Source organism: Ruegeria sp. AB11, from assembly GCF_056536325.1.
Map to the genome: position 1 here is coordinate 657501 of NZ_JBQFJO010000001.1, position 115343 is coordinate 772843.

Below are 115343 nucleotides of genomic sequence, written 5' to 3' on the forward strand. Positions count from 1 at the left end.
CGTCTCCGCCGTTCCCAGCGTCCCAGCAACCGCCTCAGCAGCGCCGGTGAAGGGGTATTTACGGATTAGGCCTGAGACCTGCAACCCCCATTTTGAAAAAACTTCACATTTCCGCTCGGTTTCTTCTCCATCTTAATGAAAACAATATGTTAGCTTCATAATTTACCCCACAAACCTGCTAAAAAGAAACTCACAGCAACGAGGTGGACGACCTTTCAGCGGAATCATACCCAATGATCGGTAGGCAACCTAAACTCGGGCGAACGAAAACGCCGCCCGAGTCTCCTCGGGCGGCTCAATTCACTGCGGTTGTCACAGGGTTAGTTCAAATCATATCGATCCGCGTTCATCACCTTGTTCCAGGCCGAAACGAAGTCGCAGACAAATTTACCGCCCGCATCGTCCTGACCATAGACCTCGGCCAGCGCCCGCAATTGCGAGTTCGAACCAAAGACCAGATCCGCGCGGGTACCTGTCCACTTCACTTCGCCGCTCGCCCGATCACGACCCTCGTAGACGCCATCACCTGACGGCTTCCACTCGGTTCCCATATCCAAAAGATTCACAAAGAAGTCAGTGCTGAGCGTACCAACTCGGTCGGTGAGCACTCCATGAGAGGTGCCACCGAAGTTTGCACCCAGCACCCGCATCCCACCGACAAGCGCCGTCATCTCAGGCGCAGACAGTGTCAGCAATTGCGCCTTGTCCACCAGCAGAGCCTCGGCCGGAACCGAGTACTCCTTGTGCAGGTAGTTGCGGAAACCGTCGGCAATGGGTTCCATCACTGCAAAGCTGTCCACATCCGTCTGCTCTTGCGCGGCATCGGTGCGGCCCGGGGTAAAGGGCACGTCGACATCCTGACCGGCTGCCTTGGCGGCTTGTTCGATGGCGGCAGCGCCACCCAGAACAATGACATCAGCCAATGAAACCTTCTTGCCGCCAGACTGCGCGTCATTGAACGCTTTCTGAACGCCTTCCAGCGCATCCAGCGCCTTGGACAGTTTCAGCGGCTCGTTGACCTCCCAATCTTTCTGCGGGGCCAGGCGAATACGCGCACCGTTGGCACCGCCACGCATGTCCGATCCGCGGAAGGTTGAAGCCGAAGCCCATGCGGTCGACACCAGATCCGAAACCGACAACCCGGTTGCGAGTATCTTTGCTTTGAGATCGGCCACATCGGCGTCGTCAATAAGCGCATGATCGACGGCAGGGACATTGTCTTGCCATATGAGCTCTTCGCTCGGAGCCTCTGCTCCCAGATAACGGGCACGTGGACCCATGTCGCGGTGGGTCAGTTTGAACCAGGCGCGAGCGAAGGCGTCGGCGAACTCTTCTGGGTTTTCATGGAAGCGTTTCGAGATCGGACCATAGATCGGGTCCATGCGCATCGCCATGTCGGCGGTGGTCATCATGGTCTTGACCTTCTTGGACGGATCATGCGCCGCCGGCGCCATGTCTTTGTCTTTCACGCCGACCGGTTCCCAGATCCAAGCGCCCGAGGGACTTTTGGTCAGGTTCCAATCATAGCCGAACAACAGATCGAAATAGCCATTGTCCCACTTGATCGGGTTCGCGGTCCACGCGCCTTCAATGCCCGAGGTGGTCGTGTCGTCACCCTTGCCGGTTCCGAAGTCGTTGATCCAGCCAAAGCCCATGTCCTCGATCGGGGCGGCTTCGGGTTCGGGGCCGACCAGGTTGGGGTCGCCCGCACCATGCGCCTTGCCAAAAGTGTGGCCACCCGCGACCAGAGCGACGGTTTCCTCGTCGTTCATTGCCATCCGACCAAAGGTGTCACGGATGTCGCGGCCCGAGGCCAGAACGTTCGGCTCACCATCGGGACCTTCGGGGTTCACATAAATCAGACCCATCTGAACGGCGGCCAACGGGTTTTCCAGATCACGCTCGCCCGAATAGCGGCTGTGCGGGTTCTCGGTTGGGGCCAGCCATTCGGTCTCGGCACCCCAATAGATGTCTTCTTCGGGTGCCCAGATGTCTTCGCGGCCACCGGAAAAGCCAAAGGTCGTGCCACCCATGGATTCGATCGCGCAGTTGCCCGCCAGAATATAAAGGTCAGCCCAGGAAATCTGGTTGCCGTATTTCTGCTTGATCGACCACAGCAAACGGCGCGCCTTGTCCAGGTTGCCATTGTCCGGCCAGCTGTTCAGAGGCGCGAACCGCTGATTGCCGGTCGAGGCACCGCCACGGCCATCCGCCGTCCGATAGGTACCTGCAGCGTGCCAGGCCATACGGATGAACAAGCCGCCGTAGTGACCATAGTCCGCTGGCCACCAGTCCTGCGAATCTGTCATCAGCGCGTAAAGGTCTTCCTTCAGCGCCTTCAGGTCGAGCTTTTTGAATTCTTCGGCATAGTCAAATGTCTCGCCCATCGGGTTCGATGCAGGGCTATGCTGATGCAGAATCGACAGGTTAAGTTGGTTCGGCCACCAATCCCGGTTGGACCGGGCCTCGGCGCCATGCATTACCGGGCATTTGCCCATGTTGGGGGTATCACTTCCGTCCATATCGATCTCCAGTACTGGCTAGATGTGTGCGTCGCGCGGTTAACTTTGAAACGAGAAACAGGGGTCTTGAGTGTTTTTGCGCTCGTCCTTGGCATGGGCATTACGCGGGATCGCGCGGATCAGCCCTGCCTTCATTGTAGGAAATAGCATTAACGACTCGTTCTTTCTGTTTGGATGTAGATTTAGCAAATCCAAGTCATTCACATAAGTTTTGTTTTTCGATGATATCGATAACTCAAAACTATCACTTGAACGTCTTCGCGCAGCCGGACGCTAAAGCACGCGATTGCATTTTCACCGTTGGGCTTCAGCTTGACTCGCAATTTGAGCACGTGGGGGTGGCGACGCAAATGGATCTACGATGCTGACCGCTGTGAATTGCCTGACTGACGCCAGCGTCAAGCTGTCTGTCGACACAGGTTCAGTGGCCACTGACTTTCTTATAAAGGGCTGATTTGTAGCCAAAGGGAATTCCCAATACGCCGACCAGCCACCCAGCCGTGCGGGCGATCTGGATCAACCGTCGATCCGGTTGGAACGGAAACAACAGGATTGCCACCAGCAGTGCCACCAGCCGCAAGGGGGCGCTCAGGAAACCCAAGATTGCCTTTGTCGGCTTCTGATCAAGCTTGCGCCGCATATGCGTGTTGGACTGGTCCCGCCCCCGAGCTGCCTGATACCAGAACGAGAGACGCTCGGGTGGAATCGTTTCATACACGAACGCATCATGCACCCAGCCCACAGGTAATCCGGCGGCAACGGTCTCGGCGTAGAACTTTGCGTCCGTTCCGCCCGTCATCCGCATGGTTTCATCGAACCAAAGCCCGGTTTCGCTGAACAACCTCGTCTCGCCCAGCCAGTTGTTGGTCACGATGGTGACACCGCCGGTATCGTTCAGCGTGGCTTTCCTGGCGGCGGCGTTTTCCTTGTCGAGATATCGATTGCTGATGTTGCGCAGCATCAGCCGCTGCATCGCGGTTTCCTGCCCAGTCGGCCCCGCAGCGCGGAGTGGCGCACCCAACAACACAGAGGAACTCTTGCGATACCCGGCAACCAAATTCTCAAGCCAATCGGATGCCACTACCTCGTCATCATCAACAAAACAGAGCAGATCCGAACCCTGTTCAAGCGCCTCGCGCGCTGCACGGTTGCGCCCGAAAGGAATGCCAGGCTCGGTCTCAAGGACATAATCCAGACCCGCCCCGTTGGGCAGAACAGCCCCCGCTGCCCGCACGCTATCCTTGCTAAGCGGTGAACTGTCGTTTTCGACCACAAGGCATCGCACTGAGCAATCAGGCGGCAGCTTCATCTCGCCCCAGCTCTCGATCAATGCAGCCAGCATTTCGGGGCGCTGCCGGGTGAGAGTAGAAACCGTAATCTTTAGGGTGGCTGAGCGATCCTTCATCGCATCCCCATACTACCTGCATCTGTTTCTTGACAAGGCGCAGTGATCACGAGGGTTCCATCAACGCTTCTAACCCAACCCGGTAATTTGGGTAGAGCAGTGAGATACCCAACTCTTCTTTAATCCGATCATTCCGAACGCGTTTGTTTTCATCGTAAAAACTACGGGCCATCGGAGTCAGATCAGCCTCATCAAACGGCACAGCAGGCGGTAACGGCAGTCCCTGCAGCTCGGCCGCATAGCCGATCACATCCTGCGGTGGCACCGGTTCATCATCGCAGACATTGTAAATCGCGCCCGGATTGGGTTTGGCCATCGATGCGATCAACACCTGCGCGATATCATCAACGTGAATACGCGAGAATACCTGTCCCGGCTTAATGATCCGTCTCAGGCCACCTCTCTTGAGCTTGGAAAACGGTCCACGCCCCGGCCCATAAATCCCCGCCAATCGGAATGTATGTAACGGGAGGTCCGGGATATCTGCCCACTGCGTTTCGGCACGCACGCGCCACCGACCTCGTTCGGCGGTAGGTTCGGGCGCGGTGGTCTCATCCACCCAACCCCCATCGTGATCACCATAAACCGCAGTAGTCGACAGATACCCGACCCATTTGAATTGCCCGGCGCGGGCGGCAATCTCATCGCGCAACTCTGCCAAAACAGGGTCACCATCTGCTGTAGGCGCGGTTGAGATCAATACATGTGTGACACCTTCCAGGTCAGGCCGTTCCCCCGGCCAGACAATCGGCTCGGCTCCCGACGCGCGAATGGTCTCAATTTGCTTTGGATCGCGCGAGGTTCCGATGATCCGCCAGGATGCTGGATCAAGTCGCTTCGATGTCGCTCGGGCAGAATAGCCGTGGCCGAATGAAAAAAGTGTCTGAGTCATAGCTCCTTTGATGATCCGCCCGGCCCGGGGATGCAAGCGCCGGATGGACGCACTTGATTCGAATCCTCTGATGCGCCTTCATTGATGTATGAGCAACAAAACACCCGATCTACGCGCCGCCTATTCCTTGAAGTCGCCTGAAGAGAACAAGCGTCTCTACGCTGAATGGGCCGGAGACTACGACGACAATTTTGCCGCACTGGAAGACTATCAACTCCACATCCGCACAGCGCGCGCTTTCGTTGCTGCCGGTGGTCAGGGTCCGGTATTGGATGTTGGAGCGGGAACGGGATTATGTGGTGCGGTTTTGGCGGGGCTGGGCGTTGGCCCGATTGACGCCACTGATATCAGTGCTGAAATGCTGGATCAGGCGATGCGCAAGGATATCTATCGAGACGCGATCGAGGCCGATCTGAATCAGGGCCTACCCGTCCCGCGTGACAGCTATGCAGGCGTGGTCTCCTCCGGAACGTTTACTCATGGCCACTTGGGGCCCGAGGCCTTGCCCGCGCTCTTCCGGGTCGCGCGCCCCGGCGCACAATTCGCCCTGTCAATCAACGCAAAGCACTTTGAGGCGCTGGGGTTTTCCGATGCATTCGGCGCTCTCGAGGCTGAACAAATCAGCAATCTGTCATTTACCGAAGTGCGTATATATGGTGAGCTAGCCGCTGGCCCCAACAAGGATGACATTGCTTTAATCGCACTGTTCGAAAAGGGCTGATCAGACACTAATCAGGGCGAATCTGACTATGTCCGGACCTTCGCGGCATTAGTCATCTAGGTATACATCTGCTTCTTATACGCCCGAGTCCGTGTTGTCGCCTCAGCTGAGCCGTCGTGATAGGTCCCGAACCACTTGTCGAACGGAATCTCAGAAGTGCCATAGTTGCACTCGAAATACCGGTGATGAAGCTGATGGAAGAAATCTCCTGCCCGCGCGGCGTCCGTCTTGCCCGCCCTTAGCTTTTCAAAGCCCGAATGGGACAGAACCGGGCTGATCTGCTGAAAGTAAACATGAAACAACAGATGCAGCGGGTGCGAGGGCACGATCAGATGGATGAAGTAGGTCGAAAAATAAAGCAGGTTTTCATACCAGTGGTTCGATATCCCTGACCACGGCCCGATATTGACGTTGCGGTGATGCACGGCATGGACGTGTTTATAGAGTTTCGGGTGATGCTCCAACCGATGGACCCAGTAGAAATGCAGCCCGGACCACATCGGAATCAGCAGCATCCAGATCACGAACCAGACCGGCGCTGCGGCCCAAGTTATGACTGGCACGTAGCCGTTCGCCATCGCCCAATAGATTATCCATTGATAGACCGTGGCCACAGTCATCGCGCTGCCCAAGGTCCACCAGATATTATCCAATACCTGGTTTCGAAAAGTGAATGAACCGTTGTTCCGAGTCAGGTCCCGACGGTCAAACTTTTTATACATGCCCTGCGCTTTGCGCATGTAAAGCCACCAATGCAGGCCCCCAGCAACAAGGATCTGAGGGAGCATGTTCAATAGCCAAACGCGGAACATCCAACCAGGCGCGAAGGATTGCATAGTCTCTAATGCAGGCAAAAACCCGAAATATGCAACCACTGCCAAGGCCATGCACAGAGTCAGCGACGTAAGCGGCAGCCAAGCCCCTCTGTACCAACGCAGGATCGCAGCGGGACGCGGCGGCCAGTTGAACAAAGGATTCAGACCGACCGGACCATCGGGGCGGTAATTCCAGCGGGCGGCTTCTGCATCATGAACGTCAGTCATGGCTGAAACTCCTTAGAGGGGGTATTTAGGTTGCGTAGTCCGAGTCTTCGGCATCCAAGACTGCTTTAATTTCGCGCAGATGCGCCGCGGCCTGACCGGGATAGTCATCCAATTCCTGTGCGGTCTTTTCCGCAATTTCGTCGGACAGAACGCGCAAGGGCTGCTCAGTTTGAAGCGCACGGATGTAAGTTTCAGCGGCGCGTTCAAAGTAGTAGAGTCTATTAAAGGCATCTGCAGGGCTGTCACCGATCACCAGAACCCCATGATTGCCCATGACCATGACCTTTTTCTTCGGGTCTGACAGCATCGAAGCGCATCGTTCGCCCTCGCTTTCGAACGCCAGACCACCGAATTCCTCATCGATCACATAGCGATTGAAGAAGGTTGCGGTGTTTTGATCAATCGGCGGCAGGGTGCTGTCCGCCAGTGAGGCCAGAACCGTCGCAAAAATCGAATGCACGTGCATCACACAACGCGCATGGGGGCAATGGCGGTGGATTGATCCGTGCAACCCCCATGCCGTCGGGTCCGGCGCTCCGGGCTGATCCATGACATTATTGTCGTTGGCATCCAGTAGCAGCAGATTTGACGCTTTGATCCGCGAGAAATGCATCTGGTTGGCATTCATCAGAAACTGCGTGCCGTCTGCTTTGACCGCCAGGCTAAAATGGTTCGCCACCCCTTCATGCATGTTGAGACGCTCGGTCCAGCGGAAGGCTGCGGCCATATCAACACGTTCGGACCAATGATCAATGTTGGGGCGCAGGTTGGTGACGCTCATACCGGACTCCTTCGTGGGGCGATTGGGGCATTGGGTAAATCGTGCCTGCACTGCAAAAGTTTGACCAACGAAAAAAACACACCTAATTCATAAGTAAAACTACTGGCGGAGTTATGCATATGCGGAAACCACTTCCTCCTCTGGGTTGGCTGCGCACATTTGAAGCAGCGGCCCGTCACCTGTCGTTTACAGGTGCGGCACGGGATCTGAATATGACGCAAAGTGCGGTTAGTCAGCAGGTCAAATCGCTGGAGGGGTATCTGGGCCAGCCGTTGTTCCTGCGTCGCCCGCGCGCATTGGAACTGACCGAAGCAGGCATCACCTATTTGCCGGTTGTGCGCGAGGCGTTTCGGACGCTTGTAAGGGGCACCCAGGCCGTCACGGGGGCGCAACAAAACGCGGTTCAGGTGCAGAGCAACATAACATTTGCCGTCAACTGGCTGGCGCCGCGTCTTCCCCGGTTTCGGAAACTGCACCCGGATGTGCATTTGAACATCTTCACCGAGCTGTGGGAGCCACGCGAAATGGCTGAGGGTGCGGCGGTCGAAATTCGATATTCGCTGCGTCCTGCCGACACGGTGCGCACAGAACTATTGCAGACCGATCACTATTATCCCGTCTGTGCTCCGGGCTTCCGGGTAACGCTTGAGACCTTGCAAGAACAGCCTCTTTTTGATTGTTCGAACTTGCTGTCGAATTGGGAGAGCTGGATCACAGATCAGGGTCTAATTTGGGAGAAACCGCAGGTTACCTACTCGACGACCTATCTGGTCAGCCTGTCAGTCGCGATGGCTGGAGGCGGATTGTGCCTAGCCCATGACATGATCGCCAAACGCCTACTTGACGAAGGTCGCCTAATTGCGCCGTTCTCTCACCGTGCCGCCATGCCCGAGGCATATTATTTGCTGCTGTCACCTCAAGCTGAGGAAACGCCGGGCGCATTGGTTTTTGTTGACTGGCTGCGCTCCGAAATCGCAGCCGACACTCAAAACTAGACCGGGGCGCTCCCGCCCATCCTCAATGCCCATTGGGCATCTCCATTGGTTGGGCGCAGCAGCGCTGGCGCGCTGCGGTTGGCATGAATTGTGATGATTGGATGATACCTTACCGGTGGGGGTTGCACCTTTTGCTTCATTCGTGAAAGTTGGGCCATGGAATACACTCCCTTCCCAAGTTGGCCCGATACCACCCCTCGTCTTATCGCCGTTGCTGCAGGCCGCGAAGCTGCCGATATGGTGATCCGCGGCGGTATCTGGGTGAATGTACACAGCCGAGAAGCCCTGCCAGATCATGATGTCGCCATCGCTGCGGGACGCGTGGCCTTTGTGGGTCCGGATGCCTCCTATTGCATCGGTCCTGAAACTCAGGTCATCGAGGCAGACGGCCGGTATATGATTCCCGGACTTTGCGACGCGCATATGCATATCGAATCGGGCATGCTGACGCCTGCAGAGTTTGCCCGCGCAGTCATTCCACATGGCACCACCTCGATGTTCACCGACCCGCATGAGATCGCCAATGTGCTTGGCCTTGAAGGCGTGCGCCTGATGCATGACGAAGCGCTTATGCAGCCCGTGAATATCTTTACCCAGATGCCGTCCTGCGCACCTTCGGCACCGGGCCTGGAGACCACAGGATATGAGATTACAGCCGAGGATGTGGCTGAAGCGATGTCGTGGCCCGGCATTATTGGGTTGGGAGAGATGATGAACTTTCCCGGGGTCATACATGGCGACCCGAAGATGCTTGCGGAGATTGCTGCCACGCAGCGAGCGGGAAAAACAGTGGGCGGGCACTATGCATCGCCTGATTTAGGGTCTGATTTTGCAGCATACGTCGCTGGTGGCCCCGCTGATGACCATGAAGGCACCTGCGAGGACGATGCCATTGCTCGGGTCCGTCAGGGGATGCGGTCGATGATGCGGCTGGGGTCTGCCTGGTATGATGTGGAAAGCCAGATCACTGCGGTGACCGAAAAGGGGCTGGATCCGCGCAACTTCATTCTGTGTACCGACGACTGCCATTCGGGTACTCTGGTCAATGATGGTCATATGAACCGTGTGGTGCGCCATGCAATCTCGTGCGGATGTGATCCTCTGGTCGCGCTTCAAATGGCTACCGTTAACACAGCGTCTCATTTTGGGTTGGAACGTGAGATCGGCTCGATCACACCGGGTCGGCGAGCCGACATTATTCTGAGTTCTGACCTGACCAGTCTCCCAATCGAAACGGTTATTGCGCGGGGCCAGGTCGTGGCTGAAAACGGAACGGTGACAGTCGACTGTCCGCATCTGGATTGGCCTGCCAAGGCACGGAACACTGTCCATCTGGGACATGAGCTGTCTTCTACCGATTTTGAGATCACAGCCCCCGCTGGTGCCAACCGCATTATGGCCAATGTGATCGGCGTCGTCGAGAATCAAGCCCCGACCCAGGCGTTGAAGTCAGAATTGCCCATTATCGAAGGGCTTGTTGAGGGCGAAGGTGAGGTTTGCCAGATCGCGTTGGTTGAACGCCACCGCGCCACGGGCGGGGTGACCAACGCCTTTGTGTCAGGTTTTGGGTATCAGGGCAAAATGGCCATGGCCTCGACCGTGGCGCATGACAGCCACCATATGATCGTTGTCGGCACTGACCGCGAGCAGATGGCTCTGGCTGCAAACCGACTGGTGGAAGTGGGCGGCGGCATCACAATCTTTCGGGACGGTGAAGAACTGGCGCTGGTTGAATTGCCCATAGCGGGCCTGATGTCCGACAACCCAGCCGCAGAAGTTGCAGCCAAAGCCGAAAAGATGGTCGAGGCGATGAAAGCCTGTGGCTGTGAACTCAACAACGCATATATGCAGCATTCTTTGTTAGCCCTAGTCGTGATCCCTGAACTGCGGATCTCAGACCTTGGGCTGGTAGACGTACGCACATTTGAAAAGATCGACCTTCTGGAACCCCTTGCATGACAACTATCCAAACCCCTGACGTTCCCAACCCCGAGAAATTTACAGACCCGCTGGCCGCTGTCGCGCGCTTGGAAGAGCTTTATGAACAAGCGACAAAGTTCCTGTGCGACAAGTTTGCTGACGCGCTCAAAAATGGCGCTCCTACCGAAAGATTCCGGGCGTTCTACCCTGAAATCCGGATCAGGACCTCTTCCTACGCACAGGTCGACAGCCGACTAAGCTTCGGTCATGTATCCGAACCGGGCACGCATGCGACAACGGTCACCCGGCCCGATCTGTTCCGGTCATATCTGGCCCAGCAAATCGCACTATTGATCAAGAATCACGATCAGCCGGTAACAATTGGAGCCTCTGAGACCCCGATCCCGGTGCATTTCGCCGTGGCCAACAACCCGGATCTGGTGGTTCCGCACCAAGGTGCAGCCGGTTTCACGTTGCGTGATGCGTTTGATGTGCCCGATCTGAACACAACCAATGACGACATCGTAAATGGTATCAACGAGCCTGAGAACGATGCCGAGCCTCTGGCGCTATTCACCGCCCAGCGCGTAGATTACTCTCTTGCGCGGCTGTCGCATTACACCGCAACGGACCCGAGCCATTTCCAGAACCACGTTCTGTTCACAAACTATCAGTTCTACGTCTCTGAATTCGAAAACTATGCGCGCGCGCAATTGTCCGATCCCGACAGCGGCTATACCAGCTTTGTCTCGACTGGAAATGCCGAGATCGCTGATCCAGAAGCGGCAATCGAACAGCCGTTGAAACTGCCGCAAATGCCAACCTACCACCTGAAACGCGCGGATGGGTCTGGGATCACGCTGGTCAATATCGGCGTCGGACCATCGAATGCCAAAACGGCCACCGACCACATAGCGGTTCTGCGCCCGCACGCCTGGTTGATGGTTGGTCACTGCGCCGGTCTGCGCAACACGCAGGCACTGGGAGATTTCGTACTGGCACATGCCTACCTGCGCGAGGACAAGGTGCTGGACGACGACCTGCCCGTCTGGGTGCCGATCCCACCGCTGGCCGAAGTCCAGGTCGCTCTGGAACAGGCTGTGGCCGAGGTAACTGAGTTGGAAGGCTACGAGCTGAAACGCATCATGCGGACAGGCACCGTCGCCTCCGTCGATAACCGCAACTGGGAGCTTCGCGATCAGTCCGGGCCGGTGCAACGGCTCAGCCAGTCCCGTGCGATTGCGCTAGATATGGAAAGCGCGACTATTGCTGCAAATGGCTACCGGTTCCGGGTGCCTTACGGCACATTGCTCTGTGTCTCGGACAAACCTCTGCACGGTGAATTAAAGCTTCCCGGCATGGCTTCGGCATTCTATACGACTCAGGTCAGCCGCCATCTGGCCATTGGAATCCGGGCGATGGAACACTTACGCGGCATGCCGCTAGAACGCTTGCACAGCCGGAAATTGCGTTCGTTCGACGAAACGGCCTTTCTCTGAAGCAAAAAAGCAACGAATTCCCCCTATTTTTGGGGTTTCTGGTGCTACTATTCGTTGTGTTCGGCCACAATATCCCGTTACAGTTACGCGGTGAGGCCCTATAGATCGGGCACGTTAAGGAGACCAAGAAATGGCAAAGCCTATGACAAAGACTCAGCTGGTGGCTGCTCTCGCTGAGGAAATGGGAACTGACAAGAAATCCGCAAACGCTGCGCTGGAGGCCATGACCGGCCTGATCACCCGCGAAGTTTCGGCCGGTGGCGCCGTCACCCTGCCCGGCGTCGGCAAAATCTACTGCCGCGAGCGCCCCGAGCGCATGGTGCGCAACCCTGCGACCGGTGAGCAGTTCAAGAAAGAGGCCGACAAAGTGGTCAAGATGACCATCGCGAAAGCCCTGAAGGACAGCGTCAACGGCTAAATCACCGTAGACAGATCACAAGATCGAAGGGGTCGCCACCGGGCGGCCCCTTTTCCTTGCGGTTGTCACGAAAACCGGTGACAGTCGCCCCAATTTCCCAAGGAGGCCGAAATGGATCTGCGCGCCATCGCTATGGGGCTTGTGTTTGCCCTGATCTGGTCATCGGCCTTTACCTCGGCGCGGATCATTGTTGCCGATGCCTCACCCCTGTTCTCGCTTGCGCTGCGGTTTCTCATTTCGGGAATGCTCGGCGTGGCGATCGCGCGCGCCATGGGACAGAGCTGGAATCTGACGCCTGCCCAATGGCGCGCCACAATCCTTTTCGGAATCTGTCAAAATGCCCTTTATTTGGGTCTGAATTTCTTCGCCATGCAGACCGTCGAAGCATCGATGGCCGCGATCATAGCATCAACCATGCCGTTGCTTGTCGCTTTGGCTGGATGGCTACTGCTAGGCGAAAAACTGCGTCCGGTGGGTGTCATCGGTTTGTTTGCAGGCTTTGCCGGTGTCGCCTTGATCATGGGCAGCCGGATCGGGGCTGGAATCGACCTGTTTGGGGTCATGCTCTGCGGGTTCGGGGCACTTGCACTCACTTTTGCTACGCTGGCGGTGCGCGGAGCTACCTCTGGCGGCAATTTCATGATGGTGGTGGGGCTGCAAATGCTTGTGGGTGCAGCGGCACTGTTCGCCGCCGCCCCGATCTTTGAAACCATCTACATCCACCCAACCGTACCGTTTGTGCTGGCTTTTACTTACACCACGCTGTTCCCCGGCCTTTTGGCCACGCTGATCTGGTTCCTGCTGCTGGACCGGATCGGCCCGATCCGTGCGGCAACCTTCCATTTTCTCAACCCGGTCTTCGGTGTTGCCATAGCGGCCCTCCTGCTGGGTGAAAAATTGGGGCCACTTGATGCGATCGGCGTACTGATCACCACATTGGGTATTTTGGCCGTGCAATTGTCACGCCAACCCGTCGCCAAGCTGGCCTAAGATCGCGCACGACTGCGCGAGCCGATGTAACAAGCCTTTGCTTTCCCCCTTAGAACCCCATTTATTGGTCGAAACCAATAGAATCGGAGGAGCCATGTCCCGTTTCACCAAGGACCCTGAGGCCATCGCCGCCCTTTCGCCGGAGGAGTTCCACGTCACTCAACGCAGCGGGACCGAACGCCCGGGCACAGGCAAACTGTTGAACAACAAGGAGCCCGGCATCTATGTTGATATCGTCTCGGGCGAACCATTGTTCGCATCGACACATAAGTACGAATCCGGCTGCGGCTGGCCCAGCTTTACCAAACCCATCGTGCATGAGCATGTCGAAGAGTTTCGCGACACCACCCATGGCATGATCCGGACCGAGGTCCGCTCGAAACACGGCGATAGCCACCTGGGCCATGTCTTCCCCGATGGCCCGCGCGAACATGGTGGGCTACGCTATTGCATCAATTCCGCCTCGCTGCGGTTCATCCATCGCGACGATATGGAGGACGAGGGCTATGGCGAATTCCTGATCCATGTGGAGGAAATCAGATGACCGATGAACGCGCCGTTCTGGCCGGAGGCTGCTTTTGGGGCATGCAGGACCTGATCCGCAAATTGCCGGGCGTGTCCCGCACCCGTGTCGGATACACCGGCGGTGACATACCCAACGCCACCTATCGAAACCATGGCACCCATGCAGAGGGAATCGAGATTTGGTTCGACCCGGCACAGATCACCTATCGTGAAATGTTGGAGTTCTTCTTCCAGATTCACGACCCCACCACCTTGAACCGTCAGGGCAATGATCGCGGCATGAGCTATCGCTCTGCGATCTATTACGTGGACAATGCCCAAAAACAGGTGGCAGAAGACACGATTGCCGATGTGAATGCCAGCGGCATCTGGCCCGGCAAAGTCGTGACCGAGGTCGAGCCTGTCGGAGATTTCTGGGAAGCCGAGCCCGAACACCAGGATTATCTGGAACGTATCCCGAACGGTTACACTTGCCACTTCCCGCGCCCGGATTGGGTGCTGCCAAAACGCTCCAGCGCAGCAGAATAAGGATACCGGTAGCCCCTGCGGGGGCTACCCCACCGCCACCCGAGGCCGTCCGCTGGCCTCGACCGTGACCAACGCCTCGACAAACACCTCCTGCGCCTCAATTTTTGCGGTGCGGATGTCGCACTCGACCGTCACTCGAATATCCTCGGCCCCTGCTTCGCGCACAGCACCTTCGGCCTCTCCACGCAAAGCTGTTTCAAGTACCTTCAGGGCAGCGCTTGAATCCAAGAAATCTTGTGGCCCTTCTTCCAGATGCACCCGATAGCGGCCTTCAGCGGGAGACGTGACAGTGCCTGACCGGCGCAGGGTCATCCGACCAACGACCGCTCCGATAGCATTCGCAACACCAGCGTGTTCAGGCAGGATCATATTGCAATGCAACCGCTCACCTACGGAAGGGTAATAGCTGGGTGCCGAAGCCCCTAGGCCCACCACATCGACATTCAGTGCGGTATCCAGCGCGATCAATCCTCGGTGTTTGGCAAGACCACGATGGGTTAGTACGTGCCGCGCAAGTTCCTGCGGTGAAAGACCAAAACCGTCGATCTCCTCCGCAAAAGCAGTCTCTAACAAAGTCAATGAGGTTTGTTCCGTCAATTGATCAACGATCATCAGCGCCAGTACCTCAGGTGACCTCGCCAGCTTTTCTCCAGATCCAACCCGCTTGCGTGCCATTAGCTCCAGTGCCTTGTGTGCCGCCTTAGCATCCCAGTCGTCCAGACGACCCAGAACATGGCTCGCGTCTGAGGGCGTGACACCGGAAACCTGAACAATCCCACGATCGACCAAACGCGTCAGCGCGCCATGTTCCATCCGTGTCTGCAGCAGTTTACTCAGCGCCTGCACCCCATCGCCCAGCCGGTCCAGCAAGACAGCTTCACGCGGGCCCACGCCTTCAGCCGGGATACCCGCCACCCGCCGCGCAAAACGGGTATCGTGTTCACCCACCGTTGTAGCGCGCAATTGTTCATCCAACTCTGCGTGAACAACCTCTGGTGCTTCGGCAGCGATCAACGAGACCGGAAGCACACGCCGCGGGCCAAGAAAGACACCACCCTGCAATCCTTCGGTCAAAACATGTACTTGGCTGTCCCCACCCAGACCGTGGGTACGCATCGCAACGGCTTCGACCATAGTACGGAAACCGCCAACTTGTGCACCTGCGGGATCAATCGCGGGCTTTCCATCCCGTATCAACGCGACGTCGGTCGTAGTTCCACCGATATCGGAAACCAACGCGTTATCGGCATTCGTCAACCAACGCGCGCCCACAATCGATGCCGCCGGGCCGCTGAGGATCGTCTCGATCGGGCGTTCACGCGCCTGTTCAGCACTCATTAAAGCCCCGTCCCCACGCACGACCATCATAGGCGCTGAAATACCTTGTTCTTTCAGTTGGTCCTGCGCCCGCCCGATCAAACGATCAATCATGCCTATCAATCGCGCGTTGAGAACCGCAGTCACAGCCCGTTTTGGTCCATTCAATTTGGCTGACAAATGGTGCGAGCAGGTCACCGGAATACCGGTTCTTTCCGCAACCACCCGTGCAACTTCAAGCTCATGCGCCGGGTTTCGGGTGGCAAATTGTGCCGCAACCGCGTAGCCAGATATGCCTTCATGAGACTTCAAGAAGGCCTCAAGTGCCTCTGTATCCAACGGCTCTTTCTCACCGCCTGCGTGATTGTGCCCACCGGACAGAACCAACGCCGGGTCTCCTTTCAGCGCATCCCGCAACCCATGTTTTTCCAGATCACTTTCCCGAAACCCGACATAAATCAGCGCGATACGCCCACCCTGGCCTTCGACCAGCGCATTGGTGGCCAGAGTCGTCGAAAGCGATGCCAATCCGATCTGATCTGGCGCGATCTCAGCTTCTGCAAGCACCGCCGAGATGGCCCGGCCAACCCCAATCGCCAAATCTGCGCGTGTGGTCAGAGACTTAGCCGAGGCAATCACCTCACGCTCATCCCGAACCAGCACCGCATCTGTATAGGTTCCGCCCGTATCCACACCCAAAGCCAGCGCCATCGGGTCCTCCATCTGTTCGCCAGAATCGGGTGTAGCGTTTTCCTACGGCGCGTCCAGCCTGTTTACGACAACCTAGACGCCGCCCAGCGCGCAGCATCAGCCACCGTCGGATCAGGATCATCGGTCAGCGCCTGAGCAACCCGCAGCAACGCCGGTACCGCCGAGTTCCCAATCGCATAAAGCACATTCCGCACAAACCGGTCCCGCCCGATCCGCTTGATCGGTGAGCCCGAAAACATCGCTCTGAAAGCCGTGTCATCCAACGTCGCCAACTCTGCCAAGGACGGCGCCTTCAATTCCTCACGCGCTGCATATCTGATATCGCTGGCAGCGACTGCGAACTTGTTCCAGGGGCAGGCTGCAAGACAATCATCGCAGCCATATATCCGGTTCCCCATTAGCCCACGCAATTCTTCATCCACCGGCCCCTTATGCTCGATGGTTAGATACGAAATACAACGACGCGCATCCAGTTGATACGGCGCTGGAAAAGCGTTTGATGGACATGCATTCAAACAAGCCCTGCACGACCCGCAATGGTCGACCTCAGCCACGTCCGAAGGCAGGTCCAATGTCGTGAATACAGACCCTAAGAAGGCCCAATTGCCCCAATCTTGGCTTACCAGATTGGTGTGTTTACCCTGCCAACCTAACCCAGCTGCCTCTCCCAAAGATTTCTCAGGCACTGGCGCCGTGTCGACAAACACCTTCACTTCACCCCCGCCCTCAGTAATCAGCCAGCGCGCCAATCGCTTCAGGCGTTTCTTGACCAGATCATGATAATCCTTGTTCTGTGCATAAACCGAAATTGCACCCAATTCGGGATACGACAGCACTTCTGCAGGATCATGCTCAGGCGTATAACTCTCGGCCAGCATGACCACAGATCGCGCCTCGGGCCAGAGCGCTGACGGATCCCCGCGCCAATGGCTTCGCTCCGCCATCCACCCCATCTGACCATGATATCCGGCCTGCAGAAATGCCTCCAACCGCTCTGGCACCTGCGGCACGTCCCAAGGACGGCAAACCCGGCAGGCCACAAACCCCTCGGCAAGGGCCTGCTCCACCAATCGTGCCTTCAATTCCGATACGTTCTTCATCTGGCCCTAATTTTCCTCGGGGGTGAATTGGCCCAATGGGCCAAGAGGGGGCAGACAGCCCCCTTCCCCAACCTATCAGAAATCCAGATCAGCGTAATGAGGCGGTGGCCGGAATCCAGGCACCTGATCCGCCAGAATCGAGCGAAATGCTGGGCGAGACTTGATCTTCGCATACCAGTCCTTCACCGCAGCGCTCCGGTTCCAATCCACGTCCGAGATATAGTCCAGCGCCGACAGATGCGCCGCAGCAGCAAAATCGGCCAATGTCATCTGATCTCCGGCCAGCCAGCGACGGTGATCCAGCAGCCAGGCCATGTAATCCAAATGATACTTGATCGCTTTTGCACCTTCCTTGACGTTCTTGCTGTCCGGATAACCCTGCCCAGTGACCTTCTTGTTCACCCGTTCATAAAGCAGTTTTGAGGTTACCTCGTGATGAAACTTGTCATCGAACCAGCCAACAAGACGCCTGACTTCATAACGCGCCTCGGGCTTTTTAGGCATTAGGGGCGGCTCGGGACGAGTCTCTTCGATATATTCACAGATCGCGGCACTTTCGGCCATGATCTGACCATCCAATCGCAACACGGGGACCTTGCCCGCCGGATTGCGGCGCAAAAAGTCCGGGTCTTGTTCCCAATATCGTTCTTCGACCAGCTCAACCTCGATCTTCTTTTCAGCCAGGGATAAGCGGACTTTGCGGCAGTAGGGAGAGAGGGGAACGTGAAACAGACGCGCCATGAGCTTCCAATCGAACCAGAGAATACCCCTCAGCTTTAGCCTCTGACCGGCTTGAGATTCAATCCTCGAAACACTTGGCGCGTCCATCTGCGCGGATGGTGGCCGCTCCATCCAGGATCGATGCTGCACGCCTGCGGGTTCGAACCGAAGGATCGGTAACTGATCTGTTTCGCGGCGAGGGCAGAATTGCTGCAATACGCGCGGCTTGGACCGGCGACATCTTTGCCGCACTCACCCCATAGTATTTCTGTGCCGCCGCTTCGACACCAAACACACCGGTCCCGGTTTCGGCGACGTTCAGATAGACCTCTAGAATGCGCTGCTTGCTCCAGACCATTTCGACAACCGGGGTTATCGAAGTCTCAAGGGCCTTGCGCACCCAACTGCGCCCTTGCCAAAGGAAGACATTCTTCACCACTTGCTGCGTTATGGTCGATGCGCCTCGATTGCCCCCATCTTCCAACGCGTCCCGAATGGCCTCAACATCGAAACCCCAATGCAGGCAAAAATTCGCATCTTCAGCAGCCACTGCAGATCGGGACATGACGGGTGAAATTTCTTCGATGGCGACCCAATCACGGTCAACCTTTCCCAACCGGCGCCATTCCGACCAGATCGTATGTGTGATCGGAGGGTTCACGACCGAATAAACCAGGATCAACGTAAAAAACGCGACAGCAATACCTAAGACGATTCGCAGCCCCCACCGCCGCATCCGCGCGATGAGGCCTTGCGAATTCTTTGAGCCTGATGCCTTTTTATTCTTACCGCGTGACTTGCGCGCTGCTTTCTTTGCCATGCTTTGCTATACGCCGCAGAGGACGCATTTGAAACGGATTAATTCGACAACATTTGCCCGTCCCGCGGACGAACAACCGGGCGCGCCGTATTGACTGATGCAGCACCGCGCACACTCAGCTCAGGGAACAGCGCCAGAACTTCACCTTGTGTTCGTTGCTCGGCCTGGGTCAGCGCATGTCCCGGATAGTAACTTTCGCTTTTGGCCCCGTTGGCGAACACGATCTCATGCCGACGGAACAAGAGATGGATATAGTCGACCTCGCCCCCTTCCACCCGTGTCACAGTATCACCGTTCACAAGACAATGCGCTGCGATCAGAACTTCATCGTGTCCAAACAGGTATTGCGCACGCCAATCGTCAATAAGCATTCGGTGTTGAGGAGAAACAACCAGCGGCTCGACAAGGCCAAACATCCCGGCCTCAAACCGAACCGGTGCCAGATTACCCTTTGCCGCTACGGTCGTCCGGCCAACCCAAAGCACCGGTTCTGCACCGCTATCTGCTGTTGTAACAAGATCTCCGGGTTTCAGGTCTTCAGCCAGACGCGGCCCATCTGGCGTATCGATCAGTGTTCCAGGCGTGAAACAAGGTGGGCCAAGTTCGCCTGGGACAATCAGGGGGCCTTCAACATTCACAAAAGTCGTCGATACCAGCGTACCTGCCTGAAGAACCTGACCGTCTGTAGGTGTGAAAACCCGCGTGACGCCGTCCGAAAGATAGAATGTAATACCCACATAGGTGACGTCTCCGACACCGGGAACATTTATCGTCACGGTGTCTCCGGGCCAGGAATCTGACACCGTTTGCCCGGCGACAGTGTCACCACCAAAGTCCTCAATCTCGCCATTTTCGTCCTGATCAACCAGATCAAATGTATCGACCGTGATCGCGGATCCGACGGGGGGTGGGTTTGCCGGATCGAAGGAATAAAACTGGTCTGTATAGGTTATCGGCACACCAAAACTCCGCCTCTTTCACATGATTGATTTAGGATCATGCCCGCATTTCCCGAATAAACAATGACCAAAGCTAGGCGTTCGGGACCGAATTGCACAAGAATTAGAAGCCCTGCGCATATGCAAAAGAGAACCCGGCGTGTTGGATTCGACACGCCGGGTAAACCGTTTTCGATATCGCAGATCCTATTCTGCAGGAACCGCTGCGACTTCGGTGGTCAGGGGATGGCTTAGCTTGTTCAGCATCTCCTTGGGGCAGACCTGCAGGAAATGCGTCTTTTCCACTTCCCAGTGCTGCAAAATGTCTGCAGCCTTGCGGCTATTGGTTTCGTCGACATGGCGTTGGATCAGCGTTTTCAGTTGATCCAACCAATGCTCTACCGTGACTGGACAGGTGACCAGGGTCTCGTTGTTCAACAGCGCTTCGGCCTTGCCCTCGGGATTGTACAGATAGGCCATGCCGCCTGTCATCCCCGCGCCAAAGTTCGCTCCAATGTCACCCAGGATTACCGCAACACCGCCGGTCATGTATTCACACCCGTTCGAGCCACAGCCTTCGACCACAACGGTTGCGCCCGAGTTCCGAACCGCGAACCGCTCACCCGCGCGACCCGCCGCGAACAGATGTCCGTCGGTCGCACCATACAGGACGGTATTGCCAACGATGGTGTTGTCATCCGCCTTCAACGGGCTGACCTGCGGTGGACGCACGACGATTGTGCCACCCGAAAGGCCTTTGCCTACATAATCATTGGCATCACCTGAGACTTCCAGCTTCAATCCCGGAGCAGCAAAGGCCCCAAGCGATTGACCGGCCGAACCTTGCAGTTTGACATGCAAGTGGTCGTCCTGGAACGTGTTCCGCATCCCAAAGTTCTGGACGATATGGCTGGAGACACGTGTTCCCACGGTCCGGTGCGTATTCTGGACGGCGTATGACAGCTGCATCTTTTCACCGTCTTTCAAGAACCGGGCGGCATCGCGCACGATCTCAGCATCCAGCGTATCAGGCACCGCATTGCGATCCTTGTCGCGGTTGTACACGATGTTATGTGCTCCATCGACGGTGATCAGCAGCGGATTGAGGTCCAGATCGTCCAGATGCGCAGAGCCCCGGCTTACCTGAGCCAGCAGGTCTGCGCGACCTATAATCTCATCAACCGAACGCGCCCCTAGGCTGGCCAGAAGTTCACGCACTTCTTGCGCATAGAAGGTGATCAGGTTTACGACCTTGTCCGCGTTGCCCGTGAACTTTGCACGCAGGGATTCGTCTTGCGTACAGACACCCACAGGGCATGTGTTCGACTGGCACTGACGTACCATGATACAGCCCATCGCGATCAATGCAGCGGTGCCGATACCGTATTCCTCGGCCCCCATCATCGCGGCCATGACGATGTCACGCCCGGTGCGCAGGCCCCCGTCAGTGCGAAGGGTCACGCGGTCGCGCAGGTTGTTCATGGCCAAAACCTGGTGCGCCTCGGTCAGGCCCATTTCCCATGGCAGACCAGCATATTTGATTGATGTCGCGGGCGAGGCACCTGTACCGCCATTGTGGCCCGAAATAAGGATTATATCCGCTTTCGCCTTGGCCACACCGGCAGCAATTGTGCCAACGCCCGACGACGCAACAAGCTTCACCGTCACCTTACAACGCGGGTTGATCTGCTTGAGGTCATAGATCAGCTGCGCCAGATCCTCGATCGAGTAGATGTCGTGGTGCGGCGGCGGTGAGATCAGTGTCACACCCTTAGTCGAGTGCCGCAGACGCGCGATCAGGTCGGTGACCTTCATACCCGGAAGCTGACCACCCTCACCCGGCTTCGCACCCTGAGCGACCTTGATCTCAAGCTCTTCACATTGGTTCAGATACTCGGCGGTCACGCCAAACCGCCCCGAAGCCACCTGTTTGATCTTGGCCGAGGGGTTATCGCCATTGGGCTCCGGCACGAAGTGTGCAGGGTCTTCACCGCCCTCACCCGAGTCGGATTTCGCACCGATCCGGTTCATCGCCACATTCAGCGTCTTATGCGCCTCTGGTGACAGCGCCCCCAGCGACATACCTGGGGTGACAAAACGCTTGCGGATCGATGTGATCGACTCGACCTCTTCAATTGGCACCGGCTTGCCCAGCGGTTTGAAGTCCATCAGGTCGCGCAAATGGATCGGCGGGTTCGACTGCATCTTGGCCGAGTACTGCTTCCACAGCTCATATGAGGCTCTATTACAGGCCATTTGCATCATGTGCATCGAGGTCGCTTCCCACGCATGGGTCTCACCCGATTTACGCGCCTTGTAGAAACCACCGATGGGCAGCACGTCCAGGCCGCTTGCCCAGCCCTTGGCGTGAATCTCTTCGACCTTGACTCGAATGCCGTGGATACCAATGCCGGAAATCCGGCTCGTCATGCCGGGGAAATACTCGGCCACCATGGCGCGGCTCAGGCCGACGGCCTCGAAATTCAGGCCGCCGCGATAAGAAGACACGACAGAAATACCCATCTTTGCCATGATCTTGAGCAGGCCCTGATCGATGGCTTCGCGATATCGCGCCACATTCTCGGTCAAGGTGCCATCCAACAGGCCCCGTTCGATCCGGTCTGCCAGAGAATCCTCGGCCAGATATGCGTTCACAACGGTTGCACCGCACCCGATCAGCACCGCGAAATAGTGCGGATCGACGCATTCTGCCGACCGCACGTTGAGCGAGCAGAAGGTCCGTAGCCCCTGCCGTGTCAGATGACTGTGTACGGCGCTGGTGGCCAGAATCATCGGCATCGCCACCTTGTCTGGCCCGGAATGCTGATCGGTCAGCACGAGATGTCCTGCACCCGAACGCACCGCTTCTTCCGCCTCGGCGCGGATGCGGGCCAGAGCCAAGTCCAACTGACCCTCACCCGGGGCAAAACTGCAATCAATCTCGGCCAAAGGAGAGTTGAACTGCCCGACCAGCAACTCCCATTGCGCATTGCCGACAAAGGGGCTTTCCAGAACCACAATCTCAGTCTGGCTGCTATCTTCGTCCAGAACGTTCTTCAGGTTACCAAATCTAGTTTTCAGCGACATGACGCGATACTCGCGCAAACTGTCGATTGGCGGGTTTGTTACCTGGCTAAAGTTCTGACGGAAGAAATGGCTGAGCGGGCGATACTGTTTCGACAGAACAGCCGAAGGCGTGTCATCCCCCATCGAAGCAAGCGCTTCTTTGCCATCTTCCGCCATAGGGGCCAGGATCTGTTCGAGGTCTTCAACCGAGTATCCCGCAGCAATCTGGCGCTTACGCAGTTCTTCGCCCGAGAACATGGGCGCTTCGGTTACGCCTGCAAGCGTTGTATCTAGATCGTTGATCTTGCTGACCCAATCGCCAAACGGCAGGGCGCGCGATAGCTTGTCCTTGATCTGGGTGTCACGATACAGCTTGCCTTTTTTCATATCCACGGCCAGCAACTGCCCCGGTCCAAGCGCGCCTTTTTCCTTCACGGACGCCTCGTCAATTGGGACCATCCCGGCCTCGGAACCCGCTATGACCAGACCGTCACCCGTCACGACATATCGCATTGGGCGCAGGCCATTCCGGTCCAGTCCGGCACATACCCAACGTCCGTCGGTCATCGCCAACGCGGCAGGTCCGTCCCACGGTTCCATGACTGAGTTGCAATAGGAATACATGTCGCGCCAAGCCTGAGGCAGTTCGACTGCCTGCTTTGACCAGCTTTCCGGCACCAGCATGGTTTTCGCCATCGGAGCTGAACGTCCAGCGCGCACCAAAACCTCAAACACCGAGTCTAATGCGGCCGAATCCGACGATCCACCTGCGATGATCGGCTTGATATCCTCGGCGTGGTCACCAAAGGTCGCGCTGGCCATGCGAATCTCATGGCTTTTCATCCAATTGACGTTGCCCTTGAGTGTGTTGATTTCACCGTTATGGGCCAGCATACGGAACGGCTGGGCCAGCCACCATTGCGGGAATGTGTTGGTTGAATAGCGCTGATGGTAGATTGCGAACGCGGATTCAAAGCGTTCGTCCATCAGGTCGGGATAAAATACGGCCACCTGCTCGGCCAGCATCATGCCCTTGTAGATGATCGACCGACAAGACAGTGACGCCAGATACAACCCTGAGATCCCCGCGGCAGCTGCGGCCTTTTCGATACGGCGGCGGATTACGTAGAGCTCACGCTCGAAGGTCTCTTCATCCACGCCTTTGGAGTTCGAGATAAGGATTTGTTCAATCTCTGGCCGGGTTGCGTTAGCCTTATCACCTAGACAGGTCACATCGACCGGCACATGCCGCCAGCCGTAGATATAATACCCCATGCGCAGCACTTCGGTTTCGACGATGGTCCGGCAGCTTTCCTGCGCACCAAAATCAGTCCGGGGCAAGAACACCTGACCAACCGCGATGAGTTCGTCCATGTTTGGCTCATGCCCGGTGCGACGGATCTGGTCATAGAAAAACGGAACGGGGATTTGCACATGGATACCAGCTCCGTCACCGGTTTTGCCGTCAGCATCCACAGCCCCCCGGTGCCAGATCGCCTTGAGCGCATCGATCCCGGCGTCAACAACTTTGCGGCTTTTCTTGCCGTCAACAGAAACAACCAGACCCACGCCGCAGGATGAATGTTCCTCTTCTTCGGAATAAAGACCATTCTCAGCCATCCACTGACGTTTGGTTTCTTCGGCCTGCACCCAATCTGCGTCAAACTTGGTCATTGGCTGTCTCCTTCTTCCGTCGGCACTCCAAGGTTTCTGAACCTTCGTGGGCGTTCATTTGGCAACGCCTGTCCGTCGAGTATCTAATATTGTGATTGCAGCAGATGATTTGCCGCCGTTTGTGTCATTCGGCCGCGACGGCAGCTTTGGCGTTGAACCGGTCGATAATCGCGTCAGCACAATCGCGCCCATCGCGGATTGCCCAAACCACAAGCGACGCACCACGCACGATGTCTCCGATCGCGTAAACGCCTTCAATTTCGGTCTCACCAGTCTCGAATGCGGCCTTGATAGTGCCCCACCGAGTCACGGGCAGGTCGGGCTGACCAAACAGAGTGGGTAGGTCTTCGGGTTCAAAACCCAGCGCCTTGATGACAAGATCGGCGTCTTCGACATAATCCGCACCTTCGATCACTTCTGGCGATTGGCGCCCCGATGCGTCGGGCTGACCCAGGCGCATCTTCTGCACCATGACACCTGAAACCTTGTCGTCGCCGGTAAAGCCTTTGGGCGCACTGAGCCATTCAAAGATGACACCTTCTTCCTCGGCATTTTGGGTTTCACGCTGTGACCCCGGCATATTCGCCCGGTCACGGCGATAGAGACATTTGACCGAAGTTGCCCCCTGCCGGATTGACGTCCGTACACAGTCCATCGCGGTATCACCGCCGCCAATGACGACAACTTTCTTACCTTCAGCGTTTAGGCGGCCACTATCAAAATCTTCAACGGCATCTCCAAAACTCTTACGGTTCGAGGCGGTCAGGAAATCGATTGCCTTTTCGATCCCGGTCAGACCGCTGCCCGGCATGGACAGATCCCGGGATTTGTAGACACCTGTCGCAATAATTACCGCATCATGTTTTGCTCGGATTTCTTCGAACTTGGCAGCATCCACATTGCAATTCAGAACAAATTCGACGCCGCCTTCGGCCAGCAAATCATTGCGACGCTGGACAATGTCTTTTTCCAGTTTGAAGCCCGGAATACCATACATCAGCAGACCCCCTGCGCGGTCATAGCGATCATAGACCGTGACCTGGATGCCCGCCTGCCGCAGCATATCGGCCGCGGCCAGTCCGCCGGGGCCGCCACCAATGATGCCAACGCTTTCGCCACGCTCCGCCGCTGGCGCGACGGGCTTCACCCAACCTTTGTCCCAGGCTGTATCGGTTATGTATTTCTCAATCGTACCAATGGTGACCGTCCCGTGACCCGATTGTTCGATTACGCAGTTACCTTCACAAAGTCGGTCCTGCGGGCAAATACGACCACAGATCTCGGGGAACGTGTTGGTCGCCTGGCTGGTAACATAGGCTTCTTCCAGCCGCCCTGTGGCGGTCAGGCGCAGCCAGTCGGGGATATTATTGTGTAATGGGCAATGCGATTGGCAATAAGGCACACCACACTGGCTGCAACGACTCGCTTGCTCGGCCGCTTTTTCGGCTGCAAACTCCGCATAGATTTCATCAAAGTCCTCTTTGCGGTCACCAGCGGCACGCTTTTCAGGCATGACGCGATCGATCTGCACAAATTTCAGCATCGGTTGCTTGGCCACGGGTCAGACTCCATGAATTGGCTTGCTTGGGTCTCTTTAAGGGAAGTCATTGGGGATGAAAAGTCAAACATGCTGACCTATTATTAGAAAATTTCGGCGATTTGGTGTGTTGGGGCGAAATTTGGTCCAGAAAATAGTACCGATTCGGACCTATCTATAAGCTTTCCTTTCTCGCAGCACGCTTATACCCATTGATCACAACAAACAGACCACAACACCGGCAGAACAGATGAGTCTTTTTCACTTGATTCTTGTGGCGATTATCCAAGGCGTCACCGAGTTCTTGCCGGTCTCATCCTCGGGCCATCTGATCCTGCTTCCGGGCCTGTCCGGCGCAAGTGACCAAGGCCTGGCGATCGATGTCGCTGTTCATCTGGGCACGCTTGGTGCCGTGATTCTGTATTTCTGGTCAGATGTGAAGCAGGCGTTGGCCGGTCTGCCAGAAGTTTTGACCGGGCGACTTGATACTCCCAGGGCACAGCTGGCCTTCGGATTAATCGTAGCCACCATTCCAACCGTAATTGTCGGCGCGATTCTGTACCTGTCAGGGCTTCAGCAATCCCTGCGCTCAATCGCGGTCATCGGCTGGACGATGCTGGGATTCGGATTGCTGCTGTACTGGATGGATCAGAAAGGCGCGCAAACCAAACATGCCTCAGATTGGGGCATAAGAGATGCCTTGATAATGGGGCTATGGCAGGTGCTGGCGCTGGTCCCGGGGACCTCACGGTCTGGGATTACCATCACCGGTGCGCGACAACTCGGGTATACACGGGAAGATGGGGCCCGGATTGCGATGCTGATGTCTATTCCAACAATATTAGCTTCGGGAGCTCTTTTGTCAGTTGACGTCATCCAGGATGCTAACTGGGATTTGGCGAAGGACGGAGTCATCGCGGCAGCGTTTGCATTTGTTGCCGCACTGCTGGCGTTGAGCCTGATGATGCGCCTGTTGCGCAGCGTCAGTTTCACACCTTATGTAATCTATCGCGTGATCCTTGGGGCGATCCTGTTAGTTATCGCCTATTCCTGATCAGATACGCAGATTCTTGGCTGAGTTCTGAATATCGTCATATTGACCCGATGGGCGGAATTTCCAGAGATATTCCGGCAATATCGAATCCAGTGTTGCGGGCTCAATCCCAAGATCCACAAACCCCTTGGCATCTTCTGCCACGACGTTATCGCGCCGCAGGTTTCTAACCTGGTCGCGGGTTAGGATATTGTTTGGGAACAACTGAAAACTAACAAACTTTACGATATCCAGTACGCCCGCCATGATTTTGGCAGCGAGGAACGGCATACCTATGATGATCCGACGACGATGGATCACTTCGAGCATCTGCTGCATCAATCCACGAAAGCTCTTAACCTCAGGACCGCCAAGCTCATAAACCCCTGCAGAGGCCTTGCCCAAAACACCCTGAACAGCGGCCTGCGCAACATCATCCACATAGACCGGCTGAAACTTGGTGTCGGCTCCGACAAGAGGCAGGAATGGGCTCATGCGCGTCATTCCTGCAAATCGGTTAAAGAACTGATCCTCGGTCCCGAAGATTATCGAAGGGCGCAGAATAACAGCCCCCGGCATGTGTTGCAGAACATTCGCCTCACCCTGGGCTTTGGTGCGTGCGTATTCGCTATCAGAATCCAGATCGGCGCCGATGGCTGAGATATGAACCATATGATCGACATCGTTCAACGCAGCCAGACGGGCGATCCGTTCGGCCCCGTCGGCCTGCACCGCGTCAAACGCATTTTTGCCCAGCTCATTCAGGACACCGACGCAGTTCACCACAGCATCGACACCATGCATCGCCGAAGCAACCGAAGCATCGTCGCGGATATTGCACAGTATGGGCTCAACTTGCCCGACCGCGCCATACGTCCGCACAAACATCGCCTCATTGGGTCGCCGCACAGCGACACGAACACGCCAGCCTTCGGCTGCCATGCGCCGAGCGATATATCGGCCGACAAAGCCCGATCCACCGAAAATCGTGACCAGTTTGGACATGATGGCGCTCCTGCTGTCTGGTTCTGATCTGATCTACCGCCCAACCGCCCGACGGACAAGGCGCAATAACGCCGCGCATCCGCGAAAATCCAATGCGTGTATCCCCGTCAGGGCGGGACACTAAAAAACTTTCAAAAAACGCCCCGAATCCGGTTGACGCCTACCGCCAGTCGGCTTAAACGCCCCTCCACGACACCTGCCCAGGTGGCGGAATTGGTAGACGCGCTAGCTTCAGGTGCTAGTGTCCGTATGGACGTGGAGGTTCGAGTCCTCTCCTGGGCACCAAATCTTTCCCACATGGATGTTCACAAACACTCAATTTGATTGAGGTTTTGATCATTATTCAGGTGCTCTCCCGAATAAAAGTCACGACTGAAGCCAATGCCGGGCATCTGTAAATATGCTCGTTCCCCGTTTTGAGACGAACCCGCATTGTGAGCGAGTCGGTTGAGCAGCCGGTTGTCATCTCAACCTTTTCAAAGTTGCTTGGTCATTGTCGAAGCTCTGATTGCAGGTAACACAATGAATCCAAGGGTATTTATGCCAAAATGCCCCTGAATTCAGGAGACATTCGCGAGCCCAAATCAACGTCTCGATTTGGCGCTATCCCTCGACCAGCGCCTTAAGGTTCTCAAGCCCGCGCTCATAATCGCCACCGACCCAGTTATCCATCATCAGGCCCATCCAGCGGGACATAGGATTCATTCCCAGCTCAGACACGAAACCCCAGGTCACTTGTGTGCCTGCACCTTCGGATTGCAATGCGAATGTTGCCGTTGCAGTCCCCATCGGGCCAAAGTCGAGGGCGGTTCTGACGGACTGATCGGGGGTGCTTTCGATGATTTCCTGTGATCCAGTGCCCACCTGCGGATTATCTGAGCTCCAGTTCAACGTATTGCCAACCCCAGCATCCGGGCCACTGTAGCTGAGCTTGGTTTCGGGATCACGCGACAGCCACGGCGACCATTTCTCGGTCTCCTGCATCGAATTAACATAGGGGAATATTTTGGCGGCCGGGGCGTCGATCGTGATGCTGCGCGACACCTCGGCTTTACCTGGCAGCAGGTAGGACACCCCAACCAGTGCCAGAATGATAAGAAGAAAGGCGACGAGGATACGTTTAATCAATCTCATAGAAATGGTCCGAATCCAATTGAACTGGATGGACTATATCAAAAAACAGCGCAGAATCAGAGGGCTGATCTGCGCTGTTTAACGTCAAGCAATGAATGACGTGCCTATACCACGACGAATTTCTTTTCCTGCGGATCATAACTCTGCAACCCGCCTTCTCCGATATCGGTCCAGAGCCCATGCAGGCTGAGTGAGCCTTCTTCGACGGCGGAAGATACAAAAGGGAAGGTCATCAGGTTTTCCAGCGAGGCGACCACGGCCTGACGCTCGAATTGCCGGGCTTGTTCGGTGCTGTCTTCGACATCGGCAACCAGATCGTATTTAGGCTTGAGGATATCCATCCAACGTCCGACGAAGCTGTCTTTCGCCTCAAGTTGCGGAGCCTGCCCCTTGCACATGTCGATACAGCCCTGCACGCCGCCACATTGAGAATGACCCAGAACTATCAGATGCGCGACCTTCAGCGCCGTTACCGCATATTCAATGGCCGCGCTGGTGCCGTGGTGATCCCCGTCCGGTGCGTAAGGTGGCACCAGGTTGGCGATGTTACGGTGAATGAAAAACTCACCCTGATCGGCACCGAAGATCGAGGTCACATGCACCCGGCTGTCGCAGCACGAAATGACCATTGCGCGCGGGCGCTGTCCCTCCGTCGCCAATCGCCGATACCAGACCTGATTCTCGGAATAGGTGGTCGCCTTCCAGCCGTGATACCGTTTCACCAGATAGGTCGGCAAAGGTTTGGCAAATTTCATTCTGATGCCCCTGTTGTTTTGACTGGATCGCTCTGTACCCTGAATTCTCACAAAATTCGAGACATTATCCCGCTGCTCCGCAAGGAATTGCAAAGGTATTTCAAAGCAGAATTGTAGCGTGCCGTGGGGGCATATCAACTGGGGTGAATGTGGTGGACAAGATTATCACGCTTGAACAGAAAGAATCCGTGCGTCTGGACCCGGACCGCCTGAACAGCCTGTATCATCAACTTGGTGACAGCAATGCGATGGATGTGCTGTGCAGAACAGTTGAAGAACTCGCTCTGCGCCTGTCCAATTGCGAAAGGTTCTGGCGGAAACGCGATTGGACTGGGCTGCGCAAATGCGCCAAATCATTGGTGGCCATATCCGAACAGATCGGCATGACAGCGTTGGCCCGTGTCGCGGGTGACGTCGTGCATTCGGTTGATGCCGGCGATGCTGTAGCTACCGGCGCCACGCTATGCCGTCTGATCCGGGTTGGCGAGCGTTCGCTGACCGCCATCTGGGATCAGCAGGATCTATCGGTCTGAGAGGGGTTGCGGGGACGCCGGAGACAGATAGTCTGTGCGGAACTTCAACCAGCCGAGGCCCGCATGACCCTGTCCTTTGCCCCCGCTACTGACCCGTCTCTGCCGCTATATGTTCTGCAGCAATCCGAATTGGCGGGCTGGCTGGAAAATCAGCCGGATCACGTGCACTCATGGGTTTCGGCGGATGGTTTTTCTGCCGCACTTGGTCAGACGGTTTTGATACCCGGCCCAGATGGTAAGCCTGAATTTGCCCTTGCGGGATATGGCAGCGCGGCAAAACGAGTGCGCAAACGGTTTCCCTTGGCCGCAGCGGCGGAATCGTTACCAAAAGGAACCTATCGCATAGCCTCGGGCATCCCGGCGAACGTGCTTGAAGCAGAATGCTTTGGCTGGCTGATGACCGGGTACGCGTTTGATCGCTACGCCGCGCAAAGCGCTGCAAATGCTGCGTTGGTTGCACCCGAAGGTGTGGATGCCAAACGGATCGAGATCATGGCAAATGCCGAGGCCTTAATACGGAATTTGGTCAACACTCCCGCTGCGGATATGGGCCCTAAGCAATTGCAGCAAGCCATTGAGGACCTGGCGCAGGAGTTCGATGCAGATGTATCGGTCATCAGTGGCGAGGCGCTGTTGGACCAGAACCTTCCAATGATCCACGCGGTCGGACGCGCAGCGGAACAGGCGCCTCGGCTACTGGAGATGAATTGGGGTGACAGCGGCCCGAAACTGACATTGGTTGGCAAAGGGGTTTGTTTCGATACCGGAGGGCTGAACCTGAAACCAGGTGCCTCGATGGGGTTGATGAAGAAAGATATGGGTGGAGCAGCCAATGTGCTGGGTTTGGCCCGTATGATCATGTCGCTCGGGTTAGAGTTGCAGCTGAGGGTATTGATCCCAGCTGTAGAGAACTCGGTTGCGGGCAACTCTTTCCGTCCCGGTGATATTTTAACTGCGCGAAATGGAATGACCGTAGAAATCAACAACACCGATGCCGAAGGACGGTTGGTTCTGGCCGATGCGCTGGCGCTGGCACATGAGGACGCGCCCAATCTGCTGATATCGATGGCCACGTTAACCGGTGCAGCAAGGGTAGCGTTAGGGCCCGATTTGGCACCGTATTATACCGATGACAACAAGGCAGCCGAAACGCTGGCACGGGCAGCAGAAACTGTCGCAGATCCGGTCTGGCGCATGCCATTCCATGAGCCCTACGAAGCGATGATTGAGCCTGGCATCGCCGACCTCGACAATGCGCCGTCCGGTGGGTTTGCGGGGTCAATCACCGCAGCGCTATTCCTGCGCCGGTTTGCTAACCGCAGCCGCTACATGCATTTTGACATCTATTCCTGGCAACGTAGCAAGGAACCCGGCCGCAGCAAGGGCGGGTTGGCTCAAGGGCCACGTGCCCTTCTGGCGGCCCTTCCGGAGCTTCTTGGCCTATGACCCAAGCGCGTATTATCCGTCCCGTCGTCGATTTGCTACGTCAACCTGATGGCTCGCGCGACCGGCAATTGCTGTTCGGTGACTCTGTGACCATCGAAGAAGAGCTTGATGGCTGGAGCAAGATCAAAGCTAGCAAGGATGGTTATGAGGGATGGCTGCCCACCGATCGGTTGGGCCCAATTGAGCCCCAGACTCACTGGATCGTTGCGGGCTCGACCCACGCATACGAGAAGCCTGACATTAAAAGCCGCGACCTAACCTCATTAAGTTTCGGCAGCAGAATTCGCGTTTTGTCGGAGGAAGACAGATTTATGGAGACCGCACTGGGCTTTATTCCAGCGGTCCACGCTGTCCCTGCCTACTCTCAGCTCGCCGATCCTGTTGCCGCTGCAGAACTGTTTCTTGGTACACCATATCTATGGGGAGGCAATAGCCGGTTCGGACTGGATTGCTCGGGTTTGGTACAGGCTGCCCTGCTGGCCTGCGGCATCCCCTGTCCCGGAGACAGCGGCGATCAGGAACGTGAAGTCGGAGAACTTGTGCCTGCAGGGGAATCTGCGCGACGCGGTGATCTGCTATTCTGGAAGGGCCATGTGGCCTGGGTGGCGGCTGGGAATTTGCTGCTCCACGCCAATGCCTATCACATGGCTGTCGCGCTTGAGCCTATGGATCAGGCGATTGCCCGAATTGCAGCGCAAGGCGATGGGCCAGTTACGGCGCATAAAAGGCTCTAATCAGAGTCAACCGCCCGGATCAATTTGCGTTCCAGAACTCTCAAAACAGAGCGCAGATCGTGCCCACGTTTCAGAATGCGCCCATCCATACCCACCACCGAATACATACCTTGCCGCATTCGCAGGCGGGGGTGTTTTTCCACCCGGTAAATCGGATGTTCGGCAGTTCGCCTGAAAATTGAAAACACGGCTGTCTCGCGTAAATTGGAAATTCCGTAGTCACGCCATTCACCGGCGGCGACCATTCGGCCATAGACAGACAGGATTTGAGACATCTCACGCCGGTCAAACGCGACCGGCATCTGGGCAGAGCCGGACCCGAACCGGCTGGGAGGCTGCATGTTCATAAAACAAGCCTTGCCGGAAATCGTCATTGAATCAAGCCCAGTGCAATCGCGACACGAATTTTTAGAACCGACCGTGTGCTACCTGCGTCCAACCTGACGACAAATCAGGATCACTGGCAACAGCCCCACTGCGAGGATAACCAGTGACGGCACCGCTGCACCTTCCAACCGCTCGTCCGACGCCAGCCGGTAAGCCTGTACCGCCAATGTGTCGAAGTTAAAGGGCCGCATGATAAGAGTTGCGGGCAATTCTTTCATGACATCGACAAAGACGATCAGCAACGCCGTTAATAGCGAAGGGGTCAGGATCGGCAAATGCACCCGGCGCAATGTGCCCAGCGGTGTCTGCCCCAGCGATCGCGCGGCAGCGTCCATATTCGAGTGCACTGTACTTTGGCCACCTTCATATGCGCTGAGCGCAGCGGCAAGGAAGCGCACCATATAGGCCGCGACCAGCAACCAGATCGAACCTGTAACCAGCAGTCCCGTTGAAACATCAAAGGTTTTACGCATCCAGGCATCCAGCGCATTGTCTAGCCCGGCAAAGGGTACGATCAGCCCGACAGCGATCACTCCACCGGGCACCGCATAACCCAGCCGCGCCAGATAAGCCGCCGTGGCAGAACCACGCCCGGGTCTGAGGCGCTGATAGAACCCGACCGAGATGGCGGCGCAAACAGTGATTACGGCTGCAGTTCCGGCCAGCGTTAGCGAATTTTGAATGAACCCAACATATCTGCGTGACAGAAGGTTTTGTTCGGATTCCAGACCCATCTGCACCAGGATCACAACAGGCAGAAGAAATCCGAACAGAACCGGAATTGCGCAGAGCAAAAAAGCGGCAAACGCCCTTGTGCCCTTCAGATTCGCGGCAGGTTGGGCAGCATGTTGTTTGCCGGTTTGGTAGTATTTGGCCTTACCACGCTGTGTCCGTTCAGCCATAGCCATCACGAGTGCAAATCCCAAAAGGCACAAAGCAAGCTGAGCTGCAGCGGCACGGTCGGCCATGGAAAACCAGCTTGTGTAGATCCCGGTGGCAAATGTCTGGACACCGAAATAGGCGACGGTTCCAAAATCGGCGATGGTCTCCATCACAGCCAACAGCACTCCCCCCGCAATGGCGGGACGTGCCATAGGTAGGGAAACTCGCCAGAAGGCGGGCCAGGGTCCGTTCCCCAAGGCGCGGGCGGCCAAAAAGGCGGTGGCACTTTGCTGCAAAAACGCGGCCCGTGCCAGCAGATAGACATAAGGATAGAGCACAAGGATCAACATCACCGCCGCGCCCTCGGTCGAACGAATTTCGGGGAACCAATAGTCGCGCGGCCCCCAGCCCGTCACTTCGCGCAGTGTGGATTGCACGATACCAGGGTGGTCAAGGATGAAGGTATAGGCATAGGCCAGAACGTAGGCCGGGAAGGCCAACGGCAGCACCAATGCAATTTCGAGAAATCTCACCCCCGGGAAACGGGTCATGGTGACCAGCCAGGCCGCCCCAACCCCGATTGAAAATGTTCCCGCTGCAACCAGCGCAACAAGGATGATCGTTGTCAGAACATAACTGGGTAGTACAGTCTCTAACAAGTGTGAAACGGTGTCCGTTCCGCCGGTCACCGCTGCCAGAACCACGGCCACCATCGGCAACAGACAAGCTGCTGCTACAATACAGGCGATAGCTCCCACGAAACGCGTGCCCAACGCGCCGCGATTGCGTGTTCCGTGTTCTGAATATTCGATTTCGGCCATGATGCCTGACTGAGAATCCCGAAGGTTCCGTCTTTAATCGACCAAATTGCTAAGAAACACCAGTGTGACGGGAAACAAATCTGCGGCACATACTGCCGCAGACCCTTACTCGTAGACGCGCTGGTCCTCGATCACCAACCCATCCTTGGGCAATGAACCGGGGGCAACGACCTCAATCGCGCCTTTGAGTTTCAGCACCTCGACAACCGATTTGGCATAGGCACCGTCATTCTCGCAGGGACTTTCAATCTGTACGGTCATCGTGTCCATCTCGCCCTGACGGGCTGCGATAACGCGGGCTTTGACGATCTCGTCATGCTTATCCACCAGTGCGGCCACCTGTTCGGGACGCACAAACATACCCTTGATTTTGGTGGTTTGATCAGCGCGCCCCATCCAGCCTTTGATGCGCATATTGGTGCGCCCACACGGAGAGGTTCCGGGCATGATAGCCGACAGATCGCCTGTGGCGAACCGGATCAGAGGATAGTCGGGGTTGAGAGTTGTTACGACGACTTCACCAACCTCACCTGGGGCAACGGGTGTGCCAGTGCCCGGCGTGACAATCTCGACGATGACGTGTTCGTCGATAATCATCCCTTCCATGGCCGGGCTTTCATAGGCGATATTGCCCAGATCCGCTGTAGCATAACATTGCAGGCAAGCTATGCCCCGATCCGCGTACTCTTGACGCAAGGAAGGAAACAACGCACCCCCGCCCACGACCGCCTTCGAAAACTGCAGAGCAACACCCATCGCGTCAGCCTTTTCGAGGATGATCTTGAGATAATCCGGGGTTCCGGCATAGGCCGTGCAACCCACATCGCGCGCAGCGGTTACCTGCAGTTCAGTCTGCCCAGTACCGGCTGGCAGAACCGACGCGCCCACAGCCTGGGCACCGCTTTCGAAAATCATACCTGCAGGGGTCAGGTGGTATCCGAAACAATTCTGCACGATATCGCCCGGGCCCACGCCTGCTGCATTCAGAAAGCGGCCCATGCGCCACCAGTCGTGATCGGTGCTGCCCGGCTCATAAATTGGGCCCGGTGACTGGAACACATGCTGGAAGTTCCGCACAGGTTTCACTGTAAACCCACCAAATGGTGGCCGCCCAGCCTGTGCCTTGGTCAGGTCAGATTTCCGCAGCACCGGCAATTGCGCCAGCTCCTGCATATCAGTCACTGCGTCTGACTGCACATCAGAAAGGATATCCTTGTATCCGGGTGCTGCCTGCGCGCGGTTGATCTGTTCAGGCAAGGCGCGCGCATGATCCGCTGCGCGTTCATCGGCTGATCGGGTTTCAAGCTTATCGAAATAGGTCATCGAAATATCCTCTGCCCGCTTACAGCCATCTCTTGCGACGGCGGTATGAGCGCACGTCGCGAAAGCTCTTTCGGCCCTCGTCTGACATGCCGAGATAAAACTCCTTAACGTCAGGATTCTCGCGCAATTCGGCAGCAGGTCCATCCATCACAACGCGACCCGATTCCAGAATATAGCCGTAATGGGCAAACCTTAGAGCCACATTTGTGTTCTGTTCGGCCAACAGAAAGGACACGCCTTCCTTCTCGTTCAGGTCTTTTACAATGCCGAAAATCTCTTCGACCAACTGCGGGGCCAAACCCATCGAGGGTTCATCCAACAGGATCGTCTCGGGGCGCGACATCAGCGCCCGGCCCATCGCCACCATTTGCTGTTCGCCGCCCGAAGTATATCCGGCCTGCGACCGGCGGCGTTCCTTCAAACGTGGAAAGTAATTGTAAACCAGTTCCAGATCCTGCTGGATGGCAGCCGAGCCGTCTTTGCGTGTATAGGCGCCGGTCAGAAGGTTTTCTTCGACAGTCAGATGTTCAAAACAATGGCGGCCTTCCATTACCTGGATCACGCCCTTTTCAACCAGAACAGCCGGATCACTTTCATGCACGCTGGTCCCGCGATATTTGATAGAGCCTTTGGTAACCTCGCCCCGTTCGGAATGCAGAAGGTTCGACACCGCCTTAAGTGTCGTGGTCTTACCCGCGCCGTTTCCGCCCAATAGGGCAGTAATACCGCCTTTCGGCACAGTCAGGCTAACGCCTTTCAGCACGAGGATCACATGATTATAGATCACCTCGATATTGTTGACTTCAAGCAATGTTTCGGCTTGTACATCAGTGGTTTGTGCAGCATCCAGCATCAGCGCATATCCTCATGCCTGCCCCGTGGGACCGTTTAATCGGGGCGGCAGCTTACCGCCGCCCCTAAGTTTATGGTCGAAGCAGGCCTTAGTTGCAGCGCGTTTCGACGTTGTTTTCGGCTGCATATGCGCTCGAGTCTTCTTCAACCAGCGCACCGATCACCTCACCATCGGTTGGCTTGAAGTCCGAGATCAGGTTCCATGTTTGTGTACCTGCATCCCACTGAGAGACGCCGATCAAGCCAGGCCCGCCATGGTTATCGCACGATACCTGGAAGGTCGGACCAAAGTTCGGCATACCCAGAGAGGCCATGCGCTCTTCGGTGATGTTCAGCTGCTCCATCGCGTCCCGAACCATACCCGGTGTGACATCCCCGGTTCCATTTGCTTCCTGCGCGTCCTTGATCGCTTCGGCGGCGAGCATCGCTGAGTAGAGGCCACGGTTGTACAGAACGGTACCAACCTGATCGCCCGCGCCTGCGGCCTTTCCGGCATCCACGACATGCGTCCTGATGTCGTCAAATACAGGGAAGTCATCACCAACGGCATGGAAGGTTACGGCCTTGTAACCGTTCGCCTTGTCGCCAGCAGGCAGTACGTCATGCTGCGCGCCCGACCACCAAACGCCGATGAAGTTCTCCATCGGGAAGCGGATATTGGCAGCCTCCTGAATGGCGACCTGGTTCATTACGCCCCAGCCCCACATCAGGACAAAGTCTGGCTTTTCACGACGGATCTGCAGCCACTGGGATTTTTGCTCTTGTCCAGGATGGTCGACCGGCAGCAACGACAGTTCGAAGCCGTGCTTTTTCGACAGCTCTTCCAACGTTCTGATCGGTTCCTTGCCATAGGCTGAATTGTGATAGACCAGAGCGATTTTTTTGCCGTTCAGATCGCCTCCATTTTCGTCGAGCAGGTAGTTGATCGCGCCCGAGGCACCGTCCCAGTAATTCGCGGGATAGTTGAAGACGTGGCTGAACACCTTGCCGTTGCGAGCCGAAGTCCGGCCATAACCCATTGTATGCAAAGGGATGTCATCCGCCGTTACTTTGGGGATCAACTGATATGTAATACCGGTCGACAAAGGCTGATAAATCAGCGCCCCTTCGCCTTTGGTTGATTCATAGCACTCCACACCTTTTTCGGTGTTATAGCCGGTCTCACATTCGATCACGTTGACAGGAACACCGCCAATACCCCCGTCTCGTTCATTGAGCAGGGTGAAATAGTCAGCATAGCCATCAGCAAACGGAATACCGCCTGCAGCGTATGGGCCCGTACGATAGCTGAGCGATGGGATCACAAGATCTGCGAGCGCAGGTCCTGCTGCCATCAGCGCGCCCAGCGCCAGGGTAGCCATTTTCTTTTTCATCGGGTGTCTCCTCCCTTAGTTGATCCGATGTTGGGTTTCGGGCTTCAGCCGCCCGTCTTTTCATTGGGCCTGCCCACTAGTGCGGGAACGGCCAGAGTCTGAGTTTCTCTTTCGCGACGCGCCAAAGCTGCGCCAGCCCGTGGGGTTCAAGAACAAGGAATATGATGATGAGAGCGCCCACAATCACGAGGTTCAGGTGCGCAACGATATCGGTGGGCCAACCCAGCAGATCGACACCCAGCAGCTTTAGGACAACTGGCAGCAAAACCAGAAATGCCGCCCCCGCGAAGGACCCAAATATAGACCCTAATCCGCCGATAATTACCATGAACAGCACCAGGAATGATTTCTGAATACCGAACACTTCACCCACTTCGACCGCGCCCAGATAGACAGCAAAGAACAGTGCGCCTGCAATGCCTACGAAAAACGAGCTGACGGCAAAGGCGGTAAGCTTTGCCTTGAGCGGGTTCACTCCGATGATCTCGGCTGCGATATCCATGTCGCGGATCGCCATCCATGTTCGGCCCGTAGTGCCGCGTGTCAGGTTACGCGCGATGATCGCACTGAAGGTCAAAAAGATCAGGCAAAACAGATAGGTCGCCCAGGCAGGCGCGTTCGGACCGGTGATGATGATGCCAAACACGTCCCGTTCGGGCGAGTTGATCTGGCCAGAGGCCGAGTAGTTGTAGAACCACGGCACCCGGTTGAATAGCCATACAAGGAAGAACTGTGCAGCCAGCGTGGCCACCGCAAGGTAGAACCCTTTGATCCGCAAAGAGGGCAGACCAAACAGCACGCCCACTAGCGCAGTGACGCCGCCTGCCAACAGAACATGGATGAACATGCTGACATCCGGAAACGCCGTCATCAGCTTGTAGCAAGCATAGGCCCCCACAGCCATGAAACCACCTGTTCCCAGCGAGACCTGCCCGCAATAACCAACGAGGATATTCAACCCGATTGCAGCGATCGCATAGATTAGGAAGGGCAGCAGCAGTGCGTTGGCCCAATAGTCGTTGATAATGAACGGAATGACCCCGAACGCCACTGCCAACACGACGTAGTACCGATACCGGTCAAACTTGATCGGGAAAGTCTGGCTGTCCGCTATGTAGGAGGTTTTGAAGTCTCCGGCCTCACGATAGAACATATCTTACTTTCCCCATTCTTCCTGCGCCCTATTGCGGGCTGCGGCATCCAGTTGATTGGAGCCCTTGGCGTATCCGGTCGCCTCAGAGGCGCGCACCAGTTTCATGTAGGCGAGGACGCCCATAACAAGCCCGGCAAAAGCCAGAAGCACAGCGATCACAAGCTGGCCTTCACTTAGATCACTGGACGTCAGAGCGATGTAACCAAAGGCCCAGAACCCCGCCCATGCGATCACGTTGATGATGGCGATCAGCTTGGTCATCCCCTACACTCTCTCAATGATCTTCTCGCCGAACAGGCCTTGCGGCCGGAACACCAGAAAGATCAGCGCCAGTACATAGGCAAACCAATTCTCGGTCGCGCCACCAACTAAGGGGCCGATGGCAAACTCGAACAGTTTTTCGCCAACACCGATGATCAACCCACCGACGATTGCTCCGGGGATCGAGGTGAACCCGCCCAGCATCAGCACCGGCAGCGCCTTGAGTGCGATGAGTGACAGTGAGAACTGAACGCCCGACTTGGTGCCCCACATGATCCCTGCAACTAGCGCCACGAACCCGGCCACCGACCAGACCATGACCCAGATGAAATTCAGCGAGATCCCGACCGACAGCGCCGCCTGATGGTCATCCGCCACCGCACGCATCGCCCGACCCTGTTTGGTGTACTGGCTGAACGCGACCAAGGCCGCCACCAGCAGCGCCGCGATGATCGTCGCCACGATGTCCAGATTGTCGATGAAGAAGCCATAGTCGAAGATGTTAAAGGTGGTTTCATCAATCCACAGGTTGATGCCCTGTGGCAGACCCACATCCAGCGTCTTGATCTCGGACCCCCACATCAAGTCCGCCACGCCTTCAAGGAAATAGGCCAGGCCGATGGTCGCCATGAACAGGATGATCGGTTCCTGCCCAACCAGATGGCGCATCACGAACCGCTGCACGGCCCAGGCCAGCAGCACCATCACCGCCATGGTCAAAATGATTGCCAGCAGCGCGGGGACGTTCCAACCAAAGTAATGAACATGCGTGCCAAAGATGGCGTTGATCAGATGCGCAAAAGGTACCTGCCCATTCATGATCCCGACTAGCGTCATCGCCGCGAACAAGGCCATAACCCCCTGCGCGTAATTGAAAATCCCCGACGCCTTGTAGATCAGAACAAAGCCCAGCGCGACCAGCGCATACAACACCCCGGCCATCAGACCGTTAAGGATGACCTCCATCGCAAATACGAGTTGTTCAGGCATGCCAGCCCCTCCCCAATTCTGCCCGAGCATCAGTCATGACTGACCCCCAGATAGGCGTCGATGACTTCCTGATTGTTGCGCACCTCATCCGGCGTGCCGTCACCGATCTTCTTGCCGTAATCCATCACGACCACTCGATCGCTCAGGTCCATCACCACGCCCATGTCATGCTCGATCAGGGCGATGGTGGTGCCAAACTCGTCATTCACGTCGAGGATAAAGCGGCTCATGTCCTCTTTCTCTTCGACATTCATCCCGGCCATCGGTTCATCTAGCAGCAGCAACTTGGGCTCCGCCGCCAGCGCTCGCGCTAATTCAACGCGCTTCTTCAAGCCGTAGGGCAAGCGAGACACAGGCGTTTTGCGGATGTGCTGAATTTCGAGGAAATCGATGATCTTCTCGACCGCCTCCCGGTTCTCGGTCTCTTCCGCCTCGGCCTTACCCTTCCATAAGGCCTGCTGCAGGATGTTCGTCTTCATAAAGCCAAGGCGTCCGGTCATCACGTTGTCGAGAACGCTCATACCTTCGAATAGGGCAATGTTTTGAAACGTCCGCGCAATGCCTTGTTGCGCCACCTCGAAGGGCCGCATCGGCGGGCGCTTGGACCCGTGGAACCAGACCTCGCCCTCCTGCGGGACATAGAAGCCCGAGATCACATTCAGCATCGAGGACTTACCCGCCCCGTTCGGTCCAATGATCGCGCGAATTTCGCCTTCGCGAATGTCGAACGAGATATCCTTGATCGCCACCACACCGCCAAAGCGCAGGGTGATGTTCTTCATCTCCATCACCACACCGCCGATCTTGCGGCCGTCTTCGGTGACATATCCTTCGGAGTTATCCAGCATCAGAACCTCCCTGACACAAAAACGGGACGGCGGGCGGGGTGATGACCGCAGGTCGAGCGGCGCACGTCAGCCCCCTCATTCCGCCGCCACCTTGTGTTGCGCGACCGGCACAACCGGCGCATCGACAATCTCCAACGTCGCAGAAATCGAACCCTTGCGACCATCTTCATAGGTCACCTCGGTGGTGGTCGACACTTGGCCAGACCCGTCATAAAGCGCAGCGATGATGTCGTGGAATTTCTCCTCGACAAAGCCACGGCGCACCTTCCGAGTCCGGGTCATTTCTCCATCGTCGGCATCCAGTTCCTTGTGCAGAACCACAAAGCGATGCACCTGACAGCCCGACAGCATTTCATCAGCCGCAACTGACTTATTCACCGCTTCCACATGGCCGCGAATCGTCTCTAACACTCGGGGATGACCCGCTAGCTCCTGATAGGACGCATATGCCACGTTGTTGCGTTCGGCCCAGTTTCCAACCGCGGTCAGATCGATATTGATGAAGGCGACACAACGATCCTTGCCATTGCCAAACAGCACGACTTCGAGAATATCAGGATAGAACTTCAGCTTGTTCTCAACATATTTCGGCGCGAACATCGATCCGTCGGCCATTTTGCCAACATCCTTGGCGCGATCGATGATCCGCAAATGGCCCGAGCTTTCTTCGATGAACCCGGCATCACCGGTCGCAACCCAGCCCTCGGCATCTTTGGTTGAAGCCGTGGAGTCCGGATTGTTGTAATACTCAACAAACACACCGGGCGAGCGATAGTGGATTTCGCCGCTGTCATCGATCTTCAGCTCGACATCCGGCGCGGGCACACCAACCGTATCGGCACGCACCTCACCATCCGGCTGCACGGTGATGAACACAGTTGCTTCGGTCTGGCCATAGAGTTGTTTCAAGTTGATGCCCAAAGAGCGATAGAAATCAAAGATTTCCGGCCCAATTGCCTCACCCGCTGTATAGCCCACCCGAAAGCGGCCATAACCCAACGTATCCTTGAGCGGGCCATAAACCAGCAGGTTGCCCAGCGCGTATTTCAATTTGTCGCCAAAGCCCACAGGCTTGCCGTCCAACAGCAACCCGCCAACCTTTTTGGCATGGGCCATGAAATGATGGAACATGCGCTGCTTCAGCTTGCCTGCATCCTCCATACGGATCATCACATTGGTCAGCTGAGTTTCGAATACGCGCGGCGGTGCAAAGAAATAGGTCGGCCCGATCTCGCGAAGGTCGGTCATCATCGTGTCGGCGCTTTCGGGGCAGTTCACACAGAAGCCGCACCAATAGGCCTGACCGATGGAGAAGATGAAATCGCCCACCCAGGCCATCGGCAGATAAGACAGGATGTCCTCATTCCGGGTCAGATGATCGAAGTCCGCCGAGTTCTTGGCGCTTTCGATCACATTCCGGTTCGACAGCACCACTCCCTTGGGCTTGCCCGTCGTTCCGCTGGTGTAGAGCATCACGCAGGTGTCGTCATAGGTGATCTCGGCGATGCGCTTGTCGAGTTCCGCATCAAACCGCGCGTGGCCGGCACTGCCCTCGGCCATGATGTCTTCAAGCGCGTTCATCTGGCTGTGGTCGTATTTCCGCATCCCGCGTTTATCAGTATACAGAATGTGCTTGATCTGATGCACTTTTTCCTGAATTTCGATGACCTTGTCGACTTGCTCCTGATCACCGCAGACGACATATTTTGCGCCGCAATGCTCCATCACATAGGTCATCTCTTCGGCAACAGCGTCTTGGTAAAGCGGCACTGGGATCGCGCCCACCATCTGTGCCGCGACCATCGACCAATAATGCGCCGGGCGATTACGGCCTATGACAGCAATATGATCGCCATTTTCAACGCCAATCTCCAGAAAACCCAATGCAATGGCGCGGATTTCTTTGGCGGTTTCGGCCCAGGACCAGCATTGCCAGATCCCGAATTCCTTTTCGCGGTAAGCCGGGGCATCCCCGAACTGGGTCACATTGCGGTGTAACAGCGCCGGAAGGGACTGCATCCCACCAGCGCCCGACTGCGTCTGAGCCAATCTTTCTCTCCTCCCCATCCGACCCCTCCTCGGGCCGGAAACGACAAGCCGGGAACACGCCCCGGGCGCCGATGCCCCGATAAGGGACGCGGATAAGATCAGCGTCAAGTTTTGCCTGATGTTTTCTCAATTCTTACGAATTGTAACAGGGCACCGTGTCGGCAGGTCGAGATCCGGGACCCGACCACATCTGCTAAGGCCAAGCCCTTTGGTGTATCGAATTTAGATAAAGCACTCCGAACAGTTGAAGAAGGGGAGGGCTGCGCCACATTTCCGCCGGTATTAAGTGAGATTACATCTATGCAGTTATGCAGTGAATTTGGTACAGGCACCGCGAAATGGACTTTTCAGAACTGGCTCAGATAGCCATATCCAAAATTTCGGGCTTTGCGGATAACGCAAACCTGCGGCATTTTTGGGTTTATGTCCTGTGTGGTATGAGCATCGCAATCGTCGCCCATCGATTGGGAGGAGATGACCGCAGATTTCATTCGGTTTTCTTCAATAAAGAAGTCTGGGGATCCCGCTCGGCCTTCATTGATTATGTAATCCTTCTTCTCAATCCGATCGTCTTTGTCTTTGCCCTCGATTGGATCGTCAACACACTCTGGAAGCTGACCCCTGTGGTCGCTGATGGAATCCGGTCTTTGGGCGCAGACCTTCAAAGCGAGGGTGGCTCGGTCTGGGTCGCCGTCGCGCTGACCGTCACGCTGTATGTCGTGAATGATTTTATGCGCTGGTGGATGCACTATCTGCAGCACAAGGTTCCGTTTCTTTGGGAATTCCACAAGATACATCACTCGGCAGAGCATCTGAACTTTGCAACCGCCGAGCGGCACCATCCATTCGATGCGGTATTTTTCGGTTTCGGCGCAGTAGGTGCGGCCGCTATCGTGAATGGTGTCTTCATAGGTCTGTTTGGTGATCATCTGACCGCCTATCAGATCGGTGGCGCAAATGTCATATTCTTCGGGTCCAATCTCATCGGTGGTGTTTTGCGCCACAGTCCCATCTGGGTCAGCTATGGCCCGCGTATTGAGAAATGGCTGATATCACCCGCCATGCACCAAATCCATCATTCGAGCGACCCTAAGCATTGGGACAAAAACATGGGCGGTGGATTGGCGGTTTGGGACCGGATGGGCGGTACGCTCTATGTCCCCAAAGGCCGGGAAGATTTACAGTTTGGCATCGGACCGGAAACTGAAGACTATCGGACCCTATACGGCGTGTATGTCGAGCCACTGATGAAAGCAGCTCGGATTTTTCAACGCAGTTGAACAAACTTGAGAGGTGAGCCCCTGTAGCCCTCTGGAACAGTGGCTCTCACCCTGTGCCTACAGCCAATCCCGCAAAATCGGGATCAACGGAACATCCGCCGCAGGCATCGAGTAATTTCTCAGATCATTCGCGCGTACCCACTTTAGCGCCTGCCCTTCCTTGGATTGCGGGATGCCTTCCCATTTGCGACAGGCAAACAGCGGCATCAGCAGGTGGAAATCGTCATAGCTGTGGCTGGCGAAAGTCAGGGGTGCGAGGCACGACGCCCAGGTGTCGATGCCCAGCTCCTCGTGCAATTCGCGGATCAGCGCAGCCTCAGGGGTTTCGCCGGGTTCGATTTTTCCCCCTGGGAATTCCCAAAGACCAGCCATAGATTTGCCTTCGGGGCGTTGGGCCAGCAGGACGCGGCCCTCGATGTCGATCAGAGCCACCGCAGACACTAAGATTGTTTTCATGAACGGTAATCCGCGTTGATCTCGATGTAGCCGTGGGTCAGGTCGCAAGTCCAAACGGTGGATTTACCTTCACCCAATCCCAGATCGACTGCGATCACGAGGTCTTGGCCTTTCATGTAAGCGGCGGCGTCTTCCTCGCGGTAATCGGGACTAACCCAGCCTTTTTCGGCGACAAGGATGTCGCCGAAAGAAATGCTCAGAAGGTCGCGGTCAGCAGCAGCGCCGGATTTACCGATGGCCATGACGATACGACCCCAGTTCGGGTCTTCGCCTGCGATGGCGGTTTTGACCAGAGGCGAGTTGGCAATGGCCAGCCCATGGATTTTGGCGTCAGCGTCCGTTGCAGCTCCGGTCACACGAATTTCTACGAATTTCGTTGCCCCCTCACCGTCGCGCACCACTTGCTGCGCGAGGTCCAGCATCACGGCTTCAAGTGCCTGCGCAAACGCGTCGTTCCCCGTGGCATCAACGCCCGAGGCTCCGGTCGCACACAGAAGCAGGCTGTCAGAGGTCGAGGTATCGCTGTCGACGGTTATACAGTTGAAGGTCCGATCTGTCTGTGCGCCCAACATCGCTTGCAGGGCGGATTGTTCGACATGGGCGTCGGTGAAGATATAGACCAGCATCGTCGCCATATCAGGCGCGATCATGCCGGAGCCCTTCGCAATCCCTGCGATAGAGACTATTTTGCCATCGATCTCAACCTGCGCGGATGCCCCTTTTGGGAAGGTATCCGTGGTCATGATCGCCCGCGCCGCGTCTTCGATGGCGTGCCGATTTAAGCCGGATTTCAAGGCCTCAAGCTGGGCGACGATGCGGTCATGGGGTAGCGGCTCGCCGATGACTCCGGTGGAAGAGGTGAAGACCCGCTCCACCGCAACGCCGGTGGCTTTGGCGACGGCTTGCGTCACCTCGGCCACCGAGGTTTGTCCATAATGACCGGTAAAGGCGTTGGCATTGCCCGAATTCACCAGGATTGCCGCAGGCCCATCACACGGTCCGCCGATTTTGTCCTGACAGTCCAGAACTGGCGCCGCGCGCGTGGCTGAACGGGTGAAAACCCCAGCCACCGATGTGCCCGGATCCAGCACCGCCATCATGACGTCAGTGCGGCCCTGATAGCGGACGCCCGCCTCAACCGTGGCAAAACGTACGCCGTCGATGGCAGGCAATTCAGGAAAGGCCTCTGGGGCCAATGGTGATACCTTGGTGATCGTCGCCACGCGCGTTACTCCTGCAGCAGCTCGATCTGGCGCATGACCTCGGGTCCAACCCCTTCCAGCGCTGGACGTTCAATCGTTGCCTGCTGCGTCAACTCGTCGACTTTGGCCTGAATCGCGTCCTGCCGGATGGTTTGGGCCAGTTCATCACGCACGACGGCCAGTTCCGGGGCCTGCGTTTTGCGTTTATCGTTCAGAGCAACCAAATGCCATCCGAATTGCGTCTGGACGGGTTCCGAAACACTGCCTTTTTCCAAAGCTACAACCGCGTTTTCGAACTCGGGCACCATCTGACCTTTACCGAACCATCCCAGCGAACCGCCATTGGGTCCCGAGGGGCCGGTGGACTTCTCTTTCGCCAATTCGGCGAAATCCGCGCCCTCGTCCAACTGGGCCTTGATGGCTTTGGCTTCGTCTTCACTTTCAACCAGAATATGGCTGGCGTTGAATTCGTCCTCGCCCTCGAATTCGGCAAACTGCGCATCATAGGCGGCTTGGATTGCTTCATCCGTAACCTCGGCAGCGGTGATCGCCTCAACCGTCTGTACCGCACGCAGGGACCGCGTTTCGTTTTCCAGACGCAATGCGTTCAGAGGGTTCAGAGCATCCTGTTGCTGACCCAACAGGTGTTGCTGGACCAGTTGTTCAAGGATGAAGTCATAAAGAACGTCGTCTTCCAATTGCTGATACTGCGCGGGCAGAGCAGACGCGGTGGCGATGACGTGACCTAATGTGATCTCATCACCATTCACGCGCGCCACGACGGTCGAGGCATCTGGCTTGGTTTCGGCGGCCAACGGCAGGGCCATCACGGCAGCAAGCGCCAGCGATGGCAGAAAAGTGAGGCCTTTGGGCATGGAATCATCCTATTTCTTTGCCGCGACAGGGCGCAGCGTTGACACTTTAGAACCTGCCGCTTACATCGCTTTGAAGCCTTGGACAGGGCCGCCTTTCACCCCCCGTATCTATGGGTTGCGCGCAAGGTGGGCAAGCCTGTCGCAACCACGATAAGAACAGATCCGCTGGAGTGAACATGCTGGGACTCGGAACGCTCGCCAAAAAGGTGTTCGGAACACCGAACGACCGCAAGATCAAGGCGACCCGCCCCCTGATCGAAAAGATCAACGCGATGGAGCCCGAGTTCGAGAAACTGACCGACGAAGGCCTGATCGAGAAGACCGCTGAGCTGCGCAAACGGGCGCTGGACGGTGAAAATCTGGATGACCTGCTGCCTGAGGCCTTTGCCAATGTCCGCGAAGGGGCCAAGCGCGCGCTGGGTCTTCGGGCCTTTGACGTGCAGTTGATGGGGGGCATCTTCCTGCATCAAGGCAATATCTCGGAAATGAAGACGGGTGAGGGAAAGACTTTGGTCGCCACTCTCCCCGCTTATCTGAATGCACTGAGCGGCAAGGGCGTGCATGTGGTTACAGTGAACGAATACCTGGCCAAGCGCGACTCGGAATGGATGGGCAAGGTGTTCGCGTCCGTGGGCATGACCACAGGCGTGATCTGGACAGGTCAGCCCGATGCCGAGAAAATGGCCGCGTATAACTGCGACATCACGTATGCCACAAACAACGAGCTCGGCTTCGACTATCTGCGCGACAACATGAAGGCCGATCTGGAGCAGGTTTATCAGAAGCACCACAATTTCGCGATTGTGGATGAAGTGGATTCGATCCTGATCGACGAGGCTCGGACCCCGCTGATCATCTCGGGGCCTGCGCAGGACCGGTCGGATCTGTATACTGCCATCGATGCGGTGATCCCGACATTGCAGGACGATCATTATTCTCTGGATGAAAAAAGCCGCAACGTGACCTTCACCGATGAAGGCAACGAGTTTCTCGAGCAGCAACTGCTTTCGGCGGGTCTGCTGCCCGAAGGGCATTCGCTGTACGACCCTGAAAGCACCACTGTGGTGCATCACGTCAATCAGGGCCTGCGCGCGCATAAACTGTTCCAACGCGACAAGGACTATATCGTCCGGGATGGGAATGTCGTGCTGATCGACGAATTCACCGGTCGGATGATGCCGGGTCGTCGCCTGTCTGAAGGCCTGCATCAGGCCATCGAAGCCAAGGAAGGCGTGCAGATTCAGCCCGAGAACGTGACGCTGGCCAGCGTGACCTTCCAGAACTATTTCCGCCTTTACGACAAGCTGTCGGGCATGACCGGCACCGCGCTAACCGAGGCCGAGGAATTTCAGGAAATCTATGGTCTGGGCGTGGTCGAGGTTCCGACCAACAAGCCGATTGCGCGTGAGGACAAGGACGATCAGGTTTATCGCACCACGGGTGAGAAATACGGCGCCATCATCGAACAGGTCAAAAAGGCCGGTGAAAAAGGTCAGCCGGTCCTGGTCGGCACCACGTCGATCGAAAAGTCCGAAGTGATCAGCCAGATGCTGGACAAAGAGGGAATCGAACACAACGTTCTGAACGCCCGCCAGCACGAACAGGAAGCGCAGATTGTGGCCGATGCAGGCCGTCTGGGCGCGGTGACCATCGCCACCAACATGGCGGGCCGCGGCACCGATATTCAGCTGGGCGGCAATGTCGAGATGAAGGTGCTTCAGGCGCTCGCCGAAAACCCCGAGGCTGACCCGGCCGAGCTGCGTGCGGCAGAAGAAGCCAAGCACGCGGAAGAAAAGGAAAAGGTGCTAGAGGCTGGCGGTCTTTACGTGATGGCGTCCGAACGCCATGAAAGCCGCCGGATCGACAACCAGCTTCGCGGACGTTCGGGACGTCAGGGTGACCCGGGCCGCACGGTGTTTTACCTCAGCCTCGAAGATGACCTGATGCGCATCTTCGGTTCGGAACGACTGGACAAGGTCCTGACCACGCTGGGCATGAAAGAGGGCGAGGCGATCATTCACCCTTGGGTGAACAAATCGCTTGAACGGGCGCAGTCCAAGGTCGAAGGTCGCAACTTCGACATGCGCAAGAACGTTCTGAAGTTTGACGACGTGATGAATGACCAGCGTAAGGTGGTGTTTAGCCAGCGACGCGAGATCATGTCAGCGGACGATCTGTCGGATGTGGTTTCGGATATGCGCGAGCAGGTAATCGACGATATGATCGACGAATACATGCCGCCGAAAACCTATGCTGATCAATGGAATACCGAGGGGCTGCATGAGGCCGTCAAGGACAAACTTACCATTGATGCACCGGTTCAGGACTGGGCCGCCGAAGAGGGGGTGGATGACGAACAGATCCGCGAACGCCTGATCAAGGCAGCCGATGAAATGATGGCACAGAAAGCCGTCGCCTTCGGCCCCGACAATATGCGTAACATCGAAAAGCAGGTTCTGCTGCAAACCATCGACGGCAAATGGCGCGAACATCTTCTGACGCTGGAACATTTGCGCTCGGTCGTGGCTTTCCGAGGCTATGCCCAGCGTGACCCGCTGAACGAATACAAGAACGAAAGCTTCCAGCTGTTCGAAGGGATGCTCGATTCGTTGCGTGAAACCGTGACCCAGCAATTGTCGCGCGTTCGCCCGCTCAGCGAAGAGGAACAGAAGGAAATGTTGGCACAGATGGCCGCGCAGCAGGCCCAGGCCCAGCAGGCAGTGGATAAGGCGGCGGGACAGGCCGAAGCAGTGGCAGATGCGCAAGCTTCGGGCGATGCCCGCCCTGGCTTTGTCGAAGATGACCCTACAACCTGGGGAAATCCGTCGCGCAATGATCCCTGCCCCTGTGGTTCAGGCAAAAAGTTCAAACATTGCCACGGTAGATTGACCTAACGTCATCCACTTTCAAACACAATGAGTCCGCGTCAAGGCCACATATTGGCCTTGATTCAGAGGCAAGTTACGAGTCGCTCCTTCAACTGGGGAGGGTGTCTTGTTTGTAATAAAGAACTATGTGACCACGGGCGGAACTGTTGCCTGCGCCCTGGCCATCGGGTATCTGATGCAAAGCGGATCCGCGCAGCAACTCAGCGCTGATCCAAGCGGCGCGCGTGTCGCGTCGATCTCTGAGCAGGGCGCGGATCTTGCCGGGTTGCAAAGCGTTGTTCTGACTTCTTCCTCCCCCACCGAAGCGCACAATGAGATTAAACCAAAATCCTCGCTTCCAGCTCCCGAACAAAGCCGTTTGCCATCCAACTGTGATCTAAGCGCGCGCGCTTTGGCTGTACCCGGTGCGAATGCACGGTTGCGAGTCAAGGCCCCGTGCCATGCAAATGCAACCATCGAAGTTCATCATAACGGGCTGGTATTCAGCACCGAAACCGATGCGCTTGGTGGCTTGAACCTGACTGTTCCGGCGCTGTCCGAATACGCCATATTCTTGATCTCACTGCCCGACGGCAAAGGTACAGTTGCAACAACGCATGTGCCAGAGATCAACGACTTCAACCGGATCGCCCTACAATGGCAGGGTAAGACAGAGCTGCAGTTGCACGCATTGGAATTCGGCGCAGGCTACGGAGAAAAAGGCCACGTATGGACTGGCTCTGAGGCCGGCGGTGAGGGTTCGGTGATCCATCTTGGACAGGGCGGCTCTGACATTGCACGCAATATTGAAGTCTATTCCTTCCCGATACAATCCGCGACCGAGACGGGCTCGATCACCCTATCAGTCGAAACTGAGGTCACCGAGGCCAATTGCGGCAAACCTCTGAACTTGCAATCGCTGGAATGGCGCGTGGATCAACGCCTGAGATCCCGCGATCTGACATTGGATATGCCGGGTTGCGAAACGGCTGGTGATTTTCTGGTGTTGAATAATCTGTTCACAGACCTGACAATCGCTGCCAAATAGGCAGCAGGCAATTCAACGGTCCACAATGAAAATCCTTCGTGCGGCATTTGTCGCGCTTTTGTCCTTGTCCTTGGCACAGGGAGCCTCCGCGCAAGACATCACTCTGACCTCAAACGACGGCAAGGTCGAAGTCGTCGGCACATTGCTTGGGTATGATGGTGAGTTTTACCGCGTCGATACGCAGTTTGGCGAACTGACGATCGATGGCTCGGGCGTGACATGCGATGGACCAGCCTGCCCCAATCTGACCGATTTTGTCGCCGAAGTGCGATTTTCAGGTTCATCCGTTATGGCAGAAACTTTGATGCCGGCACTCGTGCAGGGTTTTGCCGAACAAGAAGGTCTGTCGGTATCTGTTTCAGAGACTGCCGTAACCCAACGTGAGTATACATTGCATCATCCTGACCGCTTTGCACCTTTGGCCAGGTTTACCTTCTCCGTAACCGGCACCTCTCAGGGGTTTACCGATCTTGCAAAAGGCGCGGCGGATATCGTTCTTGCCCAACGCGAGATTCGGCCGGACGAGGCTAAGTTGAACCGCGACGCTGGATTGGGTGATCTGACTCAGGCACGCCGGTCGCGGGTCTTGGCACTGGATGCGATTGTTCCGATTGTATCTGACGACAATCCCATACGTCAGATATCCCCCGCAGACTTAACCAGAATCTTCACGGGACAAAATACAAACTGGTCCGATCTTGGCGGTCCCGATGCACCCATTTCTCTGTACCTGCCGAAAGCCGGATCTGGCCTCACACAGGCCATAGAGGATCTGTTGCTGGCACCGGTCGATGCGCCGATCTCAGCAGACGTTACATTTCATGCTCGCAACAGCGATCTTGTACGCGCGATCTCAGTTGATCCTTTCGCAATTGGTATCGCCAGCCTTGCTGAGACGGGCGAAGCGCGAGCGTTGCCACTGACCGGTGGCTGCGGTCATACCCTCTCGGCGACGAGGCAATCAGTAAAGACCGAGGACTACCCGCTCACCGCACCGATGTTTATCTACCTGCCGCAAAGAAGATTGCCGCGGCTCGCCCGGCAATTTCTGGCCTACACCCAAAGTGGCGTTGCACAAATGGTGATCCGGCAAGTCGGATTTGTCGATCAATCACCCGAGACCATCGGGATGGCGTTACAAGGCGAGCGGCTGGTCAATGCCGTCAGCACCGGCGGAACCGAAGTTGGACTGGAAGAACTACAGCGCATGATCGAAACCCTCCGCCCTCTGTCCCGGTTATCTTTGTCCTTCCGCTTCGAGCCCGGCTCGTCGCGACCCGATGCGCAATCCCGCTCTAATATCCTGCACCTGGCGCAGGTGTTGGAAAGCGGTAGGCTGGATGCGCGACAGGTGACTTTTGTAGGGTTTAGCGATGGCGACGGGGCTGCCACATCCAACACGCGCATTGCTCTGCAGCGGGCCAAAACCGTTCGTAACGCGGTGCTGGCGGCAATCGAAACGAGTATTCCTGCGAGTCTCGAGATAGCGGTTGAGGGCTTTGGCGAAGCGATGCCAATGGCCTGCGACGACACCGAATGGGGCCGCAAGGTGAACCGCCGGGTCGAAGTCTGGATTCGATAGCGGTCAAAGATATCCTTGTGCGCGAAAGCTCAATTCTGTCGATTTGCCGATAATCAAATGATCGTGCAAGGTCAGCCCCAGCGCCGTGCAAGCATCCTGAATCCGGTTGGTCATGTCGATGTCAGATTGTGAAGGCGTCGGGTCACCTGAGGGATGGTTGTGCACCAATATCAACGCTGACGCATTCAGCTCCAGCGCGCGTTTCGCCACCTCACGCGGATAAACCGGTACGTGATCCACTGTGCCCTTCGCCTGCTCTTCATCTGCGATCAGTACATTCTTCCGGTCCAGATAAAACACCCGAAACTGCTCGGTCTCGCGATGGGCCATCGTCGTGTGGCAATAATCCAGCAGCGCATCCCAGCCCGAAATCACATGCCGCTGAATCACCCGCGCTCGTGCCATCCGATGAGCGCAGGCCTCAAGAATTTTCAGATCGGTAATCACCGTGTCCCCGATCCCCTTTATCTGACGCAGCCGTTCCTCAGGCGCCGTCAACACGCGGTTGAAGTCGCCAAACGCATCCATCAGAGCACGCGCCAGCGGTTTCACGTCCTGACGCGGGATGGATCGGAACAAAGCCAGCTCCAGCAGTTCATAATCCGGCAACGCTGCTGATCCGCCAGACATGAACCTTTCGCGCAGCCGCTTGCGATGGTCTTTGATGTAGGAGGGTAACCGACCAACGGGCAGCGGCTGCGCCGGTGCTTCATCCGTATCGAACAGCATGGGGGCTTCGGCAAAGGCGTCTTGGGTCATAACCCCACTCTGACGCAGAATCGGTTTCCGAAAAGTTAACGCGCCTTATCCCTGCCCGTCGGATCGGCAACACACGGGTCCCCCGCTTCATCTGGCCATAAATATCTCGGGGGAGTCGCCCAAAGGGCGATGGGGGCAGAGCCCCCCTGCTTAACCGGATTAACCTTTCATGCCATCCCAGAAGGACTTCACAGAAGAGAAAAAGCTTTTCGATTCCGGGTGATTGTCTTCACCCAAATCGTCAAACTCACGCAGTAGCTCTTTCTGGCGGCTGGTCAGATTGACCGGAGTTTCCACGGCCAGTTCGATGAACATGTCGCCGATACCACCACCACGCAACGCGGGCATGCCTTTGCCGCGCAAACGCATCTGACGCCCGGATTGGCTGCCTGCCGGAATCTGAACGCGGCCGCGACCACCATCAATTGTAGGAACTTCGATCGAGCCACCCAGCGCCGCTTTACCCATACTGACCGGAACGCGACAATATAGGTTCACGCTGTCACGCTCGAACAGTTTATGATCCGAAACCTCGACAAAGATATAGAGGTCGCCCGGAGGGCCACCGCGCATGCCAGCCTCGCCTTCACCGGCAAGACGGATGCGGGTACCGGTTTCAACGCCCGCTGGAATGTTCACCGATAGCGCGCGATCTTTTTCAACACGACCAGCACCGCCACACGATTTACAGGGATTCTTGATAATCTGACCCAAACCGGAGCAGGTCGGACAAGTGCGTTCAACGGTGAAGAAGCCCTGTTGCGCGCGCACCTTGCCCATACCGGAACAGGTTGGACAGGTGGTGGGTTCAACCCCACCCTCAGCCCCAGTGCCCTCACATGAAGAGCAGGCCACGGCGGTCGGTACATTTATAGTTTTCTGCAGACCCGCATAAGCCTCTTCCAGCGAAACCCGAAGGTTATAGCGCAGGTCCGATCCGCGGGCTGCACGACGTCCACCGCCGCCGCCACGTTGGCCGCCCATGAAGTCGCCGAACAAGTCGTCGAAAACGTCTGAGAACGCGCTGGAGAAATCGCCCTGGCCGCCAAAACCGCCACCGGGACGACCTCCGCCACCCATACCGTTTTCAAACGCAGCGTGGCCAAAGCGGTCATAGGCCGCCTTTTTGTCGCCATCGCGCAGCACATCATAGGCTTCGTTGGCCTCTTTGAACTGCGCTTCGGCATCAGGATTGTCCTTGTTGCGATCGGGATGCAGTTCTTTGGCTTTCTTGCGAAAACCTTTCTTGATCTCATCCGCCGAAGCGCCCTTGGACACGCCGAGCACTTCGTAATAGTCGCGTTTGGACATCAGTTGTTCCTTCTGCCTCAACGTAATTGGGCCGGCCCGGCAACCGGACCGGCCCATATTGGCCCGGTTACCCGTTAGTTACGCTTGTCGTCGTCCAGATCTTCGAACTCGGCGTCGACAATGTCGTCTTCACCCGGTGCCTCATCGGCTGCCGCCGGCGCATCCTCACCCTCTTCGGCTTGCGCCTTGTAGATGGCTTCGCCCAGCTTCATGGCGGCTTCGGTTACGTTCTGAATGCCGGATTTGATCTTGTCGGCATTCTCGGTTTCCAGCTCGTCCTTCAGCGCGGCAATCGCCAGCTCGATGGCTTCGATGGTGGTCGGGTCAACCTTGTCGGCATGCTCTTCCATCGACTTTTCGGTCGAGTGGATGAGGCTTTCCGCCTGGTTCTTGGCGTCGACCAGCTCGCGGCGTTCCTTGTCGGCTTCCGCGTTCTCTTCGGCGTCCTTGACCATCTTTTCGATGTCCTCATCGGACAGACCGCCCGAGGCCTGGATGGTGATCTTCTGCTCTTTGCCGGTGCCTTTGTCTTTGGCCGAAACCGAGACAATGCCGTTGGCGTCGATGTCAAAAGTCACCTCGATCTGAGGCATACCGCGCGGTGCGGGCGGGATGTCTTCGAGGTTGAACTGACCCAGGATCTTGTTGTCCGCAGCCATTTCACGCTCACCCTGGAACACGCGGATGGTTACGGCGTTCTGGTTGTCTTCGGCGGTCGAGAAGACCTGAGACTTTTTGGTCGGAATGGTCGTGTTGCGGTCGATCAGACGGGTGAACACGCCACCCAGCGTCTCGATGCCCAGCGACAGCGGGGTCACGTCCAGCAGAACCACGTCTTTAACGTCGCCCTGCAGAACACCGGCCTGAATGGCGGCGCCCATGGCAACCACTTCGTCCGGGTTCACACCCTTGTGCGGCTCTTTACCGAAGAACTTGGTGACCTCTTCGATCACTTTCGGCATCCGGGTCATACCACCGACCAGAACAACCTCGTCCACGTCAGCAGCCGACAGACCGGCGTCTTTCAGAGCAGCCTGGCACGGCTTCATCGACTTCTTGATCAGGTCCGCAACCAGCGATTCCAGCTTGGCACGGGTCAGTTTCATGACCATGTGCAGCGGCTGACCGTTCGAACCCATCGAGATGAACGGCTGGTTGATTTCGGTCTGCGAGGTCGAAGACAGCTCGATCTTGGCTTTTTCAGCGGCTTCTTTCAGACGCTGCAGGGCCATCTTGTCAGCGGACAGATCGACACCGTGTTCTTTTTTGAACTCGTCCGCCAGGTAGTTGACGATGCGCATGTCAAAGTCTTCACCACCCAGGAAGGTGTCACCGTTGGTCGACTTCACTTCGAACAGGCCGTCGTCGATTTCCAGAATGGTCACGTCGAAGGTACCGCCACCAAGGTCATAAACCGCGATGGTTTGGGTTTCTTCTTTGTCCAGACCATAGGCCAGCGCAGCCGCTGTCGGTTCGTTGATGATCCGCAGCACTTCTAGACCGGCGATTTTACCGGCGTCTTTGGTGGCCTGACGCTGGGCGTCGTTGAAATATGCCGGAACGGTGATAACTGCCTGCGTGACTTCCTCACCCAGATAGCTTTCTGCGGTTTCCTTCATCTTACCCAAAGTGAAGGCCGAGATCTGGCTTGGGGAGTACTTTTCACCGCGGGCTTCAACCCACGCGTCGCCATTGCCGCCATCAACGATGGCGTACGGCACCATTTTCTTATCTTTTTCGACTTCGGCATCATCCACGCGACGACCGATCAGGCGCTTGACGCCAAAGATCGTGTTGTCGGGGTTGGTGACCGCCTGACGTTTTGCAGGCTGACCGACCAGGCGCTCATCTTCAGTGAAGGCGACGATCGAGGGCGTGGTCCGCGCCCCTTCGGCGTTTTCGATGACCTTCGGCTGCGAGCCATCCATGATGGCCACGCACGAGTTGGTGGTTCCGAGGTCAATCCCGATTACTTTTCCCATAATTTTGATCCCTTTCAATTTAAGGCGATGTCCCGAGGCCTGAACCCGTTACGGCATCCCGGCCCCGATCTGATGTGCGCGACAGCACTACACCATCGCGCGTCGAGGCGTATATAAGGGCGCAGACTGGGGCCTGCAAGCGGTCAGAAACGCAGGTTTTCGGGATTTTGTAGCCTTTTTTGGCAAGGTTCTGGCAAGGTTTGGGGATTCTTCCATGGCGCGGCTTCTTTTGCGCGGATTTGATATCCGCAAAGGCTATCTGGATGCGGTGTCGCAAACCCGCCTGGTTGACCTGTTGCGCCCGATTCTGAAGGCCGCGCCGCTCTATCGGCCCATCACCCCATCGGGCAAAGAAATGTCGGTACGCATGACCTCGGCCGGAGCATTGGGCTGGGTTACGGATCGGGCTGGCTATCGGTATCAGGATACCCATCCCAAAGGCATGACCTGGCCTGCAATCCCGGATGATATTCTGACGATCTGGCAAGACGTGACCGGTGCGGAACGTCAGCCCGATTGCTGCCTGATCAACTACTACGGCGAAGGCACCAAGATGGGCCTGCATCAAGACAAGGACGAGGCTGATTTTTCTTGGCCGGTGCTGTCGATTTCACTGGGCGATGACGCGTTATTCCGCATCGGCAATACGACACGCGGGGGCAAGACCGAGTCAATTTGGCTGAACTCGGGCGATGTGGTGATCATGGGCGGACCTGCCCGGCTGACATATCACGGGATTGACCGCATCCGATTTGGATCATCCAAACTGCTGCCGAAGGGCGGGCGTATTAATCTGACGCTTCGGGTCGCCACCTAGCGACGCGCCTCCCAGCTTTTTGACACGTGTTTGCGCGTGTAGAATTCAGCCAGCAACCCGATCATGGTCAGGACAATCCCCACCCAAAGCGCATATTCCCAACTTGTGTTGCGAGGAAAATAATTCCGGAACACAAAACCACGGCATTGGTCGATAACATGAAACAGCGGGTTCCAGGCAAACATGGTCAGCATGAACCCGCCCAGCGCGTTTCCCACGAACATCTTGCCGGAAAAAACCATATTCATCCGCCGATAGACATTTTTCAGGATGGTCACTGTATTGGGAAACCACGGCTTCAGCGCCAGAAACACGAGCCCCACCGAACACCCCGTAAACCAGGCAAGCACAAGCATGGCAAAAGCTCCGCCTGGCTCCTGAATCTCGAGCGGCGAAACGGCAACGCTGTAGACAAACAAAATCACCAGGATCGAGACAAGTTGGGTATAGAGCGTGCCTAGCGCCGAAGCCGCCAGCATCACCATCATGGTCATCGGCGAATGCAAAGTCATGGGATTGTTGCCATCTCCGACACCGGCAATGGCACCGACCGATTTGATATGTGTCAGAAACAGAAACACTCCAGACAGCAGAAAAAGTATGAACTCACCGCGTATCTTAGCGATCCGGGTGCCCATGAAAGACAGGATCAAGTAGAACGCTCCGGTGACCACAACCACCTGAAGAATATTAATAAGGATCGCCATCACCGCATTTGAATGCTGCGATCGGATATTGCGCACAATCGCATGGAATATCAGTTCAGCTGTGGTGAAGGCCCCGCCCAACAACGACTGATTTCGCTTATAGTGAAACACGCGACCACTCTTTCCTGCTCATGTCACCTGCAATCTGGCACGAAATTCTTGCTGTTCCGTATCCAGCGCATCATAAGTCCGTAAGAAACTTGGATCAACAAATCTCAAGAACGGAGCTTTTTTGTGACCTATGACGCCCTGATACCCGTCATCCGGCGGCTGGCCCTTCAGGCAGGCGACAAGATCATGCAGATCTACGAGGCGGATGATTTCGACGTCAAAGTCAAATCCGATTCCAGTCCGGTGACCGAGGCGGATGAGGCCGCAGATGCGCTGATCTCGGCCGGGCTGCGCGAAGCTTTTCCCGAAATTTTACTAGTGACTGAAGAGCAGGCGGACTCGCACTCGGAAAAAGGTGAGACCTTTCTGATCGTCGATCCGCTGGACGGCACCAAGGAATTCATCAACCGTCGAGGCGATTTCACAGTGAACATCGCATTTGTTGAGAACGGCGTACCGACGCGCGGCGTAGTTTATGCGCCTGCCCGAGGCCGGATGTTCTATACTCAAGCCGATGGGCAATCGGTTGAAGAGACAGGTGATCTGGACAAGGATAATGCAGGCGAGACAGCTCCGATTTCAGTCTCTAAACCGGACAATACAGCGTTGATGATCGTGGCGTCCAAATCGCACCGCGATCAGGCGACTGAGGATTACATCAACAAATATCAGGTGCGCGACAGCAAGAGCGCCGGGTCGTCGCTGAAGTTCTGTCTGGTCGCAACGGGTGAGGCTGACCTTTACCCCCGCGTGGGCCGCACAATGGAATGGGACACCGCAGCGGGCCATGCAGTACTAGCCGGTGCTGGTGGAAATGTCGTGCGCTTTGATGACCACACCCCGCTGACCTACGGCAAAGACGGCTATGCCAACCCGTTTTTCATCGCCTATGCTCCGGGTGTCGACCTGAAGGAAGCCTGATGTCTGTTCTGATCGTCATTCCCGCCCGCTACGCGTCGACCCGCTATCCGGGCAAACCTCTGGTGCCGCTGACCGGGGTCAATGGTACAGCCATGACACTGATCGAACGGTCCTGGCGCGCCGCCATTTCGGTCGCGGGTGTCGATCGCGTCGTCGTGGCGACAGACGATGACCGCATTCGCGAAGTATCCGAGGGGTTCGGGGCCGAAGTGATCATGACCTCGGATACCTGTCGCAATGGCACCGAACGCTGCGCCGAGGCGCATACGGCGCTGGGCAGCGGTTATGAGATCGTAGTGAACCTGCAGGGCGATGCACCATTGACGCCGCACTGGTTTGTCGAAGACCTGATTTCAGGCTTGCGCGATGCCCCTGAGGCCGGTGTGGCCACCCCGGTTCTGCGCTGCGATGGCGACGCTCTGAATGGGTTGTTGAATGACCGCAAACACGACCGCGTTGGGGGTACGACAGCAGTGTTTGGCAATGATCACAGTGCGCTCTATTTCTCGAAAGAGGTAATTCCATTCACCTCTGAGACCTATGCCAACGATGATCCAACTCCGGTCTTTCATCATGTCGGAGTCTACGCTTATCGGCCAGATGCACTGGCAGACTATCCCTCCTGGCGGACCGGCCCGCTGGAAACTTTGGAGGGCCTTGAACAACTGCGTTTCATGGAAAACGGTCGCAAGGTTCTGTGCGTCGAGGTGGAAGCCAAGGGCCGTCAGTTTTGGGAACTGAACAACCCCCAGGATGTCGCCAAGATCGAAGAAATGATGGCCGCGATGGGACTGGAATGAACCATATTCTGGTCACCGGCGGCGCGGGCTATATTGGTTCGCATGCCTGCAAGGCGCTTGCAAAGGCGGGCTATATTCCGGTGACCTATGACAATCTGGTCACCAGTTGGCAGGATGCGGTGAAATTTGGTCCGTTCGAGCGGGGCGACCTACTGGATCGCGCGCATCTGGACGCCGTCTTTGCCAAATACCAGCCAGCCGCCGTGATGCATTTCGCAGCCCTCAGCCAAGTGGGTGAGGCAATGTCCGAGCCTGGCAGGTACTGGTCGAACAATGTGACCGGCTCTTTGACGTTAATCCAAGCGGCAGTCGACGCGGGCTGTTTGAATTTCGTCTTTTCATCGACCTGCGCCACTTATGGCGAACACGACAATGTCGCGCTCGATGAAACCTCACCTCAACATCCTCTGAACGCCTATGGCGCCTCAAAACGCGCGATCGAAGATATCCTGCGTGATTTCGAATTCGCCTACAGGCTAAACCATGTGATCTTCCGATATTTCAATGTCGCCGGGGCCGACCCGGATGCCGAAATTGGTGAATTCCATCAACCCGAGACCCATCTGGTGCCGCTGATGCTGGACGCTGTCGCCGGTAAGCGCGATGGTCTTACAGTGTTCGGCACCGATTATGACACGCCCGACGGCACCTGTATTCGCGATTATGTGCACGTCTGCGATCTGGTCGATGCGCATGTTCTTGGTCTGAAGTGGCTGGAGCAAGGCAAAGAGAGCCGTCTGTTCAATCTGGGTACCGGATCGGGATTTTCGGTTATGGAAGTGATCGAGCATTCGAAGGCCGTCACCAATCGAGCGGTGCCCTACAGCATCGGCCCACGCCAGGCAGGGGACTGTACATGTCTGGTATCCGGTTCAAGCTGCGCAGAAAAAGAGCTGGGCTGGATGCCAAAAAGATCAACGTTAGAGACGATGATCACCGATGCGTGGCGCTGGCATCAGAATGGCAGCTACAAAAAGTGAGCACAAAGGATCAGCCGCTAAGCTGGGGGCAGCGATACAAACTGCGCCTAAAGCGTAAGCGGCTTTTATTGCGGTCTTTTCGTAGCCGCCATCAGCTAACTTCGCGTGCAGACAAAACGCAACAAATCGCGCCGGGAGCTATCCTTGCTTTTACCACTCTACGGAACGAGATCAGCCGATTGCCGTGGTTTTTTCACCACTACCGGACGCTGGGTGTAGATCATTTTCTGATTGTGGATAACGGCAGCGACGACGGATCGACCCAGTACCTGCTTGATCAGCCGGATGTATCGCTGTGGCAGACAACTGCTAGCTATCGTGCGTCCCGGTTCGGATTGGATTGGCTGACATATCTACAGTGGAAATTTGGCCACGGGCATTGGACGCTTATGGTCGATGCCGATGAATTGCTTGTCTATGCCCATCACGACACGCATTCGTTGAACGATTTGACGGGCTGGCTGGACGCGCGTGGGCAGTCCGCCTTTGGCGCATTGATGCTGGATCTGTTTCCCAAAGGCCCAGTGGGCACACAGTACTATGACCCGCAATCCGATCCTACGGATGTTCTGAACGGGTTCGACCCCGGCCCCTACAGATCCCAACGTCAATTTCCATTGGGCAACTTGTGGGTTCAAGGCGGGACGCGCGAGCGAGTTTTCTTTTCGGACCGCCCTGAAAGATCCCCGACTCTGAACAAAATCCCTTTGGTCCACTGGTCGCGACATATGGCTTATGTGAATTCCTGCCACTCCGTCCTGCCGCGAGCCTTGAATTTTGAATATGACGGGCCAGAGGGGCAGGCTCCTTCGGGCGTTTTGCTGCACACGAAATTCCTGCCGGGGGTTGTAGAAAAATCGCAGATCGAAAAACACAGGCGCCAGCATTTCCACGACCCTGAAAAATTCAGCACATATTATGATGGGATTATTAATAAACCCGATCTTTGGGGGTCTGATTCTGTAAAGTTGCGCGATTGGCAACAATTGGAGACTTTGGGGCTGCTGAACGGTGGCAGCTTTCCAGCCACTACGGGGAAGTAAACGGGATATAAACCCATTGCTTCGCAAGGTAGCTAGATGTCATAAAACGATGACGGCTCGGCACCACTCAGGCCTCAGGCGGCCCCGGGCAGACTCGCGTATATCAAAAAAGGTTGGGCAGCCGCGTGAGCCTTTTGGATTCCTATCGCATGAGATTGCGACGCAAGCGTCGCCTTTTGCGTTGCCTGCGCAAAAGACGCGAATTGAAGGCGATACAGAATAACACGCCAGATATTCGCCCGCAGGACATCTTGTTGATGAGCGTCGTGCGAAACGAATGTATCCGCCTGCCCTATTTTCTCGATTACTACCGCAAGCTTGGCATTAACCATTTCCTATTCGTCGACAACAATAGCAATGACGGAACGCGTGAGTATTTAACCGGCCAGCCAGACGTGTCACTTTGGTGGACGGATGGCAGCTACAAACGGTCGACGTATGGGCTGGATTGGTCAAATTATCTGCTGCGAACCTATGCCCACAAACACTGGGTTTTGACAGTCGATCCGGACGAGTTCTTTGTTTACCCGTTTTGTGATACACGCCCGATAAAGGCGTTGACCGACTGGTTGGACGACACCAGCGTGCGTAGTTTCGGCACGATGCTGATCGACATGTATCCCGAAGGGCCAATCGAAGACACGCCCTATCGCGCCGGTCAGGATCCGTTAGAGATCGCCCCGTGGTTTGACTCGGGCAACTACATGATCACTCGGAATCCCACCTATGGGAACCTGTGGATCCAAGGTGGTGCCCGAGCACGGGTTTTCTTTCATGATACGCCCGAAAAAGCCCCTGCACTGAACAAAATCCCTTTGGTGAAATGGCATCGCCGCTACGCCTATGTCAGCTCTACCCATGCGCTGCTGCCCCGTGGCCTCAATCAAGTTTATGAGGAGCGCGGGGGTGAGAAGACCAGCGGCGCGCTGCTGCATGCCAAGCTGATCGAAACTCTGGGCGACAAAGCGTACGAGGAGCTAAGCCGCAGCCAGCATTACAGCGGTTCGGAAGAATACAAAGCCTATGCCGAACAGTTGCAGAATAAACCTATTTTCTGGAACAACTGGTCCGAGAAATACATCAACTGGCGACAGCTTGAGATCCTCGGCATGATGTCAAAAGGGAACTGGGCATGAGCAGCCTGGGCATCGTCATGCTGGTGCACACCGCACTCGACCGAGTAGAGCAGGTGGCGCGGCATTGGACCGCATCGGGCTGCCCGGTCGTGATCCATGTAGATCGCAAAGTGGCCAACTCGGCCTATTCCACTCTGGTCACTGCGTGCTCAGACAACCCGCTAATCCAGTTCTCGGATCGACATGTCTGTGAATGGGGTGGTTGGGGCATCGTTGCGGCCTCGCAATCCGCTGCAAACCAGATGTTGGACAGTTTCCCGAAGGTGCGTCACGTTTATCTTGCCTCAGGTTCTTGTTTGCCGCTTCGCCCTGTGGGCGAGCTGATAGATTATCTGGCTGATCGCCCCCGCGTTGATTTCATCGAAAGCGCCACAACACGCGATGTCAGCTGGACCATGGGGGGGTTGGATCTTGAACGCTTCACGCTGCGTTTTCCGTTCTCATGGCGCAAACAACGGAGATTGTTTGACGCATACGTGCGGCTTCAACGCGCAGCAGGCCTGCGCAGGGCCATCCCTGAAGGTCTGGTGCCCCATATGGGCAGCCAATGGTGGTGCCTGACACGGCAAACCCTGTCAGCCATTTTGCAGGACCCCAAGCGACCGGACTATGACCGGTATTTTCGGAGGGTCTGGATCCCGGACGAAAGCTATTTCCAAACACTTGCGCGCCTGTATTCCACGCATATCGAAAGCCGGTCGCTGACACTGTCGAAGTTCGACTATCAGGGCCGACCTCATATGTTCTACGATGACCACCTACAATTGCTACGCCGCTCGGATTGCTTTGTGGCGCGGAAAATCTGGCACGAAGCAGACAGGCTGTATCAATCCTTTTTGTCGGATGAAAACAGCGCGATGACACCGGCTGAGCCCAATCCGGGAAAGATCGACCGAGTGTTTTCTAAAGCTGTCGAGCGGCGCATTCGCGGCCGGGACGGATTGTACATGCAGAGCTGTTTTCCGCGCGCGACAAGCGAACGCGGCCTAACTGCTTTTCCTTATTCCGTGCTTCAAGGCTTTTCAGAGCTGTTTGAAGATTTCGAGCCCTGGCTTGCAAATGTGACGAGTGCACGGGTGCACGGACATCTGTTTCACCCGGAGAAGGCGCAATTTGCAAACGGTGGCACAATGATGAACGGCGCGCTTCCCGATTGCGCGTCTCTCCGCGACTACAATCCGACTGCATTCCTGTCGAACGTCATCTGGAACACACGGGGCGAGCGCCAATGTTTTCAATTCGGACCGAATGATGCCCAACAGATCAACGAGTTCCTGTTGCGCGATCTGAACGCCAGTATTGCAATGATCACCGGGGCCTGGGCGGTTCCCTTGTTCAGGTCCAACATGAACTTTGCCGATATTCGGTGTGAAGCTGCCCGTTTGCAGCAGCGGGAAACAAAGCAGCTTGAGTTGCTGGATACAGCCCGCGCAAGCTCTAGAATACGGGTCTGGACCATGGCTGAGTTCGTGGAATCCCCCATGGAACACCTGCAGACCGTGCTTGAAGATATGGGTGCGCCCCAGCCCACCCACTTGACCGAGGCACCCACGATGGTGGATCTGACGGGGTTTGGTAAGTTTCTGCAGAATCTCAAAAACCAGGGCATGCATCCCTATTTGATGGGTGATTTTCCTGTTAACGATGTATTTGGCGGACAAGCCAAATCGTTCAAAAAGCCCTATCTGGTGCAGTAATTAAAGATGACCCGCCGCTTCGATTACTTCATCGTACTGGCCGATATGCGTACTGGCTCGAACCTGTTGGAGTTGCAGTTGAATACGCTCGACGGGGTGACCTGTCACGGTGAGGCGTTCAACCCCTACTTCGTCGGCCTGCCAAAACTGGATAGCGTTCTTGGGTTTACCCTGGAAGATCGCGAGAACGACCCTCAGGCTCTGATCGATGCGATCCGAAACGCACCGGGTGAGATGAACGGCTTTCGATTCTTCAGTGATCACGATGCGCGTGCTCTTGGGCCTGCGCTTGATGATCCACGCTGTGCCAAGATCATCCTGATGCGCAATCCTCTGGACAGCTACATCTCGTGGAAAATCGCGTTGGAGACCAAGCAGTGGAGATTGGTAAACATCAAGCAGCGCCGCGACGCGCAGGTCACCTTCGACACCGAAGAGTTCTGTGACCAACTTGAACAACGGCAGGCGTTTCGACAGACCGTTCTCAAGCACTTGCAAACCACAGGGCAGACGCCGTTTTATATAGACTATGACGATCTGAATGACCTGGACGTTCTGAACGGGCTTGCAGCCTGGCTGGGCGTCAGCGCACGGCTTGCCGAGCTGAACCAACATCTCAAGCGCCAGAACCCTGCACCCGCCTTGTCGAAAGTGACCAATCCAGACGACATGGAGCAGGCACTGTCACAGTACGACTGGTTCAAGTTGCACCAAATCCCAAATTTCGAGCCGCGCCGCGGTCCTGCCGTCTCGCGCTATGTGGGCGCGGCAAACACGCCCCTGATGTATCTACCCGTGCGCGGTGGCCCCGAGGCGGAAGTGGCGCAATGGCTTGCCGATCTCGATGGAGTCACAACCGATGACCTGATCACTGGCCGCAATCAGAAACAGACGCGTCAATGGATGCAAAGCCATCCCGGTCACCGCAAATTCACAGTGCTGCGGCATCCGTTGGCGCGCGCGCATGCGGTATTCTGTGACCGTATCCTACACACCGGCCCCGGCGCCTATGTCAGCATCCGCAATATGCTGAGCCGGCGTTACAAAGTGCCGCTGCCTGCCAAAGGTGATCTAGGTGCTTATTCACTTGACCAACATTACGAAGCTTTCTCGGCATATCTGGGCATGTTGCGCAGTATTCTTGCCGGTCAGACCCCGATCCGCGTCGATGGAGAATGGTGCGGGCAGGCGCAAACACTGGAAGGCATGGCTGGATTCACCCTACCCGATCTGATTCTGCGTGAGGTTGAGGTGGCAATCAAATTGCCCGAGCTTGCCCGTCAAGTGGGACACGAAGCACCGCCAACTCCGGTGAAGGCAAAGCCTGATGTGCCCTTCTCGCTGGATCAAATTTACGATGCACGGCTTGAAGCGCTGGCAGCCGAAGCCTACCAGCGCGACTATGTGCAGTTCGGGTTTGGTGCTTGGAAACCGCTTTGAGTCAGGGACGCAGAGTGATGACCGTTCCCTCGTTCACCATCGCGTAAATCTCTTCGATCTCATCATTTTTCACAGCGATGCAGCCCGCTGTCCAATCAGGCGTCTTCTTCGCACGCTTGAACTCGGATCGCAAATTGGGCTGCCCGTGAATGAAGATGTCGCCCCCCGGGTCAACACCTGCAGCCTTGGCTTTGGCCCGGTCTTCCGAATTGGGATACGAGATACCCAGCGACAGATGATAGCGGCTGCGCGGGTTGCGGCGGTCGATCAGATAAGTGCCCTCAGGCGTGCGGCCGTCGCCTTTTTTGGTTTTTGTGCCTCTGGGCGCAAATCCCAGATCGACATCATATTCCCGTAAAATCTGCTCGTTATGAAGAAGATACATCTTGCGTGCGCCCTTGTTGATGACCAATGAGGTCACCTCGGGCCCGCGATAAGAAAGAAATCTGGGTTTCGCTGAGGCGCACGCTGAAAGGCTCAGCGTTGCCATCGCGCCCATTCCAAATGCTCGACGATCCATAGTTTTCACTGCCTGATGCTCTTTTTTGCCAATTATTATGCCAGATTTGCGCGAAACTTAAATCACTTTTTGATGTACGACTGTTCCGTCAGGCGGCGTTCAATCGACTCGAGCCTTTCAAGAACCTCGTCACGATAGGCGTCTGTTTTGACCTCATCCTCGGCATGGTGGGCATCCTGCATCGAGTTCACGATCAGACCAACCAGAAGGTTAACCACCGCAAAGGTGGTCACCATGATGAAGGGAACAAAGAATAGCCAGGCGTAGGGATAGACCTCCATCACCGGGCGGACGATCCCCATGGACCAGCTTTCCAGCGTCATGATCTGGAACAGCGTATAGGCAGACATGCCCAGATCACCGAACCAATCCGGAAAGCTGTATGAGAACAGTTTGGTCGAGATCACCGCGCCGATATAGAACAAAATCGCCATCAGCAGGAACACGCTGGCCATGCCCGGCAGCGCCGAGATGAAGCCTTCGACTACTCGGCGCAGGCGCGGCGCAACGGAGATGACGCGCAATACCCGCAAGATACGCAGTGCCCGAAGAACAGAAAGCGCCCCCGCGCTGGGGACAAGGGCGGCACCCACAATCACAAAGTCAAAAATGTTCCAGCCGCTTGTGAAGAACCGACGCCCGGTCGCGATCAGTTTCACCACGATTTCGATGACGAAGATGGTGAGGCACAGTTTATCAAGCGTCACGATCAGCGGGCCTGCCGCCTCCATCAGCGTGGGTGATGTCTCCATCCCCAACAGGACCGCATTGAACAGGATCACGCCAGTGATGAACTTCCCGAAAGTCGGCGCTTCGATGATGGGCAGCAGTCGTTGGGCGATCACCATGCGGGTGGTCCTTATCTCAGGGTTAATTGTTCAAAATGAACCGAGCGGCAAGTTCGGTGTGTGACGACCATCGAAATTGGTCAACCACCTGCACCCATTCAAGGGTATATCCGGCGTTAACCAATATTTTTGCATCACGAGCAAAGGTGATCGGGTTGCATGAGACATAGGCGACCACCGCACGCTTGGCCTGTGCCAGCTCAGCCACCTGTGCTTCGGCCCCCGCACGCGGTGGGTCTAGCACCACAGCATCGAATTTCTTGAGCTCATCGGGCATGAGCGGGCGGCGATACAGATCTCGGGCCTCGGTTGTGACCTGTTTCAGGCCTTGCGCCTTGCGCCATCCCTGATCCAAGGCCTTCGTCATTTCGGCCTCGCCCTCGACCGCATGCACCTCGGCTGTCTGTGCCAGCGGTAGTGAGAAAGTTCCGCATCCCGCGAATAGATCGACGATCCGCTTGGCTCCCAGCGTCGCATCGGAAACGGCCTGTAATAGAGCCTGTTCTCCATCCTTGGTGGCTTGCAAAAACGCCCCGGGCGGCGGGATGACGCCAGCGTTTCCAAAGCGTTGGATCGGAGGCTCACGCATGGCGATTACTTCATCATTCCAACTGAGCCGGGCAAGGCCGTGGTGCTCGGTCGCTTGCGCGAGCGCAAGTACCAATGGTCCATCCAGCGGTTTGCCTCCTTTGACCGCCACATCCAGACCGACTTCGGACAGGGTCAGCGTTACGGCCAACACGCCTTTGCGGCTGCCACCCAACATGGCCAGCGCTTCGGCCACCGGAATGGCGTCGATCAAGGTGGGATGCAGCAGGTGACAATCCGGGATTTCGGTGATCGTGTTCGAAGCGCGTCCGTGAAACCCGGCCAGAGTGCCCTTTTTAGTGCGCCGAACGGCGATGGTCGCACGGCGGCGCGATCGCTCGGGCGAGGTGTGAATGGGCCGCATCGGGGCATCGAGCCCCTGCGCGGCGAGCGCGTTGCGCACCACGTCGACCTTCCAGTCGGCGACAAACTCATCGGCGGCGTGCTGCAGCTGGCAACCCCCACAGGCTTTGTAGTGACGGCAGGGTGCATTGACCCGCTGATCCGAGGGCGTTTCGACACGGATATCACTGAGGAACTGCCCCAGCAATGTGCCGCTGACCACCTCACCCGGCAGGGTTCGGGGGGCGTAGATCGGACCATCGGCGATCCCGTCGCCCTGATGTCCAAGGCGGTTAATGGTGTAGTGCTGCGTCATGGGGGCCTGATACCGGGGGTTTGCGACCAACAAAACCCCTTATTCTGCCGCCTCCGCCTGAATGAACCCGCCCGACTGGCGGTGCCAGAACCGGGCATAAAGCCCGCCACGTTCCAACAGTGCCTCATGTGTACCGCTTTCGACGATATGCCCATGATCCAGAACAATGATCCGGTCCATCTCGCTGAGCGTGGAGAGACGGTGCGCGATCGCCAGAACCGTTTTACCCTGCATCACCCGGTGCAGCGCGGCCTGAATCGAGGCCTCGACCTCGGAATCCAGCGCCGAGGTCGCCTCGTCCAGAACCAATATCGGCGCGTCTTTCAGGATGGCACGGGCCAAAGCGATCCTCTGCCGTTGTCCGCCGCTGAGTTTCACACCCCGCTCACCCAGATGCGCATCATAGCCCTTACGCCCCTGCGCATCCTCAAGCCCCAGGATGAATTCATGCGCCTCGGCCTTGGTCGCGGCCTCAATCAATTCAGCCTCAGTCGCGTCAGGACGGCCATAGAGGATGTTCTCGCGCGCCGAGCGGTTGAACATCGCAGTTTCCTGCGTAACCATCCCGATCTGTTGGCGCAGACTGTCCTGTGTCACTTGAGAGACATCCTGCCCGTCAATTGAAATGACGCCATTTTCCCCGTCATAGAGCCTAAGCAGCAGTGAAACCAAAGTGGATTTCCCCGCACCCGAGGCCCCGACAATGCCCAGCTTCTCACCCGGAGCTGCGGTGAAATGCAGGTCAGACACGCCGCCCACATCGCGGCCATAGGCAAAACTGACATGGTCAAAGGCGATCTCACCTTCCGAGACCACAAGCGGAGTCGCATTCAGGGCATCTTCGACCCGGTCGCGCTTGGTCAAGGTATGCATCCCGTTCTCGATCTCGCCAACATTGGCGTATAGGCCCATCAACGTGAAACTGACCCAGCCGGTCATTTGTGAGATACGGATCGCCACGGCGCCAGCCGCTACGATATCCCCGGCAGTCGCGCCGCCCATCCGCCAAAGCCACAGCGTCGCACCGATCAGCAGGACTGGCAGAACCCCGGCTAGCGTCATCAGGATGAACCGGAAACTGGCCGACAACTTGCCGAATTCCAGCGACCGTTCTCGCAGGTCGACCATAGAGTTGCGCGCAGCGTGGTCTTCGAATTCCGAATGAGCGAACAGTTTGACCGTCTTGATATTTGTAATCGTGTCGACCACTTGCCCCGACACCATCGCCCGTGCTCCAGCACGCGCGGCAGAGCGCACACGAATGCGTGGAAGATACCAGCGCACCAGCAGGAAGTAGACAACCAACCAAGCGGCGAACGGGACCATCACAAGCGGATGAATAGACCCTAACAAAAGCAATGACCCCGCCAGCGAGGCCAAGGCGAACACAATCGCGCTGATGGTTTCGGACACCACCTGCGTCATCGCATTTGAGGTTTGCATCTGTTTTTGGGCAATCCGCCCGGCGAAATCATCGTCGAAATAGATCACCGATTGACCCAGCGTCCAGCGGTTCAGCTTGGCTAATACCAGTGGTGTGATGTTGGGCATGACGATGTAGTTATTCGCGATCGATGACAGCCCAAACAGCGCGGGACGCAACAGCATGAAGAATGCGACAGCACCCAAAATGATCGCAAGATTGCCGCCGGTCAAAAACGCGTCGGGCCCGCTGGTTGTAGTCAGATCGATAACCCGCCCCAAGACCCAGGCGGTGCCGGCCTCCATAGCGCCTGCAATTGCCGAGAACGCAGCAGCGACGAATAGCATCGGCCAGGCGCCGGACAGGCTCCAGCGAATGAACGCCCCCAGCGTTTGCGGCGGGGGCGTTTCGATGTCTTTGAACGGTTGGATGAGGTCGGCAATCCTCATTCAGCGGCCTCCGGGTTCAGGAAGCCCCCAGATTGCCGCGCCCAGAACTGGGCGTAAAGCCCTCCTTGCGCCAGCAATTCGGAATGGCCGCCCTGTTCGACGATGCGACCACCATCCATCACCAGAATGCGGTCCATCTGCGCAATCGTGCTGAGCCGGTGCGCAATGGCGATCACGGTCTTGCCTTGCATCATGCCGTAGAGTGTTTCCTGTATCGAAGCTTCGACTTCGGAATCTAGGGCGGATGTCGCCTCATCCAACAGCAAAATCGGTGCATCTTTAAGGATCACACGCGCCAGCGTCACCCGCTGCCTCTGACCGCCAGACAGTTTCACACCCCGCTCGCCAACATGCGCATCATAACCGGTGCGCCCTTCCGGGTCCCGCAGATCGAGGATGAACTCATGCGCTTCGGCCTGTTTTGCGGCGGCGATCATCTGATCCTCGGTCGCATCAGGTCGGCCATAAAGAATATTAGCCCGCACCGAGCGGTGCAGCAGAGCGCTGTCTTGCTGAACCATCCCGATATGGCTGCGCAAACTGTCCTGCGTGACCTTCGAAATATCCTGACCATCAATCAGTATCGCACCCTGTTCAACATCGTAAAACCGCAAAAGTAGCTTTACTAGAGTCGATTTTCCTGCCCCCGACCGACCGATCAGTCCGATTTTTTCGCCTGGTTTGATCGTCAGATTGACGTGATCCAGCCCACCGGCTTCGCGGCCATAATGGTGTGAAAGATCGCGGATTTCGATTTGGCCATTGCCCAGACGCAAGGGCTGCGCATCAGACTCGTCCAACAAATCGATGGGTTGCGCGATGGTTTGCATACCCTCAGCAACGATGCCGAGTTCCCGGAAGAAGCTGGTCAACGCCCACATGATCCATCCGGTCATGGCATTCAGCCGCAGCGTCAACGCAGTGGCGGCGGCCACCACACCGACCGTAGCGCTACCTTGCGCCCAAAGCAGGATCGCCCAGCCAACGACACCCACGATCAGCACACCGTTCAACGCAACCAGTGCGGCATCCATAATGGTGAAAATCCGCATCTCGATCTGGAATGTGCGGCGGGTTTCTGCAATCGCCTCGCGTGCATAATCCTGTTCCTGTGTGTCATGGGCAAACATCTTGATGGAGTGAATGTTGGTATAGCTGTCCACCACGCGCCCCGTTACGGTCGAACGCGCATCAGACGCGGCTTGCGACGCGGGTCCGACCCGCTTGACGGTCCACCGAACCAAAGCGCCATAAAACACCAGCCAAATCAATAACGGCAGCAACAGGCGCAGATCGGCCGCCATCAGCAGTATGGCCGCGCCGATCATGTAGGCGATCGAGAAGGAAATCGCGTCAAAGACCTGAAACACAACCTCGCCCGCAGCGGGCGGGGTCTGAACAACCCGGTTGGCGATGCGGCCGGCAAAGTCATTTTCGAACCAACCCACCGATTGTCGCAGAACATGTTTGTGCGCCCGCCAACGGATCAGCGTGCCAAAGTTCGGCAGGATCGTGTTGTTGAGCAGCAAGACGTCAACCAGCTGCAGAATGGGACGAATGAACAGAATCAGCGCGGCGACCACGATCAGCTCTGTCCTATGCGCCTGCCAAAATTCAGCGGGTGAACTTCCCAGCAGATCCACAACGCGGCCCATATAAAAGATCAGTCCGACCTCGACCGCAGCAACCATCACGGACATCAGTGCGGCCAGCACGAAAACGCGTTTGAAAGGCTGCGAATAGCCCAACATGAAAGGCCACAGCCGCGTAGGTGGGGTATCTACCTGTTCATAGGCGACAAAAGGGTCAATGAGGTTTTCGAAGTAGCGAAACATAGAGAGTGCTCCGATTGAGCAAAAAATAGGTCATGCGAAGAAAGATGGCGCCAGAACACCACCCCTACGGGTCAAAGTGTTCCGGGCTTTAGCCGAACCAGATCCCGTAATACATTCGCATTCCTCCCTCCATATGAGTCAGGCGCACCCTGCCAAATCAAATCGGGTTTGTCATCCCTTTTTGAGACTTCAATTTATTCCGCCAGCAATTCTTCGCGGCTGAGCGTGAAATCCGACGCGATCCACCGCGCCTCAAGCTCGGCCAGTTTTTTGCCCAGCGCGGGACCCGAGAAGGCTGGGATCAAATCCGACGCCTTAATCGGGAAACTGGCTGCGGCCCCATGTTGCAATGCTTGGCTCAGGTCTTCTGACCATGGCTGTTCAAGAAATGCGTGGCGCAAAAGCGTCTCGTGCAAACCGCCTTCCGAGCCATAGCGGTAACCCAGTTCCGCGACGCTGGTCATCGCCATCGCTTCGTCGCGCATCCGGGTCAGTCTTTGCAGTTGCGCACGGCTGAGGCGCAGGGTTTTTGCGACTTCAGGCGGTGCAATTGCAGCCAAACGGCGAATCGCTTCGGACGCGGCGTGGGCGTCTTGTTCCAACTTGATAAGGATCGCCAAAGCCCGGTCATCCGCACCGGCTAGAAGCTGCGCCAGAACACCTGTGCTGCGCATGGCGGCAACCGACGGAGCGGGGTCAGGCGCAGCGAGAAGTTTCAGCATCTCGGCCCCAACCCTTTCGCGGGAAAGTGTCTCTAACCCGCCCAAATTCGCAGCAATCGCATCCAGCGCATCGGGGTCGAAGCCCTGGTCTGCATCACCGTACCAAGCGTGAAAGCGGAAGTATCTGAGCGATCGCAGGTAGTCTTCGCGGATGCGATCACTGGCCTCCCCGATGAACCGCACGCGACGCGCCTGTAGATCCGGCAAACCGTTCAGCGGATCAAGGATTGTGCCGTCAGGTTTGGCATAAAGCGCGTTCATGGTGAAATCACGACGCGCGGCGTCTTCTTCGACCTTGTCGGAAAAGGCGACAACCGCGCGGCGGCCATCCGTTTCGACGTCCCGCCGGAACGTCGTGACCTCATGCGGAATGCCCTTGCTGACGACGGTTACCGTGCCGTGTTCGATCCCCGTTGGGATCGGCTTCAACCCAGCTATCTGCGCCAGTTCCACAACCCGTTCCGGCCTTGCATCTGTGGCAATGTCAATATCCGAGACCGGAGCCTGCAGCAAAGCATTACGCACACAACCACCGACAAAAAGCGCTTGCGCCCCGCCTTCGGTCAGGGCGGTGCATACATCCTGTGTGGATTGTTCGGTTAACCAGTCTTCCGTGATCCGCTTCATTCACTCATCCGCGCTGCCAGTCCCCGCAGCATCCGCGCCGTCGCACCCCAGATGTAATAGGGGCCATAGGGCACGGCATAGTAATACCGTCTTTGACCACGCCAACGGCGCGACTCGACGACATAATTCTCTGGGTTCAGGACATGCGCAAGCGGAACTGAGAAGACCTCATCCACTTCCCCGGGTTCTGCGACAGTCTCGAAGCTGGTTTCAAGGATCGCAACAACGGGCGTGACCGAAAAAGAAGTCACGGTTTCATGAATGGGCAAATGGCCCAAAATGCGCGGCAATTCGGGTGGAAGGCCGATTTCTTCCCGGGCTTCGCGTAAGGCGGTGGCCGTGACATCCGCGTCACCTTCATCCTGTTTTCCACCCGGAAAGGCAATCTGGCCCGGGTGGTGCTTCAACGCCGAAGAGCGCTTGGTCAGGATCAACTGCGGCACATCGCCGACCATGGAAACAGGCACTAACACACCCGCAGGGCGCAGTTTGCGCCCCGCAGGCAGCACCGTCTCCGGGTTCAGATCAAAGTCACTGGACCCATCGCCATCACGACACAGAGCCGCTGTCAGTTCCGAAATCAGATCACGCGCCATCCGGACCTTCGGCCTCGAACCCAACAGTTGTTGGGTCCAGCACGTAATGTGCACCGCAGAACTGGCAGTCGGCCGTTACAGTGCCCTGATCGGTCGTCATCTTCTCGATATCCTGCGCCGAATAGATCGACAGACTTTGCCGTACGCGATCTTCGGAACAGGTGCAGCCGAACTGCACTTGCTGCGCATCGTATACACGGGGCTGTTCCTCGTGAAACAGACGCACCAGCAGGTCGGTCGGAGCGATCACCGGCCCTATCAATTCCAGATCATCCACGGTGTCGAGCAAGATGTTGACGCGACCCCAGTTTTCACCTTCTTCGCCATCCACAAGGTCCGAGGCGGTCAGGATCTCTCCGTTGCCCTCCCCCGACGCGGCAAAGGGCGAGGCCTTGGGCATGTGCTGCAACATAATCCCGCCTGCGCGCCAGTGTTCCCCGACACCGGGCTCGGTCGATTTGCCGAAGCTCAGTGAAAACCTGGTTGGCAGCTGTTCAGACTGTGCAAAGTAAGCCTCGGCACAGGCGCTCAGCGATCCGCCGGCCAATGGCGTGATGCCTTGGTAGGGCTGCGTGCCCTCGCCCTGATCGATCATGATGGCGAAATAGCCCTCACCCACCTGATCGAAGGGGGCAGCATCGGTCAGCCGGTCACGATCAAAGCTGGCGTAGGCACGGATCTGCGCGGGCTCACCTTCAACCTGCGGCGCGTAGTAATCGGTTGCGATCATCCGTACGGCGCCCTTGGACTGCACCTGCAAAGACAGCTTCCAGCGCAGCGATACTGTCTGCCCGATCAAAGCGGTCAGCAGGGCCATCTCGGCCACCAGCGCCTCGACCACCTCAGGGTAGTCGTGCTGTTTCAGGATGCCGTCCAACACACCGTCCAGCCGCGCCACACGGCCACGCATGTCGGGTATATCGAGTTGAAAGGGCAGGACCGTGTCGTCCCACGCGATTTTGGTTCCAATGGACATGGGGTTTCCTTAAGCGCCACAGGTTGGCATACCGCCACCATATAGGTTGAACAGTTTTGGTTGAAAGGGGCCTTACATGATCAGACGGTTCGGTGAAAGCCCCGAGGCAGATCGTAAATACACCCGGCGTGTCGGCGTATATGCTCTGCTGCCTCAAGGCAACCGATTGTTGCTAACCTGTCAGCTGGAACCTGGCCCCGATCTTCAGCTGCCGGGCGGTGGCATCGATCCCGGGGAATCACCCATTACGGCGCTTCACCGTGAGGTTTACGAAGAAACCGGTTGGCTGATCGCCGCACCCCGGCGCGTGGGTGCGTTTCGGCGATACACCTACATGCCGGAATACGACCTGTGGGCCGAGAAAGTCTGCCTGATCTACCGCGCCCACCCCGTCCGTCGCCTAGGCCCTCCGACCGAAGACATTCATGAGGCCATTTGGATGGAGACCGCAGATGCCGTTCATCTGTTAGGCAATGAGGGCGACGCCCATTTCGCCCAGCGCCACCTGCATGGGCTCTAAGGTCCGTTATATTCGAAAAACACTGCAGAGACGTCATCGGTCATGCCGCTGTCTGGCGACATCACCTGATTGAGTCGCCAAAACATATCCTCGAGGAATTCCGGCCCACCGTTATCTTCAGCGCACTCGACAGCCATTGACCTAAGCCCGTCTTCATCCAGCAAACTGCGATCGGCGAGCTGACATTCTGTAAACCCGTCCGAGTGCAACAGCAGCTTGTCGCCCGGCTGCATATAGGTTTCGGTTTGCTGAAACTGTGCTTCCGGCAGCAGACCAATTGGCAACCCACCTTCGCCCAAAAACTCGGTTTTGCCATCATGGCGCATCAGCAGCGGATGCGGGTGACCTGCCTGCACCATTTTTAGATGTCCGTTGCGAAGATCAACGATGGCATAAACCATCGTAAAATACTCTTCGATCCCGGTGTCGGCGATCAGACGGGAGTTGAGCAGAGACGCGACCTCTTCGGGCGGTAGCAAGGCGTAGAATTTGCTGAACCGTCGTTCCATCGCGATGTTCTGGTCGAAATGCGTACTCGACAGATACCCGCCCAGACGAGCCGTCATCATCGCGGATGTGATGCCATGGCCTGAGACATCGATACTATAGAACCCCAGCCGATTAACACCGGGTGAGAACATTCCAACAAGATCGCCGCCGATATGCCCACAGGGTTTCAAAAGCAGACTAACCTGAGATTTACCAAAGGTTCCCTTCAACTCGGGCACCAGCGATTCCTGAATCTTTCGCGCCTGCATCAGATCTTTGTCGATCGCGTCGTGCGCAAGCTTGAGTTCATTCAACGCCGTTTCGATCAGTTTGTTTTTTCGCGACAATTCCCGTTGCATGTCCAAAATGCGTGCACCCACCGAGATGCGCGCACGCAGCTCATCTGCCTCCAGCGGTTTGATCAGGAAATCATCCGCCCCGGCATCCAGTCCGCGCGCGACCTCCTGCTTTTCGCTTTTTGAGGTCAGAAGGATGAAATAGCTATATTGCTCACTGTCCAGCTCTCGAAAGGCGCGGCAGAACTCCAGCCCGCCCATGCCCGGCATGACCCAATCGCTAAGCACCAGATCGGGCGGGTCGGTGGCGCAAAGCTCAATCGCGGCTTCACCGCTGTCGGCTTCAAGAACCTCGAATCCCCATTTTTTCAGCGAGGCCACCAGAATGCGCCGCTGAAGACGGCTGTCGTCCACAACAAGAACCTTGCGGATCGCGCCAAAATCCAGCTCGACCCGGGCCTCTACATGACTGGCATCCGGCACCATGAAGTCCCTGTACTTGCTCAACTCTCCAGTTGTCGCAACGCTACGCCGGTCAGCTTAACATCCTATGAAACTCAAATGACCACGATTTAACCCCACGTTTACCGGCAGCGGTCTACCAATATGCAACTGCAAGAGGGTGGCATGATTCAGTGGTCCAGAGTCAGACAGTTACGTGATGAGGTCGGCGCAGAAGAATTCGACGAGGTTGTCGAGATCTTTCTGGACGAGGTTCAGGAGGTCATCAAGAAGCTGCGCGATGATACGGCCCGGATCGAGATCGAGCAGAACCTGCATTTCCTGAAAGGCAGCGCATTAAGTCTTGGGTTCGACAGCTTCTCGAAGCTATGTCAGGACGGCGAGCGACGGGCTGCTGCGGGCGACGGCGCTGCAGTCGATCTGGGTGAAATCTGTACGGCTTATGACGCATCGAAAGCCTTGTTTCAGGCGGGTCTCGCCGAAAACCTGCTCTAAATTACAAACTGCGCCAGGGTCTCGTCCTCGGTGATATCTGTATACGTGAACCCTGCGTCATCCAGATGCGCGAACAGACGCATAAAATTCTCGGGTTTGCGGGTCTCTATTCCGATCAGAACAGAACCAAAGTTGCGTGCCGATTTTTTCATGTATTCAAATCGTGCAATATCGTCCTCTGGGCCAAGGATACCCAAGAACTCTTTCAACGCACCAGGGCGCTGCGGTAGTCGTAGGATGAAGTATTTCTTCACGCCTGAATAGCGCTGCGCGCGCTCTTTCACTTCAGGCAGGCGCTCGAAATCAAAATTGCCTCCAGAAGTCACGCAGACCACTGTCTTGCCACGGATAAAGCTCTGGACATCGGCAGCCGCCTCAATCGCCAAGGCACCAGCTGGCTCCAAAACGATGCCTTCGACATTCAGCATCTCGATCATGGTGGTACAAATCCGATCCTCGGACAGGACCAAAACATCTGACAGGTGACGATCCTTCAGCAGCTCAAAGGGTTTCGCACCAATTCTTCCGACCGCCGCGCCGTCTACAAAATTGTCCACGTGGTCCAACGCCACCGGATGTCCCGCTGCCATTGCCGCATGCAAGCACGCGCCGCCTTTTGGCTCCACAAATAAACAATGCGTCCGGCCCCCAAACCACGTCGCGACCCCCGAAGACATTCCGCCACCGCCAACAGGCAGGATCACGTGATCAGGCACGCCGCCCAATTGCGCTTCGATCTCAACCGCCAGAGAGGCCTGTCCCTCGATCACATCCGCATCGTCGAACGGAGACAAGAAATGCCCACCCTGCTCTGCACACCAGGATTGAGCGGCGGACAGAGTATCGTCGAAATAGTCACCGGTCAGATGTATCTCGATATTGTCACCACCAAAGATACGGGTTTTCTGTGTCTTCTGCTGCGGCGTTGTCACCGGCATAAAGATCACGCCCTTCACGCCCAGATGCTTGCACATATAGGCCACGCCCTGCGCGTGATTGCCTGCGCTGGCACAAACGAATAGCTCCTGCCCCTGCTGCTTGCGCATCGCATTGAATGCGCCGCGGATCTTGTAGGACCGCACCGGGCTGAGGTCTTCGCGCTTGAGCCAGATATCCGCGCCATAACGGTCGGACAGATGGGCATTCCGCTGTAGAGGCGTTGCTGGAAAAACAGAGCGCATCGCTTGTTCGGCAGCACGGGCACGGGTCATGAAATTGGTCATGTCGATTTCCCTGCCCGATCACCGCTGAAAGGGCAAGGAATACATATGTGTACGGGCTCAGGACAACTCGCGTTTCTCGATGAACACACCATAGATCGTCGTCAGGATGCTAACATTGATCAATGGGACGATCAGCATGCTCGCAAACAAGACAATGAAGATACCGATGATCGGGACGAACAGCAGCAGTGACGCGAGTAGCTGAAGCAACAATTGGAAGAGGATGGACAAGACGACCAGAAGTGCAATTGCTCCGCTTGCGCCAGAGGTCGCCTGCCAAGCTTCAGACAGCTTTAGCGGTTTTCCGATCGCTGCGGCGGGCAAAATCGCGGAGGCCCGATAGAAACCGATGGTGAGAAAGATAATCAAGCCCAGCCAAACCAGAATTCCTAGCACTGCAGAGGCTTGCGCCACCATGCTCATGATCAACGTCCCCGGTATCATGATGATAAGAGCGATTAGGCCGAGCATCAGGAGACGCCCGAAATAGGCGAGCACACGGTCGAACCTGAAAGGCGGAACCAAACCGCTTGGATATTCCTCAAGAAGAACAAAGCGGTGCCACGACACGACAATCCAAAGCATGACCCCAAAGATAACGGCCATAAAGCAAAGCAGAAATCCGGTGAAGGATGCCGCCGTTACACCGTCAGGGAAGCCAGTGGTTTCACTGTTAAATTCTTCAAACGGGATGCCGAACAGAAAGAACAAGCCAATGGCAAAGAAGCCGCCAATCAACGCTGGTACCACAGAAATCTGCAATGCCTGTGTCAGATTCCTAAGAACCATTCTCACCGAATGCACGAATATCTCTAATCCCAGCATAAAAACCGCCCTCTCAACTATTCCTTGTTCTCTAACGGACCGTTTCACCTCAATTCCCGCCCTGCGTCAATCCACACAGCTTGCCCCCGCGTCCAAAACCCGCTAGGGGCCAGTCGTTCTACGCATAAAGGGAAGTCAGATGTCCGCGCCCAAGAAAGTTGTTCTGGCCTATTCCGGTGGCCTTGATACCTCGATCATTCTGAAATGGCTGCAGACCGAGTATGGCTGTGAGGTCGTGACCTTTACCGCCGATCTGGGTCAGGGCGAGGAGCTTGAGCCCGCCCGCAAAAAGGCAGAGTTGCTTGGGATCAAGCCCGAGAACATCTATATCGAGGACATCCGAGAAGAGTTCGTGCGCGACTTCGTCTTCCCCATGTTCCGCGCCAACGCGGTTTATGAAGGTCTATACCTGCTCGGTACGTCCATCGCGCGACCTCTGATCTCGAAACGTCTGGTTGAGATTGCTGAGGCGACCGGTGCTGATGCCGTTGCCCATGGCGCGACCGGCAAGGGCAACGATCAGGTGCGGTTCGAACTGGCGGCTTACGCGCTGAACCCCGACATCAAGGTTATTGCTCCATGGCGCGAGTGGGACCTGACCAGCCGCACCCGTCTGCTGGAATTTGCCGAGGCGAACCAAATTCCGATTGCCAAGGACAAACGCGGCGAGGCGCCCTTCTCGGTCGATGCCAACCTGCTGCACACCTCGTCCGAGGGTAAGGTTCTGGAAGACCCCGCCGATATGGCACCCGACTATGTCTATCAGCGCACGGTCCACCCCGAGGATGCGCCGAATGAGCCGGAATTCATCGAGATCGGCTTTGAAAAAGGCGACGCGGTCAGCATCAATGGTGAGGCGATGAGCCCCGCAACCATCCTGACCAAGCTGAACGAATATGGCGGCAAGCACGGTATTGGCCGTCTCGATCTGGTCGAAGGACGCTTCGTTGGCATGAAATCGCGCGGTATTTACGAAACCCCCGGCGGCACCATCCTGCTGGAAGCGCATCGTGGCATCGAATCCATCACCATGGACCGGGGTGCGATGCACCTGAAGGACCAGCTGATGCCGCAATATGCCGAGCTGATCTATAACGGCTTCTGGTACAGCCCTGAGCGTGAGATGCTGCAGGCCGCCATCGACAAGTCGCAAGAACATGTCACCGGCACTGTGCGCGTAAAGCTGTACAAAGGTTTGGCCTCGACCGTGGGCCGCTGGTCGGATCACTCGCTCTATTCCGAAGCACACGTGACCTTTGAGGAAGACGCCGGCGCATACGATCAGAAAGACGCAGCAGGTTTCATCCAGCTGAACGCACTGCGCCTGAAACTCTTGGCGGCGCGTGACAAACGACTGAACAAGTAAGCAATCAGAATTCGAAAAACGGCCCCGGTGCCCTATAAGGCGCCGGGGTTTTTCTTTGCACGGTTCCCGTCAGGTCAGGCTTGCGCGGATCAGGTGTTTTTCTTTACGCACACGTCAGCCAAAGAAGGACAGATCATGCTGCAAGACATCGCCGACGGAATTCAGAAAGGTCTGAATGGCAAGGGCTTTGACGGATCACTGAAATTCGATTGCGGTAAGGATGGCGTGATTGTTCTGGCCGACAACACTGCCTCAACCAAAGATCGCGAGACCGATTGCACCATTCGCATCTCGCGCGAGAACTTGACCAAACTGCTGACCGGCAAGCTGAACCCGATGACCGGGGTTGCTTTGGGCAAGCTGAAGATCTCGGGCAATATGAGTGTGGCGATGAAACTGGGGCAGTTGCTGGGCTGATAAACTCGTCTCACCAGCGCGTGACAAATCATGTCAGCGCATTGCGCAAGCGCGATCCAGCGGGCAGCTTGGTTTCGGAAGGAGACCTGCCATGACCCGGACCACTTACCTTGATTGCCTGAAACCTTCGCTTCTGTTTGTGCTGATCCTGTTGGTCGCAATGCTGCGCGCCTTGCCAGCCCCTGCGGCGGGGACAGAAACGCTGACCGTAGCCGGGGGCTGTTTCTGGTGTGTCGAATCCGATTTCGAATCTGTGCCCGGGGTAATAGGTGCAGTTTCGGGTTATACGGGCGGTGCAACCGAGAACCCAACCTATGATCAGGTCTCAAAAGGCGGAAGCGGGCATTACGAGGCGGTGCAGATCACCTTCGATCCCGCCCGCGTTTCCCGTGAAACCTTGCTGAACATGTTCTTCCGTTCGGTCGATCCAACGGACGCGGGAGGTCAGTTCTGCGATCGTGGTGAGAGTTATCGGACCGCCATTTTCGTCTCTAACACAGGGGAAAAGGCGTTGGCGCAGCAGGCCAAGAGCAGCGCGCAAAACGCGTTGGGTCAAACGGTGGTCACACCGATCCTGCAGGCCGGCACGTTTTATCCGGCGGAAGCCTATCATCAGGATTACTACAAGGGCGACAAGCTGGTCCTGACCCGGTTTGGTCCCAAGCGCCAGAAAAACGCGTACAAAGCTTATCGCAAAGCCTGCGGTCGCGATGCGCGCGTCAAGCAATTGTGGGGAAGCGAAGCACCCTTTGCCGGTTCCTAATCCAGCTGCGCTTCGCGTACCTCTTTTAGATCAGGAATAACATCAGCTGTCCCATGCCGCGTGACCATCAGGGCCGCTGCACGGTTTGCTTGTGCAATTGCCTGCTCCATTGGCATGCCCCGATCCATGCCCGCCAGCACATAGCCGGTAAAAGTGTCACCAGCACCCGTGGTATCCACGGCGTTGACCTTATGCGCCCGATACGCTTGTGGTTTATGACCCCGCTGATAATACCGCGCACCTTTTGAGCCAAAGGTGACGATAACATGCTCGACCTGCAGGTCTGACGGGGCCAGGCCCGTTGCATCCTGCAATTGCTCAGCTTCGACTTCGTTGAGGATCAAAAAGTCCAGATACGGCAGAACCGCCTGTACCGCCTCGGCTTGAAATGGAGCGGCCGCATAGCACACGGTCAGCCCCAGTTCGCAACCCAGTTTGGCGGCCTCAATTTGAGCATTGGTTTCGTTCTGCATCACCAGCAGGTCACCCGAAACGGCCGAGGACAACGCCTGTCCTAGTTGGTCATTCGAAATGGCATGGTTGGCACCCTGAAACAGCACAATCAGGTTTTCGCCCTGTGCGTCCACCGCGATGATCGCGTGACCCGTGGGTACATCCACCTCAGCAATATGCCGCGTGTCCACGCCATATTCGGTCAGCCTGTCCCGCGCCCAAAGGCCATCTGACCCGACCGCGCCGATATGCGAAACCCGTGACCCCGCGCGGGCCGCAGCCACCGACATGTTGGCGCCCTTGCCGCCCAGAAACCTCTGCAACTCGCTGGCCGCCAGTGTCTCACCCGCTGCGGGCAAATGCGGCAGGGCATAGACCATATCCGCGTTGATAGAGCCTAGGTTCCATATCGTCATGATTTACCCAATATCGCATGAGGCCAGAATGGCCATGTTCAGAATGTCATTCGCGGTCGAAACCGTCGAACAGATCTGGATCGGCTTATCAACGCCGGACAGGATCGGACCGATTACGGTGGCTCCACCCATTTCCTGCATCAGCTTGGTCGAGATCGAAGCCGAGTGTCGTGCGGGAACAATCAGGATATTGGCTGGTCCGGTCAGGCGTTGGAACGGATAAGCTTCCTGCTGATCCACATTCAGGGCCACATCAACTGTCATTTCCCCCTCGTATTCAAAGTCAACGCCGCGTTCGTCCAGAACCGCAGGCGCGCGGTGCATTTTTTCCGCCCGTTCGGACACCGGATAGCCGAAGGTTGAAAAGCTGACAAACGCTACCCGAGGCTCCAGGCCCATGTGACGCGCGACCGCGGCGGCGCGTTCGGCAATATTGGCCAAATCGTTCTCATCCGGCCATTCATGCACCAACGTGTCGCCAATCAGGACAATCCGTCCTTTGTGCAGCAATGCAGTAACCCCCGCCGCGCCATGGGCGGCATCGGCGTCAAACACATGGTTGATGCGGTCCAGAACATGCGCCGACTTGCGCGTTGCCCCGGTCACCAGACCATCCGCGTGACCATGCGCCAGCATTAGAGACGAAAAGACGTGTCGGTCCCGCGCAGCGAGGCGGTGAATGTCCTTGTGGTCAAACCCTTTGCGCTGCAGGCGCTGATACAGAAAATCCTTATAGGCCTCGAGATGTGAGGTATTGGCCGCGTTCACCACATCAATCTCGCGCACCGCGTCCCCAAGACCAGCTGCTTCAAGCTTTTCTTTGACATCATCCGGGCGCCCTACAACCAGAGCCTTCCCAAAGCCCGAACGTTGGTACATGACGGCTGCGCGCAACACGCGCGGATCGTCGCCCTCGGCAAAGATCATCCGGCTTTGCGCCTGACGCGCACGTGCGTTCAGGCCGCGCAAGATGCTGGCCGTCGGGTCCATGCGGGATTTCAGGCTCAGCTCATACGCTTCCATATCGATGATTGGGCGCCGCGCAGCACCGGTATCCATACCGGCCTTGGCGACCGCAGGCGGGATACGGTGAATCAGGCGCGGATCAAACGGGGTTGGGATGATGTAGTCGCGCCCAAAAGTAAGCGACTTGCCGTAGGCCATTGCTACTTCATCCGGCACATCTTCACGCGCCAATCGTGCCAGCGCATGGGCGCACGCAATTTTCATCTCGTCATTGATCGCACGGGCATGAATATCCAACGCGCCGCGGAATAGATAAGGAAAGCCCAGAACGTTATTCACCTGGTTCGGATAGTCGCTACGGCCCGTCGCAACGATCGCATCAACGCGGACCTCATGCGCCTCTTCCGGTGTGATTTCGGGATCGGGGTTCGCCATCGCAAAGATGACCGGATTGTCGGCCATGCTGGCCACCATATCCTGCGTCACAGCCCCTTTGACCGACACGCCAAGGAAGACATCCGCGCCCTTCATGGCATCTTCCAGAGTGCGCAGATCGGTCGAGATCGCGTGGGCTGATTTCCACTGGTTCATGCCCTCGGTCCGGCCCTGATAGATCACGCCCTTGGTATCGCAGACAATGCAGTTCTCGTGCCGCGCGCCCATTGCCTTAAGCAGTTCGATACAGGCGATCCCAGCAGCACCCGCCCCGTTCAGTACAATTTTCACATCTTCAATCTTTTTGCCTGAGATGTGCAGTGCGTTCAGCAGGCCCGCTGCACAGATCACCGCTGTTCCGTGCTGGTCATCGTGGAAGACTGGGATATCCATCTCTTCCTTCAGGCGCTGTTCGATGATGAAACACTCAGGCGCTTTGATGTCCTCAAGGTTAATACCGCCGAAGGTCGGCCCCATCAGACGCACCGCGCGGCAGAATTCATCAGGGTCTTCGGTATCCAGTTCGATATCGATCGAGTTCACATCAGCGAACCGCTTGAACAGGACCGATTTCCCCTCCATCACCGGTTTTGAGCCCAGCGCGCCAAGATTCCCAAGGCCCAGAACGGCGGTGCCATTCGAGATCACAGCAACCAAATTGCCCTTGTTGGTATAATCATAGGCGGTCTCGGGCGCTTCGGCGATGGCTTCACATGGAACCGCAACGCCAGGGCTGTAGGCCAGCGACAGATCGCGCTGCGTGGTCATGGGAACGGTGGCCTGCACCTCCCACTTGCCGGGGGTCGGGTCGAGGTGAAAGGCCAACGCCTCTTCTTTGGTGATCTTCGCTTTGGGCATCTTACAGGTCGTTTCCATGACTTAAGGGCTTTTGCCTCATAGCGCAGGCAGAGCCGCGCCTCAACGGGAATGAGTTTTCGGCTTTTACAGAAGATGCGGGATTTGTAAGGTCGCGCCGGAACACGCCATAAGGGGGCCGCCTTTGTCCACAGTCACGCCGATGATGGCGCAATATCTTGAGATCAAAGAGGCTCATCCAGACGCCCTGTTGTTTTATCGCATGGGCGACTTCTATGAGATGTTCTTTGAAGATGCCGTCAACGCGGCCGAAGCGCTGGACATCGCGTTAACCAAGCGCGGAAAGCATAACGGAACCGATATTCCGATGTGTGGCGTGCCCGTGCATTCTGCCGAAGGGTATCTGCTGACCTTGATCCGCAAGGGCTTTCGTGTTGCGGTATGTGAGCAGATGGAAAGCCCGGCGGAGGCGAAGAAAAGAGGCTCTAAATCAGTTGTAAAGCGCGATGTTGTGCGCTTGGTAACTCCGGGAACACTGACCGAAGACGCCCTTCTGGAAGCTCGCCGCCACAACTTTCTGGCCGCCTATTCCCAGGTACGGGATGAGGCCGCGCTGGCGTGGGCTGATATTTCCACGGGTGCGTTTCATGTAATGCCATTGACCTCCGTACGCCTCAGCCCCGAATTGGCGCGGCTTGCCCCGTCCGAGTTAATCGTGGCCGACGGGACGGAACAGATGTTGCAGGAGCCGGTGCGCGATCTGGGCATTTCGTTAACCCCGGTGGGACGTGCCAGCTTTGACAGCACTGCTGCTGAAAAGCGCATCTGCGGCTTGTTTCACGTCAGCGCGCTGGATGCATTCGGGAATTTTGGACGCGCCGAGATTTCGGCTATGGGCGCGCTGATCGACTATTTGGAGATCACGCAGAAAGGAAAACTACCCCTTCTGCAAACTCCACTGAAAGAGTCCGAGGACCGGGTAGTGCAAATAGATGCGGCCACACGTCGTAATCTTGAACTGACCCGATCCCTGTCCGGTGGTCGCGCGGGCTCTTTGCTTTCGGTGGTTGATCGTACTGTGACACCTGGTGGCGCGCGATTGCTGGAACAGCGCCTATCCAGCCCTTCGCGCAATCTAGACGTCATTCATTCCCGGCTGGACGCCGTGAGTTTCGCTGCTGAAGACAGTCTAATTGCTTCGGAACTACGCGAAGCCCTACGTAAAACACCAGATCTGGACCGCGCCCTTTCTCGTCTGTCACTGGAACGTGGTGGTCCCCGTGACCTGGCTGCCATTCGTAACGGGCTGACTCAGTCTGCTGCGATTGCCGGAATTTGCGAGGGCCAGGATCTGCCGATCCTGCTGGCAACCGCTCTGCAGAACCTCGTAGGATTCGATGATCTACTGAACCTACTCGATGAGGCATTGATTGCTGAACCGCCCCTACTGGCGCGTGACGGTGGATTTATCGCCCCGGGTTTTGACGCCGAGCTGGACGAGGCCCGCACGCTGCGCGACGAAGGACGTTCTGTTATTGCAGGGTTTCAGCAGAAATATGCGGAACACACAGGCATCACCTCGTTGAAGATCAAGCACAACAACGTGCTGGGCTATTTCATTGAAACCACCGCAACCCATGCCGAGAAGATGATGAGCCCGCCATTCTCTGAGACTTATATCCACCGCCAGACCACCGCCAATCAGGTGCGATTCACAACCGTGGAACTGTCCGAGATCGAAACCCGCATCCTGAACGCAGGAAATCTGGCATTGGAGATTGAAAAGCGGCTCTATCAAAGGCTTTCTGACGAAATTCTAGACCGTGCCGCACGGCTAAACCAGGCGGCTCGAGGTCTGGCAGAACTAGATCTGACCACTTCTTTAGCTGATCTGGCGCGCGGTGAAAGCTGGTGCCGCCCGCAGGTCGACGCCTCACGCAGCTTTGAGGTGCAAGGTGGACGTCATCCGGTTGTTGAACACGCGTTGCGCCAGCAAGGCGGCGATGCTTTCATTGCGAATGACTGCGATCTTAGCGCTGTAGACGGCGCCGCCATCTGGTTGCTGACCGGGCCGAACATGGCCGGTAAGTCGACCTTCTTGAGGCAGAACGCGCTGATTGCCTTGCTTGCTCAGATGGGCAGTTATGTCCCTGCTGAGCAAGCGCATATCGGAGTGGTCAGCCAGCTCTTCAGCCGCGTCGGGGCCTCAGATGATCTTGCGCGCGGTCGATCAACTTTCATGGTCGAAATGGTTGAAACCGCTGCCATCCTCAACCAGGCCGACGACCGTGCGCTGGTCATTCTTGATGAAATCGGCCGTGGCACTGCCACCTATGACGGGCTTTCGATCGCCTGGGCCACGCTCGAACACCTGCACGCCGCCAATCAATGTCGCGCCCTGTTTGCCACGCATTACCATGAATTGACGGCTCTGGCAGGAAGTCTGGAGGGCGTCGACAACGCCACGGTAGCCGTCAAGGAATGGGAGGGAGAGGTGATCTTCCTGCACGAGGTCCATAAAGGTGCCGCCGACCGATCCTATGGTGTTCAGGTTGCTCAACTTGCTGGCCTGCCCGCTTCGGTGGTGGAACGTGCGCGTGTTGTACTGGACCAGTTGGAAAAAACTGAGCGCGAAGGAGGCAAGCAAAAAGCCTTGATCGACGATCTGCCCTTGTTTTCAGCCGCTCCGCCGCCGCCACCTCCCGCCCCCAAGGCAACACCCGTTACGGATATGCTCGACGAAATCCTGCCGGACGAATTGACCCCGCGAGAAGCCCTTGACCTGATATACAAACTAAAAGAGGCGGCCAAATCCTGACCCCCCCTTCATCTTTTCAAAAATACTCTCGCCGAAGGCTTGACTTCTTTGAAGCCAATCAGCCCGCAGGCATAGACGAAACACCTACCTGCGCCGGGCGCAACAGACGGTCGTGTAGCATGAAACCTTCTGCCGAAACCTGAATGATGTCGCCTGCTTTGGTGCCAGGAACCGGTGCCTCAAACATCGCTTCATGAACGTTCGGATCAAACCGGTCGCCCACCTCAGGTGTAATTACTTCGATACCGTGCTTCTGAAACACGTCCTTCAGCGCACGCATGGTGAGTTCGACGCCTTCCAACAAGCCAGCAGCAAGCTCTTTTTGCTCATCGGTTGCGGCCTCGAGCGCCCGCTTCATGTTGTCATAGACCGGCAACATGTCACGCGCCAGCTTGGATCCACCGTACTGCTCGGCATCCCGACGTGCCTTATCGCCACGCTTACGGGCGTTTTCAGCGTCAGCAAGCGCACGCATGAATTTGTCTTTGTAGTCGTCGCGCTCTGCGCGCAATTCGTCCAACTCCAGAGCTTCATCGCTGATCTCAGCAAATTCCTCGGCCAGCTCTTCTGCTTCTGCGGACATGATGTCGTCCAGAAAATCTTCGTTCTTGGGCTCTGCCATCTCTTACCCTCTAGCTCCGGTCGGAAATCAACTTACCAACCAGTTGCGCCGTATAATCCACGATCGGCACGATCCGTCCGTAATTCAGACGTGTGGGCCCGATGACCCCAACCGCACCGATTATCTTACGATCAGCGTTCATATATGGAGACACCACCAAAGAGGAACCCGAAAGTGAGAAAAGTTTGTTCTCAGAGCCAATAAAAATGCGCACACCCTCACCTTCCTCGGTCAATTCAAGGAATTCAGCGATGTCACGTTTGCGCTCAAGGTCATCAAACAGGGTTCGGATTCGATCCAGCTCCTCAGCCTGACCCGGTTCATTCAGTAGATTCGCGCGTCCGCGTACGATCAATCGAGCCGAGTCGCTGCCATCCCCGTCCCATGCTGCAATGCCGCTTTCGACCATCTCACGCGCCAAAATATCGATTTCCTGCTTCCGCGCATCTATCTGCGACAGCATCTGGCGACGCACTTCGCTAAGCGTACGCCCTTCGATCAGCGCATTCAGGAAATTCGCAGCCTCACGCATCGAGCTTGGTGTCTGACCGGGTGGAGGCGTAAACAGCCGGTTTTCCACCTGCCCGTCAGAGAACACCAGAACCACCAAAGCGCGATCATGACCAAGCGAGACGAACTCGATATGCTTGATCTCAGCCTCATGTTTGGGTGTCAGAACCAGCGAAGCGCCTTGTGTCACGTGTGACAATGCCGATCCCACACGATCTAACATTCCGCCAACATCGCCTGCGTTAGAGCCTAATGTTTCGTCCAGCTTCTGCCGATCATCCGCGCCCAGATCGCCCATTTCAAGCAATCCGTCGACGAACATCCGCAGCCCCTGCTGCGTCGGAATCCGACCAGCACTGACATGCGGGCTGTCCAGCAGGCCCAGGAATTCCAGATCCTGCATCACGTTACGCACGGTCGCCGCGCTGACTTTTTCCGAAAGCGTGCGTGTCAGAGTGCGGCTGCCGACCGGCTCACCGCTGTCCAGATAGCTTTCGACGATCAGCCGGAACACCTCACGTGACCGGTCGTTCATCTCGCTCAGAATTTTGCTCGCTTCGCTCATCGGCAATCCTCTGCTGGATCGTCATTAAATAGCAGGCACAAGAAAGGTCAATCGGGGTTGCATCGTAACGCTGCAGAGCGGTATCCCCAACCCAGCAAACAAAGGATTTTCCATGCGACCCTCAGGACGTGATCTAAACGAAATGCGCGCCGTTTCAATTGAAACCGGCTTTACCAAACATGCCGAAGGTTCCTGCCTGATCAAGATGGGTGACACCCATGTACTGTGCACCGCCACGATCGAGGACCGCGTTCCACCATTTATAAAAGGCTCGGGCCTGGGCTGGGTCACCGCCGAATACGGCATGCTGCCCCGCGCGACGAATACGCGGATGCGGCGTGAAGCGGCAAGCGGCAAGCAAGGTGGCCGCACCGTAGAGATTCAACGCCTGATCGGCCGTGCTCTGCGTGCCGGTGTAGACCGAGTTGCATTGGGTGAACGCCAGATCACTGTCGACTGCGATGTAATTCAGGCCGATGGCGGCACACGTTGTGCATCGATCACTGGCGGTTGGGTGGCGTTGCGTCTGGCAGTGAATAAGCTGATGAAAACAGGCGATGTTATTTCGGACCCTTTGGTTGATCCCGTCGCCGCCGTGTCCTGCGGAATCTACGCGGGTCAGCCAGTTTTGGACCTCGACTATCCCGAGGACAGTGAGGCCGGCGTCGATGGCAACTTCATCATGACCGGCTCTAGCAAACTAATCGAAGTGCAAATGAGTGCCGAGGGATCCGTCTTTAGCCGCGCACAGATGGACCAATTGATGGATCTGGCGGAAAAGGGCGTGGCTGAACTGGCTGCCGCACAGAAAGCTGCCACCGCATGACTCGTAAGTTCAACGGGGACAAGCTGCTTGTCGCCACGCACAACAAAGGCAAGCTTGAGGAGATGGCACATCTCCTCGAACCCTTTGGTGTTGCCGTCGTGGGTGCTGGTGAATTGGCCCTGCCTGAACCAGAAGAGACAGAGGATACCTTCGTCGGCAACGCCCGGATTAAGGCCCACGCCGCCGCGCAAGCCACCGGCCTGCCCGCCCTGTCGGACGATTCCGGAATCACCATCGACGCGCTGGATGGCGCGCCGGGCGTCTACACCGCCGATTGGGCAGAAACCGGCAATGGCCGTGATTTTCTGATGGCGATGACCCGCGCATATAACGAGCTGGAAGCGAAGAGCGCTGCCCACCCTCGCACAGCGCAATTCCGCTGTACGCTGGTTCTGGCCTGGCCTGACGGGCATGACGAGGTGTTCGAGGGCGTGGTCCCTGGCCATTTGACATGGCCAATTCGTGGCAAGGATGGCTTTGGCTATGACCCGATGTTTGTCCCAGAAGGACACGACATTACATTTGCCGAGATGGATCGTTGGGAAAAGAACAAGATCAGCCATCGTGGCCGCGCGGTGGAAATGTTCGTGAAAGGCTGCTTTGGCGGATGATTGGCGCAACGGGGGCTTTGGCCTGTATGTGCATTGGCCCTTTTGCGAGGCCAAGTGCCCTTATTGTGACTTCAACAGCCATGTTTCAAGAAATATTGATCAGAAACAATGGCTTAATAGCTATCTGAACGAGCTAAAGCGCGCAGCCAGTGAAACGCAAGGTCGGGTACTTAACACGATCTTTTTTGGCGGTGGCACGCCTTCGCTGATGGCGCCGGACACCATCTCTGCCATCATCGACGAGGCCCACGCCCTCTGGCGCCCCGCCAACGATATGGAGATCACACTTGAAGCCAACCCTGGCTCAGTCGAGGCCGGTCGCTTTGCAGCCTATCGCGATGCAGGTGTGAACCGTATTTCAATGGGTGTGCAGGCCCTCAACGACGATGACCTGCGCCGCCTGGGTCGCATTCACACCGTGGCTGAAGCCCGCGCCGCTTTTGATATTGCCCGTAGCTGCTTTGACCGTGTCAGTTTTGATCTGATCTATGCCCGACAACATCAAACTCTGGACGCGTGGCGCGCTGAGTTGGCCGAGGCCCTGTCGATGGCGATCGATCACCTGTCGCTTTATCAACTCACCATCGAAGAGGGTACGGCGTTCGGAGATCGCTATGCAGTTGGTAAGCTCCGCGGTCTGCCCGAGGATGACAGCGCGGCGGATATGTATCTGGCCACGCAAGAGATATGCGAGGCCCATGGTTTACCCGCTTATGAGGTCTCAAACCACGCCCGATCCGGAGCGGAGTCTCAGCACAACCTGATCTATTGGCGCTATGGTGATTACGTGGGTATCGGGCCAGGTGCACACGGGCGGATCACCCTTGATGGCCACAAATTTGCGACCGAGACCTTTCTTTCGCCAACCAAATGGCTGGCCGCCGTTGAAAATGGAAGTGGAGAAAGCAACCGGTTCGAACTAACACAGCGTGAACAAGCGTTTGAATACCTTATGATGTGCCTTAGGATTGCAGAGGGCCTAAATATAGATAGATACAAGCAACTCTCGGGCGAAGACCTGCCGCAGGAAAAACTTGATACGCTGGCCGATCTGGGCATGTTGATCCTGGAAGACGGCCAGCTACGCGCCACATCTCAGGGCCGCGCCGTTCTCAATGCCGTTATCCGAGAGCTATTGGAGTAACAAATGCAATATCTCTGGGCTGGTTTGGGGTTGGTCTGCGTCGCGCTCGCCATGGTTGGAGTGGTCTTACCCTTGCTTCCAACAGTGCCGTTTCTTCTGCTCGCGGCATTTTTCTTTGCGCGCTCTTCATCAAGGCTACATAATTGGCTGCTAACCCATCAGACCTTTGGTCCGCTAATTGTCGACTGGCAGAGCTCGGGCGTAATTAGGCCTGGCGCAAAAAAGGCGGCCACCCTGTCGGTTGCCGCCGTATTTGGCCTGTCGGTGTTGCTGTCCATGCCTTCACACGTCCTGATCATTCAGGCCGTTGTGCTAAGCGGCGTCATGCTTTTTATCTGGACCCGCCCTAGCGGCTAAGCTTTGCGCAAAGATCATCCAGCTGATCAAGATTTTCATAAGACAAAACCACCTGCCCCGTTTCTGATCCGGGTTTGTGGTTGATGGTGACCTTCATTGCCAGAATAGCTGACAAATCCTTTTCGAGGGCGCGCGTATCTGCATCTTTCCCAGCATTTAGATTTCTGGATTTCAGTGCTGGCTTATCCGGACCATCTTGTTGTTTTTTGACCAGCGCTTCAGTAGCCCGCACGGAAAGACCGTCACGCACTACTTGTTTGGCCAATTCCGAAGGATCTTCTGCTGTGATCAAGGCCCTTGCATGACCGGCAGACAATTTCCCCTCAATCACAAGTGTTTGCACATCCATTGGCAAAGACAGCAGACGCAACAGGTTGGCAATATGGCTTCGGCTTTTACCCAAAGCTTCGGCAAGTTTTTCCTGCGTGTGTCCAAAGCGATCCATCAACTGCTTGAATCCTGCCGCTTCCTCCACGGCATTCAGATCAGCACGCTGAATATTCTCGATAATCGCGACTTCGAGCACCTCGGTATCATCAAATTCGCGAATAATTACTGGAATATCATGGAGTTGCGCCATCTGAGCGGCGCGCCACCGGCGCTCACCGGCGACAATCTCATATTGGCCACCTGCTATACTGCGCACAATCAAAGGTTGAATAATGCCTTTTTCTTTGACTGATGCGGCAAGTTCATCCAGCTGCTCTTGCGCAAATCGACGTCTCGGCTGATCCGGGTTTGCCTGCAGCTTCTCAATCGGCACTTTAAGGTCGGGGCGGCGAGGTTCCGACGAGATACGACCATCTGCTTCTGGTGCCACATCAGCCATTAATGCCGACAATCCGCGACCTAGTCCTCGGGGTTTTCCTTTCCTGGCATTCATGTTGCCCTCCTGACGGCCATTTAGATGGCTACTTTGTTGTTCTTATGCATGACTTCTCGCGCCAAATGCCGATATGCCATCGCCCCGAGTGAGCCCGAATCATATTGCAGTACAGGAAGCGCATATGATGGCGCCTCGCTGACCCGCACATTTCTTGGTATCTTGGTCTTAAATACCATCTGACCAAGATTGTCACGAGCGTCCTTTTCGACCTGACGGGACAAGTTGTTGCGGTTGTCATACATGGTCAACACAACACCTTCGATCCTGAGGTCAGGATTCGCGGTCTGACGTACTTCGCGGATAGTCAGCATCAACTGCGACAAGCCTTCGAGCGCAAAGAACTCGCTTTGCAAGGGCACAAGGACAGAATGAGCTGCTACCATGGCGTTTACAGTGAGCAAATTCAAAGATGGCGGACAATCGATCAGAACAAAATCCAGTTCAAACGAGTCGATCGCCTTCTGGCGCAGCGCATCATGCAATAGATAGCTGCGTTTCTCATTCGAGATCAACTCAATATCTGCTGAACTTAGGTCAACGGTGGCTGGAACTACAAAAAGATCTTTAATTTCTGTTTCTTGTACCACTGCTTCTAACGATGCGTCGTCCAATATTAGATCATAGGTTGTCCAATCGCGATCTTCGACCCCCAATCCCGTTGAGGCATTGCCCTGAGGGTCCAGATCTACGACCAAAACCTTGCAACCTGCCTCGGCCAACCCAGCTGCCAGATTGATTGCTGTCGTGGTTTTCCCCACCCCGCCTTTTTGATTGGCAACCGCGATTATCCGAGGCCCGGCCGGACGAGACAGATCAACCACGCGCAACTCCTTTGATTTTCAGGATAACAGACTGAGGTTCTGTAAGACTTTTAATAGGTTCGGCGTCGAAATTCCATTCCTTGCGTGCGTCTGAAAGTTCTTTTTTCCAGGTTGCGCCTTTTGGCAACAAAGCTACGCCATTTTCACCTAAATGCCTGTCGCAAAAAGATAATAAGGTGGTCAAATCCGCTAATGCCCGAGCCGACAAGATATCCGCACCCAAGGGATCAATTGCTTCAATTCTTCGTGCTAAGACCGTGCATTTCGCCCCGCATTCCCGGGCCACATTTCGAAGAAATGCTGATTTTCTCTGATCACTTTCAACCAGCGTAAATCGGGTTTCTGGTGTGGACTCTATTGCCATAATAGCACAGACCATTCCGGGAAACCCGCCGCCGCTGCCTAAATCAACCCAATGATCTACAGGCTTTGATGTTCTGAATACTTGAACTGAATCTTGAATATGACGAATCCAGATATCCTTTAGGCTGTTCCTTGAAACTAGATTGATTCTCGGATTCCAACGCTCAAGCAATGCAACATAGATTGCGAGACGTTCGAATGTTTCACGTGAAACATTCAGTTTCTCAGCGATGGCAACGTCTTGATCTTTCATGCGTTACGAGCTTTCACGTCGCGCCGGAGCTTAGCCAGGACTAAAGTCAATGCAGCCGGTGTCACACCTTCAACGCGACCAGCTTGAGCAATATTGGCTGGTTTGGCTTGTGACAGCTTTTGCTTCATTTCCGACGATAATCCGTCCAGCCCAAAATAGTTGAAATCCCGAGGTATTTCATGGGCCTCGTCTCGCTTCATTGCTTCAACATCACGTTGCTGGCGCGCTATGTAGTTTGCATACAAGGCATCGCGTTCAACCTGACGGCGGATTTCCCTCTCTGTCCCTTCCAATTCAGGTTCAAGCAGGACAATATTTTCAAAAGACACGTCAGGAAAGGCGAGTACAGCCATCCCGTCGCGACGATTACCATCCTGATTGACATTAATCCCTACAGCCAGAATTTCTTTGGGAGTATACGTTCGCGCAGTTAGACTGGCCTTGGCAGCCGCTAGCTTTTCGAGCTTAGTCGCGAATAGGCCCCGGCGCTGCACCCCAACACAGCCCAGTTCCTCCCCTATCGGGGTCAGTCTTTGATCCGCATTATCAGCACGGAGGGATAGCCGAAACTCAGCCCGTGACGTGAACATCCTATAAGGTTCAGCAACCCCGCGGGTGGTAAGATCATCAATCATCACCCCGATGTAGCTGTCTGAACGGGTAAAATAGAAGGGCGCTCGAGACTGCACCTCTAACGCAGCATTCAACCCGGCGACCAAGCCTTGTGCAGCCGCCTCCTCATATCCTGTAGTACCGTTGATCTGACCCGCAAGATATAGACCAGGCACATCAGGAACGGACAAAGATGCCGACAGGATACGCGGGTCAACATAATCGTATTCGATCGCATATCCTGGTTGCAGGATTTTTGCATGTTCTAGTCCAACAATCGATTGAACGTAGGCAACCTGAACATCTTCCGGCAACGAGGTAGAAATACCATTTGGGTATATTGTATTATCCTGAACCCCTTCCGGTTCCAAGAATATCTGATGGGACTCCTTGTCCGCAAATCGAACGATCTTATCTTCAATGGACGGGCAATACCTTGGGCCGACACCATCGATATGCCCGCCATACATGGCAGAACGCGATAGATTTTTTTCTATAATCTCATGCGTTTGTGCGTTCGTGTGAGTTATACCACATGCAATTTGTGGGGCTGTCACCGACCTAGACATGAATGAAAACAGGGTTGGCTCCGCGTCGCCATCCTGACGTTCTAATATATCCCAGTTTATGGTCTGGCCATCCAGTCGGGGAGGCGTACCAGTCTTCAGCCGCGCCATGGGCAATGCAAACTCATCTAAGCGCTCTGCCAGCCGAATTGATGGGCGATCGCCCATACGACCTCCGGGACGAGACACGTCCCCGATATGGATTACTCCGCGTAAGAATGTTCCAGACGTCAAAATGACCGCCTGCGCCGGAACCTCAGATTCGTCTGCTAGCTTAACTCCGACAACACGATGACCGTCCATCAGGAAGTCAATTACTTCCCCTGTGATAACCGATAAGTTGTCTTGTTTCTCAGTTTCTTCTGCCATGGCAGCCCGGTAAAGGGCTCGGTCTGCTTGCGCCCTGGGGCCCTGAACAGCCGGGCCTTTGCGCCGGTTCAACAAACGAAACTGAATACCTGCACGATCCGCGACGCGCCCCATTACACCATCAAGTGCATCGATCTCTCGAACCAGATGTCCTTTACCTAGCCCTCCAATCGCCGGATTACACGACATGACACCGATGTCCTGTTCAGACAGAGTCACCAAAGCAGTTTTAACGCCCATGCGCGCTGCTGCATGTGCGGCTTCGGTACCTGCGTGCCCAGCACCGATAACGACAACATCAAATTTCGAATGTTTCACGTGAAACACTCCTTACTTACCTAAGCAGAAACTAGCAAAGATCTCATCCAGAAGGGTTTCGACATCTATTCGTCCAACCAGAGATTCAAGAGCGCGAATGGCTGTTCGCAGTTCCTCAGCTGCTATATCATACATATCTGGTCCCGATTCCAGAACCGTCTGTCCCGCAGCCAACGCTTCCGCTGCCTTTATCATCGCAACGCGATGGCGCTCGCGGGTCGCAATACCATGACTAGTAGCCCGATCACTTAAGATACACGATATATTGTCGATAAGGTGGTCAATTCCCTGCCCGGTTTTACCGGATATCCCACGCCCATCAGCTGCTCGTAAGTCAGATTTTGGCAAAACATGAATGTCATCTTCCTGCATCTGAATGCCTAAATCGTCAGGTGTATCCGTTAGGAATACACGCAAGTCAGCAGCATCTGCCCGTTTGCGGGCCAACTCGATCCCTAGATTTTCGACATGATCTTCGGTTTCTCGCAAACCGGCTGTATCAAGCAGAGTAACTGGCAATCCTGCAAGATCCATACGCACTTCGATCACATCCCGCGTCGTACCGGCATATTCAGACGTAATAGCCGCCTCGCGTCCAGCTAAGGCGTTCAACAAAGTCGACTTGCCTGCATTTGGAAGACCAACAATGGCAACTTCAAAGCCAGAGCGGATCCGCTCAGCGATGCGAACACCTTTCGCCTCTTGGGTCAATTCTCCCATGACACCTGAAATCAATGTGCGGACTTCGGGCGTTACATCTGTGGGCACCTCTTCATCGGCAAAATCGATCACAGCCTCAAGTAAGGATGCCGCACGGATCAGATCGCGCCGCCACCCTTCAGCCAAAGTGCCTAAAGCACCTGCCAAAATTGTTTGCGCCTGTTTCCGCTGCACTTCAGTTTCTGCGTCAATCAGATCTGCAAGGCCTTCGACCTGCGCCAAATCCATCTTACTGTTTTCCAAAGCGCGCCGGGTAAACTCACCCGGCTCTGCCAGACGGAGATTATCTATATCCGACAAAGATGCCAATACGGCGTTAACCGAAGCCATGCTGCCGTGAATCTGAAGTTCGGCCACGTCCTCGCCCGTAAAGCTGGAGGGCGCCTTGAAGGTCAGGACCAAACCCTCATCCAACCGCGTCCCATCGGCGGCGCTAAGCGTCCGAACCGTCATCCCGCGTGATGGCAGGCCTCCACCGGCCAAAATGTTGGCCGCAGAATGCGCATGCGGACCAGAGAGGCGGATAACCGCCACCCCTGCTTTGCCTTGCGCGCTGGCCAAGGCGAATATCGTATCCATTCGAAGGCCTCGCGTTCGTTAAGACCTGTGTCAGGTGTTCATCGAATCGAAGAACTCGCCGTTTGTCTTCGTCTGTTTCAACTTCGACAGCAGGAACTCGATCGCATCGGTCGTACCCATCGGGTTAAGGATGCGGCGCAGAACGAAGGTCTTGGCCAAATCACCCTTATCGACCAGCAGGTCCTCTTTCCGGGTACCAGACTTAAGGATGTCGATGGCAGGGAACACACGTTTGTCTGCGATCTTGCGATCCAGAACGATTTCCGAGTTACCTGTGCCTTTGAACTCTTCGAAGATCACCTCGTCCATCCGGCTACCAGTGTCGATCAGTGCGGTGGCGATAATGGTCAGCGAACCACCCTCTTCAATGTTCCGCGCAGCACCAAAGAAGCGCTTGGGCCGTTGAAGGGCATTTGCGTCTACACCACCGGTCAGAACTTTACCCGAGGAAGGCACCACGGTGTTAAACGCTCTACCAAGTCTTGTGATCGAGTCGAGAAGAATAACAACATCTCGTTTATGTTCGACAAGACGCTTCGCTTTTTCGATCACCATCTCGGATACGGCCACGTGGCGCGTTGCAGGTTCATCGAAGGTCGAAGACACAACTTCCCCCTTCACCGAGCGCTGCATGTCGGTCACTTCTTCCGGGCGTTCGTCGATCAGTAGGACGATCAGATAACACTCCGGGTGGTTCTGCTCGATCGAATGCGCGATGTTCTGCAGGATCACCGTCTTACCGGTCCGCGGTGGCGCCACGATCAGCGAACGCTGACCTTTACCAATCGGTGAAACCAGATCGATCACGCGGGCCGATTTGTCCTTGATGGTCGGATCTTCGATTTCCATTTTCAGACGCTCATCTGGGTACAGAGGCGTCAGGTTGTCGAACAGGATCTTGTGCTTGGCTTTTTCCGGGTTCTCAAAGTTGATCTTGGTGACGTTGGTCAGCGCAAAGTAACGCTCGTTTTCGTCAGGCGCTTTGATCTCACCTTCAACCGTATCCCCGGTCCGCAATGAGTGTTTGCGGATCATATCGGGCGAAACATAGATGTCATCTGGGCCTGGTAGATAGTTCGCCTCGGGCGAGCGCAGGAAGCCAAAGCCGTCCTGCAGCACTTCCAGCACGCCATCGCCACCGATGGTCCATCCCTCATCCGCGCGTTCGCGCAGAATTTGGAACATCATTTCGCCTTTGCGCATGGTCGAGGCGTTCTCGATCTCAAGCTCCTCGGCCATGGCGAGCAGGTCTTTAGGGCTTTTGGCCTTAAGGTCAGCCAGATTCAGGGATTCAGTTGTCATGATGATACGAACCTCGGCCGCTTGGACCGCGGCACCAGAGTGGAAATTCAGAACGGAAGATACCTCGCCCGGACGGGCGCGTTACGCGATAGATAAGCGCTTACTTGAGAAGAGTCAAACAGGCCCTTAGAACTTCAGAACGACCGCCAGAACGATCACAACCATCAGAATGGTCGGAACCTCATTCATCATGCGATACTGCCGCCCAGTGAGCTTATTTCGCCCCTCAGCAAGGTCCTTGCGCCGGGCCATCAACCAATGATGAAACCAGGTCATCCCGATCACAGCTGCACCTTTGACCCAAGGCCAGCTCCAATCCCATCCGACGATACCGGGCGTGAACACCATGATCAGCCCGCAGACCCAGGCCACGATCATTGCGGGGCGCATGATCACGCGCATCAGCTTTTCTTCCATTTCGAAGAAAATTTCCTGCGCACCATTCACGGCCTGCGCTTTTTCGACGTGATACACAAACAGTCTGGGCAAATAGAACAACCCGGCCATCCAAGAAATCACCGCCATGATGTGCAGTGATTTCACCCAAGGGTATATTGCGAAAAGAATGTCGGTCATTGGGTTCCCCGGATTTGCCTGAAACCCTCCTAATAAAAAAATAAAGAAAGAAAAAGGAAGATGGTTTTGTAGGGAGATCAAAATCGGTGGATTACTTTTTTGTCCTGCATTTTTCCCCAGGTGGACAAAACAATTATCTGAGCTGTAGGATCTATTGATATTTCTAAAAAAAAACATAATTACAGATACTTAAGATGATCATTCATAATATCATCTGTGGATAACCAATAGGGTATCTTGGGATAGCCTGTTTATCCGAACTTTTCGACTTATCCTTGTCCCGTCTGGACAGGGTCCGGGCGACTCGGGGAAGCTTTTGGGCCAAAATCCCGGGGTTGCGTGTCAACCGGAAAGTCATACAAACCGTTCAAGACTACTCAATGATTTGCACACGGGGTTTTCCACATGACTGTCCCCATAGTCCTTGCCTCGGGGTCCGAGATCCGGGCCCGGTTGCTAAAAAACGCGGGCGTCCCGTTTTCAGTTCAGATCGCGCGTGTGGATGAAGATACGGCCAAGCGTTCGCTATTGGCCGAGCGGGCATCGCCCCGCGATATCGCTGATGCACTGGCCGAGATGAAGGCGCGTAAAATTAGTGACAAGGTTCCGGGTGCCATGGTTCTGGGCTGTGATCAGGTTCTGGACTTCGATGGTCAGCTTCTGTCGAAACCGGAATCGCCGGAAGAAGTACTGGCGCAGCTAAAAGCAATGCGCGGCAAGCGGCATATGTTGCTGACCGCCGCGGTGATCTATCAGGATGGTGAGCCGATCTGGCGGCATGTCGGTCAGGTACGCCTGCGGATGCGGGCCAGCTCGGATGCCTATCTGCGCGATTATGTGGCGCGCAACTGGGAAAGCATTCGTCATGCGGTAGGGGCCTATAAGCTGGAAGAAGAAGGTGCACGTCTGTTCGCTACCATTGACGGCGACTATTTTAACGTCTTGGGTATGCCCCTGTTGGAGCTGCTTAATTTTCTGGCCGTGAAGGGAGTGATCGATCAATGACGGACCATCGAATTCCTCTGGCCGGAGTGATTGGGCATCCGGTTGCGCATTCCCGGTCACCAAAGCTGCACGGTCATTGGCTGAAAACCTATGGGTTGGCAGGGCATTATATCCCGATGGATGTCGCGCCGGCCGATCTGGAAACTGTTCTGCACACGCTGCCCAAAGCCGGGTTTGTTGGGGCCAATGTGACTGTGCCGCACAAGGAAGCGGCTTTGCGCTTGGCAGATCACGTCTCGGATCGGGCCTCGGTCATCGGGGCGGCAAATACACTTGTATTCCGCGAGGATGGCTCGATTCATGCGGACAATACGGATGGGTACGGCTTCATGGCAAATCTGCGCGCGGGTGCGCCGGATTGGAACCCGGCGGATGGTCCGGCGGTTGTATTTGGTGCAGGTGGTGCCGCCCGTGCTGTTTTGCAGGCTTTGGCAGAGGCTGGCGTGCCAGAAATCTTGCTGACAAACCGCACGCGCGCGCGCGCCGATCATTTGAAAGAAGAATTCGGCCAGCGGATCACAGTCGTGGATTGGGTGCAGGCAGGAAACGTGATCGAGAATGCCGAACTGGTCGTCAATACGACTTCGTTGGGTATGCAAGGGCAGCCGGAACTGCGCGTTCCGCTGGACGGATTGCAACCCGGCGCTGTTGTCACCGACCTGGTTTATGCACCGCTTCAAACGCGTCTCTTGCAACAGGCGGAAGAGGCGGGATGTACCACTGTCGACGGGTTGGGAATGCTGCTGCATCAGGCTGTTCCCGGATTTGAACGCTGGTTCGGCGTCCGTCCTGAAGTTGATGCCGAAACGCGCGCGGCGGCCTTGGCATGAGTTTTGCACTCGGGCTCACCGGATCAATCGGGATGGGCAAAAGCACGACCGCTCAGATGTTCGCAGATGAAGGGTGCGCGCTTTGGGATGCGGATGCGGCGGTCCATCGGCTTTATGCAAAGGGTGGTTCTGCAGTTGAGCCCATGCGCAACGCGTTTCCATCTGCGATTGTGAAGGAAGCCGTTAGCCGCGAAGCTCTAAAAAAGATCATTTCGAATGATGCTAATGCATTGAAAATAATTGAGAATATCGTACACCCTTTGGTTGCCGAGGATCGCGCGGCGTTTCGTGCAGCGACCTCAGCCGATATCCTGGTGTTTGACATTCCATTGTTGTTTGAAACCGGCGGTGAAACTGTAATGGACGCTGTGGCTTGTGTCCGGGTTCCGGCTGATGAACAAAAACGACGCGTCATGGCGCGTGGTACGATGACTGAGGAACAGTTTGAGCAGATCCGTTCCAAACAGATGACTAATGACGAGAAATGTGCCCGGTCTGATTTTGTGATTGAAACGGATAGTCTGGACCATGCCCGCGTGCAGGTGCAGGATGTGATCAGGCAGATTCGGGCGGGGATGACAGATGCGTGAGATTGTACTCGATACCGAGACCACCGGGTTTGATCCTGAAAGCGGTGACCGGATTGTTGAGATCGGCGCAGTGGAGCTGTGGAACCACGTGGCCACGGGAGAGACCTATCATGTCTATATCAACCCGGAACGCTCAATGCCTGATGAGGCGTTCGGGGTTCACGGAATCGGCCCCGACTTGCTGGAGAATCCACGCCCGCCGGAAAAAGGCGAAGTGACGCTTAAGGACAAGCCTGTCTTTGCCAAGGTTGGGCAAGGATTTCGCGATTTTGTGGGCGATGCCAAGCTGGTGATCCACAACGCCTCGTTCGACATGAAGTTTCTGAATGCCGAGTTGAGGTGGATGGGCGCGTCACTGATTCCCATGGATCAGGCAATCGACACACTGGCCATAGCGCGTAAACGGTTCCCGGGCTCGCCCGCCTCGCTGGATGCGTTGTGTCGTCGGTTTGGTATCGATAATTCGAACCGGGTGTTACACGGGGCGCTTCTGGACTCGGAGATCCTTGCAGAAGTGTATCTGGAGCTGATCGGAGGACGTCAGCCTGATTTCGGCCTGTCGGCAACTACAACCGCGATGGCCGGAGGCGGAGAAGAATGGCGCCCAACGGCACGACCCAATGCATTGCCACCCCGGATTACCGAGGATGAACGCGCAGCACATCAGGAATTTGTGGAAAAACTGGGCGACAATGCCCTGTGGACCCGCGCCTGATCTTAACCAGCCGCGGGTCAATGTCTTAAGCGTTGGGTTTCTGCGCTTGTGCGGCCTGACGGCGCGCCAGTTCGTTGCGATAAAGCGCCACGAAATCAATGTTATCCAGATTGACCGGCGGGAACCCACCGTCGCGAGTGATGTCGCTGACGATGCGACGCAGGAAGGGGAACAGCATGCGTGGGCATTCGATCATAAGGAACGGATGCACTTGATCCTCGGGCACGCCCTCCACGTGGAACAACCCGCAATAGTCGATCTCACACAGGAACAATACGTCTTCCAGGCCTTTGGCTTTGGAAGTTAGCTTCAGCTTGATCGAAACTTCGAATTGATGCTCGGTCGGGCGCTTCTTGGCATCCAGATTCACTTGAACCGAAATCTCTGGCTGTACATCGCCTGAGACGCCTTTCTGCGCCATCACGTTCTCAAAGGACATATCACGAATGAATTGCCCCAGGACGCGCATTTGAACCTGTGGTGCGGCTTGTGCCGCTGTGTTTTCTTTGGCGTCTTCTTCGGCCATTTATCTACTCCGGAATTGAAATTCGACACTGCTTATCAATTTGGGTGCGGTACCTCAATGCTGGTGCGGACCTTCCACCCATTTAGAGGGCTTTCCGGGTTCGTTACGCGGCCGGACTTCAGTGAATTCACCATCAATAACGTCGTCCTGATTGAACCGGTCAGGACCTGATCGAAACTGCGCGCCGGTACCCATCTGGAATTGGGTGATGGTCGCCTTGGACCTCAGGTAGCGGAACACAGCAACGCGGATGCCCGGAACCAGCAATGCAAAACCAACCGCATCGGTGAAAAATCCGGGGGTCAACAACAATACACCCGACAAAAGGATCATAGCCCCATGTGCAAGCGGTTCGGTCGGGTCGTCCAATTCGGCAAAGGATCGCTGTAGATTGGCCAATGCCGTGCGACCTTGTGTCCGGACTAATACAGTGCCAAGAACGGCGGTCAGGACTACGATTGCAAGCGTTGGCCATAGTCCGATCAGCCCGCCAACTTGTATGAAAAGGGCGATCTCAATGATCGGAACTAATAAAAAAGCCAAGAACAGGTACATTTGCGGTATCCTTTAGCATGTGCCGGGCTGTGGACTTGCGCCCAACTGTCACCTACATAGTGGCTTGAGGCCGGGTACACAAAGTCCTGGCGCTGAAAAGAGTATGAAATGAGCGACAACCCTATGATCCAGTTGCTGGTCCTGGCCGGAATTGCCGTTTTCCTGATCCTGCGTCTGAAAAGCGTATTGGGCACACGCGAAGGGTTTGAAAAACCACCCCTTCAACAACAGCCAGATACCAATGGTACGCGCCGTGATTTCGAGGTCATTGATGGCGGGCCGGATCACGATATTACCGACCATGTCGCCGAAGACAGTGAGCAAGCGCAAACTCTGGCCGCGATGAAGCGGGTTGAGCCCAGTTTTTCCGTTAGTGAATTTGTTCAGGGTGCGCGCGGTGCCTATGAAATGATCGTGATGGGGTTCGAAAAAGGCAATCTGGACGAGATTCAACCTTTCTTGTCCGAAGAGGTTTTTGACAGTTTTGTCTCTGTGGTCGCTGATCGTGAAGACAAGGGCCTCACCATCGAAGCCGAATTTGTCGGCGTACGTGAAACTACTCTGGCAGATGTTTCGTTCGACAAGGACAGCAATCAGGCCGAGATCACCATGCGCTTTATCGGTGAGCTGACCTCGGTCGTGCGTGATCGCGGAGGGGATATCATCGAAGGCAACCCCAATACGGTTAAACGCCAAAAGGACAGCTGGACCTTTGCTCGTGTAATGGGCGCGGACGATCCGAACTGGCTACTTGTTGCCACGGACGCATGATTGCAGCGATTCGGTCGCTTCTACTGGGGGTCGTCATGACCACTGCCAGCGCCGCCGGAGCTGAGGCGACGCGATCCATCCTGTCATTTGATAACCTTGATGGCTGGGCTGCCGACGATCACGGGGCAGCCCTTTCAGTTTTTCTGAACACCTGCGGCGATCTGAAGGATCCGGATTGGCAGGCGCTGTGTGGCGTTGCCCGGACCTATGAACCTCAGGCCGCACGGTCGTTTTTTGAGCTGTTTTTCCGACCGGTTCTGGTTGAAGATGGCGATGACGCGTTGTTCACAGGGTATTTTGAACCCGAGCTGGACGGCTCTAAGTATCCAACCAGCAAATACCGCTATCCGCTCTACCGGATGCCTCCCGAGGCGCGAGGCGCTGATCGGTGGCTTAGTCGCCGCGAATTGCTGACCGGAGACGCGATGACGGGCCGCGGGCTTGAGATCGCATGGGTCGATGACCCGGTCGAGTTGTTCTTTCTGCAAATTCAGGGTTCCGGTCGTATTCGCTTGCCCGATGGCAGCGCGCTACGCGTGGGATATGGCGGAGCGAACGGGCACCCTTATCGTTCAATCGGAGCCGAGTTGATCCGTCGCGGGGCGCTGGGCGCGCACGAGGTCAGTGCGCAGATGATCCGGGCCTGGGTGCGCAAAAACCCCGAAGCCGGTGCCGAGTTGTTGTTTCACAACCCCTCTTATGTGTTCTTTCGTGAAGTGAACCGGGTTGCCCCAGAACTCGGACCTCTGGGGGCCATGAATCGCTCGGTCACCACGATGCGCAGCATCGCGGCGGATCCGGCATATACGCCCCTCGGGGCGCCGGTTTGGGTTGAGAAGGATGGCAAGGCCCCGTTACGGAGATTAATGATCGCGCAGGATACCGGTTCAGCCATTAAGGGTGCCCAGCGGGCGGACATTTTCTTTGGTACCGGGGATGAGGCGGGGCAAGCCGCTGGCCGTCTGAAAGACCCCGGTCGTATGGTCGTGCTTTTGCCGATCCAGCGAGCCTATGCCCTGTTACCGGATGAATTCTGATGACAAGGCGCAAACTGACGTCAGAAGAGATCGAGCTGTGGCGCAAGGTCACCAAACAAGCTGAACGATTGCACCCCGAATTACCGCAGACCGTCCATCCCACGACATTGCCAAAACCCAAACCGACCAAGACCCCAAAGGCGCGCATCGAAGCGTTTGAGTTGGGTCAGACAGCGCAATCCAAACCCACGCGGAATAATCTCAAACCCTCAATCACCGAAGGGTTGCAGGCAAACCCTGTGCAAATGGATACCAAGGCATTTGCGCGCATGAAACGCGGCAAGCTAAAGCCCGAGGGCAAGCTGGACCTGCATGGGATGCGTATGAGTGCAGCCCATCCCGCTTTGGTGCGTTTTATCCTGACCGCGCAAGCGCAAGGCAAGCGGTTGGTGCTGGTTATTACTGGCAAGGGAAAGGATCGCGACGAGCCCGGGCCAATTCCGACCCCGCGCGGTGTTTTGCGCAATCAAGTGCCACACTGGCTTTCTATTCCACCTTTAACGCAGGCGGTGATGCAGGTGACGCCTGCACATATCAGCCACGGTGGCGATGGGGCTTACTACGTGTACCTCAGGCGGGTTCGCTAACCCGATTGAAGTGCGCGGGCTATACCGATCCGAACCAAGCCGCAGACGCACAAGAAGAATGCTGCGATCCAGAAGAATTGAGTGTTCAGTGAAACGCCTTTGTCGATCAACATACCGGTCAACGCCGGTCCGATTGCTGAACCCAGTACCATCACTGCAGCGGCCATGGCCTTGATTGCTCCTATGTGGCGCGTGCCATAGAACTCGGCCCAAAAGGCGCTGGGCAATGGATTATGCGCGCCAGCTGTAACGGCCAGGAAAACCATTCCGATAAATGCCCCGCCAATCGAAGTTGAGACCGACAGGATCGCAAATCCGATGGCCATCGGTAATTGATAATAGGGCATCATCCGGGTCGTGCCCCATTTGTCCAACGCCCAGCCCGCTGCAAACATCGACAGGATCGAAACCCCTGTGAAGACCGGGAACAGAGCGACCAGTTGTATGTGGGGCCAGCCTTTGATTTCGGCGAGATGCACCTGATGAAAAAAGAAGGCGGTGATAAAGGCCGAAGGCGCAAGGATTGCGGGTGTCATAAACCAGAACAACGGGTTCAACAGTGCCTCGCGACGCGTCCATTGGCGACCCTGCATGCCGATAGACGAGGCATTGGTCGCCAAGCTTTGCGGTGTTCGTTCCTGACGCAGCAACCGGATCAGTACGGGAATACCCAAAATGGTTATGCAAGCTGCAAGCCCCCATAACCAGCGCCAATCCAGAAACGCCAGAGCAGCAACGAATGTCAGGGGCAAAAGTGCCTCTCCGATTGCATACCCCAATGTTGCGATCGACAAAGCCTTGCCTCGTGTCGCTGTAAACCAGCGCGCCATCGCGACGGCCGCAAGATGGCTGCTCATCCCCTGACCGAGAAGTCTGAGAAAGAAGACCACAACGGGCAACAGAATAAGCCAAACATTCAGTGCCATTGCCAACGCGGCCAATGCCAGTCCGGTCAAAACCGCGGGGCCCAGCACGCGTACGCGAAAGATATCGGTAAGACCTCCGGCCCAGATCATCACCAGAGCGGAAACAGTTGTGCCAAGCGAATAGAGCCCACCCCAGGCTCCGTGGCTTAGCTCAAATTCCGCCCGAATTTCTCCCGCGAAGATCGAGATGAAAAAGGTCTGTCCAAAACTAGAGAGAAAGGTCAGCAGAACTCCCGCACCCAGCCAGTTTGCATTCTGGATCAGAAAGCGACGAAGGCCGGATCGCGTCACGGGGTGCTGACCCGCGCCTGCCCGGTTTCGGTCAGAATGATTTCTGTCGCGCCATCCGTATTGCGTTCGCTGGGAGGGACGAGCACATCTATACCAGGCCGGTCAGGACCGAATGTATTGCTGACCCTGCGGACCGAGCTGAGAATCGCCAGAAGTGCGGGCGAGGTTGCAGCCACGAAATGGGACGACCCTGCATCGCTGTTGAATGCGGTCGTGTCGATCACGTTTATCGGGTATTCGGCCAATGCGTCGGCCGAACTGATATTGCCCAGTCTCTTACTGTCCGCAGTACCGCGCAACCGCGCCGACAGGTTTAGGATCTTATCTTTCCTGGATACCATCACCACAAACGGATCTGGCGGGTTTTTGATACTGTTCATCTGTGACCTAAACAGATCGACATCTAGATCGGGCGAGATCAGGATAACCCCCTCCAGATTGCGGTTTGACCAGCCGGGTTCACGCAGTTCGGCTTGCCGCATCATTTCCATTGACAATGCACTGCCCATCGAATGCGCGATTAGGATAACCCGTTTGACGCCCATTGATTTGAGCAGCCGGATCGTCTGCTCCAACCCATCGCGGGCAAACAGCATACTGTCCAGATCATAGGCATATCCTGTTCCGCGCGCCTGGCTGGGCCAGGAATAGATCAGAGTGGTTCCGGGGATACCGATATCATGGCTTAGCTGGGCTGCACGAAAGGCAGTTTCGGTTTGCGTTGCGTTATAGCCGTGGACAAAGATCACCACGTCATCCACGCCACGCAACCGGGCCGTTAGATCTTGCGGACCTGAAAACTCGGTAACATCCGCTACAACAAACTGTTTGTTCGGATTCGGGTTCGCGTAGGAAAAATTTAGGTCACCCGGCGTGTGCGACGGCGGGATCGAGACGGTCATCTCAAGATACCGCAAAGCCTCGGCGCGTTTTGCGCCATAGTTACCATCCATGTCGCGCGCGCGGGTTGTTGCTGCAAAGACCGTTGCAGGGGTACCGACCTTCAGCGCTTCGGGCGTGATCTCGGTTATCCAACGGTCCGCGCAGGCGGTCAGTAACGACATGGTTATAAAGATGATCAGATAGCGCAGCACGGTATGTCCCTACACGGTTACAGCACTACGCTATCGCATTCCCATCGCGCGTCTAGACCGAGGGCACGAGCAACAGGCAAAAACCGGCTCGCTGCTGTTACAAAACGTAACGGCTGAGGTCGGTCGATTTTGTCAGTTCACCTAGATTGGCGTCCACAAACCCCGCATCAACCGTAATCTCAGCACCTGCCTGATCCGGCGCGGTGAATGAAAGCTCTTCGAATACGCGCTCCATCACTGTGTACAGCCGCCTCGCACCGATATTTTCAATGCTCTGGTTCACATCAGCGGCAATACGGGCCAAGGCTGCGATTCCGTCTTCGGTGAAGCTGACCGTGACCTCTTCGGTACCCATCAGGGCGGTGTACTGGAGGGTCAGCGCATTATCGGTTTCGGTCAGAATGCGCACGAAGTCTTCTTCAGTCAGCGCTCGCAGTTCCACGCGGATCGGCAGTCGACCCTGAAGTTCCGGCAACAGATCCGAGGGCTTTGCGATGTGGAACGCACCAGACGCAATGAACAGGATATGGTCGGTTTTCACCGGGCCATGTTTGGTGCTGACTGTAGTTCCTTCAATCAGCGGCAGCAGGTCGCGCTGAACCCCTTCCCGGCTGACATCGCCACCGCGCGCGTCCGAGCGGGCGCAGACCTTGTCGATCTCATCCAGAAACACGATGCCGTTCTGTTCGACGGACTCCAACGCCACGCGGGTGACGGTTTCATCGTCCAGCAGCTTGTCGGCCTCTTCCCCGATCAGGGCATCATAGCTTTCGGCGACAGTCATGCGCTTTTTGACGGTGCGACCACCGAAGGCTTTGCCGAAGATATCGCCTAGATTCATCATCCCCATCTGACTGCCGGGTTGGCCCGGAACGTCGAACATCGGCATCGGGTTTGAGGTATCGGACAGCTCCAATTCGATCTCGGTATCGTCAAGCTCGCCGGCCTTAAGCTTCCTGCGGAACATCTCACGCGTGGCTTCGCGGGCGTCGGTGCCTGCAATCGCCTCGATCACGCGATCCTCGGCGGCTTGATGGGCGCGGGCTTTGACATCTTCCCGCATGAATTCGCGGGTTTGCAGGATCGCAGCATCGGCCAGATCGCGCACGATCTGTTCAACATCACGGCCGACATAGCCAACCTCGGTGAATTTGGTGGCTTCAACCTTAATAAACGGCGCGCGGGCCAGCTTGGCCAAACGGCGACTGATTTCTGTTTTGCCAACGCCGGTGGGACCGATCATCAGGATGTTTTTCGGATAGACCTCGTCGCGGATATCATCCGGCAACTGTTTGCGCCGCCAGCGGTTGCGCAGCGCCACGGCGACGGCGCGTTTTGCGTCTTTCTGCCCGATGATAAAGCGGTCCAGTTCCGAGACAATCTCGCGCGGGGTCAGGTCGGTCATAAGTGTTCTATCCGTCTGTTTCGCTGCGGAACCTAATCATACGGCGCGAAAACACAAGCCGATCACGGAAAGATCACGGCAACTCACGGGCTGCACACGGAATTTCGTGGTGATGTGAATCGCCAGAGGCGCTGCGTCTGCGGCATAACCTTTCGCGACGGGCACCCCAGTCCGCATCACTTTTAGGAGATATCTCATCATGATGACTCGTCGTTCGCTTTTTGTGAAAGCTGCAGCTACCGGCGCGGCCTTGACCCTGGCCGGCACGACCTCTGCCCTGGCCGGCGGCGCCAAAAAGAAAGGCACGTTCGAAGGTCGCTCGAACCACATCACCACTGGTTCGGTGAAGCTGGTCAAAGACGGCGAACGTTACATTGTTGAACTGGGTCAGGACTTTTCGCTGGATGGCGGTCCGGACCCACGCGTTGCGTTTGGCAAGGACGGCACATACGCCCCCGACAGCAAATTAGGCGCGCTGCTGCACCTGACCGGCAAGCAATCCTATGCCGTTCCGCCAACCATGGATGTCTCGGCTTATAACGAAGTCTACATCTGGTGCGAGGTTGCTGGTGTCCCGCTGGGCGTCGCTTCGCTGAAGTAATCACGACTGTCAGAGGTTGGAGTTTCCGGCCTCTGACACGCAGTTAGGTAACAGCGCAACTGTCTGTTACACTCGCCCCAAGATATTGGAACTGGGGGCGTTTTTATGACCAAGATTGCCAAGATTACCTTGCTGTTCGTGGTTTTTGTCGACCTGATCGGGCAAGGTCTGGTGTTTCCCATAATCAACTCTCTGATCATGGAAACAAAGTCGGGCTTTCTGCCGGAAAGCACGGCCATGGGCACCCGGCATTTCTATTATGGTCTGGTGATCGGCTGCTTCTTTCTGTCTTGGTTCCTGGGGGTGGTCTATGTCTCGAAAGTCTCGGACTCCATCGGGCGCAAGAATGCCCTTCTGGTTTGCTTGACCGGAGCGCTGGCCGGCTACGCCCTGACCATCGCCGCGCTTTATATGAACAGCTTGCTTTTACTGATCATTGGCCGGTCGATCACCGGATTTACCGCTGGCAATCAGCCGATTGCGCAGGCTGCAATGATTGACGGCAGCACGGATGCAGCCGACCGAGATCGCAACATGGGCTACATCGTGACTGGCGTCAGCTTTGGCCTTGTAGGTGGCCCGATTATCGGCGCGGTCCTGTCAGATGCCGCCTTGCTGGGCAGTGCAGCGACGTTAAAGACACCTTTCTACGGGGCGTTTGTTCTGGTCCTGATCGCGATCTTCCTCGTGACCACATTCTTCAAGGATACCAGGACCGAGCGCGAACCCTTTGTCTTCCGTCCCCGTGACATCACCGATAGTCTCATAGCTGTCCGTGAGCACCCGTTGGTTCTGAAAATCATGCCCGTCTATGCGCTGTTCATGGTTGCCAACGTCACTTTCTATGTGTTCGTCGACAACTTCTTGACCAGCGCGTGGGGCTATGGCGTGATCGGAGGTAGCATGGCGATGGTGGTGATCGGCGTTGCGCTAGCCTTCTCCAGCACCTTCCTTGTGAAGCCTGCACAGGAACGATTCAGCAAGCACCAGATCATCTATACGTCATTGGTGGTTATGGTGATCTGCGGCTTTGGCTTTGCCTTCAGCCCAAGCGGTGTGCTGAGCTTCATCCCGGTCTTCTTCTTCTATTTCTTCTTCGGCGTATCTTATCCGACGCTGCTGGGCCTGTTCTCTTCCAGCGTTGCCGAAACCGATCAGGGCTGGGTCATGGGTGTGACCACAGCCGTGTTCTGCCTGGCAGGCGGTATCATGTCCCTGATCGGAGGCGGATTGATGAGCATCGACATCCGCGTGCCCTACTACATCGTAATCGTGACCGCGCTGATGGGTCTGATCGGGATGCACATGCGCTGGAAAGGGAAAGAGATTAGAGCGCTATTGGCCTAATGAACATCCGCTGGAGCGGAAGGGGTTACCTACTCCCGCTCTTCCTCGATTATTTCTTCGTCAAGTTTGCGCTGGCTTTCCTGTAGTGGCGCGCGCTCAATCAGTGCCCAGATTTCCTTTTTAGTCTTCTTAGAAACAGCGCCTCGGGCTTCCAGCTCGATCAACAGCGAGCGTGTTTGATCTTCGGTACAGCCTATTGTTCTGCTGAGCCGTTCCAGAGTTTTGAACTTGTATTTCGTATCCCTCAACATGGACTCTAGGAGCTTCTTGCGCGGCTCTTTCCATGTCTTGGCGTGCTTCCGGCTTCGATATTCCTCAAGCACAATCGGCCCAACAATGCCGCCAATCAGCCCACCAAATATCGCTGCCAGAACTGCACTCATGATCCGATCGTCTCAACCGTCAGATTGCCATTGGTATAGACGCAGATATCCGCAGCAATTGCCATGGCTTCACGCGCCACATCCTCGGCCGGTTTATCGCTATCCATCATCGCGCGGGCCGCCGCCAAGGCAAAGTTGCCGCCCGATCCGATTGCAGCGACGTTGTGTTCCGGCTCAAGCACGTCCCCTGCCCCTGTGATCACGAGCAGATCCTTACCATCGGTAACGATCAGCATCGCCTCAAGCTTTTGCAGGTATTTGTCGGTGCGCCAGTCCTTGGCCAGCTCGACCGAAGCGCGCGCCAGTTGGCCGGGTGTTGCCTCAAGCTTAGCTTCCAGCCGTTCCAAAAGAGTGAACGCATCCGCCGTAGATCCGGCAAACCCGGCGACCACCTCGAACCCGCCCGGTGACAGGCGACGTACTTTTCGCGCGGTGCCCTTGATCACGGTTTGGCCCAGGCTGACCTGCCCGTCCCCGGCGATGACAACCTGCCCGCCCTTCTTGACGCCAATAATGGTGGTGCCGTGCCATCCGGGAAAATCGCTGTCTGCCATGAATGCCTCCGTTATCCGTGCTGCCATATATGGGCCGGGTACGGGTTCTGCGCAACCGGTTCTAAAACCGCCCAAAAGATATGCAGAAAATGCAAACCGGGACTGTTGAGTCAGCATTTGTGAGACTCAGCCGGTGACGTTACATGAGGCTCACAACCGACAACAGGTCGGCTGTTTCTGTTGAAAAGGACTACGCACATGGCAAACGCTGTCGCAAAAACCCATGCGCCGCTCGGAGCAGTCACCATCCTGCACGCAGTGGACGTATTCTCCCACTCATTCGAAAATGTTGTCGAATGGTATCAATCTCGCAAGACCCGCAATGAACTGGCGCGTCTGAGCGATGAGCAACTGGATGATATCGGCCTGAACCGTGCCGACATCGCCAAGTTCTGATCTAGGATCAGAATTAGACGTAAGATGAGCCGCTCAAACGAGCGGCTTTTTCTTTTTCAGCTCTTGACGAATTTGCCCACCAGATCAGGCAGATATGCCTCAACCGCAGCGGTGGCGACAACATGAAGCGTGCCTGCCCCGGCGTCTTCGACATCCAGCCCGCCTTTGACGGCACGGACCGAAGCGCGCCCCCGCAGAAGATCAGATGCGACAAGATCACAATCAACCGCCTCGGGCCGCTGCACTCCAATCGTGACCTCAACGCGCATCTCTTCGTGGCTGATGCCCAGCTTAGAGAACAATGTGATTGACGAGTGGTGCAGTGCGTCCTGAACAGCGCGGCGCGCGGCCTTGGTATAGTCTTGACCATAGAGGTCATTGCCGGTTCCCATCTCCAGAATGATGCGTTTCTCGGTCATTGCGCGGGCTCCATGTCAAAAGACACAATGATCGCCGCATTGGCGATCACCGTGCGGCCCTCGATGTGGGGCTTTTCAATATCCAAGCCGCCTTGCGTTACCGTGATATTCGGTTGGCCGTATGGAAATACAGCTTTCAGCGCTTCGGTATCTACTTGGTCTGGTTGTTGGACGCCAATCTCGGCATCAATAATCATGGCTTCTTTCGGAAACCCGAACAGCTCTGCCATGGTCACCGAGTTATGCCAGAGTGCATCTTTGATGGCGCGCAACGCCGCCTCGGTATAGTCCTCACGCCGCAACGACGTGCCCATTCCGAATTCTACCAGAACTCGTGTTTTTGCCATTTCTTGTTCCCGTCAGATCAGCACATCTGTGCGGTCAAACAAAAAAGGCGTCCCGCATGAGACGCCTTTGATGCAATTGGTTCACACCGGCTCAGATCGACTCGTCGATCCAGCTTTGCAGTGCCGCTTTGGGTGCAGCGCCCGCACGGTTTGAAACGACCTGCCCATCTTTGAAGATGAACAGCGCCGGGATGCCGCGTACGCCCATGGCAGCAGCCGCGTTCGGGTTGCTGTCAACGTCCACTTT

At 56.2% G+C, this 115343-nt stretch carries 109 protein-coding genes and 1 tRNA gene (1 of these 110 only partly in view); 45 read left to right on the top strand and 65 right to left on the bottom strand.

Features of this window, described 5'->3' with window-relative positions; genetic code table 11:
- Nucleotides 1–320 precede the first annotated feature (320 nt).
- From katG to ACR3EJ_RS03465, 3 genes are all read right to left on the bottom strand, one after another.
- A complete protein-coding gene (katG, locus tag ACR3EJ_RS03455) occupies nt 321–2522 on the bottom strand; it encodes a catalase/peroxidase HPI (RefSeq protein ID WP_170542659.1) in 2202 nt (733 codons plus the stop codon).
- Nucleotides 2523–2943: 421 nt separating this feature from the next.
- Entirely contained in the window at nt 2944–3927 is a 984-nt protein-coding gene (locus ACR3EJ_RS03460) for a glycosyltransferase (RefSeq protein WP_170542657.1), read from the bottom strand.
- 46 nt (nt 3928–3973) lie between these two features.
- Nucleotides 3974–4819: an SDR family oxidoreductase gene (locus tag ACR3EJ_RS03465; RefSeq protein WP_170542656.1), complete on the bottom strand. Its 846-nt coding sequence runs from the start codon at nt 4817–4819 to the stop codon at nt 3974–3976.
- Between the two features lie 88 nt (nt 4820–4907).
- On the opposite strand from ACR3EJ_RS03465, the gene ACR3EJ_RS03470 reads away from it, so the two are divergent.
- Nucleotides 4908–5540, top strand: a complete 633-nt coding sequence (locus ACR3EJ_RS03470) for a class I SAM-dependent methyltransferase (protein WP_170542654.1) — start codon at nt 4908–4910, stop codon at nt 5538–5540.
- 56 nt (nt 5541–5596) lie between these two features.
- Here the strand turns inward: ACR3EJ_RS03470 and ACR3EJ_RS03475 are convergent, their stop codons facing one another.
- On the bottom strand, nt 5597–6583 hold the full coding sequence (locus tag ACR3EJ_RS03475; protein ID WP_170542653.1) for a sterol desaturase family protein: 987 nt from the start codon (nt 6581–6583) through the stop codon (nt 5597–5599).
- A 25-nt stretch (nt 6584–6608) separates the two neighbouring features.
- Nucleotides 6609–7364 (bottom strand): class II aldolase and adducin N-terminal domain-containing protein, encoded by a 756-nt coding sequence (locus ACR3EJ_RS03480; protein ID WP_170542651.1) that lies wholly within the window; start codon nt 7362–7364, stop codon nt 6609–6611.
- Nucleotides 7365–7483: 119 nt separating this feature from the next.
- Here ACR3EJ_RS03480 and ACR3EJ_RS03485 point away from each other — a divergent pair, with 119 nt between their 5' ends.
- From ACR3EJ_RS03485 to msrA (ACR3EJ_RS03515), 7 genes are all read left to right on the top strand, one after another.
- Nucleotides 7484–8359, top strand: a complete 876-nt coding sequence (locus ACR3EJ_RS03485; protein WP_170542649.1) for a LysR family transcriptional regulator — start codon at nt 7484–7486, stop codon at nt 8357–8359.
- A 156-nt stretch (nt 8360–8515) separates the two neighbouring features.
- The gene (ade, locus tag ACR3EJ_RS03490; RefSeq protein ID WP_170542647.1) at nt 8516–10318 is read left to right on the top strand and encodes an adenine deaminase; all 1803 of its coding nucleotides are present in this window, start codon (nt 8516–8518) and stop codon (nt 10316–10318) included.
- Nucleotides 10315–11778 carry an AMP nucleosidase gene (locus ACR3EJ_RS03495; protein ID WP_170542645.1) on the top strand — a complete coding sequence of 488 codons (1464 nt, stop codon included), beginning with the start codon at nt 10315–10317 and terminating at the stop codon, nt 11776–11778. The genes ade and ACR3EJ_RS03495 overlap by 4 nt, the downstream gene beginning before the upstream one ends.
- 130 nt (nt 11779–11908) lie before the next feature.
- Nucleotides 11909–12196, top strand: a complete 288-nt coding sequence (locus ACR3EJ_RS03500) for an HU family DNA-binding protein (RefSeq protein ID WP_010442901.1) — start codon at nt 11909–11911, stop codon at nt 12194–12196.
- A 111-nt stretch (nt 12197–12307) separates the two neighbouring features.
- A complete protein-coding gene (locus ACR3EJ_RS03505; protein WP_170542643.1) occupies nt 12308–13186 on the top strand; it encodes a DMT family transporter in 879 nt (292 codons plus the stop codon).
- A gap of 94 nt (nt 13187–13280) precedes the next feature.
- Nucleotides 13281–13730, top strand: a complete 450-nt coding sequence (gene msrB / locus ACR3EJ_RS03510; protein WP_170542641.1) for a peptide-methionine (R)-S-oxide reductase MsrB — start codon at nt 13281–13283, stop codon at nt 13728–13730.
- Nucleotides 13727–14239 carry a peptide-methionine (S)-S-oxide reductase MsrA gene (msrA, locus tag ACR3EJ_RS03515; RefSeq protein WP_170542639.1) on the top strand — a complete coding sequence of 171 codons (513 nt, stop codon included), beginning with the start codon at nt 13727–13729 and terminating at the stop codon, nt 14237–14239. The genes msrB and msrA (ACR3EJ_RS03515) overlap by 4 nt, the downstream gene beginning before the upstream one ends.
- 24 nt (nt 14240–14263) lie before the next feature.
- Here msrA (ACR3EJ_RS03515) and ACR3EJ_RS03520 read toward each other — a convergent pair whose 3' ends face one another.
- The 7 genes from ACR3EJ_RS03520 to ACR3EJ_RS03550 form a co-directional block, all read right to left on the bottom strand.
- Nucleotides 14264–16267, bottom strand: coding sequence for a hydantoinase/oxoprolinase family protein (locus ACR3EJ_RS03520; protein ID WP_170542637.1), 2004 nt, complete (start codon nt 16265–16267; stop codon nt 14264–14266).
- Between the two features lie 62 nt (nt 16268–16329).
- Nucleotides 16330–17367 carry a tRNA epoxyqueuosine(34) reductase QueG gene (gene queG / locus ACR3EJ_RS03525; RefSeq protein ID WP_170542636.1) on the bottom strand — a complete coding sequence of 346 codons (1038 nt, stop codon included), beginning with the start codon at nt 17365–17367 and terminating at the stop codon, nt 16330–16332.
- 75 nt (nt 17368–17442) lie between these two features.
- Nucleotides 17443–18108, bottom strand: a complete 666-nt coding sequence (gene fzlA / locus ACR3EJ_RS03530; protein WP_170470958.1) for an FtsZ-binding protein FzlA — start codon at nt 18106–18108, stop codon at nt 17443–17445.
- 58 nt (nt 18109–18166) lie between these two features.
- Nucleotides 18167–18907 carry a monofunctional biosynthetic peptidoglycan transglycosylase gene (gene mtgA, locus ACR3EJ_RS03535; RefSeq protein WP_170542634.1) on the bottom strand — a complete coding sequence of 247 codons (741 nt, stop codon included), beginning with the start codon at nt 18905–18907 and terminating at the stop codon, nt 18167–18169.
- Nucleotides 18908–18945: 38 nt separating this feature from the next.
- Nucleotides 18946–19866, bottom strand: a complete 921-nt coding sequence (locus ACR3EJ_RS03540) for a Hint domain-containing protein (protein WP_170542632.1) — start codon at nt 19864–19866, stop codon at nt 18946–18948.
- Between the two features lie 186 nt (nt 19867–20052).
- Nucleotides 20053–24585 (bottom strand): glutamate synthase large subunit, encoded by a 4533-nt coding sequence (gene gltB, locus ACR3EJ_RS03545; RefSeq protein ID WP_170542630.1) that lies wholly within the window; start codon nt 24583–24585, stop codon nt 20053–20055.
- Between the two features lie 124 nt (nt 24586–24709).
- On the bottom strand, nt 24710–26143 hold the full coding sequence (locus tag ACR3EJ_RS03550; protein ID WP_170542628.1) for an NAD(P)-dependent oxidoreductase: 1434 nt from the start codon (nt 26141–26143) through the stop codon (nt 24710–24712).
- Nucleotides 26144–26372: 229 nt separating this feature from the next.
- Between ACR3EJ_RS03550 and ACR3EJ_RS03555 the strand changes: the two genes are divergently transcribed.
- Nucleotides 26373–27176: an undecaprenyl-diphosphate phosphatase gene (locus ACR3EJ_RS03555; protein WP_170542626.1), complete on the top strand. Its 804-nt coding sequence runs from the start codon at nt 26373–26375 to the stop codon at nt 27174–27176.
- On the opposite strand, the gene ACR3EJ_RS03560 is transcribed toward ACR3EJ_RS03555, so the two are convergent.
- A complete protein-coding gene (locus tag ACR3EJ_RS03560) occupies nt 27177–28160 on the bottom strand; it encodes a complex I NDUFA9 subunit family protein (RefSeq protein ID WP_170542624.1) in 984 nt (327 codons plus the stop codon). It lies immediately after the preceding gene.
- Between the two features lie 198 nt (nt 28161–28358).
- Here ACR3EJ_RS03560 and ACR3EJ_RS03565 point away from each other — a divergent pair.
- A tRNA-Leu gene (locus ACR3EJ_RS03565) sits at nt 28359–28445 on the top strand.
- Nucleotides 28446–28763: 318 nt separating this feature from the next.
- On the opposite strand, the gene ACR3EJ_RS03570 is transcribed toward ACR3EJ_RS03565, so the two are convergent.
- Together ACR3EJ_RS03570 and ACR3EJ_RS03575 are read right to left on the bottom strand one after the other, a co-directional pair.
- Nucleotides 28764–29294, bottom strand: a complete 531-nt coding sequence (locus ACR3EJ_RS03570; protein WP_170542622.1) for an SRPBCC family protein — start codon at nt 29292–29294, stop codon at nt 28764–28766.
- A 104-nt stretch (nt 29295–29398) separates the two neighbouring features.
- On the bottom strand, nt 29399–30049 hold the full coding sequence (locus ACR3EJ_RS03575) for a carbonic anhydrase (RefSeq protein WP_170542620.1): 651 nt from the start codon (nt 30047–30049) through the stop codon (nt 29399–29401).
- Between the two features lie 143 nt (nt 30050–30192).
- Between ACR3EJ_RS03575 and ACR3EJ_RS03580 the strand changes: the two genes are divergently transcribed.
- From ACR3EJ_RS03580 to ACR3EJ_RS03590, 3 genes are all read left to right on the top strand, one after another.
- Nucleotides 30193–30582, top strand: coding sequence for a hypothetical protein (locus ACR3EJ_RS03580; RefSeq protein WP_170542618.1), 390 nt, complete (start codon nt 30193–30195; stop codon nt 30580–30582).
- Nucleotides 30583–30645: 63 nt separating this feature from the next.
- Complete coding sequence (locus ACR3EJ_RS03585) at nt 30646–32028, top strand: leucyl aminopeptidase family protein (protein ID WP_480422668.1); 1383 nt, start codon at nt 30646–30648, stop codon at nt 32026–32028.
- The gene (locus ACR3EJ_RS03590) at nt 32025–32762 is read left to right on the top strand and encodes a C40 family peptidase (protein ID WP_170542614.1); all 738 of its coding nucleotides are present in this window, start codon (nt 32025–32027) and stop codon (nt 32760–32762) included. Before ACR3EJ_RS03585 ends, ACR3EJ_RS03590 begins: the two co-directional genes overlap by 4 nt.
- Here the strand turns inward: ACR3EJ_RS03590 and ACR3EJ_RS03595 are convergent.
- From ACR3EJ_RS03595 to ACR3EJ_RS03640, 10 genes are all read right to left on the bottom strand, one after another.
- Entirely contained in the window at nt 32759–33109 is a 351-nt protein-coding gene (locus ACR3EJ_RS03595; RefSeq protein ID WP_010442919.1) for a DUF2794 domain-containing protein, read from the bottom strand. The genes ACR3EJ_RS03590 and ACR3EJ_RS03595 overlap by 4 nt on opposite strands.
- 78 nt (nt 33110–33187) lie before the next feature.
- Entirely contained in the window at nt 33188–34852 is a 1665-nt protein-coding gene (locus ACR3EJ_RS03600; RefSeq protein WP_480422671.1) for an ABC transporter permease, read from the bottom strand.
- 105 nt (nt 34853–34957) lie between these two features.
- The gene (locus tag ACR3EJ_RS03605) at nt 34958–36175 is read right to left on the bottom strand and encodes an acyl-CoA synthetase family protein (protein ID WP_170542610.1); all 1218 of its coding nucleotides are present in this window, start codon (nt 36173–36175) and stop codon (nt 34958–34960) included.
- Between the two features lie 19 nt (nt 36176–36194).
- Complete coding sequence (locus tag ACR3EJ_RS03610; protein WP_029622175.1) at nt 36195–37028, bottom strand: ABC transporter ATP-binding protein; 834 nt, start codon at nt 37026–37028, stop codon at nt 36195–36197.
- 88 nt (nt 37029–37116) lie between these two features.
- A complete protein-coding gene (locus ACR3EJ_RS03615; RefSeq protein WP_170542608.1) occupies nt 37117–38400 on the bottom strand; it encodes an ABC transporter substrate-binding protein in 1284 nt (427 codons plus the stop codon).
- 76 nt (nt 38401–38476) lie between these two features.
- The gene (locus ACR3EJ_RS03620) at nt 38477–39553 is read right to left on the bottom strand and encodes a branched-chain amino acid ABC transporter permease (protein WP_170471018.1); all 1077 of its coding nucleotides are present in this window, start codon (nt 39551–39553) and stop codon (nt 38477–38479) included.
- Between the two features lie 3 nt (nt 39554–39556).
- Entirely contained in the window at nt 39557–39814 is a 258-nt protein-coding gene (locus ACR3EJ_RS03625; protein WP_170542606.1) for a hypothetical protein, read from the bottom strand.
- 3 nt (nt 39815–39817) lie between these two features.
- Nucleotides 39818–40804: a branched-chain amino acid ABC transporter permease gene (locus tag ACR3EJ_RS03630; RefSeq protein WP_010442926.1), complete on the bottom strand. Its 987-nt coding sequence runs from the start codon at nt 40802–40804 to the stop codon at nt 39818–39820.
- A gap of 29 nt (nt 40805–40833) precedes the next feature.
- The gene (locus ACR3EJ_RS03635) at nt 40834–41652 is read right to left on the bottom strand and encodes an ABC transporter ATP-binding protein (RefSeq protein ID WP_170399285.1); all 819 of its coding nucleotides are present in this window, start codon (nt 41650–41652) and stop codon (nt 40834–40836) included.
- 75 nt (nt 41653–41727) lie between these two features.
- Nucleotides 41728–43671, bottom strand: coding sequence for an AMP-binding protein (locus ACR3EJ_RS03640; RefSeq protein ID WP_170542684.1), 1944 nt, complete (start codon nt 43669–43671; stop codon nt 41728–41730).
- A 368-nt stretch (nt 43672–44039) separates the two neighbouring features.
- Between ACR3EJ_RS03640 and ACR3EJ_RS03645 the strand changes: the two genes are divergently transcribed.
- Nucleotides 44040–44981 carry a sterol desaturase family protein gene (locus ACR3EJ_RS03645; RefSeq protein ID WP_170542604.1) on the top strand — a complete coding sequence of 314 codons (942 nt, stop codon included), beginning with the start codon at nt 44040–44042 and terminating at the stop codon, nt 44979–44981.
- 57 nt (nt 44982–45038) lie between these two features.
- Here the strand turns inward: ACR3EJ_RS03645 and mutT are convergent, their stop codons facing one another.
- From mutT to ACR3EJ_RS03660, 3 genes are read right to left on the bottom strand one after another with little or no spacing between them, the layout of a single operon-like run.
- The gene (gene mutT / locus ACR3EJ_RS03650) at nt 45039–45437 is read right to left on the bottom strand and encodes an 8-oxo-dGTP diphosphatase MutT (protein ID WP_170471024.1); all 399 of its coding nucleotides are present in this window, start codon (nt 45435–45437) and stop codon (nt 45039–45041) included.
- On the bottom strand, nt 45434–46660 hold the full coding sequence (argJ, locus tag ACR3EJ_RS03655) for a bifunctional glutamate N-acetyltransferase/amino-acid acetyltransferase ArgJ (RefSeq protein ID WP_170542602.1): 1227 nt from the start codon (nt 46658–46660) through the stop codon (nt 45434–45436). Before argJ ends, mutT begins: the two co-directional genes overlap by 4 nt.
- Before the next feature lie 5 nt (nt 46661–46665).
- Complete coding sequence (locus ACR3EJ_RS03660) at nt 46666–47514, bottom strand: peptidylprolyl isomerase (protein ID WP_010442932.1); 849 nt, start codon at nt 47512–47514, stop codon at nt 46666–46668.
- A gap of 176 nt (nt 47515–47690) precedes the next feature.
- Between ACR3EJ_RS03660 and secA the strand changes: the two genes are divergently transcribed.
- From secA to ACR3EJ_RS03675, 3 genes are all read left to right on the top strand, one after another.
- On the top strand, nt 47691–50408 hold the full coding sequence (gene secA, locus ACR3EJ_RS03665) for a preprotein translocase subunit SecA (protein ID WP_170542600.1): 2718 nt from the start codon (nt 47691–47693) through the stop codon (nt 50406–50408).
- Between the two features lie 100 nt (nt 50409–50508).
- Nucleotides 50509–51429: a hypothetical protein gene (locus tag ACR3EJ_RS03670; protein ID WP_170542599.1), complete on the top strand. Its 921-nt coding sequence runs from the start codon at nt 50509–50511 to the stop codon at nt 51427–51429.
- A gap of 25 nt (nt 51430–51454) precedes the next feature.
- Nucleotides 51455–53011, top strand: a complete 1557-nt coding sequence (locus ACR3EJ_RS03675) for a phosphate ABC transporter substrate-binding/OmpA family protein (protein ID WP_170542597.1) — start codon at nt 51455–51457, stop codon at nt 53009–53011.
- A gap of 3 nt (nt 53012–53014) precedes the next feature.
- On the opposite strand, the gene radC is transcribed toward ACR3EJ_RS03675, so the two are convergent.
- The 3 genes from radC to dnaK form a co-directional block, all read right to left on the bottom strand.
- The gene (radC, locus tag ACR3EJ_RS03680) at nt 53015–53770 is read right to left on the bottom strand and encodes a RadC family protein (protein ID WP_170542595.1); all 756 of its coding nucleotides are present in this window, start codon (nt 53768–53770) and stop codon (nt 53015–53017) included.
- 159 nt (nt 53771–53929) lie between these two features.
- Complete coding sequence (dnaJ, locus tag ACR3EJ_RS03685; RefSeq protein WP_010442938.1) at nt 53930–55081, bottom strand: molecular chaperone DnaJ; 1152 nt, start codon at nt 55079–55081, stop codon at nt 53930–53932.
- Nucleotides 55082–55155: 74 nt separating this feature from the next.
- A complete protein-coding gene (gene dnaK / locus ACR3EJ_RS03690; RefSeq protein ID WP_170471036.1) occupies nt 55156–57063 on the bottom strand; it encodes a molecular chaperone DnaK in 1908 nt (635 codons plus the stop codon).
- 214 nt (nt 57064–57277) lie between these two features.
- On the opposite strand from dnaK, the gene ACR3EJ_RS03695 reads away from it, so the two are divergent.
- Complete coding sequence (locus ACR3EJ_RS03695; protein ID WP_170703447.1) at nt 57278–57880, top strand: alpha-ketoglutarate-dependent dioxygenase AlkB family protein; 603 nt, start codon at nt 57278–57280, stop codon at nt 57878–57880.
- Here the strand turns inward: ACR3EJ_RS03695 and ACR3EJ_RS03700 are convergent.
- Nucleotides 57877–58698 carry an ABC transporter permease gene (locus ACR3EJ_RS03700; protein ID WP_170542591.1) on the bottom strand — a complete coding sequence of 274 codons (822 nt, stop codon included), beginning with the start codon at nt 58696–58698 and terminating at the stop codon, nt 57877–57879. The two genes, ACR3EJ_RS03695 and ACR3EJ_RS03700, sit on opposite strands and share 4 nt — an antisense overlap.
- Before the next feature lie 123 nt (nt 58699–58821).
- Between ACR3EJ_RS03700 and cysQ the strand changes: the two genes are divergently transcribed.
- From cysQ to ACR3EJ_RS03735, 7 genes are all read left to right on the top strand, one after another.
- Nucleotides 58822–59619 (top strand): 3'(2'),5'-bisphosphate nucleotidase CysQ, encoded by a 798-nt coding sequence (cysQ, locus tag ACR3EJ_RS03705; protein WP_170471042.1) that lies wholly within the window; start codon nt 58822–58824, stop codon nt 59617–59619.
- Nucleotides 59619–60419: a 3-deoxy-manno-octulosonate cytidylyltransferase family protein gene (locus ACR3EJ_RS03710; RefSeq protein ID WP_170542589.1), complete on the top strand. Its 801-nt coding sequence runs from the start codon at nt 59619–59621 to the stop codon at nt 60417–60419. Before cysQ ends, ACR3EJ_RS03710 begins: the two co-directional genes overlap by 1 nt.
- Entirely contained in the window at nt 60416–61399 is a 984-nt protein-coding gene (gene galE / locus ACR3EJ_RS03715) for a UDP-glucose 4-epimerase GalE (protein WP_170542587.1), read from the top strand. The genes ACR3EJ_RS03710 and galE overlap by 4 nt, the downstream gene beginning before the upstream one ends.
- Nucleotides 61396–62442 carry a glycosyltransferase family 2 protein gene (locus tag ACR3EJ_RS03720; protein WP_170542585.1) on the top strand — a complete coding sequence of 349 codons (1047 nt, stop codon included), beginning with the start codon at nt 61396–61398 and terminating at the stop codon, nt 62440–62442. The genes galE and ACR3EJ_RS03720 overlap by 4 nt, the downstream gene beginning before the upstream one ends.
- 149 nt (nt 62443–62591) lie before the next feature.
- Nucleotides 62592–63578, top strand: a complete 987-nt coding sequence (locus ACR3EJ_RS03725) for a glycosyltransferase family 2 protein (protein WP_170542583.1) — start codon at nt 62592–62594, stop codon at nt 63576–63578.
- Nucleotides 63575–65275: a DUF5927 domain-containing protein gene (locus ACR3EJ_RS03730; protein ID WP_170542581.1), complete on the top strand. Its 1701-nt coding sequence runs from the start codon at nt 63575–63577 to the stop codon at nt 65273–65275. Before ACR3EJ_RS03725 ends, ACR3EJ_RS03730 begins: the two co-directional genes overlap by 4 nt.
- 6 nt (nt 65276–65281) lie before the next feature.
- On the top strand, nt 65282–66715 hold the full coding sequence (locus ACR3EJ_RS03735) for a sulfotransferase family protein (protein WP_170542579.1): 1434 nt from the start codon (nt 65282–65284) through the stop codon (nt 66713–66715).
- A gap of 1 nt (nt 66716) precedes the next feature.
- Here the strand turns inward: ACR3EJ_RS03735 and ACR3EJ_RS03740 are convergent, their stop codons facing one another.
- The 8 genes from ACR3EJ_RS03740 to hslO all read right to left on the bottom strand — a co-directional run bounded on the left by ACR3EJ_RS03740 (nt 66717) and on the right by hslO (nt 75957).
- A complete protein-coding gene (locus ACR3EJ_RS03740) occupies nt 66717–67235 on the bottom strand; it encodes a L,D-transpeptidase family protein (protein ID WP_170542577.1) in 519 nt (172 codons plus the stop codon).
- 62 nt (nt 67236–67297) lie between these two features.
- Nucleotides 67298–68083, bottom strand: coding sequence for an ion transporter (locus ACR3EJ_RS03745; protein WP_170542575.1), 786 nt, complete (start codon nt 68081–68083; stop codon nt 67298–67300).
- 22 nt (nt 68084–68105) lie between these two features.
- The gene (locus ACR3EJ_RS03750) at nt 68106–69329 is read right to left on the bottom strand and encodes a class I SAM-dependent methyltransferase (protein WP_170542573.1); all 1224 of its coding nucleotides are present in this window, start codon (nt 69327–69329) and stop codon (nt 68106–68108) included.
- Nucleotides 69330–69368: 39 nt separating this feature from the next.
- Complete coding sequence (locus tag ACR3EJ_RS03755) at nt 69369–71201, bottom strand: ABC transporter ATP-binding protein (RefSeq protein ID WP_170542571.1); 1833 nt, start codon at nt 71199–71201, stop codon at nt 69369–69371.
- The gene (locus ACR3EJ_RS03760; protein WP_170542569.1) at nt 71198–73036 is read right to left on the bottom strand and encodes an ABC transporter ATP-binding protein; all 1839 of its coding nucleotides are present in this window, start codon (nt 73034–73036) and stop codon (nt 71198–71200) included. The genes ACR3EJ_RS03755 and ACR3EJ_RS03760 overlap by 4 nt, the downstream gene beginning before the upstream one ends.
- A 194-nt stretch (nt 73037–73230) precedes the next feature.
- A complete protein-coding gene (locus tag ACR3EJ_RS03765; RefSeq protein WP_170542567.1) occupies nt 73231–74385 on the bottom strand; it encodes a CCA tRNA nucleotidyltransferase in 1155 nt (384 codons plus the stop codon).
- Nucleotides 74382–74981 carry a CoA pyrophosphatase gene (locus ACR3EJ_RS03770; protein ID WP_170542565.1) on the bottom strand — a complete coding sequence of 200 codons (600 nt, stop codon included), beginning with the start codon at nt 74979–74981 and terminating at the stop codon, nt 74382–74384. The genes ACR3EJ_RS03765 and ACR3EJ_RS03770 overlap by 4 nt, the downstream gene beginning before the upstream one ends.
- Nucleotides 74971–75957: an Hsp33 family molecular chaperone HslO gene (gene hslO / locus ACR3EJ_RS03775; RefSeq protein ID WP_170471069.1), complete on the bottom strand. Its 987-nt coding sequence runs from the start codon at nt 75955–75957 to the stop codon at nt 74971–74973. The genes ACR3EJ_RS03770 and hslO overlap by 11 nt, the downstream gene beginning before the upstream one ends.
- 76 nt (nt 75958–76033) lie before the next feature.
- Here hslO and ACR3EJ_RS03780 point away from each other — a divergent pair, with 76 nt between their 5' ends.
- Complete coding sequence (locus ACR3EJ_RS03780; protein ID WP_170542563.1) at nt 76034–76477, top strand: NUDIX hydrolase; 444 nt, start codon at nt 76034–76036, stop codon at nt 76475–76477.
- On the opposite strand, the gene ACR3EJ_RS03785 is transcribed toward ACR3EJ_RS03780, so the two are convergent.
- Nucleotides 76474–77748 (bottom strand): SpoIIE family protein phosphatase, encoded by a 1275-nt coding sequence (locus tag ACR3EJ_RS03785; protein ID WP_170542683.1) that lies wholly within the window; start codon nt 77746–77748, stop codon nt 76474–76476. The two genes, ACR3EJ_RS03780 and ACR3EJ_RS03785, sit on opposite strands and share 4 nt — an antisense overlap.
- Before the next feature lie 141 nt (nt 77749–77889).
- Here ACR3EJ_RS03785 and ACR3EJ_RS03790 point away from each other — a divergent pair, with 141 nt between their 5' ends.
- Entirely contained in the window at nt 77890–78219 is a 330-nt protein-coding gene (locus ACR3EJ_RS03790; protein WP_260023602.1) for an Hpt domain-containing protein, read from the top strand.
- Here the strand turns inward: ACR3EJ_RS03790 and ilvA are convergent.
- Together ilvA and ACR3EJ_RS03800 are read right to left on the bottom strand one after the other, a co-directional pair.
- Complete coding sequence (ilvA, locus tag ACR3EJ_RS03795) at nt 78216–79442, bottom strand: threonine ammonia-lyase IlvA (RefSeq protein WP_170542559.1); 1227 nt, start codon at nt 79440–79442, stop codon at nt 78216–78218. The genes ACR3EJ_RS03790 and ilvA overlap by 4 nt on opposite strands.
- A 57-nt stretch (nt 79443–79499) precedes the next feature.
- On the bottom strand, nt 79500–80267 hold the full coding sequence (locus ACR3EJ_RS03800) for a hypothetical protein (protein ID WP_170542557.1): 768 nt from the start codon (nt 80265–80267) through the stop codon (nt 79500–79502).
- Between the two features lie 139 nt (nt 80268–80406).
- Between ACR3EJ_RS03800 and ACR3EJ_RS03805 the strand changes: the two genes are divergently transcribed.
- The 3 genes from ACR3EJ_RS03805 (at nt 80407) to msrA (ACR3EJ_RS03815) (ending at nt 82813) form a co-directional block, all read left to right on the top strand.
- Nucleotides 80407–81633 (top strand): argininosuccinate synthase, encoded by a 1227-nt coding sequence (locus ACR3EJ_RS03805; protein WP_170471079.1) that lies wholly within the window; start codon nt 80407–80409, stop codon nt 81631–81633.
- Nucleotides 81634–81768: 135 nt separating this feature from the next.
- On the top strand, nt 81769–82050 hold the full coding sequence (locus tag ACR3EJ_RS03810) for an SCP2 sterol-binding domain-containing protein (protein ID WP_170542555.1): 282 nt from the start codon (nt 81769–81771) through the stop codon (nt 82048–82050).
- A 91-nt stretch (nt 82051–82141) separates the two neighbouring features.
- Nucleotides 82142–82813 carry a peptide-methionine (S)-S-oxide reductase MsrA gene (gene msrA, locus ACR3EJ_RS03815; RefSeq protein WP_170542553.1) on the top strand — a complete coding sequence of 224 codons (672 nt, stop codon included), beginning with the start codon at nt 82142–82144 and terminating at the stop codon, nt 82811–82813.
- Here the strand turns inward: msrA (ACR3EJ_RS03815) and ACR3EJ_RS03820 are convergent.
- Nucleotides 82810–83682: a ribokinase gene (locus ACR3EJ_RS03820; RefSeq protein ID WP_170542551.1), complete on the bottom strand. Its 873-nt coding sequence runs from the start codon at nt 83680–83682 to the stop codon at nt 82810–82812. The two genes, msrA (ACR3EJ_RS03815) and ACR3EJ_RS03820, sit on opposite strands and share 4 nt — an antisense overlap.
- A 3-nt stretch (nt 83683–83685) precedes the next feature.
- Entirely contained in the window at nt 83686–85941 is a 2256-nt protein-coding gene (locus ACR3EJ_RS03825; RefSeq protein WP_170542549.1) for an NADP-dependent malic enzyme, read from the bottom strand.
- Between the two features lie 160 nt (nt 85942–86101).
- Between ACR3EJ_RS03825 and mutS the strand changes: the two genes are divergently transcribed.
- Nucleotides 86102–88717 (top strand): DNA mismatch repair protein MutS, encoded by a 2616-nt coding sequence (gene mutS / locus ACR3EJ_RS03830; RefSeq protein ID WP_170542682.1) that lies wholly within the window; start codon nt 86102–86104, stop codon nt 88715–88717.
- A 58-nt stretch (nt 88718–88775) separates the two neighbouring features.
- Here mutS and ACR3EJ_RS03835 read toward each other — a convergent pair whose 3' ends face one another.
- Nucleotides 88776–89339, bottom strand: coding sequence for a nucleotide exchange factor GrpE (locus ACR3EJ_RS03835; protein ID WP_010442968.1), 564 nt, complete (start codon nt 89337–89339; stop codon nt 88776–88778).
- 10 nt (nt 89340–89349) lie between these two features.
- Nucleotides 89350–90414, bottom strand: a complete 1065-nt coding sequence (gene hrcA, locus ACR3EJ_RS03840; protein ID WP_010442969.1) for a heat-inducible transcriptional repressor HrcA — start codon at nt 90412–90414, stop codon at nt 89350–89352.
- 112 nt (nt 90415–90526) lie between these two features.
- On the opposite strand from hrcA, the gene rph reads away from it, so the two are divergent.
- Genes rph through ACR3EJ_RS03860 form a run of 4 tightly spaced genes read left to right on the top strand, consistent with a single transcriptional unit; the run spans nt 90527 to nt 93352 of the window.
- A complete protein-coding gene (gene rph / locus ACR3EJ_RS03845) occupies nt 90527–91240 on the top strand; it encodes a ribonuclease PH (RefSeq protein ID WP_170542547.1) in 714 nt (237 codons plus the stop codon).
- Nucleotides 91237–91851, top strand: coding sequence for an RdgB/HAM1 family non-canonical purine NTP pyrophosphatase (rdgB, locus tag ACR3EJ_RS03850; protein ID WP_170542545.1), 615 nt, complete (start codon nt 91237–91239; stop codon nt 91849–91851). Before rph ends, rdgB begins: the two co-directional genes overlap by 4 nt.
- The gene (hemW, locus tag ACR3EJ_RS03855) at nt 91841–92995 is read left to right on the top strand and encodes a radical SAM family heme chaperone HemW (RefSeq protein WP_170542543.1); all 1155 of its coding nucleotides are present in this window, start codon (nt 91841–91843) and stop codon (nt 92993–92995) included. Before rdgB ends, hemW begins: the two co-directional genes overlap by 11 nt.
- Before the next feature lie 3 nt (nt 92996–92998).
- Nucleotides 92999–93352, top strand: coding sequence for a YbaN family protein (locus ACR3EJ_RS03860; RefSeq protein ID WP_170542541.1), 354 nt, complete (start codon nt 92999–93001; stop codon nt 93350–93352).
- On the opposite strand, the gene ACR3EJ_RS03865 is transcribed toward ACR3EJ_RS03860, so the two are convergent.
- From ACR3EJ_RS03865 to ACR3EJ_RS03895, 7 genes are all read right to left on the bottom strand, one after another.
- Nucleotides 93342–94235, bottom strand: a complete 894-nt coding sequence (locus tag ACR3EJ_RS03865) for a ParB/RepB/Spo0J family partition protein (RefSeq protein WP_170542539.1) — start codon at nt 94233–94235, stop codon at nt 93342–93344. The two genes, ACR3EJ_RS03860 and ACR3EJ_RS03865, sit on opposite strands and share 11 nt — an antisense overlap.
- A 20-nt stretch (nt 94236–94255) precedes the next feature.
- A complete protein-coding gene (locus ACR3EJ_RS03870) occupies nt 94256–95059 on the bottom strand; it encodes a ParA family protein (protein ID WP_170471099.1) in 804 nt (267 codons plus the stop codon).
- Nucleotides 95052–95675, bottom strand: a complete 624-nt coding sequence (rsmG, locus tag ACR3EJ_RS03875; protein ID WP_170542537.1) for a 16S rRNA (guanine(527)-N(7))-methyltransferase RsmG — start codon at nt 95673–95675, stop codon at nt 95052–95054. The genes ACR3EJ_RS03870 and rsmG overlap by 8 nt, the downstream gene beginning before the upstream one ends.
- Nucleotides 95672–97540: a tRNA uridine-5-carboxymethylaminomethyl(34) synthesis enzyme MnmG gene (gene mnmG / locus ACR3EJ_RS03880; protein ID WP_170542535.1), complete on the bottom strand. Its 1869-nt coding sequence runs from the start codon at nt 97538–97540 to the stop codon at nt 95672–95674. Before mnmG ends, rsmG begins: the two co-directional genes overlap by 4 nt.
- Nucleotides 97541–97552: 12 nt before the next feature.
- On the bottom strand, nt 97553–98839 hold the full coding sequence (mnmE, locus tag ACR3EJ_RS03885) for a tRNA uridine-5-carboxymethylaminomethyl(34) synthesis GTPase MnmE (protein WP_170542533.1): 1287 nt from the start codon (nt 98837–98839) through the stop codon (nt 97553–97555).
- Between the two features lie 30 nt (nt 98840–98869).
- The gene (rho, locus tag ACR3EJ_RS03890; RefSeq protein WP_010442979.1) at nt 98870–100141 is read right to left on the bottom strand and encodes a transcription termination factor Rho; all 1272 of its coding nucleotides are present in this window, start codon (nt 100139–100141) and stop codon (nt 98870–98872) included.
- A gap of 126 nt (nt 100142–100267) precedes the next feature.
- Nucleotides 100268–100717 (bottom strand): CopD family protein, encoded by a 450-nt coding sequence (locus ACR3EJ_RS03895; protein WP_170542532.1) that lies wholly within the window; start codon nt 100715–100717, stop codon nt 100268–100270.
- Nucleotides 100718–101122: 405 nt separating this feature from the next.
- On the opposite strand from ACR3EJ_RS03895, the gene ACR3EJ_RS03900 reads away from it, so the two are divergent.
- From ACR3EJ_RS03900 to dnaQ, 4 genes are read left to right on the top strand one after another with little or no spacing between them, the layout of a single operon-like run.
- Nucleotides 101123–101722 carry a nucleoside triphosphate pyrophosphatase gene (locus ACR3EJ_RS03900; RefSeq protein WP_170542530.1) on the top strand — a complete coding sequence of 200 codons (600 nt, stop codon included), beginning with the start codon at nt 101123–101125 and terminating at the stop codon, nt 101720–101722.
- Nucleotides 101719–102552 (top strand): shikimate dehydrogenase, encoded by an 834-nt coding sequence (locus ACR3EJ_RS03905; protein ID WP_170542528.1) that lies wholly within the window; start codon nt 101719–101721, stop codon nt 102550–102552. Before ACR3EJ_RS03900 ends, ACR3EJ_RS03905 begins: the two co-directional genes overlap by 4 nt.
- Nucleotides 102549–103142, top strand: a complete 594-nt coding sequence (gene coaE / locus ACR3EJ_RS03910; protein WP_170542526.1) for a dephospho-CoA kinase — start codon at nt 102549–102551, stop codon at nt 103140–103142. The genes ACR3EJ_RS03905 and coaE overlap by 4 nt, the downstream gene beginning before the upstream one ends.
- Complete coding sequence (gene dnaQ, locus ACR3EJ_RS03915; RefSeq protein ID WP_170542524.1) at nt 103135–103857, top strand: DNA polymerase III subunit epsilon; 723 nt, start codon at nt 103135–103137, stop codon at nt 103855–103857. Before coaE ends, dnaQ begins: the two co-directional genes overlap by 8 nt.
- Before the next feature lie 25 nt (nt 103858–103882).
- Here dnaQ and secB read toward each other — a convergent pair whose 3' ends face one another.
- Nucleotides 103883–104383 carry a protein-export chaperone SecB gene (gene secB, locus ACR3EJ_RS03920; RefSeq protein WP_170542522.1) on the bottom strand — a complete coding sequence of 167 codons (501 nt, stop codon included), beginning with the start codon at nt 104381–104383 and terminating at the stop codon, nt 103883–103885.
- 54 nt (nt 104384–104437) lie between these two features.
- The gene (locus ACR3EJ_RS03925) at nt 104438–104938 is read right to left on the bottom strand and encodes an FxsA family protein (RefSeq protein WP_170542520.1); all 501 of its coding nucleotides are present in this window, start codon (nt 104936–104938) and stop codon (nt 104438–104440) included.
- A 108-nt stretch (nt 104939–105046) separates the two neighbouring features.
- Here ACR3EJ_RS03925 and ACR3EJ_RS03930 point away from each other — a divergent pair, with 108 nt between their 5' ends.
- From ACR3EJ_RS03930 to ACR3EJ_RS03940, 3 genes are read left to right on the top strand one after another with little or no spacing between them, the layout of a single operon-like run.
- Nucleotides 105047–105709: a Tim44/TimA family putative adaptor protein gene (locus ACR3EJ_RS03930; RefSeq protein ID WP_010442987.1), complete on the top strand. Its 663-nt coding sequence runs from the start codon at nt 105047–105049 to the stop codon at nt 105707–105709.
- On the top strand, nt 105706–106746 hold the full coding sequence (mltA, locus tag ACR3EJ_RS03935) for a murein transglycosylase A (RefSeq protein WP_170542518.1): 1041 nt from the start codon (nt 105706–105708) through the stop codon (nt 106744–106746). Before ACR3EJ_RS03930 ends, mltA begins: the two co-directional genes overlap by 4 nt.
- Nucleotides 106746–107333 carry a Smr/MutS family protein gene (locus ACR3EJ_RS03940; RefSeq protein ID WP_170542516.1) on the top strand — a complete coding sequence of 196 codons (588 nt, stop codon included), beginning with the start codon at nt 106746–106748 and terminating at the stop codon, nt 107331–107333. The genes mltA and ACR3EJ_RS03940 overlap by 1 nt, the downstream gene beginning before the upstream one ends.
- Here ACR3EJ_RS03940 and ACR3EJ_RS03945 read toward each other — a convergent pair.
- The 4 genes from ACR3EJ_RS03945 to ACR3EJ_RS03960 all read right to left on the bottom strand — a co-directional run bounded on the left by ACR3EJ_RS03945 (nt 107330) and on the right by ACR3EJ_RS03960 (nt 111250).
- On the bottom strand, nt 107330–108550 hold the full coding sequence (locus ACR3EJ_RS03945; RefSeq protein ID WP_170703438.1) for an MFS transporter: 1221 nt from the start codon (nt 108548–108550) through the stop codon (nt 107330–107332). The genes ACR3EJ_RS03940 and ACR3EJ_RS03945 overlap by 4 nt on opposite strands.
- Complete coding sequence (locus ACR3EJ_RS03950; RefSeq protein ID WP_170542512.1) at nt 108547–109644, bottom strand: alpha/beta fold hydrolase; 1098 nt, start codon at nt 109642–109644, stop codon at nt 108547–108549. Before ACR3EJ_RS03950 ends, ACR3EJ_RS03945 begins: the two co-directional genes overlap by 4 nt.
- 97 nt (nt 109645–109741) lie before the next feature.
- On the bottom strand, nt 109742–111049 hold the full coding sequence (hslU, locus tag ACR3EJ_RS03955; protein ID WP_170703437.1) for an ATP-dependent protease ATPase subunit HslU: 1308 nt from the start codon (nt 111047–111049) through the stop codon (nt 109742–109744).
- A gap of 36 nt (nt 111050–111085) precedes the next feature.
- Complete coding sequence (locus ACR3EJ_RS03960) at nt 111086–111250, bottom strand: hypothetical protein (RefSeq protein ID WP_170542509.1); 165 nt, start codon at nt 111248–111250, stop codon at nt 111086–111088.
- On the opposite strand from ACR3EJ_RS03960, the gene ACR3EJ_RS03965 reads away from it, so the two are divergent.
- Complete coding sequence (locus ACR3EJ_RS03965) at nt 111249–111650, top strand: DM13 domain-containing protein (protein WP_170542507.1); 402 nt, start codon at nt 111249–111251, stop codon at nt 111648–111650. The genes ACR3EJ_RS03960 and ACR3EJ_RS03965 overlap by 2 nt on opposite strands.
- Nucleotides 111651–111755: 105 nt before the next feature.
- Complete coding sequence (locus ACR3EJ_RS03970) at nt 111756–112997, top strand: MFS transporter (RefSeq protein ID WP_170542505.1); 1242 nt, start codon at nt 111756–111758, stop codon at nt 112995–112997.
- 29 nt (nt 112998–113026) lie between these two features.
- Here ACR3EJ_RS03970 and ACR3EJ_RS03975 read toward each other — a convergent pair whose 3' ends face one another.
- Both ACR3EJ_RS03975 and hslV read right to left on the bottom strand, forming a co-directional pair.
- Entirely contained in the window at nt 113027–113380 is a 354-nt protein-coding gene (locus ACR3EJ_RS03975) for a hypothetical protein (protein ID WP_170542503.1), read from the bottom strand.
- Nucleotides 113377–113934 carry an ATP-dependent protease subunit HslV gene (hslV, locus tag ACR3EJ_RS03980; RefSeq protein WP_170542501.1) on the bottom strand — a complete coding sequence of 186 codons (558 nt, stop codon included), beginning with the start codon at nt 113932–113934 and terminating at the stop codon, nt 113377–113379. The genes ACR3EJ_RS03975 and hslV overlap by 4 nt, the downstream gene beginning before the upstream one ends.
- 198 nt (nt 113935–114132) lie before the next feature.
- Here hslV and ACR3EJ_RS03985 point away from each other — a divergent pair, with 198 nt between their 5' ends.
- Complete coding sequence (locus ACR3EJ_RS03985; RefSeq protein ID WP_170542499.1) at nt 114133–114330, top strand: DUF1127 domain-containing protein; 198 nt, start codon at nt 114133–114135, stop codon at nt 114328–114330.
- Between the two features lie 56 nt (nt 114331–114386).
- On the opposite strand, the gene ACR3EJ_RS03990 is transcribed toward ACR3EJ_RS03985, so the two are convergent.
- The 3 genes from ACR3EJ_RS03990 to trxA all read right to left on the bottom strand — a co-directional run.
- A complete protein-coding gene (locus tag ACR3EJ_RS03990) occupies nt 114387–114749 on the bottom strand; it encodes a Lin0512 family protein (protein WP_170542497.1) in 363 nt (120 codons plus the stop codon).
- Complete coding sequence (locus ACR3EJ_RS03995; protein WP_170542495.1) at nt 114746–115096, bottom strand: Lin0512 family protein; 351 nt, start codon at nt 115094–115096, stop codon at nt 114746–114748. Before ACR3EJ_RS03995 ends, ACR3EJ_RS03990 begins: the two co-directional genes overlap by 4 nt.
- 91 nt (nt 115097–115187) lie before the next feature.
- Nucleotides 115188–115343, bottom strand: the end of a protein-coding gene (gene trxA / locus ACR3EJ_RS04000) for a thioredoxin (RefSeq protein WP_170542494.1). 165 nt of this gene lie beyond the right edge of the window; 156 of the gene's 321 nt are visible here — the last part of the coding sequence; its start codon lies beyond the right edge, outside the window — the gene reads right to left on this strand; it ends in the stop codon at nt 115188–115190.

Bases quoted from the DNA above. Each gene is read 5' to 3' on its own strand.
- katG (WP_170542659.1), bottom strand. From the start codon at position 2,522: ATGGACGGAAGTGATACCCCCAACATGGGCAAATGCCCGGTAATGCAT.
- ACR3EJ_RS03460 (WP_170542657.1), bottom strand. From the start codon at position 3,927: ATGAAGGATCGCTCAGCCACCCTAAAGATTACGGTTTCTACTCTCACC.
- ACR3EJ_RS03465 (WP_170542656.1), bottom strand. From the start codon at position 4,819: ATGACTCAGACACTTTTTTCATTCGGCCACGGCTATTCTGCCCGAGCG.
- ACR3EJ_RS03470 (WP_170542654.1), top strand. From the start codon at position 4,908: ATGAGCAACAAAACACCCGATCTACGCGCCGCCTATTCCTTGAAGTCG.
- ACR3EJ_RS03475 (WP_170542653.1), bottom strand. From the start codon at position 6,583: ATGACTGACGTTCATGATGCAGAAGCCGCCCGCTGGAATTACCGCCCC.
- ACR3EJ_RS03480 (WP_170542651.1), bottom strand. From the start codon at position 7,364: ATGAGCGTCACCAACCTGCGCCCCAACATTGATCATTGGTCCGAACGT.
- ACR3EJ_RS03485 (WP_170542649.1), top strand. From the start codon at position 7,484: ATGCGGAAACCACTTCCTCCTCTGGGTTGGCTGCGCACATTTGAAGCA.
- ade (WP_170542647.1), top strand. From the start codon at position 8,516: ATGGAATACACTCCCTTCCCAAGTTGGCCCGATACCACCCCTCGTCTT.
- ACR3EJ_RS03495 (WP_170542645.1), top strand. From the start codon at position 10,315: ATGACAACTATCCAAACCCCTGACGTTCCCAACCCCGAGAAATTTACA.
- ACR3EJ_RS03500 (WP_010442901.1), top strand. From the start codon at position 11,909: ATGGCAAAGCCTATGACAAAGACTCAGCTGGTGGCTGCTCTCGCTGAG.
- ACR3EJ_RS03505 (WP_170542643.1), top strand. From the start codon at position 12,308: ATGGATCTGCGCGCCATCGCTATGGGGCTTGTGTTTGCCCTGATCTGG.
- msrB (WP_170542641.1), top strand. From the start codon at position 13,281: ATGTCCCGTTTCACCAAGGACCCTGAGGCCATCGCCGCCCTTTCGCCG.
- msrA (WP_170542639.1), top strand. From the start codon at position 13,727: ATGACCGATGAACGCGCCGTTCTGGCCGGAGGCTGCTTTTGGGGCATG.
- ACR3EJ_RS03520 (WP_170542637.1), bottom strand. From the start codon at position 16,267: ATGGCGCTGGCTTTGGGTGTGGATACGGGCGGAACCTATACAGATGCG.
- queG (WP_170542636.1), bottom strand. From the start codon at position 17,367: ATGAAGAACGTATCGGAATTGAAGGCACGATTGGTGGAGCAGGCCCTT.
- fzlA (WP_170470958.1), bottom strand. From the start codon at position 18,108: ATGGCGCGTCTGTTTCACGTTCCCCTCTCTCCCTACTGCCGCAAAGTC.
- mtgA (WP_170542634.1), bottom strand. From the start codon at position 18,907: ATGGCAAAGAAAGCAGCGCGCAAGTCACGCGGTAAGAATAAAAAGGCA.
- gltB (WP_170542630.1), bottom strand. From the start codon at position 24,585: ATGACCAAGTTTGACGCAGATTGGGTGCAGGCCGAAGAAACCAAACGT.
- ACR3EJ_RS03555 (WP_170542626.1), top strand. From the start codon at position 26,373: ATGAGTCTTTTTCACTTGATTCTTGTGGCGATTATCCAAGGCGTCACC.
- ACR3EJ_RS03560 (WP_170542624.1), bottom strand. From the start codon at position 28,160: ATGTCCAAACTGGTCACGATTTTCGGTGGATCGGGCTTTGTCGGCCGA.
- ACR3EJ_RS03570 (WP_170542622.1), bottom strand. From the start codon at position 29,294: ATGAGATTGATTAAACGTATCCTCGTCGCCTTTCTTCTTATCATTCTG.
- ACR3EJ_RS03575 (WP_170542620.1), bottom strand. From the start codon at position 30,049: ATGAAATTTGCCAAACCTTTGCCGACCTATCTGGTGAAACGGTATCAC.
- ACR3EJ_RS03585 (WP_480422668.1), top strand. From the start codon at position 30,646: ATGACCCTGTCCTTTGCCCCCGCTACTGACCCGTCTCTGCCGCTATAT.
- ACR3EJ_RS03590 (WP_170542614.1), top strand. From the start codon at position 32,025: ATGACCCAAGCGCGTATTATCCGTCCCGTCGTCGATTTGCTACGTCAA.
- ACR3EJ_RS03595 (WP_010442919.1), bottom strand. From the start codon at position 33,109: ATGAACATGCAGCCTCCCAGCCGGTTCGGGTCCGGCTCTGCCCAGATG.
- ACR3EJ_RS03600 (WP_480422671.1), bottom strand. From the start codon at position 34,852: ATGGCCGAAATCGAATATTCAGAACACGGAACACGCAATCGCGGCGCG.
- ACR3EJ_RS03605 (WP_170542610.1), bottom strand. From the start codon at position 36,175: ATGACCTATTTCGATAAGCTTGAAACCCGATCAGCCGATGAACGCGCA.
- ACR3EJ_RS03610 (WP_029622175.1), bottom strand. From the start codon at position 37,028: ATGCTGGATGCTGCACAAACCACTGATGTACAAGCCGAAACATTGCTT.
- ACR3EJ_RS03615 (WP_170542608.1), bottom strand. From the start codon at position 38,400: ATGAAAAAGAAAATGGCTACCCTGGCGCTGGGCGCGCTGATGGCAGCA.
- ACR3EJ_RS03620 (WP_170471018.1), bottom strand. From the start codon at position 39,553: ATGTTCTATCGTGAGGCCGGAGACTTCAAAACCTCCTACATAGCGGAC.
- ACR3EJ_RS03625 (WP_170542606.1), bottom strand. From the start codon at position 39,814: ATGACCAAGCTGATCGCCATCATCAACGTGATCGCATGGGCGGGGTTC.
- ACR3EJ_RS03630 (WP_010442926.1), bottom strand. From the start codon at position 40,804: ATGCCTGAACAACTCGTATTTGCGATGGAGGTCATCCTTAACGGTCTG.
- ACR3EJ_RS03635 (WP_170399285.1), bottom strand. From the start codon at position 41,652: ATGCTGGATAACTCCGAAGGATATGTCACCGAAGACGGCCGCAAGATC.
- ACR3EJ_RS03640 (WP_170542684.1), bottom strand. From the start codon at position 43,671: ATGCAGTCCCTTCCGGCGCTGTTACACCGCAATGTGACCCAGTTCGGG.
- ACR3EJ_RS03645 (WP_170542604.1), top strand. From the start codon at position 44,040: ATGGACTTTTCAGAACTGGCTCAGATAGCCATATCCAAAATTTCGGGC.
- mutT (WP_170471024.1), bottom strand. From the start codon at position 45,437: ATGAAAACAATCTTAGTGTCTGCGGTGGCTCTGATCGACATCGAGGGC.
- ACR3EJ_RS03660 (WP_010442932.1), bottom strand. From the start codon at position 47,514: ATGCCCAAAGGCCTCACTTTTCTGCCATCGCTGGCGCTTGCTGCCGTG.
- secA (WP_170542600.1), top strand. From the start codon at position 47,691: ATGCTGGGACTCGGAACGCTCGCCAAAAAGGTGTTCGGAACACCGAAC.
- ACR3EJ_RS03675 (WP_170542597.1), top strand. From the start codon at position 51,455: ATGAAAATCCTTCGTGCGGCATTTGTCGCGCTTTTGTCCTTGTCCTTG.
- radC (WP_170542595.1), bottom strand. From the start codon at position 53,770: ATGACCCAAGACGCCTTTGCCGAAGCCCCCATGCTGTTCGATACGGAT.
- dnaJ (WP_010442938.1), bottom strand. From the start codon at position 55,081: ATGTCCAAACGCGACTATTACGAAGTGCTCGGCGTGTCCAAGGGCGCT.
- dnaK (WP_170471036.1), bottom strand. From the start codon at position 57,063: ATGGGAAAAGTAATCGGGATTGACCTCGGAACCACCAACTCGTGCGTG.
- ACR3EJ_RS03695 (WP_170703447.1), top strand. From the start codon at position 57,278: ATGGCGCGGCTTCTTTTGCGCGGATTTGATATCCGCAAAGGCTATCTG.
- ACR3EJ_RS03710 (WP_170542589.1), top strand. From the start codon at position 59,619: ATGTCTGTTCTGATCGTCATTCCCGCCCGCTACGCGTCGACCCGCTAT.
- galE (WP_170542587.1), top strand. From the start codon at position 60,416: ATGAACCATATTCTGGTCACCGGCGGCGCGGGCTATATTGGTTCGCAT.
- ACR3EJ_RS03725 (WP_170542583.1), top strand. From the start codon at position 62,592: ATGAGATTGCGACGCAAGCGTCGCCTTTTGCGTTGCCTGCGCAAAAGA.
- ACR3EJ_RS03730 (WP_170542581.1), top strand. From the start codon at position 63,575: ATGAGCAGCCTGGGCATCGTCATGCTGGTGCACACCGCACTCGACCGA.
- ACR3EJ_RS03735 (WP_170542579.1), top strand. From the start codon at position 65,282: ATGACCCGCCGCTTCGATTACTTCATCGTACTGGCCGATATGCGTACT.
- ACR3EJ_RS03740 (WP_170542577.1), bottom strand. From the start codon at position 67,235: ATGGATCGTCGAGCATTTGGAATGGGCGCGATGGCAACGCTGAGCCTT.
- ACR3EJ_RS03745 (WP_170542575.1), bottom strand. From the start codon at position 68,083: ATGGTGATCGCCCAACGACTGCTGCCCATCATCGAAGCGCCGACTTTC.
- ACR3EJ_RS03750 (WP_170542573.1), bottom strand. From the start codon at position 69,329: ATGACGCAGCACTACACCATTAACCGCCTTGGACATCAGGGCGACGGG.
- ACR3EJ_RS03755 (WP_170542571.1), bottom strand. From the start codon at position 71,201: ATGAGGATTGCCGACCTCATCCAACCGTTCAAAGACATCGAAACGCCC.
- ACR3EJ_RS03760 (WP_170542569.1), bottom strand. From the start codon at position 73,036: ATGTTTCGCTACTTCGAAAACCTCATTGACCCTTTTGTCGCCTATGAA.
- ACR3EJ_RS03765 (WP_170542567.1), bottom strand. From the start codon at position 74,385: ATGAAGCGGATCACGGAAGACTGGTTAACCGAACAATCCACACAGGAT.
- ACR3EJ_RS03770 (WP_170542565.1), bottom strand. From the start codon at position 74,981: ATGGCGCGTGATCTGATTTCGGAACTGACAGCGGCTCTGTGTCGTGAT.
- hslO (WP_170471069.1), bottom strand. From the start codon at position 75,957: ATGTCCATTGGAACCAAAATCGCGTGGGACGACACGGTCCTGCCCTTT.
- ACR3EJ_RS03780 (WP_170542563.1), top strand. From the start codon at position 76,034: ATGATCAGACGGTTCGGTGAAAGCCCCGAGGCAGATCGTAAATACACC.
- ACR3EJ_RS03785 (WP_170542683.1), bottom strand. From the start codon at position 77,748: ATGGTGCCGGATGCCAGTCATGTAGAGGCCCGGGTCGAGCTGGATTTT.
- ACR3EJ_RS03790 (WP_260023602.1), top strand. From the start codon at position 77,890: ATGATTCAGTGGTCCAGAGTCAGACAGTTACGTGATGAGGTCGGCGCA.
- ilvA (WP_170542559.1), bottom strand. From the start codon at position 79,442: ATGACCAATTTCATGACCCGTGCCCGTGCTGCCGAACAAGCGATGCGC.
- ACR3EJ_RS03800 (WP_170542557.1), bottom strand. From the start codon at position 80,267: ATGCTGGGATTAGAGATATTCGTGCATTCGGTGAGAATGGTTCTTAGG.
- ACR3EJ_RS03805 (WP_170471079.1), top strand. From the start codon at position 80,407: ATGTCCGCGCCCAAGAAAGTTGTTCTGGCCTATTCCGGTGGCCTTGAT.
- ACR3EJ_RS03810 (WP_170542555.1), top strand. From the start codon at position 81,769: ATGCTGCAAGACATCGCCGACGGAATTCAGAAAGGTCTGAATGGCAAG.
- msrA (WP_170542553.1), top strand. From the start codon at position 82,142: ATGACCCGGACCACTTACCTTGATTGCCTGAAACCTTCGCTTCTGTTT.
- ACR3EJ_RS03820 (WP_170542551.1), bottom strand. From the start codon at position 83,682: ATGACGATATGGAACCTAGGCTCTATCAACGCGGATATGGTCTATGCC.
- ACR3EJ_RS03825 (WP_170542549.1), bottom strand. From the start codon at position 85,941: ATGCCCAAAGCGAAGATCACCAAAGAAGAGGCGTTGGCCTTTCACCTC.
- mutS (WP_170542682.1), top strand. From the start codon at position 86,102: ATGATGGCGCAATATCTTGAGATCAAAGAGGCTCATCCAGACGCCCTG.
- ACR3EJ_RS03835 (WP_010442968.1), bottom strand. From the start codon at position 89,339: ATGGCAGAGCCCAAGAACGAAGATTTTCTGGACGACATCATGTCCGCA.
- hrcA (WP_010442969.1), bottom strand. From the start codon at position 90,414: ATGAGCGAAGCGAGCAAAATTCTGAGCGAGATGAACGACCGGTCACGT.
- rph (WP_170542547.1), top strand. From the start codon at position 90,527: ATGCGACCCTCAGGACGTGATCTAAACGAAATGCGCGCCGTTTCAATT.
- rdgB (WP_170542545.1), top strand. From the start codon at position 91,237: ATGACTCGTAAGTTCAACGGGGACAAGCTGCTTGTCGCCACGCACAAC.
- ACR3EJ_RS03860 (WP_170542541.1), top strand. From the start codon at position 92,999: ATGCAATATCTCTGGGCTGGTTTGGGGTTGGTCTGCGTCGCGCTCGCC.
- ACR3EJ_RS03865 (WP_170542539.1), bottom strand. From the start codon at position 94,235: ATGAATGCCAGGAAAGGAAAACCCCGAGGACTAGGTCGCGGATTGTCG.
- rsmG (WP_170542537.1), bottom strand. From the start codon at position 95,675: ATGAAAGATCAAGACGTTGCCATCGCTGAGAAACTGAATGTTTCACGT.
- mnmE (WP_170542533.1), bottom strand. From the start codon at position 98,839: ATGGATACGATATTCGCCTTGGCCAGCGCGCAAGGCAAAGCAGGGGTG.
- rho (WP_010442979.1), bottom strand. From the start codon at position 100,141: ATGACAACTGAATCCCTGAATCTGGCTGACCTTAAGGCCAAAAGCCCT.
- ACR3EJ_RS03895 (WP_170542532.1), bottom strand. From the start codon at position 100,717: ATGACCGACATTCTTTTCGCAATATACCCTTGGGTGAAATCACTGCAC.
- ACR3EJ_RS03900 (WP_170542530.1), top strand. From the start codon at position 101,123: ATGACTGTCCCCATAGTCCTTGCCTCGGGGTCCGAGATCCGGGCCCGG.
- ACR3EJ_RS03905 (WP_170542528.1), top strand. From the start codon at position 101,719: ATGACGGACCATCGAATTCCTCTGGCCGGAGTGATTGGGCATCCGGTT.
- coaE (WP_170542526.1), top strand. From the start codon at position 102,549: ATGAGTTTTGCACTCGGGCTCACCGGATCAATCGGGATGGGCAAAAGC.
- dnaQ (WP_170542524.1), top strand. From the start codon at position 103,135: ATGCGTGAGATTGTACTCGATACCGAGACCACCGGGTTTGATCCTGAA.
- secB (WP_170542522.1), bottom strand. From the start codon at position 104,383: ATGGCCGAAGAAGACGCCAAAGAAAACACAGCGGCACAAGCCGCACCA.
- ACR3EJ_RS03925 (WP_170542520.1), bottom strand. From the start codon at position 104,938: ATGTACCTGTTCTTGGCTTTTTTATTAGTTCCGATCATTGAGATCGCC.
- ACR3EJ_RS03930 (WP_010442987.1), top strand. From the start codon at position 105,047: ATGAGCGACAACCCTATGATCCAGTTGCTGGTCCTGGCCGGAATTGCC.
- mltA (WP_170542518.1), top strand. From the start codon at position 105,706: ATGATTGCAGCGATTCGGTCGCTTCTACTGGGGGTCGTCATGACCACT.
- ACR3EJ_RS03940 (WP_170542516.1), top strand. From the start codon at position 106,746: ATGACAAGGCGCAAACTGACGTCAGAAGAGATCGAGCTGTGGCGCAAG.
- hslU (WP_170703437.1), bottom strand. From the start codon at position 111,049: ATGACCGACCTGACCCCGCGCGAGATTGTCTCGGAACTGGACCGCTTT.
- ACR3EJ_RS03965 (WP_170542507.1), top strand. From the start codon at position 111,249: ATGATGACTCGTCGTTCGCTTTTTGTGAAAGCTGCAGCTACCGGCGCG.
- ACR3EJ_RS03960 (WP_170542509.1), bottom strand. From the start codon at position 111,250: ATGATGAGATATCTCCTAAAAGTGATGCGGACTGGGGTGCCCGTCGCG.
- ACR3EJ_RS03970 (WP_170542505.1), top strand. From the start codon at position 111,756: ATGACCAAGATTGCCAAGATTACCTTGCTGTTCGTGGTTTTTGTCGAC.
- ACR3EJ_RS03975 (WP_170542503.1), bottom strand. From the start codon at position 113,380: ATGAGTGCAGTTCTGGCAGCGATATTTGGTGGGCTGATTGGCGGCATT.
- hslV (WP_170542501.1), bottom strand. From the start codon at position 113,934: ATGGCAGACAGCGATTTTCCCGGATGGCACGGCACCACCATTATTGGC.
- ACR3EJ_RS03985 (WP_170542499.1), top strand. From the start codon at position 114,133: ATGGCAAACGCTGTCGCAAAAACCCATGCGCCGCTCGGAGCAGTCACC.
- ACR3EJ_RS03990 (WP_170542497.1), bottom strand. From the start codon at position 114,749: ATGACCGAGAAACGCATCATTCTGGAGATGGGAACCGGCAATGACCTC.
- ACR3EJ_RS03995 (WP_170542495.1), bottom strand. From the start codon at position 115,096: ATGGCAAAAACACGAGTTCTGGTAGAATTCGGAATGGGCACGTCGTTG.